Source organism: Bifidobacterium sp. LH_417 (genome assembly GCF_056357035.1).
Genome location: NZ_JBKEVI010000012.1, coordinates 1 through 87788 on the forward strand (window position 1 = coordinate 1; position 87788 = coordinate 87788).

Genomic DNA, 87788 nt, shown 5'->3' on the forward strand with positions numbered 1-87788 from the left:
GCGAACAAGCCGCTCGCCCTCGCGCACGGCGCGTACCAGAAGATCATCTCCTGCTACGCGCACGAGGACCGGCGCAGGGGGCGGGGCATGATGGCCGAGCTCATCGAATCCCTCGCCTCCCGGGGCTCGGCGCCCGGATGCCCCGAACTCGCCACGCTCGGACGCACCCTCAAACGCCGCATGGGCGACATTCTCGCGTTCTTCGACCACCCCAACGGCGCGAACGGGCCCACCGAGGCCATCAACGGCAGGCTCGAGACCCTCAGGGGCATCGCCCTCGGCTTCCGCAACCTCGACAACTACATCACCAGAAGCCTGCTCCACACCGGAGGCTTCAGACAAGCCATCCAAACCCACCTCTAACCACACGCCATACACACCAAAATGCGAAGAGCCGGAAAACTGCAATCAAACTGTTATGTTAGCGCACACATCGTGTCGCGCGAACGTCCTCAGAAACCGAGACGCGTGCGACCGAACTGGTCGAGCCAACGCAGGATCGCGCCCTCGCGCAACGCCCACGGACAGATTTCGATCTCCTGGATGTCGAGCGCCTTCATGATCTCGTCGGCCACCATACCGCCGCCCACGATCTGCAGCGTGCGTTCCGGCGTGATGCCCGGCAGCGCCACACGCTGATCCGGTTCGATGGCGGCGAGACGCGGAATCCAATCCTCCAACTGCTCGCGCGTCATGATCATCGTGTCCTCGCGGCCCGGCTGGCGCAGCACGGCGCCGGCGAGACGGGCGAGCGAACGGAACGTCTTCGACGTGCCGACCGCATGATTCGGATGCTTCGACTTGGGGAACGCCTCGATCATCGGCTCGAGAATCCTGCGCACCTGCTTGCGCGCCTCCTCCAGCTCGTCCGGCGTGGCGACGCCCTCGGGCAGGAACTCCTTGGTGACACGCCCCGCGCCCGCCGGCGCGGACAACGCGACCGTCGGCTCCTCGTCGGAACCCATCGCGACCTCCAGCGAACCGCCGCCGATGTCGAGCATGAGCAGACGCCCCGCATCCCAGCCGTACCAACGCCGGGCGGCGAGGAACGTGAGCCGCGCCTCGTCGGTGCCGGACAGGACCGTCACCGCCTGGCCGATGCGCTCCTCGATCTTGCGCAGCACCTTGTTGCCGTTCGGCGCCTCGCGGATGGCGCTCGTGGCCATGGCGAGCAGCTGCGTGATCTGGTATTCCTCGGCGAGCTTCATGCCTTCGTCGATTGCTTCGAGAATCGCCTCGATGCCGGCCTTCCGGATCGAGCCGTCGTCCTTGAGGTACTGCATGAGGCGCACGGTGGTCTTCGTGCTGGCCTCCGGATCGGGACGCGCGCCGGGCGCGGCGTCGACGATGAGCATGTGGATGGTGTTCGAGCCGATGTCGAGCACGCCGAGTCGGGTGGTGTGCGAGCGCAGGTTGACCATGTGCGGTGTCGTTCCTTTGATGTTGTGTATGTCGTTTCGTGTATGTCGTTTCGTGCCGTATCGTTCGCGTGCCGCAGGTACCAGGTGCGGCAGCGCGAGTCGGGCACGTACCGTCACGCGTGCAGCGTGGGCAGCCAGCGGCCGAGCCGGTCGAGCCCCTCGGCGAGCGCCTCGCGCGATGCCGCGTAGCTCAAGCGCACATGCGTGTCGGCGGTGGCGGCGCCGAAGTCGCGTCCCGGCGTGAGCGCGACGTGCGCCTCGTCGAGGGCACGCTCGCAGAACGTCCACGCGTCCAGTCCGGTGGATGTGATGTTGAAGTACGCGTAGAACGCGCCGTTCGGTTCGACTTCGACGGGCAGGCCGATGCGCTTGAGGCCGTCGATGACGATGCGGCGGCGTGCGAGCAGCTCCTGGCGGCGGCGTTCGCATTCGTCGAGGCTCGCTTCGGTGAAGCAGGCGAGCGCCGCATGCTGGGTGGGCGTGTGCGCGCATAGGTAGTAGTTGGTGGCGAGGTCGTCGACGGCCTTGAGCACGGCGTCGTCGTCGGGGATGACGGCCCAGCCGAGTCGCCAGCCGGTCATGCCGAAGAACTTGGAGAAGCTGTTGCATACGATCGCGCCGTCGTCACAGGCGAGCACGGAGCGGATCTCGGTGCCGTCGGGTTCGCGGTCCGCGAGGTCGATGTAGGTCTCGTCGACGATGCGCCACGCGCCGTGGTCGCGCGCGTAGTCGCACACGTCGTTCAGCACGTCGAAGTCGATGGTGGTGCCGGTCGGGTTGGACGGCGAGGTGATCATCACGGCCTTCGTGCGGTCCGTCCAGTGGGCGGCGACGAGGTCGCGGTTGAGGTGGAAGCGCGTGGCCGCGGAGGTGGGCACGTCGATGACGTTGCCTTCGAAGCTGTTGATGAGTTCGCGGTTGCACGGGTAGGACGGGTCGGCGACGATCACGTCGTCGCCCGGGTCGACGGTGAGCGCGGTGGCGAGCAGCAGGGCCGCCGAGCCGCCGGAGGTGATGATGATGCGCTTGGGGTCGATGTCGAGGTCGTGGCGTTCCCGGTAGAAGCGGGCGATGGCCTCGCGCAGCTCGGGCAGGCCCATGGCGGCCGTGTACGGCAGGGCGCGGCCGTCGTACTGTTCGCGCATCGCGTCGCGCACGGCGGGAGGCGCGCCGAAGTCGGGCTCTCCGAGGGACAGTTTGATCACGCTCACGCCGTTGGCGATCATGCGGTCGGCCTTCTCGCCGAACACCATGGCGCGGAACGGTTGCGCCTCGCGGGCGCGGCGGGACATCTCGGGAATCGCGGGCGTGGACGTCGCCGGCGCGGGCTGCTTTGCTTCACCAGTCATACCGCCCGTTGTATCGGCAAGACGCGACACGCGCGCCCCGCGTCCCGAGTGGTGGGACGCAAGACGCGCGTGGAGACGGTGCGACGGGCGGTTCAGGGTCGCGTGTGACGCGACTCGACGCGATATCCGACCGGTCGCGGCGGCATCGGTCAGCGCCGTCGCGCCAACGCCCAGCCGAGCAGGGCGAGCGGAATCGCGCAGGCGGTGAACAGCGCGGGCAGCAGCATGCCGACGTGCGGGCTGGAGGCGTCAAGCACGACGCCCGCCACCGACGATCCGAACGACGTGCCGACCGTGCCCGCCGTGGACACCCAGCTCAGGCCTTCGGTGAGACTCTCGGCGGGGACCAGTTCCTTGACGATGAGGTTGCCGGTGGTGAACAGCGGCGAGACGCACAGACCGGACACGATCTCGACGATTCCCAGAAGGATGAGGTTGTCCATCGTGAGACGGAATCCCACATAGCCGACGACGAGCAGGCACAGGAAGATGACCATGTGCGCCCAATGCGAGCCCTTGAACCGGCGGGAGCCGAACACGACCGCGCCGATGCACGAGCCGACCGCGAACATGGCGAGCTGGAGTCCAAGGAAGCGTTCGAGCCCCATGGCCTTCATCGTGGCGGTGACCGACACGTCGAACGAGGTGAAGCTCATGTTGAACACGAGGAACACGACGAGCAGCGGCAGCACGCCGCCGTAGAGGAGCGCGCTCTTCGGCTTCGCGCCTTGGCGGCGCAACCGGTCGAGGGAAAGGTTATCGGCGGCGGGGGCATCGCCCACGCCACGCACGGCCGTATCGGACGCCTCGACCTCGATCATCTCGACGATGGCCGGCGGCTGCGTGGACTTCAGCGAGAAGAACACCGTACCGCCCACACCGCAGGCGATGGTGGGCACGAACAGCTGGCTGACCGGATGCACGCTGGTGGCGAGCCACGCGGCGAGGATCGGCCCCAGGATGAACACGACCTCGTCGATGGCGGCCTCCATCGCGTACGCGGTGTTGAGCAGGGCATCGCCGTCGTCGCGGCCGCGCAGCGCGTACGCCCAACGGGTACGCACAAGCGCGCCGAACGAGAACTGGGTGAGCCCCATCACGATGGCGAGCGCGAACAACAGCGGGATCGGCACGCGCACCAGCGCGGCGAACGCGAAGGCGAGCATGGCGACGACCTGCACGGCGAGCGCGACGCGGCCGACGCGGCGCTGTCCGAACCGATCGAACAGACGCGCGTAGAACGGCGTCACGCACGACAGGGCGAACACGTAGACGGCGCTCATCGTACCGGCGACCGTCCAATTGTCATACAGATGGTTCAGGGCGAGCACGATGCCGAGACTCATCATGGAGATCGGCAGACGCGCCACCGCGCCGGAGACGCAAAACGCCTTCGCGCCGGGAATGGAGAACAGGCGGGCGTACGGGGAATGCGTCTTCATGGTCGTGACCTGGCTCATGCGTTCACCTCGCCCTCGTAGATGCCGTGCTCACCCGCTTCATCCACCACGGACTTCGGTTCCACCTCGCCCTCGTAGATGCTGTACTCACCCGCTTCATCCACCACGGGCTTCGGTTCCACCTCGCCCTCGTAAATGAAGAGATCCTCTCCATCCCCCACATGTCCGCCGGGATGGTCCTTGGCGTAGCGTTCGGCGACACGGGCGAGGCCCTTGTGCTCGTAGAAGCCGATGTCACAGCTGGAATCGGTGTGCAGGTAGTAGCGTGGCGCGCCGGCTTCGGCGAACGAGGCGAGCAGATGGCGCCAGAGGGTGCCGCCGACGCCGCGACCGCGGGCGGCTGGCGCGACGACGAACAGTTCGAGTTCGGCGGGGGCCCGGTCGTTGAGGTCGATGTCGTCCTCCATGCGTTCCTCGATCTCATGCCATGCCTCGGTACGTGCGAGCGCGTCCGCGCCGGCCGTCGTGGCACGCAGGGACGCGTCGACGCGGGCGAGCTCGTCGGCCACCCGGTCGAAGAGTGCGGGCGCGCCTGTCACGCGTGACAACGTGACACCCAGGAACGTGCCGTCTGCCGTTTCGGCGATTTCACCGCGCGTGGCGGGGCCGAGATAGTGGAGGACGAAATGCCTCGAAGTGAGGCGCGCGATGTTCGGGTCACCTGGCTCGTCGACGCCCCACGTGGCGTAGAAGGCCTCTACGACGGCCTCGATGTCGTTCCAAGTAACGGGCCGGTAGACGACGGCGTCGGCGGCATGATCGCTGTGGGCGTCGTGCCGTGCGACGCCCACGGGCGCAGTGCCGTGCTGTGCGGGGCTGTTGGTTGCGGTATTGGTGGTTGCGGTATTGGTCGCAGCCATGGGGTTTCACTCCTTGTTCTGTCGGTGTGTCGTGTAGCACGTGTGACCGCCCACACATGCCTGCACGAGGGTAGCGGCCTCCCTCCGACGAGACGTTCACGGCGCGTTTCAGCCGCGGGACCCGCTGCCGCCCATCCCGCGCACGCGTCGTTACGATGCGCGTACGCGTGTACGCACGCATCGTGGTCGCATGACCGGATGCGGGAATGACGGTGGGTCTAATCGTCGTCGGTATGCTCGGGGATTCCGGAGCTCAACTCGGCAATGATTTCCTCTTTGGTTTTCGCTTCGGCGCGCAGCTCTCGGAGCGTCGCGTCGGGCTCACTCACATAGTAGAGAGCGGCGTCGATACTGTCCAACGGCACGTCTTCCATCGCCGAGAGCAGAAGCCGGTACAGATCGAGCTGCACGAGCCTGTCAGCCACGTCCTTCGCCTTGCGGGGGCGATGTCCGGTCTTCCAATCGATGACGGTATACCGTTTCGTCGTATCGTCCGGGTCGATTCCTCCCCGGAATACAGCGTCGAGCTTGCCGTTGGCGATGATGCCGTCAAGCTCGGGCAATGCCACGACGATCTGCCGCTCCGCCCAGACCGGCATACGCCGCGCCCACGGGGATTCGGCGAGACGCCGCTGCCAGACGACGAGTTCCGTTTCGACGCGTCGGGAACGGGGCGAACCGCTCTTGCCCTCTGCATCAGCACCGCCGGCGATGGCCGTCTCCCGACGTTCCAGTTCGTCGAGTATCGCATGACGGTCCAGAACCGTTCCCGATGAGGATTCCGTTTCGATTCCGGAGTCGATGAAACGCTCCGCCCACGCATGGAATCTCGTGCCGGCGGAGGCGGACGGGGACGCGACGGAAGGGATGGGGCGCACGATGCCGCGCCAGTAGCGACGCTCTTCCCGCTCTCCCATGTCGGCGGCACGGACCTGGAGCCGGGTGACGCTCTGACGCGATCCGGCGAGGATGCGCTGCGCCTGCGCCTTGACCCGTTCATCGAGGTCTCCGCCGTCAAGCACCTCCGACATGAGGTCGTCGTCCGCAGCAAGCAGACGCGCCTTGTCCAGCAGCGTGCCGCGTGCGGAACGGTCCGGAGACGGCTCGCCCGCCGTCGTGGAATCAGCCGAATCATCCGTCGTGGAGCGTTCGCGCATGGCGGCGCGGACGGCGTGCGCCGCCTCTACGAGCGACGATGAGGTCACGCCTCCCAGCGCGGACGGCCACGGCAAAGCGTCTTCCGTCCGTTCCTCAAGCGGCGCGTCCCATGCTTCATTGATGACGGCGTACGCGTATCCGCCGGCATCGACGCCGGTGAAGAACCCATCGGGGCGGGGCACGCCCATGCTCGCCGGCGTGCGCGGGCGTTCACCGGCATCGACTGCGGCATCAGTCGGAGCATCGGACTCGCCGGCCGGACCGGAGGATTCCGAGGCCCGGGACGTGTTGGCCGACTCGGCCATGATCGTCCCGTCATGCGAGTGAAGCGCGTCATGGACCTCCAGCCAGAAGTTGGAGGGTTTCGCCATACGGGGTTTGGATCCCAGCACCGACGGGTCACGCCCCGTCTCGCCGTTGCGGCTGTAGGTGAGCAACACGTCGCGTCGGGCTCTCGTCAACGCCACGTACATGAGGCGACGTTCATCGGCGTGCAGACGACGCCCGTATTCCTCTTCCTGGGTGAGATACCAGCCGTCCGGGTCGACGTCGTTGACGCCGTCGCCGACCGCACGCAACGACCCGTAGACCTCGTCATCGATGAGTTCCACGTCGTCCAACGGCCGCAATGCCTCCAGAGGATCAGCGCCAGCGGGGGCGTCATGCGGGAATCGCGGCAGGATTCCGGCGTCGGCGCGCACCGGAACCGGCACGGCGGTGGGATCGTCCAACCATGTGGAGGCGCGCTCATGGTATTCGGGAGCAGTCCACTCTCCGTTCTCGATGCCGCCCGCATGATCGGGATCGGCTTCGATCGAAAGATGGTCGCCCTGATTGCTGGGGAACGTTCCTTCGGCGAGACCGACCACGGCGACCGCATCCCATTCGAGTCCCTTGGACTGGTGGACGGTCATCAGCTCCACATCGACGTGCCTCCCTGAGTTCAATCGTGCCGTCTCGTCCTCGACGCTGCGCAACGCGTCCACCCATGCCATGAATCCGCGCAGCGTGGGTGTGGAGTCGGCGGCGATCTCGCTGATGTACGTGTCGACCAGGTCGACGATCGTCTCCATGGGGATGCGGGCGACCGTCGGGTCGGGAGTGCCGGCGCGGTTGCGCATGGATTGGGCGACCACGGTGTCGATGTCGAGGTCGAGGGCCTGCACGGCTGCGCGCACCACGTCGGGCAGAGGCCTGCCGACCATGCCACGCACCGCCCGCAGCATGCGGGCGGCGTGCAATATCCCACGTGATGTGGCGTGATCGAACCGTCCGTCCCGTTGCAGGATGCCGGCGAGATCGGCATCCTGCAACAGATCGGGAAGGAACACGGCGTTGGCGACGGCGTCCCGGTGTTCGCGGACGATGCCGGCGCGATCACGGCGCGGCGCATCGGCCGGAGCGATGCCGGCCGCGACAAGCGCCTGATAGCGCACTTCCGTGTTGGACGCTTCTGCGAGCGCCGCCAACGCCGTGAGCGTCGCCGCGTCGAGCCCGAACCGCGGCGTGGCGAGCAGTCGCATGAGCGAGCCCGAATCGGTGTGGTCGGAGGCGACGTGCAGCAGGGCGAGCACGTCACGGATCTCCGGACGTTCGAGTATGGCGGAATAGCCGACGACGCGCGTGCTCAACCCCGCTTGCTCCATCGCCTGCTGGTATTCGGCCATGTGCTTCTTCGACCGGAACAGCACTGCCGTGGTGGGAGGTTGCTTCGGGTCGTCGTGGTCGTTGACGGCGAGGGCGTGACGGCAGAACCGCACGACGCCGTCGATCTCCTGGCCGAGCGTGTCGTAGCCGATCACGCCGAGCGTGCCCGTCGCCGCGTCCGGCAGGGTGGATAGTGGGGCGACGTCGACTTCGCGCATCATCGAGCTGCCGGCACGTCTGGGCGTGACGCGCAAGGGCAATGTCAGGTCGTTGGCGGCTTCCAGCACGATCCGGGAGTTGCGTCTTGTGACGCTCAACTCGTAGGGTCGGGCGTTGCCGCCCATACCGAAGTCGCGCTGGAACAGGCGGAACGCGCCCGGGCTGGCCCCGCGCCATGCGTAGATCGACTGGAACGGGTCCCCTACCGCGTTGACGGCGGTGTCGCCGTCATGGAAGAGGGTGGCGAGCAACGCGGCCTGCGTGGTGGACGTGTCTTGGTATTCGTCGAGCAGCACATGGCCGAACCGCTGACGATACCGTTCCCCGATGGAAGGGAACCGGGTGACCAGCTGGTAGGCGGCGATGGTGAAATCACCGAATTCCGCCAGATTGAGCCGCCGCTTCTCCTGCGCATACGCCTCGACCAGGTCGAGGAGCACGTCCCGCTGTTCGGCGACGCCGATGAGTCCGGCGCAGTGGGATACGCAGGCGGCGTGCAACCGCTCGTGATACTCGTCGAGTTTCGCCGTCCACGCGGCGTCGCTGTCTTTCTTCAGGCGTCGTGGCTTGGTGAGCTTGGGTGTCTCCTCGGGAACCGGTTCGGTGCCGATGGCATCGCGCACCTGTTCGATGAAGGCGCCGTCCCATGCGCGCACCCGTGCGATGGCGGTTTCCATGTCCGTCGCGTCATGGCCGATCATCGCGCTTCCTATCGCTCCGGAGAGGGCGAGCACCTTGCCGGCAAGCGTGTTGAACGCACCGAGGTCATGCCCACGCAGACGATCCATGTTCCGGTCGATGACATTCGTCGCCAACTGCAATGCCCCCGCTTCGCTCAACGGCTGCGTGTTCTGGTCGAATCCGACGAGCAGACCGTATTGGCGGACGATGGATTGGAAGAACGCGTCGTATGTATAGACGACGGGTTTGAGGAACATGCGATCGCCCGCGGCGCGAATCGTCTCGGCGTCGGTATCGGCGTTTGCGCCTTCCGCCGCCGTGGAGACGCCTTCCGCCACGGCCGCGGATACACGCGCCAGCAGCTCGCCGGCGGCTTTGCGCGTGAACGTGAGGCCGAGAATCCGTTCGGGGGCCACACCCCGGCGGATGAGCTCGATGATGCGGCGCGTCATCGTATAGGTCTTGCCCGAACCGGCACCGGCGACGACGAGCACATCATCCGCCACGGGGGCGTTGATGACGGCGGCCTGTTCGGGACTGTCCGTGAATGTGGGTGCGCTGTTCATGCCTGCCTCGTTTCGAATACGGTGTCGACCTGGCCGGCGCATGCCGGACAAACGGTTCGCATACGGCAGTATGCGAGATGCTGTGCGGTGGGGTGGGCGGTCAGATGCGTCGATCTGCTCGCGGATGCCGCGTAGAACACGCGGGCGATCATGGCGAGCGCCCACATCGCCTGCGTGCCCTGCAGAGCGACGAACCGTTCCCACACGTGGGGGTCGATGCCCTGCGGCGGTTCCATGGGAACAACGGGAACGTCCATGAGCTTGGCGGGGTCACGGTAGTGGAACCGTGGAGCGAACGGTTCGCTGTTCAATGCGCCGCCGGTGAACAATGCCGGCTGGAACAGCCCTTCGGGGGCGAAGCTCTGCGCCGGGGCCTCATGGGCTTCGACGTGGAACAGCGCGCTTTGCGCGATGACCGGCGTCTCGCGGTGACCCGGACCGCCATGCAACATGGTTTCCTCCGTATGCTCGGGGAACGCGAGTCCCAGCTGATAGCAGACGAGCTGCAGATCGTTGAACCGTTGCAGAGTGGAGGGCACATGCCCGGTCTTGTAGTCGATGAGCCGTATGGCATGGCTGCCGTCCGCCATGATGCGGATCTCCTTGCGGTCGATGCGTCCGGAGAGGCGTATGGTCAGGTCCTCGCGCATGCCTTCCGGCCATCCGCCGACGAGCGCGCCCATCATCGTCATGAGGTCGCCGCGCCCGGCCGGCCCGGCTCCGGGCACGGCATTATAGGCGGCGAGGATCTCGTCGAGTCCGAACCGGGCGGAGAACTCCTCCTCGCAGGAGGAGCGTTCGAGTCTGCCCACGTCGAACTTGCCCGTATTGGAGCCGAGATAGTCCGGCTCATTGGAGGTCACGAAATACGAGGCGAGGTTGGCGAGCGTGATGCCGGCCTTCTCGTCCTTGCGGATCGCCGCGTAGCGCGCCGCGGGATCGTCGATATCGGATGCGTCGATCTTCATCTCGTCGTAGATGCCGATGAGACGACGGGTCACGGCATCCAGACGATCCTGCACCCCCGCATCGGCCATGTAGTCGGGAAGGTCCAGCCCTTCTTCGCAGGCCCGCTGGGCGACCGCGTGAATCAGCGTGCCGAAACCGGTGGCCGCGCTGCCCGGACGGGGCCCTGCGAACCGGTTCTCCAGCAGCCAGCACACCGGGCATTCCCAGAGCCGGTCCACCGCCGAAGGGGACAACGACACGACTGGAGCATCGGTCTCCGGCGCACCGGTTTCGACTTCGGCGTCGTCGCGTTCCGCCGTATGCAGGTACGCCCATACATCGGGGTCGGCCGATGTCACTCCGCTTCCGGCGAGCAGAGCGAGCGCCGCGGCCGCATCCCGGGCTCGCGGATCCTCGGACGGACAGCGGGACAGGATGATGCGGGCCACGGCCACCAGTCCGCGCGGATCGCAATCCAATCCGGCAAGAGGCATCGGCTCCGTCCCGGTCGATTCATCGCTCTCCGCCGGTTCCTTCGCATCCGACCCTCCCACTTCGGCGAACGATGCCTTGTCGCCTCGGCCGAAGCACTCCGGCATATAGCCGTAGAGGAAATCGGACGGGGTCAGATCGTCGTTGTCCACGGCACTGACCGTCACCGTGCCGGAATCATGGGAGTTCGCCGCCGCACGGGTGATGGCGTAGAGCAGGCTTTTCTTCTCCCCGGAAAGCACTTCGCCCAGCCGGGTCCCCGGCGCGGGCGCCATGGCCCAGACGGCGTGGGCTTCCGGCCCACGAAGGACGATGTCGGCCATATCCTCGCCGCCGAACATGGTGTTGCGTTCGGCGAGGTTGGGCCACACATCCTGCTGCATGGCGGGTATCCACACGTGGTTCCAGTGGCGTCCGGCCGCTCCTGCTGGTGTGGTGAGGGTAACGGCCTGATCCATCGGCTTCACGCGGGCGAGCGAGTCGGCTTCGATCTGCATGGACCGCACCTGCGCGATGAATGCGGTGATGTCCCTGCCGGCGGAACCGTCCTCCGCATACTGGAACAGTCTCATGGCCACGTCCAGACGGTCGTTGGCTGCCCGTCCGTCAGGCGTGTTGGCGAGCGCCTGACGCTGCCACGCCGTCGCGACTCCCGTGGCGTCCCATGCGGCGGCGAGCACGAACTGCGGTTCGTCCGAATCCAGACGGGATACCGCCGAGGCGACCTTGCCGACGAGCGTCCACAGTCGGATGAAGGCACGCGCCTGCGGGTCACCGCCCAGCACCTGGTTGATCACGGCGAGCACGTGCGAGGCGGGAGCGCGCGAATCATCCAGTGCGAGCATCACGTATTGGGCGCCGACCCCGAACACGGGTGCACGTCGCGTCTCTTCAGCAACAGTCGTCTGCGACTGCGATGCCGCAGCGTCCCGCTCCTCCAACAGGGAATCATCGACATGGACGTCGTCGTTTCCGGGCCACGATTCGACCAATGCGCTCCATGCGGCCATCAAGCCGCCCAACGCGCCGGATGCCGACTCAACGGCGGAACCGTCCTGCTCGGTGGAAGAGACGACCGGCATCTCCGTGGCCGCTTCCCCGCCGACTGTGGTTCCGTCGACCGCGGTTGCGTCGACGATCGAAGCGAGGGACTCCAGCGAGCGCATCGCCGCCTCGATCGGCTCCATGCGTCCGGGAGCGCCTTCTCCCGGCGTGGAGCCTACAGTGACCAGCCGGCTCGTCATCAATGTGGCGACGCGGACGCGCACGTAGTCGGCGAGCGCACGCGGATCCGATCCCGCGCCTTCGATGCCGTCGTTTCTCAGGCGCGCCAGCTCGATGAGCGCGAACAGGCCACGCACGAACGGTTCCTCCTTGAGGGGGCGGGTGACGGATGAGTACCGCACGGGCACGCCGTCGCGCCGCAACCGTTCCCCGAACAGGCGCACGGTGCCGTTGTCATGCGCGATGACGGCCATGTCGTTCCATGGGGCCCCACCGTCGAGATGCTCGTGCTTGATGCGCCACACCACATCGTCGAGTTCCTCACGGGGACTGCGGTACAGCGCGCACCTCAGGGAGCCGTCCGCGGGCAACGGCGAGGAACCGTCGAGACGGACGATCGGCCAGGCACCCTCATGCCGCGGCAGTTTCCATGGCCGTTCGGGCAATGGTATGGGGTCCTCCAGCGGCGAGGGAATCGACAGGGAGATTCTCGAGGCGACGACGTCACGGTATGTGGGGCCGCCCACGGACGCCGTCCCGCCCGTGCCGCCGGATTGCAGGGCGACGCTTCGGGCGGCGATGGGGCCCTCCACGGCACGCGCGAACAGGTATTCGGGGTATGAGCCTCGGAAGGTCTGCACCGCCTCGTCCGGATCACCCACGAGCACGAGGCGCGTCCCCCGACCGGATGCGGCCTCCAGGAACCGCATGGCCGCGAGCGTGGAATCCTGGAAATCGTCGACGACCAGCAGTTCAGGGGGGTCCCCTCCGCCGCGCCGCAGCACGGTGGAGGCCTGCGTCAGCAGCTCCGAGGAATCGAGCCGGTATTCATTCGGGTAGGCCTCCTCGACGGCCATGCCGTATTCACGGCGCAGCGCGAACGCCAGCCTCCATTGCACGCGCAACCGTTCCGCACGGATGTTCCGCTCCGCGCCCGAGGACGCCTCCAAGGCAAGCAGCAGTTCACTCTCCCGATCCGGCGAGACGCCCAGCTCGTTCATACGCGCGAGCATGTCGCGCAGCTGGCCGACGAACTCGGTCGACACCCCTCGTTCGAGAAACGCCGCGGTGGTCCGACCTCCCGACGACGCGTCCGCTCCCCTGTCGGGGAACGATCCGACGGACGACCGCCAGTCCTCGGATGCGAAATAATCGCGCAACAGCATGCAGACGCCGCATACATCACCGGATTCGGCATGACGGATGTGTGCGGCGAGCACGCCACGCAGCAGCGCGTCCTGTTCGGCGCCGTTGAGCAGTCTCGGCGCGGGGCCACCGGAGGCGAATCGGTCATCGGCGATGACGCGGAACGCCAAGGCGGCGAGCGTGGTGACCGGGCGCACCTGCGCAGACGCACCGACGTGCCGGATGACCGCGTCGCCGAGCGTGTCGGCGATGACGCGGTTCGCCACAGTCATCATTGCACGGGCATCGCCGAACGCGTCCAAGCCGCGCAGGAGCGCGTCATGGGCGAAACCGGTCTTGCCGCTCTGCGGCGCGCCGGAGACCAGCAGCGCGCTCCCGCCGCCTTCGCCGCGAATCAGCTTGTCCAACGCCTCATGGGCTTCCATGTATCCAGTCATGCATCCAGCCTAAACCGCGTCGAAAAAACCGGTAGACATCTACCGGAAATTGTGTTCTTCCCGCGTGTCCCAACGGTTTTCAGGGATAACGGCCCCGACACGTCGTACGCTACCGCAACGTCTCCCACACCATCGACGACAGATCGCGAATCGACGCCTGCGCGGCGGCCGAGGAGACATCCGAGGTCATGACGACGAGCACGTAGTCGCCCTGCGTGGCGGTGCCGTCGATGGCGGCGGAGGTGTCGGCGCCGGCGAACACGATGGCGGCGTCGTTCTCGACCCCGTCGATCTCGCCGGTCTTGTTGGCGACGGTCACGCCGGATGGCACGCCTCCCGGTATCTTGGCGCGTCGCGTCTGCCCGAGCAGCAGGTCGAGCATGCGGCGGCTGGCATCCCCGCTCACCAACTCGCCACGGTAGACGGCGGCCATGAATCTGCCGGCGTCGTCGACCGTGGTGGTCTTGCGGTTCGGATCGCCGTCGATCACGCCCAACGCCTGATCGATGTGCGAGTCCTTGAATCCGTATCGCGCGGCGATGTCGTTGACCTGCGTGAATCCGGCGTCCATGTCGCCGCCGCCCAGCTGCGTGATCAGCGAATTCGTAGCCTCGTTGGAGCTGACGGTAATCATCTGCGTGAGCAGCTGGTCGACGGACGCGTCCTCCGTAAGCGCGCCGTCGGCGATGCGCTGGAACACGGCGAGCATCACATACAGCTTGATGACGGACGCCGCGTATCCGGTATGCGAATCGATGGACGTGCTCGCCCCGCTCGCGAGGTCCTCCACATACACCTGCCACGTGCCCTGATAGCCGGATATCCTGCCGCGGATCGCCTCGCCGAGCGCGTCCATGTCGCGTTGGCGCGCGACGGACGCGTTCGGCTGAGGGGCCGCCTCCCGCGCCAACGCGTCATGCGACGCCCCCGAGGAAACCGTCTTCCCCGCCGACGCCGACACGGCCGGTTCCGTGGCGGCCCGTACCGTCGGAGCGCCCCATGGCAGCAGTCCGGCGCGCGCCAGAACGGCTGCACCCGCGCCAGCCACGATCACGGCCACCGCCACGACGACCGCGACGACGCGCCACACCGTCGCCTTCCCCCGATGTCTCGCCTGCACACGGTTCCCGTGACGGCCATACCGTTTCCCTGTCATGGTTCCAGTATGCCGCCGCCCCGGAACGATTCACGTCGGCGACGGATTCCGCAGGACGCCCGCCACCGCCCGGGCACCACCGGACTCCGAACGCCGGACGCCGACGCGTCGAACGTCGGACTCGCGATTACGGTAGAAGACATCATGCTTCCGGGAAGAGGGAACGGAAGAGGGAACGCCCGCGAGGAAAGGGACATCATGCCGGCATCGATCATGACACCGCCGAAACTGCCCGGGTACACGTTCGTGCAGACGCTCGGATCCGGTTCCACGGCCAGCGTGTACCTGTACCAGCAGCGCACCCCGAACCGCGTCGTCGCGGTGAAGGTGTCGAAGGAGTCGCTCGACCCGCGCGCCGCCGCGCAGTTCACGCAGGAGGCCAACACGATGGCCCAGCTGTCGAGCCACCCGTACATCATGCAGATCTACGGGGCCGGCGTGACCTCGTCCGGCCAAGGCTACATCGTGTTCGAATACGCGCCGAACGGCACGTACAAGGAGATCACGCAGCGCCAGCCGCTCACCTGCGACCAGATGCTCGATCTGGGGATCAAACTGTCGAGCGCGTTGTTCACCGCGCACCGGGCGGGCATCATCCACCACGACATCAAGACCAGCAACGTGCTCGTCAACGCGCAGGGCCTGCCGATTCTCGCCGATTTCGGCATCTCGACGAACATCTACGACAAGACGTTCACCGGCTATTCGCTGCCGTGGGCGCCTCCCGAGGTGCTCAACGGGCATCCGGGAGCCGAGGCCGCCGACATCTACGCATTGGCGGCGACGCTGTACGCGACGCTGACGGGACGCTCCCCGTTCGAGTACGGCTATCGCCCGCGCACGCCCGGCCAGCTGAAGGAGCTCATCCTCACCAAGCCGGTGCCTGCGATCAACCGTCCGGATGTTCCGCAGGACGTGGAGCGCGTGCTGCGCAAGGCGATGGCGAAGGATCCGGACGACCGTTATTACTCCGCGTTGCAGTTCGCACGTGAGCTGCAACGTGTCCAGCAGGAGCATTTCGGCCATATGACGGCGGTGGTCACCGAGGGCCAGCCACCGTATCCGACGCAGCGGCGCATGTCCGCGCAGGCTGGCGCGCCGGGGCTGCCGGGAGCGCCGGGCGCGAGAAGCCGCGGTTGGGTGAAACCGGTCGCGATCGGGGTCGGCATCGTCGCGGCCGTCGTGGCGGTGGCGCTCGTGTTCGCGTTCGTCGTCGCCCCGCGGCTCGACTCCGGTTCCACCGGCGATCGCACGTCGATCGGGAACGGGACGACCGGGCGCGCCGGCTCGGGAACGGGCGCCACGCCGGGAGACGACGATGCGGGTGACGTGCCGTCTCCCACGAACCTGTACGGCGAATACGGCGACGACGGCACGGTGACGTTCACCTGGGACAATCCCGATCCGAAGAAGGGCGACACGTACGCCTGGCAGCCCGCCGAGGGCTCGGATTCGGGAACCGGAGCGAGCGCGTCCATCGTGGAGGACCGGAAGGTGACGATCGACGCCACGCAGGGCGCCACGCAGACCTGCATCGAGGTGTCGATCGTGCGCGCGAACCGGCAGATGTCGGCCCAGCCTACGACCGCGTGCGCGGTGAAACGCTGATTTTCCGGGCGACACGCCGAAGCCCGACAGCCGGTACTCCTCTACCGGAGGCCATAGGCCGGGGTTACATTGGGTGTACGTAAGGGCCCCGACCGGGGGCGAGGAAACGACGGGAGCGACAGCATGGCGAGGCAATCTTCCCAGGCATACGAACGGTCACGCAGGACCGGGGCGCTGCTGCGCCGCCTGGTGCCGTCCGGGAACCGCAGGTGGATCACCCCGGTCGTGACCCTGCTGCTGATTCTCGGCGTGGTGGCCGGCGCGATCATCATCAGTTCCGTCACGCAGCGGCACGTCCAGCTCGACGACGGCTCCGTGTGGGTCACGTCGCTCAAGGACCGCAAGGCCGCGCGACTCAACGTGAAGCTCAAGCAGGCCGACGCGGGTGTCTCGTCATCCGCGCAGCGGTTCGACGTCGCCCAGCATGATGCGGCCACGGTGCTCGCCGAGGCCGGCAAGGCGTCGTCGATCAAGGCGTCGACGGTCGGCATGGACTCCGCCACGGAGACGAAGGGCGACACCACGTCGATGATCGGCGGAGGCACCATCGCCTTCCTCAACACGAAGACCGGAGACGTGTGGGCCGGGTCGTCGGACGATGTCGAATCGGTGTCACCGGCGACCGCCGACCCCCAGATGCGGCTCGGAGCCGGCGGCAAGGCCGTGGTCGACGCCGACGGCGTGGTATGGGGCTACCGCCCATCCGACGGCATGGTGTTCAGGCTGGATTCCCCGCAAAGCCATTCGGCCTCCCAGACCGAATCGGTCACCGGCGGCGCGCAGACGAACGCCTCCTCGTTCACCGTGGTCGACGGCGTGCCGGTCATCACCACCGGCCGGCAGGTGATCTTCCAAGGCGGCAAGTCCACGGTGGACGTGGGGAACCGCACCACCGCGCAGCTGCCATCGGTCGACGGCAGGCAATCCGGCTGGGTGGCCGTGGCCGGGCAGAACGGCCTGGCCCTCGTCGACATCACCGCTTCGGCCCCGAAGCCCGTGACGTTGCGTTCCGGAGGCAGGGGCGAGCCGGCCCGGCCCGTCTCCTCCGGAGGCTGCGTGTTCGCCGCGTGGAGCCAGAAGGCCAACAACTACGTCGCCGCCTGCTCAGCGAAGGACCAGAATGCGGCGTTCAGCTCGCTCAAGGCGGTGAACGCCACGTCGGAGCTGGTGTTCCGCACGAACCACCGTCAGGTGGTGCTCAACGACGTGGTCAACGGCAACGTGTGGAATCCCCGCGAGTCCACGGACGTGATCAAGATCCAGTGGAACACGATCCAGACCGAACAGTCCGAGAAGCAGCAGCAGAGCGACGAGACCGCCAATAACCAGCGCAAGTTCGACAAGACCTGTTCGCAGCAGTCCGGCGAGATCAAGGCCGAGGACGACGCGTTCGGCGCGCGCGCCGGCGGCGAGCAGATCCTCGACGTGCTGCGCAACGACCAGCAGACCGACTGCTCGGTGCTGGAGATCACCCATGTGAACGCCCCCGCTGGCGCCACGGTCACGGTCTCCCCCGTGTATGACGGACGCTACCTTCAGCTCGACGCCACGAAGGCGAAGGCCGGTTCGGTGAGCTTCTCATACGAGATCTCCGACGGTCACGGCCAGACGTCCTCGGCCACGGTCGATCTCACGCTGACCGGTTCGGGAGACGCCGCTCCGGCCCAGACGGACGTGCCGCCGGAGCTGGCGGTCGAACAGGGCGCCACCTACACGTTCAACGCGTTGGGCAGCTTCACCGATCCCGACGGCGATCCGATGACCCTCGTCTCCGCCACGCCGCAGAACTCCGATCAGGTGACGGTCTCCACCCGCGCGGACGGCCAGTTGACGTTCAACACCGGCTCGATGACCTCGGGACGCGTGGGCGTCCAGCTCACGGTGTCGGACGGCGAGCAGACCGGCACCGGCATGGTGTATTTCTCGGTGAAACCGGCGAACTCCCTGTCGGCCGACATCGATCCGGTGGTCAAATCGACGCTGCCCGCCACGGACACGTCCATCGATCTCAAGCCGTACGTCCACGCCACCAGCGCCCAGCCGGCGCAGCTTTCCGCGGCGGACACGCCGAACGGCGCCACGGTGACGGTGAACGCCGCCGATCTGACGCTCCAGTTCAAGGCGAACGAACCCGGCACCTACTACGTGCCGTACACGATCACGCAGGGATCGGTGCCGGCCACCGGCCTGGCGCGCGTCGAGGTGCAGCCCGCGGCCGGCGAGTCCGCGAAGCCCATCGCCGCGAACGACGTGGCGCTGCTCGGCGCGGAGAACACGGCCATCGTCGAGCCGTTGTCCAACGACATCGACCCCATGGGCGGCGTGCTGTCCGTCACCTCCGTCACCGCCGACCCCTCGTCCGGCATCAAGACCGGTCTCGTCAGCCATAAGCGCGTGTACCTGACGGCGAGGCAGGTGCCGACCAAACCCGTCGAGGTCACCTACACGGTGGCGAACGCGGCCGGTTCCTCCACCGGCACGATCGTGCTCCAACCGCCGGCGCTGTCGACCGGCAATTCGGTGCCGAAGGCGTCGAACGTGAACACGCAGGTGCGCACGGGCGGCATCGTCTCCATCGACGTGCTCGACCATGTGAGCTATCCGGACGGCACGACGGTCACGCTGCAGAACGACCTGCAGACCGACAAGGCCACATTCAAGGGGCTCGCGTTCGTCTCCGGCAACACCGTGCGCTACCAGGCGTCCGACGAAACCGGCGTATTCCCCGTCACCTACACCGTCAAGGACAATCTCGGCAACTCCGCGTCGGGCACGATCACCATCACCGTGCACCAGCGCAACGAGGAGAACAAGCCGGCCCCGACCCCGCATGACACGGAGGCCCAGGTCGCCGCCGGGCAGAAGGTGCGCATCCCGATCACACTCACCGTCATCGACGTGGACGGCGACGACGACCAGCTGCTCGGCCTGGGCAACAAGGCCCCGCAGCTGGGCCGCATCACCGAGGTGGGCGCGAACTATCTCGTCTACGAGGCGTACGCCGACTCGTCCGGAACCGACACCTTCTCCTACGCCGTGGAGGATTGGACCGGTCAGCGCGCCCAGGCGCAGATCCGCGTGGGCGTGTTCCAGGGAGCCTCCGACTCCGGCGTGTACGCGCGCGACGACGAGATCACGCTCCGGCCGAACACGGCCGCCACGGTGCCGGTGGCGCAGAACGACATCTCGGGCGACAACACCGATCTGACGGTCGAGAAGAAACTCGATTCGACTGGTGTGCCGGGCGCGAAGGTGAGCGACAACATGATCGACTTCACCACGCCGTCGCAGGCGGGAACCGGCTACATCGTCTACACGGTGAAGGACAAGGCCGGACTGACCGACACGGGCACGCTGACCGTGAACGTCGATCCGAACGCGCCGATCGAACCGCCGGACGCCTACGACTACCGTGTGCCTTCGGCCGCGACCATCGACAAGAAGAGCGTGGACGTCGATGTGAGCCAGTGGATCGCGAACCCCTCCGGCACCGCATCCGACCTCAAGGTGGGCGTACACAAGTCCGCGCAGGACCATGCCCGCGTCAAGGGCGGCGACAAGTCGACCGTCATCACCGTGGATCTGACGAAGGAGGCCCGCGCGGTCCCGTACACGGTGACCAACACGAAGTACGACGTGACCTCCACGGCGTTCATCCAGGTGCCCGCATACGGCGTGTTCCCGCCGACGCTGCGCCCGAAGGCGCCGGAGCTCAAGGTGAACGCGCGCGAGACCATCCAGATCAACATCGCCGACTATGTGCGCGTGGGAGCCGGCAAGGAGGCCTATGTGGACGGCGCCGACTCGGTGAGCGCCACGAAGGCCGCCGACGGGAACCTCTACGTGAACGACAAGACGCTCAAGTTCACGGCACCGAAGGACTATTCCGGCCCGGCCTCGATCACGTTCACCGCCGTGGACGGCAAGAAGGGCTCCGACAAGACGAAGATCATCAACTCGGCGGTGCTCACCCTGCCGATCACGGTGATCGGCCGTGAGGTGCCCCCGCCCACGTTCTCCTCGTCCACGATCGACGTGGTGGCCGGCGAGGACGCGAAGACCATCGATCTGAAGGCGCTCACGCGCGCGCCGAGCGGAGCCTACGACGACGAGAAGCAGTACACCTATGCCGGAGGTTCGACCACCGGCAAGGTGAGCGCCACCGTCTCGAACGCGGGCCAGCTGCAGGTGAAGGCCGACAAGGACGCCTCTCCGGGCACGACGGTCAGCGTCCCCGTGCAGGTCAAGTACGACAAGGGCACGGTGGATGCCGGCGTGACGGTCCGCGTGGTCTCTTCCACGAGACCTCTGGCGCGTGTGGCCGACAAGACGCTCAAGCTCAAGGCCGGCGAATCCGATACCGTGAACGTGCTTGACGACGCGTACAACCCGTTCCCCTCCGACCCGCTCACCGTGGTGCAATGCGTGACGGACGACGCCTCCACGCTCACCGTCCAGTGCGGATCGTCGGGTTCCATCGGCATCACCGCCGCATCGGATATCGGCGGCAGCACGAACCGCGTGCTCGTCACCGTCCAGGACGGCACGAAGACGCCCGAACGCAAGGTCACCGGCACGATCACCGTGTCCGTGATCGACAAGCCGGACGCCCCGCTGCTCTCCCCCGTCGATGCGAAGCCCCAGGACGGCGCCGTCGATCTCGCGTGGACCCCCGGTTCCGCGAACGGCAGCCCGATCACCGACTACGAGGTGCGCTGGGGCGACAACGGAGACGAGGCGTCGTCGAAATCCTGCGGCGCGGTGACCACCTGCAAGATCACCGGTCTGACGAACGGCAAGTCGTACACGTTCCGCGTCCGCGCGAAGAACGAGGTCGGCTGGTCGAAGGACTCCAACACGGCCACCGGCACACCGGACAAGGTGCCTCCGGCACCATCCTCCGTCTCGGCCGACGGCGGCAGGAACAGCGTGACCGTCACCTGGTCGATGCCGGACTATGACGGCTCCCCCGTCGACTACTACACCGTGTCGCTGAGCAACGGCATGAAGGAGACCGCCAAGGGGACCTCGTCGAAGTCGTTCACCATCCAGGACGCCGACATCTCGGACGGGCTCACCCTGACCGCGACCGTCGTGCCGCACAACAAGGTGGGCGACGGCGCGGGCACCACGTCGAAGGACGCGGCCAAACCGTACGGCACCCCGGACAAGCCGTCCGTCTCCGCCTCCCAGGAGCAGAACAGCAACAAGGTGACGGTGACCGGCAAGCGCGGCAACATGCGCAACAACGAGTGCGACGCCGTCGTGTTCACGCTCGGCAACTATAGCTCTAAGGCGACACCATGCGAAGAGACATCGCACACGTTCACCATCGACGACTCCGATTTCGGCAACCAGCTCACGCCCCGGTACGGCTTCACCACGAAGCAGGGCGACAAGGTATACGGCGAAGGCCCCGCAATCACGCCGACCTACAAGCCGGCCGCGCCGACGAACCTGTCCATCGAGGCCAAAGACGGACGGTGCGTGGTCTCGTGGCACGACGGCGACGGCAAGAGCGGCGACTTCGGATACACGGACGGACTCGGCGGCACCGGCTCCACCTCCGGCACCATGTTCGACTACAAACCCGGCGATTGGCAGGCCTGCGGAACGGTGAGCGTCCACAAGAACTTCCGCGGAGCCTCCAGCGACAACGCCACTGCATCCAGCGGCGACATGCCGAACAAGCCCCGGGCGACGCTGGACAACTACGCCCTGCAATGGGACGACCATGACACGCTCCACATCATCAGCGGAAGAGCGAACACCTACGGACAGAACGCCACGGCCGTGCTCACACTGACCGACGAGAACGGCGGCGTCCTCCAAGCGACGTCCTGGGCGGTAGGCCAGCAGCCCTCGACGATCAGCCTCAAGGACGCCGCGGTCGATCTTGAAGGCGATGTCTCCTGGAGCATCACCCTCAAGGACGGCCCGCGCGAGCTCATCGACGGTGCCGAGGCGCATGGCGACGTGCACAACTCCCGGCCGATCGCCGACGACGGCTCGAAGTCCCTGTCCGGACAGCTGTCCGAAAGCAGCATCAAAACCCAGCCATGGATAAGGGGGTTGGCGTATTACGCACGATAGCCCCATTACACCGCCATCCATTCCAACGACCAGCAACCCCGACACCACAGGACGGCGCAGCCGCCCGACTTCCCGCAAGGAGAACGACATCATGAGCGAGAACACCCACGAGCCGATCGACGACTCGACCCAACTGTCCGACGGCACGCACGTCCATCCGCCGATCACGCCGAGCCTGCCGAGCCGCCCCAAGCCATCCATCCCCGCCAAGGAACCGGCGTCCCCGAAGGAGAGCGCGCAGGCGGCGGGCGACACCGATATGGACGCCACCCGTCTCGGCTCCCGATACGACATGGATGCGACCCGCCTCGGCTCCGCCCATACGCTTCAGCAGTCCCCCGTCACCTCCGCCCACGCCACGTGGCAGCCGCAGCAGCCGACGCCCCGGACGCAGTCGATTCCCGCGCAGTCCATGCCGGCACAGGGCGCGAACCAGCCGGCCAGCCAGCACACGAACCAGCCGGATGCCCTCGCCGCGCAACCCGCCTACCAGACCTCCCTCCAGCCCCAGTCCTCCGTCCAATCCCAGGCTCCGGACCACACCGCGCCGCAGGTCATCGACACCGGCATGATGCCCGCCGCCGGCCCCGACGTCGAGCATTTCCGCGACATGTTCAACCTGCTCACCGAGAACATCTCCCGAGCCGTGGTCGGCAAGGCCCGCCAGATCAGGCAGGTGCTCACCGCGCTTATGGTCGGAGGCCACGTGCTCCTCGAAGACAATCCGGGCACCGGCAAGACGCAGCTGGCGCGAGCGCTCGCCAACTCGGTGGACACCAGCTTCAAACGCATCCAGTTCACCCCGGACCTGCTGCCCTCGGACGTGGTGGGCGTCACCTTCTACGACCAGAAGACCGGCGATTTCACGTTCCGCGAAGGTCCGATCTTCGCGTCCATCGTGCTCGCCGACGAGATCAACCGAGCCTCGCCGAAGACCCAGTCCGCGCTGCTGGAGGTCATGGAGGAGCAGAAGGTCACCGTGGACGGCGTCACGCATGACGTGCCGCAGCCGTTCATCGTGATCGCCACGCAGAACCCGATCGAACAGCTCGGCACGTACAAGCTGCCCGAGGCCCAGATGGACCGTTTCCTCCTCAAGACGTCCATCGGATACCCGGGGCACGACGTGTCCGTCGACATCCTCCGTCAGCTCGACGTCACCGATCGTGCGAACACGGTCGACCCCGTGCTGACCGGCGACGACGTCATCGCGTTGCGCCGCACGGCGCAATCCATCCACGTCGACGGCGCGATCACCGAATACATCGTCCGCCTCGTCGAGCGTACGCGCCACGACGACAGCATCATGGTCGGCTCGTCGATGCGAGGCGCGCTCGCGCTCGCACGCTGCGCCCGCATCTGGGCGGCAGCGGATGGACGCGGCTACGTCGTTCCCGACGACGTGAAGGATCTCGCCGTGCCGGTGCTCGCCCACCGTCTGAGCCTGACCGCCGAGGCCACGTTCGCCGGCGAGACGCCGGAGACCGTCATCGCGCGCATCCTCGAGGACGTGCCCGCGCCTGTCCTCGGACGCTGACGCGCCGAACCATCGAAGGGACGACATCATGTTCCGTTTCAGACGCAATGCGGGCGCAACCGCGGCACCGCCCACGCCGCCCACGCCGACTACGCCGGTCTCGACGCCTTCGGCGGCCGTACGGGCCGGCGCGGGCTCGCCCGCCGTCCGCGCCTCGGACGAGCTCGCCAGGCGTTCGCGACGCCGTCGGATGGCACGCGCCGTCAAACGGATGCTGCACCGGGTGCGCCGGCTGTTCACGTCCTACATCTCCCCGCTGGGGTGGGCGGTGGCAATCTCCGGAACGGCCGCGCTCATCGCGTTCATCCCGCTCGGATGGCATGAGCTCCTCGCCTACGGCGTGGTCGCCATGACGATGACCCTCGCCGCCATCCTCATGTCGCTCGGCAACACCTCGTTCAAGGCGACGATCGGTCTGCCCCGCAGACGCGTCACCGTGGGCGACACGGTGACGGTGCGCGTCGACATCGCCAATCCGGGCCGCACACCCACGGCGACGGCCCGCGGCGACCTGCCGATCGGCGAGATGCACGAACGCTTCTCCATCCCGATGCTGGCCCCCGGCCAATCGAAGCAGACCGACGTGGAGTTCCGCACGCTGTCACGCGCCGTGCTCCCCATCGGCCCGCTGCGCATCCGCAAGGGCGATCCGTTCGGGCTGGTACGCCATGAGAAACGGCTGGCCGACAAGCTCGACCTGTTCATCCATCCGGCCACGGTTCCGTTGAAGACCCTCAACGCGGGTCTCGCCCGTGACCTCGAAGGCCAGCCGAGCGGCGACATCGTCGACGACGACCTTGATTTCTACGGTCTGCGTGAATACGAGCCGGGCGACGACGTGCGCAACGTGCATTGGCTGAGCACCGCGAAGACCGGCACGCTGATGATCCGCCAATACGAGGCGACGCGACGCACGGACACGGCGCTCACCGTGTCCGTCAATCCGGAGGAGTACGCGGATGCCGGCGAATTCGAACTCGCCATGTCCATCCATGCCTCGATCGGCGTGCGCTGCCTCATGCAGGACCGGCCGTTGTCCACACATGCGGGAAACGCCCATGCGACGCCCCGGCAGGCGATGGATTTCCTCGACGCATGCAGCATGATCGCCCCCGACCATGACGACAATCCGAATCTCGTCCAGGGCACGCTCACCCATGATCCGGATGCCTCGTTCTATTTCCTCACCGTCGGCTCGCTGCGCAGCCTCGACTCCATCAAACGTATGGCGCTCGCCCTGCCGAAATCCGCGTCCACGCTGGTCCTGCAGGCCGCACAAGGGGCTCCACGCGCGATTCGCCGCTTCCCCGACTTCACACTCGCCACGGTGGGTGAACTCGATGACCTGCCGCTGATCATGGGGGTGCTCGCATGACCTTCCCGCAGATGCCCCTCGACCCGTCCCGCTTCTCCCCGGCCGACGCCGCCAGCATGGCCAACGCCAGCATGGCCAACGCCAACACCAACGCCAGCACCAACGCCTCCACGTCCGCCGCGTCGTTCGACGACCGGACCGGCACGGGCACGAACACGAGCACCGGCTCGTGGGCGGATTCCACCCATTCGGTGATCTGGATGACGCGCGGTGGTCGGCGCCCGTCGGCCGCCGCCATGCACGAGGCATGGGCACGCCATCTGGCCGGCGTCGCCGTCATCGCGGCGCTCACGCTGCTCTCCGTGTCGAATCTCATCGACGTGTATGGCGACGCCATGGCCTGGGCAACGGCCGCCGTACCGGCCACGGCGCTCGGCTGTCTCATCGCCTTGGCCGGCGTGAAGCAGCAGTTGCGCCTGTGGTGGCAGATCGTGTTCCTCGCGCTCGCCCAGTTCATCATCGGTCCCGTCGTCGCCCTGAACGGCACGACCATCGGCCATGTGATCCCGTCGATCGCCACCTTGTCCCAAGGATGGCAGGACACGTTCGGGTCGTTCAAATACCTGATTTCCATCGTGCCTCCCGTGGGCACGTCGTCCGGCTCGCTGTTGGCGGTCTGGACGCTCGCCCTGTGGACCGCGTTCCTCGCCGGACTGTTCGCGATCACCGACGACGGCCGTCTGTCGACGATCGGAGCCCTGCCCGTGTTCGCCTCGTTCGCCGCCTCCGCACTCCTCGGCACGTCCGCGGGCTGGTGGCGGTATGCGGCTGGCGTCGTCGCGGCGCTCGTCCTCATCGTCTGGCTTTCGGCCCGGTGGGGGCTTCTGGAGTTGGGACGATGGCTGAGCTCCCTCGTCATCGTGATTCTCGCCGCCGGTCTCGCCGTGGGCGCATGTCTCGTCGTGCCGCAGCATCGTCTGATTCTGCGTGACGAATACGAGCCGCCGTTGAGCCCGTACGACTACACGAGCCCCTTGTCCGGTCTGCGCGCATATATCAAGGACCATAAGGACGATACGGTGCTCACCGCCGTCGACCTGCCCGAGGGCACGCCGGTACGACTCGCGGTGATGGACCGTTTCGACGGCAACGTGTGGAATCTGTCCGATTCCTCAGCCGCGGCGGACTCGTCGAACTACCGTCGTGTGGGCACGTCGATCGCCAACGATGAGAAGGGTGATTCCTTCACGGCCACGTTCACCGTGGGCGAGGGGCTCGCCGACCAATGGCTCCCCCTGTCCGGCGCGGCCACCAAGGTCACGTTCGAGGATTCCGCGAACAGCTCCGGAGATCGTTCCGGCAAGACATCCGGTACGACTTCCTCCACCGATGACGGCGCGGATGCCTTCTACTACAACACGGACACCGATTCGGCGATCTACCCGGCCGGCACGTCGAAAGGCCTGACCTATACGGAGAGCGGCATCATCCGCCGTACGCCCTCCGGCAAGCAGATCGACGCCGCCGAAGCCGCGAAGATCAGCCAGCCGGAGGTGACCGACTCACCGGATTCAGCCGGCAAACTCGCCACCGCCTTGGCCGGCGGCGAGGCCAAGGGCGGCGCCGCGGCACGCAAGATCGCCGAGAAACTCAAGGATTCCGGATGGTTCTCCCACGGACTGTCCGGGGATTACCCGTCGCTGCCCGGCCACGGCAACTACCGTATCGAGAAGCTGCTCGGCGGCAAGGAGATGGTCGGCGATTCGGAGCAGTACGCCTCCGCGATGGCGCTCATGGCCCGCGATCTGGGATTGCCGAGCCGCGTGGTGCTCGGCTTCATCCCGAAGAACAAGGACGGGTCGATCAGCACGGCCCGCACCGAGAAGCGCGGGAAGCGGACCGTCACCGAGTTCAAGGGCAATGACATCGAAGCCTGGGTGGAGATCAAGCTGGACGGCTACGGTTGGGTGGCGTTCTATCCGACTCCCAAGGAGACGAAGGTCCCGGACAAGAACCAGAACCTCACGCCGCCGAACCCGCAGACGCTGGTGCGTCAACCCCCGGTGCCGCTGCAGGATCCGCTGCGCGACGAACAGCAGGCGCGAGGCCAGTCAGGGCTTGCCGGCGAGGACGCGGATGCGTCCGGCGCGAACCTGTTCTGGGCGCGGTTCGGCCGCATCGCCCGTCGCGTCGCGGTCTACGGCAGTCCTTTGTGGATCGCGCTGGCGGTTTGCGGCATCATCCTGCTCATCAAGGCCATCCAGTTGTCGCGCGCGCGACGCCGCGGCAGTCCACGCATACGCGTCGCCGCGGGATGGCGGGCCCTGACCGCGCTCGCACGCCAGAGCGGCATCGACGCGCACGGCACACGCCGCGAGGAGAGCCGCGCGATGGCGGGCCAGCTGGCGCTCGATGCCTCGAACCTGTCCCGGTTGTCTCGTGATGCCGACTATGCGGCTTTCTCCGGTCAGGAGATAGGCGACGAGCAGGCCCGCAGATACTGGTCGGGCGTGGACGTCATGCGCAAGGCCATGCTCGCTTCGATGCCGCGTCTGCGCCGTTGGCGCACGCGTCTTTCCCTTGCCGGAGTGTTCACACGCCGGAGGGAAAACGGACGGGAACGCCCGTCAACAGGTATAGTGGCGAATATGCGTGCCCGGTTCGCCGGCCGCAGCACGACGGACAAGGCGACGGCCGGCAAGGCCCCGGGCGCACGGAGAGATGGGAAGCGTTCATGAACATCGGACACCTCGCGGCGGGACTTGCCACCGATGTGGGTCTCAAACGCAGGAACAACCAGGATCTGGGCTACGCCGGTCATGGCGTGTACGTGGTGTGCGACGGCATGGGCGGCGGCATGGGCGGCGAACGCGCCAGCGCCCGCGCCATCGATCATCTGCGAGCCCTCACCGCATTGCCCGTGCGCAACCGCGCCGACATCGAGACGGTGCTCATGGACGCCCAGAACGACGTGCTCGCCCTCGGGCAGGAGCTCGGCGGCGTGGCCGGCACCACCGTGACCGGCCTCATCCTCGTGCACGGCGACGCCCCCGACAGCGACGACGGCTCCCCCACCATGCTCTCCGGCATCGGCGGCGCGTCCGGCGACAAGACCGCCGCCGCGGATCTCACCGAAACCGCCGACGATTCGACGCTGCTCGTACCGTTCAATACGGAGAACCTCGCCTACGTGGTCAATATCGGTGATTCGCGCACCTATCACATGGATGCGCGTCAGGACGGCACCGGCTGGGACGCGTCGACGCTCACCCGCATCACCCGCGATCATTCGCAACGTCAGGAGGCCATCGATTCGGGCGAGCTGCTGCCCGACGTGGCCGAGTCGCTCATCCCCCGCAACGTCATCACCCAGTGCATCGGCGACCCGGACGGCATCGACCCCGACCTGTTCCTCACCGACGCGACGGGCCGGTTCATCATCTGCTCCGACGGACTGCACGCGGAGGTCTCCGGCGACGATGAGATCGCCAAGATCGCCGCACGATACGACGATCCGCAGCAGGCGGCGGAAGTGCTCCTGCAGGCGGCGCTCGCCGCGGGAGGCCGCGACAACGTGACCGTCATCGTCGCGGACATGCCCGTGATCGCCCCCGCGCGACATCCGTGGTCGGTGACTAAGCTGGGCGATGAGGAGGATATCGGCAACATCGCCGATCAGACTTTGGAAACCTTACGAACCATAACACCAAGGAGGCCATGATGGTCGATTACGATGCCGCAGTCGAGGCGGTTCAGGACCAGAACGCTGATCCGATCTTCCTCGCGAAGATCGCCTACGAGAACCCGGAGTTCGGAGCGAACGTCGCAGTGAACCCGCGTGCCTACCCCGGTCTGCTGCGCTGGCTCGCCGAGTTCGGCGATGAGCGCGCACGCGAGACCGTCGCGCAGATGGGCTTCACGGCGGCCGGCACTCCGGCGGGCGCCAACCAGCCCGCGGCCGAAGCCCAGCCCGCCGCCGACCCGTACGCGGCGCAGGCGGCCGCGGCACAAGCCGATCCGTATGCGGCCCAGCAGCCCGCCGCGCAGGCGGACCCCTATGCGGCCCAGGCCCAGCCCGCCGCACAGGCCGACCTGTACGCAGCCCAGGCGGCCCAGGCCCAGCAGCCCGCGGCCGACCCGTACGCGGCTTCCCCGTACGCCCAGGCGGCACAGAACCCGTACGGGTTCACCGCGGATATCGCCCGTACCACCACCGACCAGATGCAGATGGCCGAAATCGCTCAGAAGGCGCCGGAACTGTACGCCGCTCTGGCACAGAATCCGAACCTGTACCCGGCGCTCGTCGACTGGCTCGCCCAGCTGGGCGACCCGGCCGTCAACGCGGCGCTCGCCAGCCGTCAGTGAGGAGCATGGCAGATGAGCAATGTGATTCCTTTCCCTCCGGCACCGGAACCCGGATGGTACGCCGATGACCCGGTGAACGTCCAGGCGGCCGTCGCCCCCGCCGCCGAACCGGCGGCCGATCCCGCCGTCGACGCCGCAGCCCAACAGGCCCAGCCGGAGCCCCAACAGCTCCAGCCGGAGCCCCAGGCCGCGCAGCCGCTGTCTTCCGCCTCCGCCGGCGGTCTCGCCGCGGCCGGTCTCGCGACGGGCACCCCCGTGGTGACGGGAACGTTCGTCACCAACCAGTCGCAGGCGCAACCGATTCAGCCCGCGAGCCAGCCCACCCAGCAGCCCCAGCAGCCCCAGCAGCCCCAGCAGCCCCAGCAGACCCAGCCCGCCGCACAGGACGATGATGAGGATTGGGACAGCACCGTTCTGTCCAGCTCGTTCACCATCAAGCAGGCGCACAAGACGTACATGCTGCACAATGAGGCGACCGGCCAGACGATTCTCATCGACCGCAGCGTGCTGCTCGGCCGTCGCCCATCCGAAGCGATTCCCGAAGGCGCGAAGGCCGTGAAGATCGAGGACCCGACCCGCACCACGTCCCGTAACCATGCGGCCATCAGCATCGACCAGGATGGTCAGTTGTGGATTGAGGATTACGGTTCGCTCAACGGCACGTTCATCATCCGCGATGGCGAGGAGCATCAGGTCGTCAAGGGCACGCCCGCGCAACTGGAGGCTCCGGCCACCCTGCGCATCGGCGACCAGTTCTTCACGCTTGAGGAACAGCAGTAGCAGGCACCGCACGCCACCGGTGCTTGAAACACAGCAACACGCACGTGGGGGTCTTGGCTTACGCAGCCAAGACCCCCACTCGTATTCATGCGGTTATCTACGCGGCCTCCACGCAGCACCCCACGCAGCCTTCACGCAGCACCCCGGTATCCACGCGTGCATGGCATCACCGGCGTGCATGCCGGACGCATCGCTCAACATCCACCGGCACCCGCTCCACACGGACACGGACACGTTCAGCAATACGCCCAACACACGCCCAGCACACACGCCTAGCATCCAGAACCCAGCACACCCCCTCAGTACTTGAGGTTCATCACATCCAGGCACCAGGCATTCTCGTAGGAGACCTCCTCCCACTGCTTGTAACGCCCGGAGATGCCGCCATGACCGGCCTCCACCTCGATCTTGGCGATCGCGTCGAAGCCGCGCGACTGCATCGCGGCCACCCATTTGAGCGGCTCCACGTACAGCACACGCGTGTCGTTCATCGACGTGGTGACGAACACGCGCGGGAACGCGCGCCCCGCGTCCGAATCGGCGGACGGCAGGTTCTCGTACGGCGTGTACGACTTCATGTACCGGTATACGTCCTCGTCGTGCAGCGGATCGCCCCACTCGTCCCATTCGGTGACGGTCAGCGGCAGCGACGGGTCGAGAATCGAGGTGAGCGCGTCGACGAACGGCACGTCCGCCTCGACGCCCGCATAGCATTCGGGGGCAAGATTCGCGATCGCGCCCATGAGCAGGCCGCCCGCCGAGCCGCCGTTGGCGACGGTGCGGCGCGGGTCGGCCAGGTGCGCATGCTGGAGCGCGGCGGTCGCATCGACGAAGTCCTCGAACGAATGCTTCTTGTTGAGCCGTCGTCCCTGCTCGTACCAGGCGCGTCCGAGCTCGCCGCCGCCGCGGATGTGCGGCACCGCATACAGCACGCCGCGATCGAGCATGCTCAGACGGGCGACGGAGAAGTTCGGGTCGGAGGAGATCTCATACGCGCCGTAGCCGGTGATGAACATCGGCGAATCCTGCGCGGGGAAGTCGCGCCGCCACACGAGCGAGACGGGGATGCGCTCGCCGTCGCGCGCCTTGATCCACACGCGGCGCTCCATGTAATCGCGCGGGTCGAATCCGCCGAGCACGGTGGCACGTTTGAGCAGCTGGTCCTCGCCGGTCACCGGGTCGATTTCGTGCAGTTCGCCGGGCCGCGTGTAGCTGGTGAACGAGTAGCGCATGCGCGGCGCGTCATACGACGGATTGCCGCCGGTGCCGATCGAGTAGAGACGGCGCGTCTCGCCGGGCAGATGGTCGTCGCTCGCACCGTCCGACGACGACGTATGGTCGGTCACACCGGCACGCCCATCACCGGCACGCCCACCATCACCGGCACGCCCACCATCACCGTCACCGGCCTCGGCACGACCGGCACGCCCCGCGTCCCAGTCCTCGGCCCACAGCGTCTCGCCGTGGTCGCCGGTCTCGTCACGGTCGTCGGCCACCATGTCCCAGTCGTCCTCAAGCGCGGGCGGCAGCAGTTCCACGAACCGCCATGGGCGCCCGGCGAGGAAGTCCTCGACGGCGGCGCGCTTCGGCATCATCGCGACGTGCGGCAGTCCGTCGGCGCGGTAGGCGAGCGTGACGAAGTGACGGTGGATGGCGATGCCTTCGACGCCGAGACCGTGCAGTCCCTGCAGGATGTCCGGATTGTGCTTGTTGAAGTACGGCGCGGTGATCGCCTTGTCTCGGTCCTCCGCCGTCGCCGCGTGCTCGCAGCCGTAGGGCGAGCCTTCGGCGACGCACACGCCTTCGCCGAGCGTGTACGGCGGCTCGTGCCGGCGCATGTCGATCACGTCGATCTCGAAGTTCGGGTTCTTCGCATTGTGGTAGACGACGGCGAGCGGGATGTCCTCGCCGTGCTCCCCCGCGTTCTCGAAGCAGGCGAAGCTCACGTCGTATTCGATGTCGGTCTTGCGCGGGATGAACGCCTGGAATTCGCCTTCCGGGTCGGTCACGGGCAGCATGAGCACTTCGGTGGTGGTCTTGGATCCGGTGCCGAGCACGAGGTTGCGTTCGTCGAAGCTCAGGCCGATGCCCACCCAGAAGCGTTCGTCCTCCTCGCGGTACACGCACGCGTCCGTCTCGACCGGGGTGCCGACCTTGTGCCGCCAGACCGCGCATGGGCGCCACGCGTCGTCGAGCTCCACCCAGAACACGTAGCGCGCGTCGGGCGTGAAGCAGGCGGCGCCGACGCCGCGGAACACTTCGGGCAGCTCCTCGCCGGTCCCGAGGTCGCGGATCCGGTAGTCGTAGCGTTCGTCGCCGGCCGTGTCGACGCCGTAGAGCATCCACCGGCCGTCGCGGCTCAGGTCCATGCCGCCGAGCCGGAAGAAGTCGTGGCCTTCCGCCTCCGCGTTGGCGTCGAACACGATCGATTCGCCGGGCAGCGATCCTGGCGCGCCGAACGGGTCGACCTCGGGCGGGTCCCAGTCGTCGGCGCCGCGCACGCGCATGCGGCACTGCACCGCGTACTGGCGGCCTTCCTGCGTGCGCGCGTAGTACCAGTAGTCGTTGATGCGCACGGGCACGGACATGTCGGTCTCCTGCACGTGCGATTTGAGTTCGTCGAACAGGGTGCGGCGCAGTCCGTCGAGGTGCGCGTTGCGCGTCTCGCACAGGCGGTTCTGCGCGGCCACGTAGTCGCGCGTGCGCGGCGAATCCTTGTCGCGCATCCATTCGTACGGGTCGATGAACACGTCGCCGTGGTGTTCGCGTCGTGTCGGCTCGCGGTGCGCGACCGGCACGGCGGGCACCGTCGCGACGGCCTCGCCGCCGTCGCCCGTCGTCGCGCCCTCGGTCATGTCCTGTTCGCCGCCTTCACCGCCGGCCAGTTGGTTCTCTTCAGTCATACGGGTGATTATACGCACGCGCGAACCGGTTCCGCGCGCACGTATCCCACCCGCGGAACCGGCCCCGCGGCACCGCTACCCCAGATGCGCCTTGAGGTACGGCAGCATCGTCTTCATGATGTTCGCGCCGGTCGTGCCGGTGAACACGGGCACGTCGGTGTCGGGCATCGGCTGCGTGGCGGTCATGCCGGCCGGGTTGCGCATGCCGAACGGCATGAGTTCGCGCGGGCTGAGCTGGCGGATCGCGATGGCGAGCACGCGGCCCGGGTAGCGCCGGACGACGGTCGCGTAGGTGGTGGGGTCCTTCTGGCCGTCGTCGCCGACGAGGATGAATCTCATGTCGGGGAAGTCGGCCATGAGCTGTTCGACGAATTCGAGCTTGTGCTGCGGCCCGGAGGGGATGAACGTCTTGGGCCGCGGGTCGAGGTCGCGCAGCAGCAGCGGGCCTTCCGGGAACCCGTGGTTCTCGAGGAAGTGGCGGATCGAGCCCTCCACGTTCCATGGCGAGGTGGACAGGTAGAAGAACGGCGCGTCCGGGAACAGGTCGGCGAGCTTGGTGAACAGCACGCTCATGCCGGGCACGGAGGCCTTCTTGTCCGGGTTGAGGAACAACAGGTTCCACGCGGCCTTCCACAATATGGGCGCCTGCGTGATCAGCACGGTGTCGTCCACGTCGGAGATGATGCCGACCTTCGCGCCCTTCGGGATCGTGAACAGTTTCGCATGCACCGGCTTGCGCCCGTTGACCCGGTAGGAGACGTCGTGCACGCCCGGTTCGAGGCGTTGCTCGGCGACGAGATCCAGATAGCCGGACGTGTCGGAGATCGCGTATTCGCTGTCGAGGTCGGGACGCGCGTCCACCGCGTCGTAGCGTTCGCTTTCGCCGATCTGCACGGTTTCGAGCGGCACGTCGTCGATGCGGATCTTCACCTGCGTGTGCGGCGAGGGGATGGCGAGCATGCCGCGGATGCCGCGCGTGGCGCGCCCGTACTCGCTGCCCTCCCCCGCGTACACGGTGCGGCAGATGAGCCGCGAATAGTCGCCGGTGCCGTACCCGACGTACGGGTCGACGCGCGGGAACCAGTCGAGTCGTTGCGCCGTGCGCGTCGCCGCCTTCACCCACGCGTTGAACGCGCGCGTGACGACGCGGCGCACGAGGCGTTCCGGCAGCGGCTGCGCCTCGTAGCGTTCGCGCCGGGACGCGGCGTCGAACGTGGTGACGGCGCGGCGCGCGGGGATCGGCACGGTCGGCATGTCGTCGCCGGACGCGGCGTCGCGCGCGTCGCGCGCCGCGCCGTCGTCCGCGCGCATGCGGCGCATGTCGCCGAGCGGCCGCGCCGTGCCGCGCCCGTCGCCGTCCACCGGCCGCCACGCGCGCGTCATCGTATGACCTTCAGGTATTGTTCGGCGGTCAGCAGGTCGGGTTCGTCGTCCTCCAGCTCGATCTTCATGATCCAGCCTTCGCCGTACGGATCGTCGTTGATGACGCTCGGATCGTCGGCGACGGCCTGGTTCACGTAGCGGATCGTGCCGGCGACGGGCGCGATCAGCGGTTCGACGGCCTTCGATGATTCGAGTTCGAGGACCTCGTCGCCCGCTTCGACGCGGGTGCCGGGCTCGGGGAGGTCCACGTAGACGAGTTCGCCGAGCTTGCCGGCGGCGTACTCGGTGATGCCGACCACGGCCGGGTCGAGGGTGGTGTCCACCCACACGTGGTCGTCGGAGTATTCGAGGTGCTCGGGCACGTCGAGGTTCAGCGGCTGGTCGTCAAGTTCTTCACTCATGGCCTCCAGCCTACCAACCCGTTGCGAACACGCCCGGATACGGGAGGACCCCGCCTTGCGTGATCCGCAAGGCGGGGTCCTCGGGTAATCGTCGATCGTGCGTCGGGCGACGCTCAGCGCACGGCGCCGGTCGGCTGGGTGCCGACGACCTGGACGAGGGTGCCCTCCGGGCAGTTCTCGTAGATCCACTCGGCGTCCTGCTCGTACATGTTCACGCAGCCGTGGGAGCCGTGGTTGGCCGGATCGCCGGAGGCGATGCCGCCGTAGTTCCACGTGGCGGTGTGGAAGCCTTCGCCGCCGTTGAAGTAGCTGACCCACTTCACGCCGGGCGACAGGTACTTGGAGCCGTCGTCGTTGTAGCCGCGCATGTCCTGCACGCGGTACTTGAGGTAGATGTACCAGTTGCCGCTGTCGGTCTCGTTGCCGCCGGGGCCGCCGGTGCACACGAGGAAGCTCTTGACCTGCTGGCCGTTGTGGTAGACGACGGCGGTCTGCGAGCTCTTGTCGATGACGACGCGCCACTCGCTCTGCTTCTGCTTGACGTCGAACTTCTTGACGTCGGAGGCGACCTGCACGGTGCCGCCGTTGCCCTGCTTCAGGGCGTCGATCACCTGGTCGGCGGCATCGTCGGTGTTCTTGATGGTCACGCCGTCGACGCCCTTGACCTGGGCGGCGACGATCACCGAACCGTTGCCGTCGACGATGTCCTCCTGGGAGACCATGTCCTGGTTGAGCTGTCCGGGCAGCTGCTCCGACATGAACTTCCTGATGGCGGTGGTGTCGTAGGAGAGGGTGATGGAGCCCTGGTCGAGGTGGCTTTCCGTCTTGATCCAGGAGGCCACGGTGTCGGCCGGCAGCTCGAACTGCTTGGCGTCGCCGTTGGTCATCACGATCTTGTTGTTGAGGCGCTGGTTCGCGGCGTCGGCGGCCTTCTGGGCGGCGTCGAGCGCGATCGGCGCGTCGATGGTCTCGTCGGTCACGTTGATGGTCGCGGCTTCGCCGGGCTTGGCGATGGCCTGCTTGACGGCCTTGACGACCTCGCCCAGCTTCGGGGACTTGCCGGCGCGGCCCTCGGCGGCGACGAACGCGTGCGCGTTGCCGTCGTAGGTGATGGAGGACGGCACGGCGCGTTCCGCGTCGGAGACGAGTTTGGCGGACAGGTAGCTTTCCAGCACCGCGTTGTCCGGGGTGGCGGCGAGCGCCACGTCGACGTGGCCGAACGGGTTGACGCGCAGGATGTCCTCGCCGATGTTGGAGGAGGACTTCGCGTTCATGATGTCGTCGACGGTCTGGTCGACGTCGATGTCGACGCCCAGATCCTTCAGGGACGCGGTGGCGGTGGTGTTGCCGGTCGTGTCCTTGACGGTGATGGCGGAGTCCTTGACCGCCTGTTCGACGGTGGCCTTCACCTGGTCGCGGGTCTGGCCGACGATGCTGGTCGAGCCGAAGCGCACGCCGGGCGCGACCTTGTCCTGATAGTAGGCGCGGGCGCCGAAGAACGCGGCGACGAGCGCCACGAGCAGGGCCGCCACGATGATGAGGGTGATGATGAGCGGCTTGCGCGACTTGCGCGTGGCCACGGTGGTGCCGATGTTCAGATCCTCCGGATGCGCCGCCCCGGCGTCCGCGGCGTCCATCGTGCCGGCGAGCGGCGCGGGCGCGGTCTCGGGCAGCGGCGGCATGGCCTGCGTGGTCTCGAAATCCTCACGCATAGCGCCGTATTCCGGGGCCGGCTGCTGATTGCGTTGGTCAGTCATTCGCGATCCTTAGTCTTTTCACTACGCTTTCTCTCGTCCGCATTCCTTCGGCGGACTGCGTCCGACTGTACATCAACGCCACCCCAGCGGAGGGCCCGGAACCGCCCGCGACACCCCGAAATAGCCGTGGGCGCAACGGTTTGTGGCATATATCACTATTCGAGATATGTCGTTTCGTCACTCCCACGGCCGCCGACGCCCCGTGTCCGCGCGTCACAGCTCGCGGCCGAGCCACTCCTCGATCATGTAGCGTGCGATCGTCGCCTTGCCGGGCGCGCTCATGCGGCCCGTGACCAGCGCCGCCGTGTACTCGTCCGGCGTGACCCATTTCGCCTCGACGGTCTCCATGCCGTCCACGTGGACGTCGGTGGTCAACGCGTGCGCCTTGAACGCCATCATCAGGGACGCGGGGAACGGCCACGGCTGCGAGCCGAGGTACTTGACCTCGCCGAGCCGGATGCCGACCTCCTCCATCGCCTCGCGGCGGGCCGCATGCTCCAGGTTCTCGCCGGCCTCCACGAATCCGGCGGACACCGAGTACAGTGTGGGGTTCTTCCATGCGGCGTTGTGCTGCAGGAGCGCGCGCCCTTCGGAATCCACGATGATGGTGATGACGGCGGGTTCGACGCGCGGGAACAGCAGGCGGCGGCCGTCCGCGTCGTTCGTGCAGCGCTGCGCCCAGCCGCCGTTCGCGGCGGCGACGGGCGCGCCGCAGGTCGGGCAGTGGCGCTGCCGGTTGTGCCAGATGCTCAGCGTGATCGCGCTGGTTGCCTGCCCCGCCTCGCGTGCGGAGGCGTGCGGCGCGAAACCGCGCAGATCCACCCAGTCGAACCGGTCGACGGCCTGTTCGAGCAGGCTCGCGTGCGCGCCGCGGCCCGCGCCGAAGCCGAACGCGCCGCCCGCCGCGATCACGCCGCCGTTCGTGCCGTCCTCCGGCTCGTCGAACGCGTCGTCGGCGCCGCGTTCGCTGCCGTCGGCGATGCGCGCCACGCGCGTGACGTCGACGGCGACGACGTGCTCGTCGCGACGGCCGCCGTAGCTGCCGAGGAACATGGCGACGGCCTGCGGGTGCGTGTCGAGTTCGCGAGCCACGTACGCGCCGGGGATGGTGGCGAGGCGCATCTTCACGTTCTCGTAGTCGGCGAGTTCGCCCTGACCGCGCGGCACGGCGATCTTGCCGTCGCGCGTGAGGATCACCTTGGTCGCGGGCTCGGCGAGCGTCTCCGCGATGAGATGCGGTTCGACGCGACGCTCGGTCTGATAGTCGATGTCGCCCTGCGCGAGCGGCAGGAACGGCAGCGCGCGCGTCAACGCGAGAGGACTGAACGACACGCTCATGCGATCACCCGCTTCACCAGATCGACGAGCGCGGCGGCCACCGTGTCGGGGTGTTCGACGGCGCTGAAATGACCGCAGTCGGCGATCGCGGTGAACGTGGCGTTCGCGCCGATGCGCTCGGCGAGCGGGCGCATCACGCTCGGATTCGACGTGGGGTCGAGTTCGCCGGAGACGACGGCGACCGGCACGTCCATCGTCTCGGGCACGCCGGCGAGTTCGGGACGGCCGTAGGTCATGCGCTGGCGCCAGGCGAGTCCGGCGGGGTTCTGGTCGCGGATCCACGCGGTCATCGTCGCGATGAACTCCGGGGTCTTCTTGATGGTGGAGTCGCCGTCGGCGGGCTGGGCGAAATGCATGACCGGTTCGACGGAATCGGTGCGCTCGCACGCGTCGGAGGTTTCGAGGCGCGGTTCGCCGCCGACGCCGTCCGACGAGGCCATCGTGTCGCACAGGGCGACGCCGGCCACGACCTCCGGGTGGAGGCGGTACAGGTCGGTCACGAGGTAGCCGCCCATCGACAGGCCCGCCCACACGGCCTTCTCATAGCCGCCCCGGTATAGCAGGTCCACGTAGGATTCGGCCATGCGGTCGAGCGCGTCCGGATAGGAGCCGTTGGCGGCGCGGCGGCCGGACGCCTTGTCGCTCGGCGCGGGCGATTGGCCGGAGCCGGGCATGTCGGGCGCCCAGATCGGGAAGGCGGGCAGTCCGGCCTCGTCGGCGAGCGCTGCGATGCGGGCGGCGCACGTCTCCCACATGCGCCCGTCGACCGGATACGCGTTGACGAGCACGAGCGGGGTCCCCTCCCCCTCGCGCAGCACACGGTTATGAATTGCAAACGTCATACCATTACATCCTTTCTCTGTGGCAACAGCATGCGCCACAAGCGCATCCGCATCCCGCTCCCGCCGGCGTGAGCCGTCCGCGAAACCCATCTCCCATTCTCGCTCCCGCTGGCGGGAGCTGTCCGGCAAAGCCGGACTGAGGGTGGTCACAACGGTCACCCCACACCGCTCCCGCCGGCGGGAGCTGTCCGGCGAAGCCGGACTGAGGGTGGTCACGCGCCGCAGTATTCGAGCGCCTTGCGCACGATCCGGTCGTGCCCGTTGGCCATCTGGTCGAGGAACGTGGCGAGCATGTCCGAGTGGGGGTCCACCCATTCCACGTCGAGCGTCTCGTCCTGCGGGTGGCAGTCGCCGGCGATCGGCACCACGTAGCACAGCGCGATCGCGTGCTGGCGCGGGTCGTAGTATTCGCTCAATCCGGGCGTCGGGAAGAATTCGGCGACGGTGAACGGCTGCAGGTTGACAGGCAGCATGGGCAGCGCGATGTCGCCCAGATCCTTGGCGACGTTGCGGGCGATGGCCTCGCGCAGCGTCTCGTGGAAGAGCACGCGGCCGGAAATCAGCGCGCGTTCGACCGACCCGTCGTCGGTGACGCGCAGCAGCGAGCCGACCTGCGCGACGCGGCCGAACTCGTCGGTGCGCACGGGCACGATCTCCACGTATGCGATGGGCATCTGGCTGCGGGCGCGGTTGATGTCCGCGGGGTCGAGCCATCCGGGGGGATTGCCGTGGCCGGAACCGCGGATGAAATCCTCCGGGGTGACGTGGTCGAATTCACCGCGCGGACGGTCGGCGTCGAAGTCACCCTCGTCCGGCACCTCATCATTCATCACTGGCATGCACCCCATTATCACGCGTCGAACTGACATGCGCCCCCGCATGCCCATATTCGCCCTCCCGCTCCCGCCGAACCTGAAACCCGCTCCCGCCGGCGGGAGCTGTCCGGCACCGCCGGGCTGAGGGTGGTCCATCCCCTCAGCCCTCAGCCCAATTCCCTTCCCCTTGTTCCCCCGTGACGGTTTACTGGATACCGACGCAGACGCGTAACCAGACGCTTATAAGAAGGAGTCCCCATGGCCACCACGCAGATCACTTCGGCCGAGTTCGAGAAGACCATCACCGGCAACGAGATCGTGTTCGTCGATTTCTGGGCGACGTGGTGCGGCCCGTGCCGCGCGTTCGGTCCGATCTACGAGGAGGCGAGCGACAAGCCGGAGAACAAGGGCATCGTGTTCGCGAAGGTCGACATCGACCAGAACCAGGATCTGGCGGCCGCCGCGGGCATCCAGGCGGTGCCGACGCTGATGATCGTCAAGGACGGCACGGTCGTGTTCCAGCAGGCGGGCGCCCTGCGCGCCGAGGATCTGGACGATCTGATCGACCAGGCGAAGAAGCTGGACGTGGCGGCCGCGAAGGCCGAATCCGCCCAGGCGTGACGCCGCGTCTACGCGCGATTTTCGTGCGCTCCACGCGCGTGTCGCGCACGAAAATCGCGCGTAGACGACCGACGTGGTGACGGGTGGTTCCCCATATACGGGGAGTCACCCGTCACGCTATGATATGGGGCAGCGATACGGGGTGTACGCGGCGCTTGCGAACACGGCGCCTACACAGTCAAGCAAGGGGTTGAGAGGAACATGGCGCGCATGGGCGACAAGAACAAGGTAGGAGACACGGCGAACGACACGAACGGACACGACGGCCGCGACGCGGACGTGCCGAATTTCGGCGATTCGTCCGTAGGATCGCTGCTCGATCCGAAGAATGACGGCGATTGGGACATCCCCGAACTCACGTTCCCGTCGATCGACGAGTCCGCCCGAAACGATCACGACGACGCATCATTGTCGTTCCCGCACGTCCCCGCCGCGGCGCAACCCGACGCGCAGCTCGACGACCTGACGGACGTGCCAGCCGTGCCCGCGCCGCAGGCGACGGCCACGTCCGAGACGACGATCCTGCCGCCGATTGGCACCGGTTCGAGCGCCGAAGTGGCCAAGCAGGCGCTCGAATCCGAGGAGACCACGGTCATCGCCCCCGGCGCCATCCCCGGCACGCTCGGCGCGGTCGCGGACGCCGCTCCGCGCGAAAGCGCCGGCCTGCGCGGCATCATCGAAGGCACCGACGACGGCGAACCGGACGTCGGAACCGACGGCACCGACGGAACCGACGAAACCGACGGCGGCGGTCGCGGCAGCGCGGATGCCGCGACCGCCGCCGCGCAGCCGGAGGTCTCGCCGCGCAAGAAGTTCCTGATCGGGCTCGGCGCGATCGCGGTGATCGCCGCCGTGGCGGGCGTCACCGCGTTCAGCTACATCCAGCGCACCGGCAACGAGGCGCGGTTCAACGCCGCGCTCGACTCGTGCGAGACCGCCGCGCACGACGCGGACAAGGCGGACGACGCACTGGCCGCCGCGCTGAAGAAGGCGAAGTCCGCGCGAAACATCACCGCCGACCAGCTCGCCGACTCGTCGACGCTCGCGAAGCTGTCCGACGCGATCGACGCGACGCAGACGTCGGACACGACGCAGACATCCGATGCGACGCAGGCGTGTTCGACGACGCTCACCGCCGCCGAACTCGACGCGCGCGCCAAGCAGAACGCGAAGGTCGCGAGCACGCTCACCTCCTCCACGAAGACGCTCGAATCGGCCACGAAGGCCGTGACCGACAGCCAGGCGAAGAAGACGCAGACGGATGCGGCCGCGCAGTCCGCGCAGGAGGACCAGTCGGAGACCGACACCCAGAGCGGATCCGACGAATCCGGATACGGCTATGACGGCAACGGCAACGGCGATGGCACCACCGGTAGCTACGGGTACGGCGGCTACGGCTACTACGGTTACGGCAACGGCTACGACAACGGAACCTATGGGTACGGCGGCTACGGGTACGGCGGCTACGGCACCGGCGACGGCACGTCGGACACCGGCGGCCAGACCGGAACGACGGGCGGCCAGCAGACGGGCGGCTCCGGCGACACGACCACGCCCGGTTCGGGCGCGACCGGCGGCACGGGCGCCGGGAGCGGAAACACCTCCGGCGGCACGGACGGCACCGGCAGCACCGGCGGCACCACGGGAGGGAACCAATGACGTTCAACCGGTATGTCGCCTTCCGCATGGCGGTCGAGGTGATCGGCGGCGTCGCATGCGCGATGCAGGCCGTCCGCGACGACGACCTGTCCGCCCTGATCGTCACGACCATCGTGGCGCTGATCTGGGTGGCGGGCGAGATCCGCGTGATCCGCATGCTCCGTCGGGAGCGGCCACGCACGGACGAACTGTCCGACCAGCACCAGCTGCAGGCCGCCCGGTTCGCGCTGCTCTCGTTCGTGGCGGTCGCCTGCGTGGCCGGATTCGTGGGCATGCTGGCCTCGCTGGCCACGGGTCGTTCATTCGCCATGCCGCCGATGGTGCTGCCCGCGCTCGCCATGTTCGCGTTGGCGTGCGCCGATGCGCGCTACCTGTGGTTGGAACGTGGCGAGGCTCCGGGAGACGGCGATGAGGACTAGTCTGCGCCTGCGCCGTCTGGAACGCGGCATGAAGCAGTCGGAACTCGCCGATCTGGTGAACGTGCGCCGTGAGACGATCGGACGGCTCGAGCAGGGCCAGTATTGTCCGTCGCTGCGTCTGGCGATGGACCTCGCGAAGGTGTTCGGCGTCACCGTGGAGGAGCTGTTCAGTTTCGACGACGAGGACTGACGCGCACCGCAAATGGGCCTGCCGCGGCCGTTTCGGCGTGTCGCGCCGCGTGAATTCCGCGTTAACGGCGCTGATGCCGCGTAATCGTTGCGATTCCGTCGATTCTTCACATTGTTCCCCCAAACGCCATGAGCAAACGTTGTCACACGATGTGACCGCGATGTCACATGCCGCGCGAACGGGCGCGCTTCCACCGGTTCGGGCGTTTCCGGACCGGTGTACAGTGGGTGCCGAACGCAAGGAGGGGACGATGACCGGGATGCCGGCAGGCGTCCGAATCCGCTCCGGATTCCCAGGTCACGGCCTTGCGCAAGGTTTTCATTCAGGAGGTAGAACAGATGAAGAAGAAGATCATGGCCATCCTGGCCACCATCGCCGCCGTGTTCGGCTTCGGTTTCGCCGCGAACACCGCCATGGCCGCCGACGCCAGCTACGCGCCGACCATCATCACCAGCGGCGTCTCGTACAACCCGACCACCGGCGTGCTGTCCGTCCCGATCTCGGCCGACGAGGCCGTCGCCCACGGCTACACCTACGTGTACGCCGGCTACGACAACGCCCAGGTCTCGAACGTGCAGTTCGCAGCCAACATCAACACCGTCAAGTACGTGGGCCAGACCGACAAGGGCCAGTTCAAGCTGGGCCTGACTCTCACCAAGGCCATGCGCGAGTCCGGCGGCACCGTCAAGCCGCAGGTGTTCCTCACCAAGGACAAGGTCGACGCCTCCCAGGTGCAGGGTCTCGCCGACAAGTACGTCGTGACCGCCGACGGCTCCGACTACCTGACCTACAAGGTCCCGGTCGTCGGCGAAGGCTCCTCCACCGCCGGCAACGCGGTCGCGAAGACCGGTGCCGCGATGATGCCGTACGCCATCGCCGTGATGCTGCTCGCCGCCGCCGCCATCGCCCTGTTCGCGGTGCGTTCGACCGGCTCCAGCCGCCGCTGACGCCGTCACGTTTCGGCCGTCTTCCGGCTGAGACCTTCAAGGGATTCCGCCCAGCGGAATCCCTTTTCCGTATTCGTCCCATCCCTCCGTTCCGCCGAAAGGAACCCCATGCACATCCTGTTCGTATGCGACGGCAACGTCTGCCGTTCCGCCCTGTCCGAGTATCTGCTGCGCGCGGCGCTGCACGCGCGCGGCGTCACGGCCGCGAACGGCGGCGTGACCGTGTCCAGCTGTGGTCTGCTCCGTCTCGACGGCTACGCGATGGACGACCATTACATCAGCTTCCTCGCCTCCCGCGGCATCGACGGCAAGGCGCACGCCTCCACGCCGTTCTCCCCGGAGCTCGCCACGGGTGCCGATCTGACGATCGTGTTCACCGAGGCGCAGAGCGACGAACTGTTGGGGTATGCACCCGCCGCCGCCCGCAGAACCTATCTGATGGACGATTTCGCGAACCTGTGCGCGGCGTGCATGGCGGACGGCGACGTGCCGTCCGGCCCGTCGGTCTCTCCCGACGAGCGTCTGCAGGCGGTGCTGCTCGCCGCGCCGTTCAAACGCCCGCTCCTGCCCCGCCCGCACGACATCCGCGATCCGCATCGCCGCGATGACGCCGTCTACGCGCAGGTGGCGGACGAGATCGCCGCGCACGTCGACGTGATCGCCGACGCTCTGGCCGGATCGGTCGCATGAGCGGCGCCGACGACCGTCACGTCACGGCGGTTGCGACCGCCGATGCGAGACCGTTGCGCGACCCCACGGATCTGCTGTTCTATGCGGCGTTGGTCACGCTGCCCGTCGACGGCACCGTGTTCGGTGTGCAGATGCCCTATTATTCGCCGATCTCCCCCGTGTTCTTCGCGTTGTACGCGCTGTGCAACGCGCGATGGCTGCCGGTGCTGTTCGCGCCGTCGCGCCGTGCGCGACCGGTGTTCCCCCATGTGCTGCCGTTCGTCGTCGGCCTGCTTGCGGTGAGCGTGTTCGGCTGGCTGACGGTCGGTTTCGACGTGACGTATGCGCCGCGCACGCTGATGGCCGTGGGATTCGCCTGCGCCACGCTCGCCTCGTGCGCCGTCGTCTGGGGGTGCAAGCGTCTGCGGCTGCGCACGGCGGTGACGGTGGTGGTGTGCGCGTATGCGGCGGCGTTCCTGTTCGGCGTGTTCACGTGGGCGATCGAACCGGGTCACGTTCTCGGCACGGGGTCCATGAACGATGTGCGCAATCGCCTGCTGGGATTGTTCCTGCGGCAGTATCTTGTTTCGCGCCCGCAGTTCCTGTTCGCCGAACCGAGTTATATCGGCATGCATCTGTTCGGCGTGCTGCTGCCCTTGTATTGGATGTCGCGTGACCGGCGGCTGCCGGTGCTGATCGGCGTGTTCGCGGCCGGCTCGCTCGCGATGGGCGCCGGCGTGCGCATCCTGTTGGATACGGCGGTGGCGGCGGTCCTGTGGATCGTGGCCGACGTGCCGTGGCGTACGGTCTGGCGCGACGTGCGTCTGCGGTGCGCGGCGATCGCCGTGATGCTGCTGGGCGTCGGGGCGTCGGCCGTCGCGTTCCTCACGCAGCCGCGGTTGCGCGCGTTGGCTTCGCGGGGGCTGTTCTCGGGCGACGCGTCGATGTCGGCGCGGCTCTTCCGCTCGCTCGCACCGGTCGAGGCATGGCTGCACGATCCACTGCATATGGCGTTCGGATTCGGCGCGGGCAATGTGGGCGAGACGATGCGGCGCGGGTTCACGGACACGCTCGTCCGGTACCGTGCGCACGGCGGCATGATGACCGAGGAGATCCGGGAACTGCGCGACCCGTTGGGGCCGACCGGCAATCTGGCGGGCAACGCGTTCACGATGAACGCGTACGTCTCGTTCGTCACCGAGTTCGGCCTGGTGATGTTCGCGGCGGCGATCGCGCTGCTGCTCCGGCACGTGACGCGGCACCGCGCGTGGAGCCGGCGGACCGTGTGCTGGCTGCTGCTGCTCGCCTACTTGTATCTCCAGTTCGAGGCGTACGCGTTCCCGGCGTTCGCGTTGTTCCTATGGGCGAGCGCGAGCGTCCCGTTCGGGAGCCGGACTAACGAAGCAGGAACCATTTCCAAGCGGGTATCTGCCTGATGACGGCATCGCCCTTACGGTATTCACGTTCCTCTCCCTCGCCGGTGATGAGGGTGCCCTCGTTCAGACTCCGCTCTTCCATAAGTTCCCAGAGCGCCCGCGTTTCACGTTCCGCCGTCTTGGCATCATCCATTCGGACTGTGACCTGAATCGGTTCGAATTGTTCCTGTTCGAGGACATCGCCAATCACGAAATCGATTTCATACCCATGCGTTTTTGTCCGGTATGATGATATGCCATCGCGGCGGAAGCCTAATGTCCTGCGACGCAGTTCGAGGTACACGGCGTTCTCCAGCCTCTGGCCATCGTCCTTGACGCCTGCCATGCTCGACGCCGCCGCCAACCCCGGATCGATCGCATAGGCCTTCGGCATGGATGTGGTCCCCTCCTTCAGGGACATGGAGAACTCGCGCACGAGAAACAGCAGATACGCGTCTTCAAAATACTCAGCCAAATCACCCAGTAGCTCCCGACTGGTCTTCAGACCGATCGACCTCATATCGTTTTCGATTCGACGAACCGACAGCGTTTTGCCGTTGCAACCGAGTACGCGTCTCGCGAATGTCGAGGCGACTCTTGGACGACTGATGTCGTGACGTTCTATTACGTCTCGCAACACTACGCGTTGCACATAGGATTGGAGCAACGCCACGCGTTGGGGTACGGGGAGACCCTGAGCCGCGGGGAAACCGCCGATCTTCAGGTACATGGTCATCGCATTTGCCAGAATCAATCGTTCTTTTGTGGAATAGCCGTCGTCCTCGCTCCGATTCAGCACCTCGGCTCCGACTATTTCGTTCGAGAGGAGAAACTCGCGGAAGGAGAACGGCAGCAATTCGAAGTCCAAGGCACGCCCTCGGAACTCGCTGGAAATCTCCTTCGACAACATCTTCGACGACGATCCGGTCACGTAGATCGTGGCTTTTGTGGTATCGACGACGCGTCGAAGCCAGCCTCCCCAGTCCTGCATCTCCTGGAGTTCATCGAAGAACAGATACACCCCTTCAACCATGGCTTCCGGGTGCATGGAGAGGAACGTTTCGACCACCTCGTCACCAGTCGCGGGAGTAATATCACCTAGCCTATCGTCTTCGAAATTGAAGTAGCAGATGCGGTTCCAGCCGATGCCGGACGCATGCAGGGACTCCATCTCCTGAAACAGCCGATAGCTTTTACCGCTTCTGCGCATGCCGACGATTACCTTCACCAGATTGCCTGCCTTAGGAGGCAACGGAACACCAAGATCCAGCTCGCGCGGCGAAATAGGCTGGAAATCCTCGATGCGGAAATCCCTGAGCTTCTCCACGATAGTCTGATTCACGTCACCACCTCCATGATTGGCAAGATAATTTTACCAATATTAAATATATTGGTCAAGTAGACTTTCCAGATACCCGAGCATGTATCGCGTTAGCCGACATGGCCGATTCGGCACGCGCGGCGCCCGCGTTTCCCGCGCCCGTCCTGTTCCTATGGGCGACGGATCCGCACCCGCTCATCCGGCTCACGATTGGTGCGGAATCGGACGCAAGCCCTGGGGAGCGGAGATACGGTGGTCTTATCGTGGTAATATGACGTTCGGCAAAAGACGATTCACATACATACCAATGCATACGCTCATCGCGCTCCTCACCCAAGGAGCGTCAGTTCACTGAACCGCCATATGCATGCATCACAATCCCCCTACCACATAGTTACACGGAGAAGGGTCAAGTGACACGACACCGCAACTCGAATATCGAAGTATTGCGTTTGCTGGCCATGGTGGCCATCGTGTCACATCATGCCATCGTGCATAATGCCGATGACCTCAACGTAATCGGTAGTGCTCCGAGTCGTATCCTTCTTGACTTTGCAAGCATACTGGTCGGCAAGACGGCGGTCTGCCTGTTCTTCATCATCAGCATCTGGTTCCTCGCGGACCGTCAACTCACGTTCAGGGGTTCATGCCGCCGGGTATGGATTCTGGAACGTGAGATTCTGTTCTACAGCGTGCTGTGTTATCTCGTCTACGCCCCGATGCTGGGGACCTTCTCGCCCACGACATTCGCCGCCCGTTTCTTTCCCGTGATCACGGGTGAATGGTGGTTCGTCAGCGACTACGTGCTGCTCATGCTCGCGCTGCCGTTCCTCGTTACCGGGCTGAAGACGCTGCCGGCACGCGAGCATGGCGTGCTCGCTGTCTTTCTGGCTGTGTTCTTCGGGTTCGTGCAGTATCTGCCGTATGTCGGCTGGGCCTTGAAGGATTCCTCCGACATCATGGGATTGCTCGTATTGACCACCCTCACCTGCCACATCCGCTGGTACGGCATAGGGATGCAACGGCCCAGACCCTACGCCCTACTGGTCTCAGGAGCGCTGTCACTGGCATTGCTCATCCTCCTATACGTCTTGCGCATGGACGTCCGCATAGCCGGTCGTCTTTGGACGCCCATGCAGGATTGGCAAGTCTTCCTGTCATCGTCCTGTCCTTCGTCATCTTCCTTGGCATCAACCGGCTTACTCCACATCATTGGCCGATTATCGACCGCATGACCTCAGGAACATTCGCCATCTATCTGATCACGGATACACCGGAAGCCGAGCTTCTCCTCTGGACGAAGCTGTTCCCGCTCCACCGCATCACCGGCATGCCAGTGCCAATCGCCGTTATCCTGCTCGTGAGCATCGGCCTATGCGCGGTTTGCATCGGCATCGATCTGATTCGTCAGACGCTGTTCCGCGTGACCGTCGACCGGAATCCGGGAGCATGGTTCGACAGATTGTTCTTCCGTCCCTGACCGCGCAGACACACTCCATCTCGTTCCGTCCTCCGTTCCCGCATAGAATGAGACACCGATAGCGAGAGAAAGGACCTTCACAATGAAGAAGTGCGCGTTCGTCATTCCCTACTACGGCAGGTTCCCCAACTATTTCCAGCTTTTTCTGGACAGTTGCGGCAATAACCCGGACTATGACTGGCTCATCTTCACCGATGACCGCACGGATTACGACTACCCGGATAACGTGCATGTCCACTATGAGACGTTCGGGGATATGCAGGAACGCGCACAACGATGCTTCGACTTCCCCATCAGTCTGGAAAAGCCCTATAAGCTCTGCGACTACAGGCCGGCATACGGGCTTCTCTTCTCCGATTATCTGGCCGAGTACTCGCACTGGGGACATTGCGACTGCGACCTGATCTTCGGCAGACTCAGCGATTTCATCACCGACGATATGCTGGACCGGTACGAGAAGATCTTCGCGCAGGGGCACTGCTCCATCTACAAGAACGACGATGCCGCCAACAAGGCGTTCATGCTGCCGTTGAACGGCGAACCGATATACCGCACGGTCCTCACGGAGAATCGGGCGTTCACATTCGACGAAAGCTATCTGCCGACGAACGTGAACCGCATCTTCGACCAGAACGGCCTTCCCATCTTCAAATACGACCTGTCCGCGAACACCGACTCCCGCAGCGGCATATTCCAGCTGACCCATTACGATGCGGCGTTGGACACCTATATGACGGAGCGTCCGATGCGTGCGGTCTATACGTGGAAGGATGGTGTGCTCAGCCGTTCATATTATCGTCTTGGCGAGTTCCGGACGCGCGAGCTCATGTACATGCATCTGCAACGTCGCCATATGGACGTCGATCCCGTATTGGCTCGCAAGAGGGGGGGGATACGGTAATCCAGATTCTGCCTGGCCTGTTCACCGTCCTTCCGGTCGATAACGTAACCAAAGACAATTTCAGAACCATCAAGTGGAAGCACCGCACCAATCATCGGAGAACGATTCTCATCGGCGATTTCAAATTCCAGTATCGTCGCATCAGGCGCAAGCTCTTCCACAAATAAGCAATTGATTATGTGAAAGGCTCTTTCATGTCCTCTACCGCACCTGTTCGAATCCTGCAATGGGGAATGCTGTCCGGTCTTGGCGGCATCGAAACATTCATGATGAACCTCTACCGGAACATCGACCGGTCAAAGGTGCAATTCGATTTTCTCGCCAACCACGCTGCACCGCCTCTCGCCTTCGAGGACGAGATCCTCGCCATGGGAGGCCACATTCACCGGGTGATGTACACGGCCTCGGAGAAACCGTTCGGAGCGAACAGGGACTTGCTGGAATTCTACCGTGCCCATCCGGAGATCGCCGGTGTGCATGTCCACGCGAACTTCCCCTATGCCACACCGCTCGCCGTGGCCAAAAAGGCCGGCGTACCGCTGAGGATCCTGCATTCGCATAACGGCGGCAGCCTCGATTTCGTTGCCGGCCAATCGGCGTTGCATCGGTTGAAGGCCGGACTGCATACGATGATCGCCAACCACGAGATCGACACCGCCGTCACCGACTATTTCGCCTGCTCCGACACGGCGGCGGAATTCATGTTCCCAGGCAAGCCCTACACGTGGGTCAGGAACGGCATCGACACCAAGCACTTCGCCTTCGACGCGGCGACGCGCGACTCGATCCGCACCGAATGGGGAATCGGCGGAAACACCACGGTCATCGGGTATTGCGGCCGGTTGAAGGAGGAGAAGAATCCCCTGTTCCTCATCGACGTGTTCGCCGAATATCATGCCCTGAATCCCGATTCCGCACTCGTCGTCGTCGGCGGCGATGGCATACTACGCGACCAAGTCATGCAGCACATCGCCGAACGGCACCTCACCGAACATGTGAAGATGCTCGGAGGGAACCACAAGGACGTCGCACCGTACTATCAGGCCATGGACGCCTTCATGCTGCCCTCCCTGCATGAGGGATTCCCCGTCGTGCTGCAGGAGGCGCAGTGTTCCGGCCTCCCCTGCCTCGCCTCGACCAATATGACCGCCACGGCGAATACCGTGGATCTTGTCACGTTCAGGAATCTGGATGACGGAGCAAAGGCGTGGGCCGCCCAGCTGCGCGACATGCTGGCGTCCGTGCCACGCACCGACCATTCAGCACAGCTGCGGGAGGCGGGATTCGACATGGTCGATGTCGCACGTTCCGTGGAACGCTTCTATCTGGAGAAGACCGCGGTCAGGCGTGGGTGAGGACAGCCGATTCGCCGACTTCACCCACGCCTGCGGCGGAGGAACCCGAGCAGCCGCTTGCGTTCCTCCCTGTTCAGCATGATGAGGCAATTCACCGCCAAGGCGACCGACATGCAGACCGCCGCCGCGATGAAGAAGTCCAGCCAGCTCGTCACCGCGAAGATCTGCTCATACGCCATGCAGATGATCACCACGGGAATCAGGCACAGCGTGCTGCGGGTCAACGTCCAGAACATGCGCGGGAACGAGTAGTCCAGGCATCTCGCCGCGTACCACGGCAGGAACAGGAAATTCTTGAGGGTGTCGAGTATCGCCTGCACGAGGATGATCGCCCAGATGCCCGCATCGGTCCATGCGAGCAACGGAATGACGATGACGATGTTCAGCATGCCGCACACGAGGAACGCCAAGGCAGGCACTTTGAGCTTGCTCGTGACGATGAACACGTTGTTCAGCACCATGCCGCCGCAGGAGAACAGGGTGGGAATCAGCGTCAGCACGGACATCCATTGCAGGAACCCCACGTTCTGGCCGGGAACCCACAGATCGAAGAACGACGTACCGAAGACGATCAAGAAACCGACCGGCAACGGGTACATGGCCGCCGTTGTCTTGAGGGAGAACGCCATGAACCGGTGGAAGTCCTCCTGTCGGTCCTTGGCATAATACTGCATGAGCTGCGGCGCGAATACGCCGACCATGGTGCTGCCCAACGACATAAGCACGCTGGGGACCATCTTCGCCAGCGAATACTCGCCTCCGACCTGCGGGCCGACGAATAGATTCGCCAGGTACAGGCTCAACGTGACGAGCAGCGTATAGCTGAGTGAGTCGATGGAGTTCCACACGCCGGACGACAGCAGCTCCTTGACCGCCTTGCCGCTGAACCGACCTTTGCGCACACCGAGTTCCGGCGTCAACGTCCTCGTGTAATGGATGTTCGCCACGCAATTGTATACGGTGACGATCAGCATCGTGGCGGTGATGTAGTAGATCTTCGGCCGGAGCGCCGCGAACAGACCGATCAGGACCGCCGCGCGCAACAGGTTGGATTCGATGTTCCTCAGGGAGGATTTCTCCAACCGGTTGCGTACATAGTAGACGCAACCGAACACCGATAGCACGAGCGAAATCTCCGCTCCCAGCATGGAGAAGAGGAACGCCCACCGCACATCGTCCAATAGGTTCGCCGGCACGTTCATGATCCACTGCGGGAACGCGGAGAACAGGAATCCCGGCACGGCCAGTACGACGGCGAGCAGCGAGTTGGCGATGAACACCGACTTGAAGTACATGTTCGCCTTGTCCATGTCGCCACGGTTGTATGCCAAGGCGATGTACCGGCTCGCCATGGAGTTCAGCGCGGTGGTGAGGATCGTCGTGTAGCCGATGATGTTGTTGATCAGCGGCACGAACCCGTAGGCGGTCGTCCCCAGCGTGCTGACGATGTACGGCGTCAGGAAGAAGTTGACGCCGAACTGCACCGCGAAGGCGATGGCCGTGGCCGCCATGTTCACGGCCAATTGTTTCTTCTCACCCATATCGGCTACTTGATGGCCTTCTTCAACTGACGCAGCGCGTTCGTGGGGAGCACCTTCTTCAGCGCCTGCTTCGCCTCCCCCTTCAGGGTGCGCGTGTTGTCGATATGCAACACCATCTCATGCGCCGCGTCCTCGTCCGCCGCCGTGGTGAAGCACTCGAACAGAATCGGGCGGTCGCCGTCCTCGGCAAGGAACTCGTCGCTCACGGCGAGGAACTCCTCCTTGCTTCCGGCCGACAGGTAACGGAATCCGAGCGACTCGGCCCACGCCTGCGCCGGCGACGGACCATGTCCCGGCTTGCCGCGGGTGAGACGATTCTCGAAATGATCGATGTTATGCCGTCCTGCGGCGATGAAATCATCGGTCTGTTCACCGAACTGGGAGCCGATGTGGGTGGAGATCCTGAATTCCGCGCCATCATTGTTGTTGACGAGCAGAACTCGGACATTTCGTCCCACGTAACGATTGCCAAGCGAGTTCATATCATAGAAGAACGCGAGGTCTCCCAGTACCACGAAATGCAGTTTATCGGGATGAGCAAGGCTTGCGCCAATGAGTGTGGATAATGCCCCATCGATACCAAAACCGCCGACATTGCAAGCCGTCTCAACGGAAGAATCAAATTCGAAGTTATTCCATGACCGTGCCGAGTTCAGAATACCGAAATGGACGACGCTATTCGATGGTATCTTACCGGACATTTGCTTGCCAATCCACAAATTCGAGAAAGGAAAGTCCGGAATCGTCTTACGCAGTCCCTCATCGTATTGTCTCCACGAAAGCTCATACGAATTATCCGAGAAGCTATCGCCCTGAGAATAATGCTCAAAGAAGGTTTCCTTGGAGCACTGGAACACCGCATCAAGCCGCTTGAATCGTCTCCTGAATTCACCATCATCGGATACGCGCCATACCTTAATCGGTTTGCCATCCAGATAGCCCATGATCTCATACGAACTGCTTTGTTCCCCCAAGTGAATGATAAGATCCGGAAGCAGTTCCTGCGCTTTCGGATTACCTTCCACAAGCTGCTGACAGGCAAGCGCGCCACGGACAGCATGCTTCCCTCGATAACCACTCACATTGTTAGTCAGGACAACGGCGTTATGGTGCTCCACGAAAGCGTCGAGCACCGCCTCCTGCTGTTTGCTATAGGCACGCTCAGCTCCCATCACAATCGCGATTCTGCTATTGGAATCCAATTGCGGCCACTCGTCCTCCATGGTGTACCGCATGATCCTGCGCACCAACGGAAGTGTGGTAGTGGTGAACGTCGCTGCATAATTGCTGATCAACTGGATATGAACGGGACCGCCACCATTACGTGACAATTCGGAAAGGGCACGGTTGACCGGCAGTTCCGCATAGGAAGCATCGGCATCATTATTCACGGGGTCGAGATTCACCGAATACTTGGCGATGTCATGCGGAATCTGAGAACGATCCAGAGTCTGCTCAGTGAGGTTGCCGACGTTCCGGGAAGAATTCATTGAAGTAACCGCCAGAACCGGAAGCTTTCGGTAATAGGCTTCGGTCAATCCCGGCATATAGTTGCGGGAAGCAGTGGCGCCAGTGCATGAGAGCACCACAGGTTCGCCCGATTCATTGGCAAGACCGCAGGCCATATATGCCGCGGAACGCTCATCGTAGGCGGAATACGTCTCGAAATACGGGTCGTTCTGGATGCTGCCGGACATCGGGATATTGGTGGTTCCCGGCGAGAGAATCACCTTCCGGATCCCGTATTCCTTCAGGAGCGCAATCAGAATCTGCGCGTTTCTTTCATCCGTATATCGGACCATTGTCGTTTCCTCCGTCTCTGCCAAACGAAATGTCTTATTGCTTGTGTCGGAAGGCGCTTGCCTCGCGCATCGTCATCAGCGAAGCGCCTGCTCCAGCCATGCACGGGAGATGGTGCGCTGCCGGGCCAGCTCGACGCCGATACGCGCATAGTCGAGTCCCGGCATCGTCACATCCGCTCCGCCCTCGATGGACGCATCGAGATCGAACAGGCGGAACAGCGTCTCCATACGCGAGTTCATCTTGTCGTTCCGCTTGATGCCTTCGCGCGCGAATACGCGGAACGGCTTGTCGAACAGCAACGAGAAGCAGCAGGCGTGATAGGAGTCGGTACACACATACGCGGCCTTGGAGAACAGTTCGACGAAATCCTGCGGTCCGGCGATATACGTCCCGGGATCGGACGGATCCAATATCCTGCGCACCGTGCAACCGTGCGCCTTGGCGAACGCCTCGATGGCGGCACCACGCTCCTTGGAGATGCCTCCCAGGAAGTATGTGAGCACATAGCGCTCACCCTGAGGCACGAAGCCGCGCGTGATCGTCCGCCACTGTTCGGCGGGAACCATCAACGTCGGGTCAAGCACCACGGTGGCTTTCCTACCGGACAATTCCTCCACCAGTTCCTTCGCACGGAATTCACGCACACCAATCATCGACATGCGTTCCAATGCCAGACGGAAGATGCCCTTGTTCTCCTCCCTGACATGATCGACGCCGAAGCTGGCCGCATACGACATCACCCGTTCGGACGGAGCGAACATACCCAGACGAATCTTCAGATCCGCTTGGGACAGGTGCCGGTCGTTCCACACCTGATCGGAACCGAGTACGATCTTGTCGAGATCCCTTCCATTGGGGGAAAGCCCCTTGGCCTGCGAGATTGTCACCGGCGATTTGCCAATGTACTTCGCGGTGAATTTGAGTTCCTCCCACCGTCGCCGGTATTCCAGATTGGCGGGATTCGGCACATGCCCCAGCACCGCCTTCTTCACTTCCGACAGGTTCCTGCGCGCGCTGATCTTCGCAAGAGAACCACCGTCCGCCGCATCCAGATAATGCTGGATCGTCGTCGCCGTGCCGTAGCCGGACAGCAACGTCTCCAACGCGTAGTTCTGAAGACGGTTGCCGTAATTGCTCGCGGTGTCGTTGATGGTCAGGATTCCATACCGTTTCGTGGCGCTTGAAGCCATATGAGTCTTTCCTTACCTCACAAACCAAGGAATGGGCCAAAGCCGTATCCAATATATCGAATGCCCCCTACCGTCCTCCTCTGCATCCCCGATTGTATCCGTCCATGCCACCATTGACGATTGGAGCATAAGAAAACTCGGTTCCGACTCTCGGAGGAGAACACCCCATGCGGCAATCACCATTGGTGTCGGTCATCGTCCCCGTATACAACGTCGAACGGTATCTGGATGCGTGCATTTCCAGCATCGTCGATCAGACATATCGGAATCTCGACATCATCATCATCGACGATGTCTCCCCCGACCGCTGCCCCGAACTGTGCGACCGGTGGGCCACGAAGGACGCACGCATCCGTGTGATTCACCGCGAACGCAACGGCGGCCTCTCCGCGGCCCGCAACAGCGGCGTCGATGCGATGAGGGGCTCATACGTCTCCTTCGTGGACAGCGACGACGTCATCGCGCCGGAGATGATCGAGACGCTGGTGTCCGATGCTCTCGCACATGACGCGGATATCGTGTCCTGTGGCGCCAACAAGGTGACCGAGGATCTCGGGACCGTCATCACCCCGATGGCGCCGCCGACCCACACCTTCACCGGCGAACAGGCCTTGGACGAGTTCCTCCACTGCACCGGGAACATCCTGGATTGCGCGTGGGGCAAACTGTACCGGGCCGCGTTGCTGGAACGGTCCGATGCTCTCCGGTTCCCCATAGGGCTCAACAGCGAGGACTTCTACTTCAACGCCATCGCCTTCCATCTCGCCAATCGGGTGCATGTCGAGGGCAAGGCCCTCTACCAGTACCGCATGCGCCCCGGATCCATCACCAACGGCACGTTCTCGCAACATTCCTTCGACCGCATCACCATCGGCGAAATGATCGTCAAGCAGCTTCGTGCTCTGGAATGCGCCAATACCGCGGGCATGGCCTACTACCTCATGCAGAAGCATTATGACGTGCTGTTCTCGCTGGTGCGGTCACACCGTCCCAAAGCCCAGATCGGCGAGTACGCCGCACGGCTACGAAAGACGGCCGCCCCTGTCTATCGCGACACGAAGGTGACATTCGCGCGCAAGGCGCGCATCTTCTGCTTCAGCCACTGGCCCCGCGCCTACTATGCACTGAACCAGCAATTCAGCTGAACCACATAGTCGGGAGAAGAATGCACCGGAACATGATTCCACCCAGATCGGTCAGCGGTCATTATCGATGGCGCATACGGTCAACCAGCGAAAACACCTTATCGGCATGAATCCGAATCAGCAGCCACCGCAGACCAGTTCCGCTTGGCAAGCGGTTTTGGCCAAGACTTTGTGCATATTTGTACAAGTAATTCTTAACACGGCTTATTTCTTCTCTGGAGGCGTCATTACGTCGTAACAAATCGTAATAGCAGGCAATCAGCATGTTGAACCCATTAACGATGACATCGTTTTTAGTATCGTTTGACAATTCGATACCATTGATGAAGTCAAGACGTTCCATACTGTTCTCAGCCGCCGCCAGCGTCAGACGTTTGCCAGATGAATTGGTCGCCGAAGAACGACGGTATCTGTACGAATACAGTACATCAGGTAGCTTCACGACCTTGGTACTGTTCGCGATGACCTTATACATTGTGGATGCATCCTCAAACACTCGTCCGACGGGGAAGCGCACTTCCGGCGTATTCCACAGTTCACGCTTGATGACATAAATCCAGGGGAATGATTCAATCCGGTTATGGAAAATCTGGTCAAGAGCCTCTTCCCTTGTCAGGACCGATATTGAATCGTAATGATTATGCGGCGAATCGTATTGATAGGGATTGTCATCCTCGTCAATCCAACGGAACCTAGCTGTGACGACGTCGCAATCATAAGCGAGGACGGCTTTCATAGCCGATTCCACATATGTCGCATCCGGCACATCGTCAGGATCAATGCAAAGGATGTATTCTCCGGTTACAAGGTCAAGTCCTAAATTTCGGGCAGAGCCCACTCCTCCATTGGAGACATGACGGACGATGATTCGTTCATCTCCCGCAGCGTATTCGTCGCAGATTTCACCGCATCTGTCCGGAGATCCGTCATCAACCAGTATGATCTCCAGATTGGAATATGTCTGATTACAGACGCTATCAAGGCAGGCTGGGAGGAATCGCTCCACACCATAAATCGGGATGATGATGGAGACCAAGGCATCCATCTGCTTAAGTGAGGATGACGAAAGCCGTTGTTTATTGTACATAGAGAACCTCATTTTTCTTATTTTTTAATGATGTTAGTTGAATAAACGCATAGCCATATCATTACGGTTTATCGATCACGAAATATTTGAAACCATTGTCATCATCAACGGACTCGCATTAGGTGCTTCGCCACCGTTTCAGTGTGGCGATTGACCAGCCGTAGAAGCGACATGGCACGGTTCCGCCACGCAGACTCATCGCCGCCAACTTGTTGCGCAATCCGATGGGTCGGACTTTGCGTACGAAGCTCTGAACCGTAGCATTGCCCACAATGGCACGTATCTGCTCGCGCCGGTATCGACCGTCGCGGGAACGGTTCTCATACAGGAAATTCAGACACAGGCCAATCCCGCTTAGAAACAGGTTGTCGAACACGGCAGAGAATGAGGGATTCCACCGTGCGACAATCGGCGAGACGTACTCCCATACGGTTTTATGGCTGTCAAACAAAGCCGGCTGATAATGTCCGGCGGCACTTCCGGAACGCACCACATAATGGTAGAGCTGATCCGGCACCACGCTCACCCGTTCGACGGCGGCATACAGGGGGAAATCGAAATAGGAATCCTCGTCGGCCACCACGCCCACGGGGAACCGCGCGCCGACCGTGCGTACGAAATCCGTGCGGAACAGTTTGTTCCATGAGGGATACACGTAACGTTCCGCGGCGAGTTCCGCGAATTCCGCCGCGAAAACCGTGTTTCCTGCGAATGTCAAATCGAACGGACGCGTCTCGTCGGTCTTCGTCAGAGAACCGTCCGGCTGCAGCGTATTCGTCTCGTACCCGCAGAACACGATCTGCGCGTCGTCGGTGATGGCTCGTGCGACCAGCGTCTCGACGAGATCCGGTTCCGCGAAATCATCGGCGTCCACGAAATACAGGTATTCGCCGTGTGCCTCGTCGATGCCGTGGTTGCGTGCGGCGGATACGCCGGCGTTAACCTGATGAATCGCCGTGATGCGCCCGTCCTTGGCGGCCCACGCGTCGCACAGGCTCGGGCAGTCGTCCGGCGAGCCGTCGTCCACGAGGATGATCTCCAGATCGCGGTACGTCTGGGCGACGATGCTCGCCACGCACCGGTCGAGGTAGCGTTCCACGCCGTACACCGGCACGATGACGGACACCAGCGGGTTCTTCTTGTCGCTCATATGCGTTCCTTTCCATCGGCGGTCTTTCGGTTCACGTGTGCGGCGAGACGGTCGAACCAGCCGCCGCGGTTCCTGTCCACGGTCGCGCGGAACAGCAGGGCGCGCAGCTGGTCGAGCAGCGCGCAGGCGGCGAACACGACGCACGCGGCGCCGATGAGCGCGGGGATCAGCGCGGCCGGATGCGCGTCGGCGAGCGCCGCGAAGTCGAGCATCGGATTGCGCCACAGCCATTGGCGTACGGTCGGGTATTCGGAGATGAGGTATACGCCGAACGTGGAGGCGGCGATCGTGTTGACCGCCGCGCTGTGGCATTCGCGGCGTTCGAACAGGACGAACAGGGCGAGTCCGATCATGAGCACGGGCAGACGGAATTCGACCTTGCCCACGTACACCTGCAGCGTCTGCAGCCGGCCGGTCGCCTGGTAGAGGAGGCCTTCGCCCACGGCTCCGGCGGCGATGAGCGCGTAGCCGCCTGCGAGCATCCACCATGCGGTGGCGGTGCGCATCGGCGTCATGTGCCAGCGGTAGTAGGTGATGAGCACGTAAATGTAGATGAAGCTCAGGTAGTTGCCGCCGGGCAGTCCCACGGCGGACAGGGGCATCACCATGTCGAGGCCGGTGAACAGCACGAGCATGATGATGGCCAGCGCGCCGTGCGCGGTCTTGTCCAGCGCGCGCAGTCCGGTGACGAGGAACGGGAAGAACAGCAGGAACACGGCGTATGCGGTGGGATACCACCATAGGCCGGTGATGGTGGGGAACAGCGAGCCGGCTGCCAATGTCATGCCGACCTGCGTGCGGTCGAGGGCGACGGTTGCGGCGAGCAGGACGAGCGACCAGAACAGCATCTCCCGTTCGAGGATCCATACGCGGCGCAGTCCGGCCTTCACTCCCCCCGCTTCGGACAGGTACCATGCGGAGATCGCGAAGAACGCGACCACGCCCACTTTGCCGCCGGAGTACAGGAACGTCTCGATGAGCACCTTGTTCACGCCGAACGGCAGCGCGAGCGCATCGAGGTTCGTGAACATCACGCAATGGCTGGTGACGATCATCAGCATGGCGAGGATGCGCAGCGTCTCGACGCTGGAGTTGCGTTGTGCATGTGACGCCATCGGTCACCTGCCTTCCGTGACGAGTCGGGAGAGCAGGCCGTGCCACTGGGCGAGGATCTCGTCCATGCCGAACCGGTCGGCGCCGTCGAGCGCGTGCGCGGAGTATGCCGTGCGGCGTGCGGCGTCGTCGATGAGACGGTTGACGGCGGCGGCCGTGGCGTCGATGTCGCCGACCGCGGTCAGGTCGCCGTTCACGCCGTCGTCGACGATCTCCGCCGGTCCGGTCTGGCAGTCGAAGCTCACGATGGGCAGTGTGTGGGCTTTGGCTTCGAGCAGCACCATGGGGAGCCCCTCGAAGCGGGAGGTCATGACGAACATGGCGGCGGCACGGTAGTAGTCGTCCATGTTCTCGACGCGGCCTTTGAGGATGAGCTGCGAGCCGAGTCCGGCGGCGGCGATCTTCTCCTCCAGCATGGGACGGTCCTCGCCTTCGCCGAGGATGAGCCACGTCCAGTCGGGATGGTCCGGCAGTACGCGGGCGGCCACGTCGACCAGCATGTCGAAGCCCTTCTGGTAGGTGAGTCGCCCGGAGCTGATGATGGTGCGCGAGTCCGCGTCGTATACGGGGTCGGGTTCCGGCCGGCGCATCGGATTGGGGATGGCGATGACCGGGCATTTCGGGTGCAGATGCGTCTCGTACAGGTTCCGGTCCGCTTCGGTGAGCGTCACGATGGCGTCGGCCTTGCGTGCCGCCCACCGGCGCGTGAGTTTGCGGTAGGGCACGCCCGGGTTCTGCAGATAGTTGAAATGCTCCCAGGAGATCACCCGCACGCCGGTGCCGCGCTTCAACGGCAGCGCGTACATGTCGAGGATGCCGTCGATGTCGACGAGCACGTCGATGCGGTGGTCGCGTACCAGCCCGCGCAGGCGCCTGACCGTGTCGCAATAGTGGTGGATGCCGTGCGTGACGGTCGGGTACACCGTATGGCGCGCGATCCGCGGGTCGATGGCGAAGAACGGTTCCGCAGCCTCTTCGAACAGGCTGACGAACGAGATGGCGAAGGCGTTCCCCTCCCCCTGTCCGGCGAGCGCGTTGGCGATCATGACGGACACGTTCTCCGTGCCTCCGGACCGCGTGATGTCCCCCGAGAAGAACGCGATGTGCGTCATCGTGCGCCTCCGTCCGTCACCGCATACTCCTCGTCCGCAACCACGTTCGGCACCTGATTGTGGCAGTATCCTTCCGTCGCGTTCTCGCGTCGGATCACGCGGGCCGGATTGCCGACGACGATGCTGTGGTCGGGCACGTCGAAGTTCACATACGAGTTCGGGGCGACCAGCACGTCGTTGCCGATGCGGATGCCGCCGACGATGACCGCGTTCGAGCCGATCCACACCCGGTTGCCGATCTGAGGCACTCCCCGATGCCGACCACGGTTCTCCTGACCGACCACCACGCCCGGGCTCAGGTTCACGTTGCTGCCGAGCCGCGCCTCGCCGTTGACGATCACCGTGCCACGGTGACCGATGAACAGCCCTGCGCCGATGCTCGCACCATAGCCGATCTGGAATCCGGTGCTCTTCGACAATCGCAGCAGACGCCACCGGTACCAGTAGTGGAGGAGTCCCGAGCGATGGGACTGCGCCTTGCGCAACATGCTCGTATAGCGGAACCCCATCTGTACGAACCGCTGCTTCAGCATCGTTGTCCGGTCCGACTTCGCCGCGTAGCGGAAACAGTCGGATCGGACAAGCTCGTCTACGTTCATCATCACGCACCTCCTCTTAACAGCACGCGTTCCTCCTGCGTGAGGGGAATCTTCTGGAAGTTGTTGAGCACCAGCAGGTGCAATACGGGGAAGGTGGCCGCCTCGTGGCGGGTCCACGAACCGAAGTCCGGCTCGAAGATGAACGACGCCAGCGCGTAGCCGATGTACACGCACAACGCGATGAACAGCGTGGAATCGTTGACGTGATTGATCTGGCGGATCAGATTCACCATGTAGAACGTCACCATGCACTGGAACGCGAAGAACGGCAGATAGCCGGCTCCGCGCATCACCAGCTCGAAGGGAATCATCATGCGGAACGCGTTGATGAGATAGTTGACCATGTAGATCGGCAGGCCGCCGCCGGGAATCCAGTTCTGAATCAGCGTGGAGGAGTCGGCACTGCCGCCGAACGCCGTATCGTAGCCGGCCCTCAGGTTCAGAATCGTGTGGTATTCGGTGGGCATGACCGCATTCGCGACGATCATCATCAGATAGATGGTCGCGAACAGAAGCACGACGATGATCAGCGTGCTGCCGAGGCCGATGGCGCTGCGCTGCTTGAAGAACAGCAGAATCGCGTACACGGCGACGATCAGCGCGGCGATGAGAATGTAGTATTCGCGGAAGAACGTGCTTTCGAAATACAGGATGCCCGCGCTGGCCAGCACCTTGACCAGCGAATTGTCGATCGGCAGGATGAGCACCACGTATACGGCGAAGAAGAACGCGAACTGGATGATATCCTTGCCGATATTGAAGATGTAGATGTTCAGCAGGCCGACGGTCGCGAGCAGGAACAATGATTGCAGCAGGTCGGGGGAATCCGCGCGAATCACCATGAAGATCACCAGCGTGGTGAAGATGATGCCCAGGCAGATCGACCAGTCGATGAGCGTGTCGATGCCGGCGAAATTGATGCTGTCGAACAGGTTCGACGCCGTCCGGTAGTCACCTTCCCATGCCGCGTCACCCGCCGTGCCGAGCATCATCGACAGGATGCGGTTGTTGTCGTAGAAGTATTTCGGCGGCAGCACGTACGCCACCATGATCTTGGCGGCGATCATCACGGGCAGGATGAGCGCGAGGAGCGCATTCTTGTTGCGCAGCTCCATGGCGAGGCGGCGCTGGCGACGCTCCTTGCGGCTCATCTTGGCCAGGCGCGCGGTGGAAAAGGAACCGCTCATCGGCCACCGGCCTTCCCGGCCGCCGCACCGCCTTCGGCCTTCGCCAGCGCGTCCAGATAGAAGCCCTGCAGCCACGCGGCGTTCGCCGTGATGTCGAAACCGGCCTTCGTGACGAGTTCCGGTCCCAGCGCACGATCCACGATCTTCGGCGCGTCCGCCTGCGCGAGCACGCGCTTCGCCCACTCGTCGGGGCTCGCGGCCAACGGCACGACCTGCACGTTGCCGGTGATGTCGCACTGCTTCGGCACACGGTCGGAGATCGTGCACGGCAGGCCGGCCGCCTGCGCTTCGATCATCGTGAACGGCAGTCCCTCGAACAGGCTCGGCAGGATGAACGCGTCCATGCCCTGCATCACACGGTTCACGTCGGAACGCACGCCGAGGAACCGCACCGCGCCGCTCAATCCGAGCGCGTCCACCTTGTCGCGAATCTGGTTCTTCAGCTCGTCGTTCAGTTCGCCGCCGCCGACCAGCCACAGTTCGCTGTCCGGGCGGAGCCGGTGCACCGCGGCGAACACGTCGATGAGGAACGTGTGGTTCTTCTGCGGGAAGAACCGTCCCACGTGGCCGAGCACGAACGTGGAGTCCTTCACGTCGAACTCGCCGCGCACCGCGGCGCGCACGTCGGCGTCGAAACGGTATTGGGCGGTGTCAATGGCGTTGCGCTGCTGGATCACACGGCCGCGGTTCTTCACGCCGAACAGCCAATCGCCCGCCTCCTCGCCGCACGCGAACATGTGCGTCACGTACTTGGGCAGACGCAGACGGAAGTATTCGCGGAACACGGACTTCAGGTCGAAGCCGACCGGACGGTTGTGCGCGTGGGCGATGCGCACCGGCACGCCCAGCTTGTACGCCTCACGCAACCCGAAATAGCTGCGCTCCTCCAGATTCGAGTGGATGATGCGGTATTCCGGATGCTTGACGAGGAAATCGCGGATCTCGCGCTTGTACCGGCCGAAATACTGCGGGTACATCGGGCACATGCGGTAGACGTGGCCGCCGAGGCGTTCGATCTCGTCCTCGTATGCGGCTCGGTAGTCGCGGTTGACGAGGAAATCATAGGCGACCTTGCTGCGGTCCATGTGGCGCATGTAGTTCATCATCATGGTTTCGGCGCCGCCACGATCCATCACGGTGTCGAGGACGAGCACGCGGACGGGCGCGGTGTGCGGTTCCTCGCCGGAACCACCCCCAGTCGAGCCACGCTCGACAGCCCCCGCCAGCGGGGGCCGGGAAGAGGAGCCGGTGCCGGTCGAACGCCGCTCGTCCGATCCAACCATCGGCGGGCGGGAGGAGACGGAACCGTCCTCGGGAGCGGAGGGCCGGGAGATGGGGGTGATGGTGAGGGCGGTGTCCGTGCGGACCACGGAGTTCGCGGGGATGTCGCCGGAGATGACGCATCCGGCGCCGATCACCGTGTTGTCGCCGATGGTCGCGCCCTTGAGGATCGTCACGTTCGAGCCGATCCAGCAGTGGCGTCCGATCGTCACCGGAGCCTCCGAATAGCCCTGATCCTTGATGGCGAGCGTCGGATCGGCGAACCGGTGGTTATGGTCGTACACGTGCACGTTCTCGCCGAAGATCGTCTCGTCGCCGATCGTGATCGACTTGCGCGCGTGCAGACCGCACCCGTTGTTGAAGAACACGTTGTCGCCCAGCACGATCGAACCGCCGTTCTCCACGGTCGCCTGGAACCCCTTGCGCATGTGGAAGCCCTTTCCCCAGCGCATGTGGCGGCCGTACACCACCTTGTACAGGGCTTTGAGCAGCAGACCGGTGAACCGGTACCAGACCTTGATGAGTATCATGCCCGTTCCTCCTCGTCCTTACGTCCCGTGCCGCCCGTGGTGGGCGGCACGCCCTCGTACCGGGCGGTGATCGTCTCCAACATGCGGTCCAACGTGAACCGTTCGAGATAGGTGCCGCGCACCCGGCCGGCCGGCATCGGATGCTCCAGCAGGTCGAGCACGGCCTTCGCGCCGGACTCGGCGTCCCCCACGGGGAACAGCCTGCCGTTCACGCCGTCCGTCACCACTTCGTCATTGCCGGTGGTGTCGGTCGCGGCGATCGGCACGCCGGCGCGCAGCGCCTCCACCAGCGAATACGGCATCCCCTCGTACAGGGAGGACAGCAGGTACACGTCGAACGCGGCGACCACGCGTTCCGCGTCCGGACGGTATCCGAGCAGGTGCACATGGTCTTCGATGCCGGCGTCCGCCACGGTCGCGCGCACGGCGTCCTCGAGATCGCCGTCGCCGATCATCACCAGATGCGCGTCCGGACGCTCCGCAAGCACCCGCCGCATCACGCCGACCGCGGTCAACGGGTCCTTCTGTTCCACGAGACGCGCCGTCACGCCCACGACGGGCGCCCCGGCGGGCACGCCGAGCGTGTCCAATCCGAGCAGCGCTCGGGCCTCGTCGCGCGACGGCACCGGCACGTCCGCCACGCCGTTGTACACGACCTCGAACTTGGCGGGATCGTCGAGCCGTTCCGCGAGCGCCGCATCACGCTCGCCCGCGCTCACGTTGAACGTGAGCGTGGTGGCGTGACGGCTCATCCACCGTTCGAGTCCCACGAACACCGTGCGTTTCCTGCCACCGAACTCGGGCGCCTGGAACGAGTAGGCGTGCGGCGTGTAGAACACGCGGCGCACGCCGGCGCGCCGACCGGCGAGCAGCACGGCCATGCGGCCGATCACGCCCGCCTTCGAACTGTGGCAGTGCACCGTTTCCGGCTTGAACTCGCGAATCACGCGCGTCACTTCGCGCAGGGCTTTCAGCTCGTGCTTCGGGCTGATCGGACGCACCAGGTCGTCGCAGGGGATGATGCGGGCGTGTTCGGCCATGCGCGGCAGCGCGTCGCGATAATAGTCGTCGATGCGCGACGTGCCGTGAATCAGCGTGACGTCGAAACGGTCCGGGTCGAGTCCGGTGACCAGGTCGACCACGTGGCGGCCGCAGCCGCCCATGGCCTCCTGGATGATGAGTGCGCGGCGTTTCGTGGAGGTCATCGTCTCTCCCCGTCTCCGGCCGCTCAGGCCTTCTCCTCGGTCTTCGCAGCCGCCTTCGCAGCCGCCTTCGAGGCCGCCTTCGCGCGACGGGCCTTGCGGCCCTTGCCTTCGCCGGCGTAGTCGCCGTAATAGTAGTAGCTGTTCTTGCCGCGCTTCACATGATCGTTGTTGAACACGGTACCGACCGGCGCGACGCCGATCATCTCGAACTCCTGCATCGTGTCCTTCAGCTGCTTCTTCACGGTCACGCCCTGGCTGGCGACGAGGATGAGACGCGCGCCGTCCTTCGCGAAGACGGCGGCGTCGTTGGCGACGCGCATCGGCGTGGTGTCGATGACCACGTGGTCGTAGGCGGACGCGACCTGCCTGAGCAGATCCTGCATGGCATGCGAGTTGATGAGGATGCTCGGATTGGTGGTCTGATCGCCGGCGGGCAGCACATGGCAGTTCGGCTTCCAATACTGCTGAATGGCCTCCTTCGAGGTCACCTGTCCGGCGAGCAGATGGCTCAGACCCACCTTGCCGTTGATGTTCAACGCGCCCGCGACGGACGGGCGGCGCAGATCCGTGTCGATGAGCAGCACCTTCTCGCCCTTCTCGGCGAGCGCGGCGGCCAGGTTCACGGCCACCGTGGTCTTGCCCTCATGCTGGCCGGCGGAGGAGATGACGATGATGTTGGACAGTTCGGTGCGGTCGGGCGCGATGAACATGAGGTTCAGGGCGAGACGGCGGATGCTTTCCGCCGCGCTGGACGACGGCGCGGAGACCACGACGGGCGCGCTCGCCTGGTAGGCGTCGTCCTTGAGGAGCACGCCGAGCGTGGGCGCGTCGGTGAGACGCTGCAGGTCGGCGATCTGGCGCAGGCGCTTGTCCGCGGCCTCGATGATGAGCGCCACGCACACGGCGGCCACCACGCCGGCGAGCACCATCTTGAACATGAACGACTTCACGTTCGGCGAGCTGGGCGTCTTCGGCACCTCGGCATGACGCACGACGGACAGGTTGAGCAGGCTCAGCACGTATGTCTTCTCGGAGGCGTACGAGTCGGAGGAGATCTGCTTCTTGAGGCTCTGGCCGACCGCGTTGGCGATGTTCGCGGCGCGCTTCGGGTTCGTGTCGGTCACGGCGACGTTCACGAAATACGTGTTCTGCGCGCTGATGGTGATGCGCGCGCCCAGCTCGTCCACGGACGTGTCGAGGCCGAGATCGTCGATCACCGGCTGGAGCACGGCGGGCGTCGTGACCAGTGTCGGCAGGGCGCCGACCTGTCCGGAGATGTAGCTGGTGTCGCCCGAAGCGTCGGTGGTGGGGCTGGACTGCTGCGTATCGCCGTCGGACGACCCGTCCGACGAGGCGTTGGACGACCCGTAGGCGGCCTGATGGTTCACGCTGGCGAACATCTGCGTGGTGGCCGTGTACTTCGGGGTCTGCTGGCTTACGTAGGCGTAGCCTCCGGCCAGCACCACCAGCAACACGACCAGTTCCACGATGAGATGCTTCTTCAGCGTCTCCAGGATGTCGGCTACCGTCATGCTTTGCTCCTTGCCCGCCGCGTTGCGGTTCGCGGCTCGTGTGTGCTTCCTCTGATTGTGTTTCATAAGTGTCGATTGTCGATGCTTGGGGATTCGCGTCTATCCGGCAGTACGTCGCCGCATCCGGTCACTCGTCCCGTATGCGCGGCGTCTCGCGAATCGCCAGCCCGTCTCCCGAACCGGCGGACACCTGGTTCGAGGTGCGTACGCGCACGCTCGCCTCCAGGCGTTGCCCGGGGTCGAGTTCGACGCGTTTGACGCCCACGGTGAGACCGTCGAGCGTGAGATAGTTGTCGAACTGGCTTCCGTCGGAGAACCTCCAGGAGACCAGTCGTCCGTCGGCCGGCGCCGTCACGTACAGGAGGGTCGCGTTGCGTCCCCCCGTCAGTCCGTCGATGCCGTCGCCGAGCACGTATTGCGGGGTCGATGCCGCGTCGGCGGCGTCGAACGTGTTCGTCATGGTGATGTGCACATCATATTCGCGGCTCCCGTCAGCCATCGTGCGCACGTATGTCGCCGTGGCCTTGCGGTCGAGATACCAGTCCATCTTCGACTGCGACGCGTTGTTCACGTACACGCCGACCGTCGGCTCGCCGGCCGCACGGCTCAGCGTGCCGCCGAGCGCCGTGTTCTCCAGCTGACGCTGCAGACCGGAATCCGCGAGCCACAGTTTGACGTGACCGTTCGCCGCGGCCTTGGGGAACAAGGAGAGCACCCGGCTCGCGTCGAGCGCATTCGACGCCGTCGCCAGACGGAACGTCGCGCTCGCCGCTTCAGCGAAGAACGCGTCCTGTGCCGCATGGTCATCGGTGCGGTAGTACTCGTCGTGCATCAGGGTCTGCGCGGCGTTCGAACCGTCCAGCGTAGTGCCGTCGGAAAGCGTCACCGGGCCGGTCACGCCGAGCAGCTGCTGGAGGAACACGGGGTCCACGGCGATCACGCCGTCGACACTCTGCCCCTGCGTCTTCTCCCACATGGCGCGCGCGATCACGCCGGTACGCGTGAAATCGGGGGTGATGTTCACGTCGTGCGCGATGGTGGCGAGCTTGTCGCCGAACAGCGACTGCTCCTCGTCCGTGAGCGGCGTGACCGGTTCGTCCTGCTGCGCGATGGCCGTGTCGGCGATGAAATCGGAGATGGAGATCGCGCCGTCGTCGACCGTCATCACACCCCATGACGCGGGCAACCCGCCGCTGGCGCGCGCCTCGGCGTTGTTCTCGCCGATGATGAGATAGCTGTGCGCGCCGGACCTGTCGAGGTCGAACATGGCGGGAGCCGTCTGCGCGAACCGGGAGACGCCGTCCATGAGCGAGGCGGCGGTGGAGAAGCGTTCCTGCGCGTCGCCGAGCATACGCGTCAACGAGGCGACGTGTGTGCCGTCCAGACGCTGGAATTCGGTGTTCGCCTGCGTCAGGCTCTCGCTCGCGAGTCTCAGATTCTCGGCGGCGTCCGCGAGACCGGGCAGCGCGATCCGACCGTTGGAGACGCCGAAATCCTTCACCTGCATGGTGTCCAACGCGGATTCGAGCTGCGGCAGGGCGTTGTCGGACACGTCGGCCATGATGCGCACCGACTCGCGTACCGCCTTCACGTCGGAACCATAGTAGGGAATGAACTCCAACGGCTTCCACAACGGATTACCGGTCTGCGCGTACGCCTTGTCGACATGGCCGCCCATCTGGCCGAGCGCCGACTTCGTGGCGTTCACATCGCCGGACACCGCGCCCGCGCCCAACGACGAGGCGGAGGCGACCGCCGCCTGGATCTCACGTTTGGCGATCAACGCGGAATACGCGAGATACGCGCCCCACGCCACGAGCGCGACGAGCACGGCCAACACGACGAGCAGAATGCGGCGGTTCCGGCGGCGGCGTTTCAGTTTCGCGATATGCTCGTCGCTCATATGCCGGCGACGGCCATGATGCGAGCTTTGCGGCACATGGCTCAGATCCGGGGCCACGACCGGCGGACGCTGGCCCGAAACCCCGGAGCCGCCTGATATCGGGCCTTCGGATGACGGCTCGCGTGGCGCCAATGATTCATCGGACATCGGTCAGTACGCCCCCTTATGCCCCAGCACGGCGCCGACGGTACGGAACATGAGCACGATGTCGCCGCCGATCGACCAGTTCTGCACATATGCGACGTCGAGGCGCTCGCTCTCCTCCGCGGACAGGTCGGAACGGCCCGACACCTGCCACGGGCCGGTGATACCCGGCTTGACGAGCATGCGCGTCGCATACACCTGGTTGTAGCGGGCGAACTCCTCCGGCAGCGGCGGTCGCGGCCCCACGACGGACATGTCGCCGCGGAACACGTTGAGGAACTGGGGCAGCTCGTCGATGGAGAACCGGCGGATGAAACGCCCCACCTTGGTGATGCGCGGATCATCCTTCATCTTGAAGATGAAACGATCCTCCTGACCGGTCTGTTCGGCGAGCTTCGCCTTGAGCGCGTCCGCGTTCGTCACCATCGAACGGAACTTGATCATACGGAACGGGCGCCCGCGCAGGCCGATACGCTCCTGCGTGTAGAACACGGGGCCGCCGTCCGTGAGCTTGATGGCCAGGGCGACCGGCAGCGTGACGATCAGCGAGCACACGATCGCGAGCGAGGAGATCACCAAGTCGAAGATCCGCTTGACAATGCGCGTCGCCGGCGAATACTGGGGCAGACGCAGCGTGAGAATCGTCGTGTCCTGGATGGAACGCACCTGCGTCTCATGCCCGGCGACGTCCGCGGCGGAGGAGATCAGCGCGATCTCCAATCCCAGCGACTCCATGCGCACGGAGAACGTATTGAAATTGTCGGAAAGACGATGGAACACGTCGGCGACCATCACCGTCTGAATCTGATGACGGACGAACTCCTCCGCCAGATTGTTGTCCGCGTAGCGGATGATGTCCACGCCGCGGCCCGCTTCAGGCACCATCGCGCGCAGACGATCCACGTCATCGTCCGCCACGACGAGTCTCGTCTCCGGATCGAGACGCACCGGACACACCACGACCGCGCGGTAGTTGAGCTGCTCGCGCTTACCGAGGAAACGCATGACCTTGGCGATGCCCTCGGGGGAACCCACCACCACCGTGGCATACGAGTAGGCGCCGTTGCGGCGGGTGCGCGTAATGAACACACGTGCGACCGCACGCTCCAATGCCGTCAGCACCGCGCCGCCGACGACCACGAGGGTCATGCTCGCCAACGTGAAATGCAGATCGAGGAAGAACGTGACCGCGCACAGGCCCACCCAGCAACGGCACATGCCGGCGAACAGCTTGACGTTCAGCTGGTAGCCGTCACCCATCACATGACGATGGTAGATGCCGGACATGCCCAGGCACCACACCCATACGCACGCGGCCACCACGAGGTACACGGTGATGTCGGTGAAGAAATCGAATCGCGTCGAATAGTAGGGGCCGTCTTCATGGCGCAGGTTGAGCACGGTGACTCCGGCGAAGATGAACATGGCGGCGTCGCACAGCATCAACGCCATGTTCACGAAGAACCGCCAGTACAGCACGCGGGACAACTGCTCCTGACGCATCTCGCTCAACTGACGGACCGCGTCGCCGGCCATCCTTTCGGCCAAGGGAGCGATCTGGCTCATAGTCGATTCGCCTTTCTCTCTCACGCGCTCTCACACGCGGCCCCGACTCACCACCCAAGGGGCTACCCCCGATAGTAACGACGGGGCAGTATCAGGGGGTCTACGGACGACACACCCCACCCCGGCCTCCCTGGCACGGCGCCCACTCCCTTCCCTTGTCCCCTCCCGCCTGCGGGTGCAACCCGCGATTTCGGGCCTCACCCCTCCCGCCGGCGGGAGGTGGCGCGCACTCCAGCATGCGCGGGCTGTTGTGCGACGCGGGCCTCACCCCCTCCCGCCGGCGGGAGGTGGCGCGCAGCGCCGGAGGGTGGTCGCTTCCTCGCCGTTCTTCCTTTGTTCGGTTCAGGCGCTAGAATCGTGGACAGTGAGTGCCGCAGGCTGTACGAACGAACGACGGCACCGATAAGCCCGGTATGTAAGGAGTACTATGGCGAATCATCGCAAGAAGAACCCCACCCTGAAATCCCTGAGCAGGCGCCAGTGGATGCGGATCGCGGCGATTGTCGCGACGGTGGGCATGCTTGCGGGTGCCGGCATCGTATCCAGGAACTTCTACCAGCAGTCGAACGAGCATACGGCAGTCACCGAGTTCTCGGCCACGGACAATGCGGCGCTCGGCGTCTCCCGTGGAGGCGCACGCGGCGACCTCAACGGCAACACCTCCTACGTGACCGTCAAGATCAACGGCAAATCCCGCACTGTGCTCGGTGACGACTTCACCACCGTCAAGTCCGTGCTCGAAGCCGGCGACATCGTCCTCGACCCGGACGACACCGTCTCCCCCTCGCTGAACACGAAGGTCGACGAGTCCACGGTCATCACCATCGAACGCGCGGGTGCCACGCTGGAGACCAGTGACACCGAAATCGCGTTCAACACGGTGAAGAAGGAGACCGAGGCGCTGCCGAAGGGCCAAGAGAAGGTCCAGCAGGAAGGCAAGACCGGCACGATGGAGACCACGAGCCTCGTCACCCGCGCCGGCGGCAAGATCGTCTCCTCCAACGTGTTCGCCTCCTACGTGAAGGAGGCTCCGACCGACAAGATCGTGCTCGTCGGCACCGGCTCCACTTCCTCGTCGTCGTCATCGTCGTCCAGCTCCTCCTCGCTCGGCACCACGGTACCGGCCTCGGAGATGCAGACGTGGGCGCACGACTGGCTCATCGACAACGGCTATAGCGAAGCCGACTTCACGGCCGCCGTGTACATCATCAACCACGAGTCCGGCTGGAACCCGCACGCCACGAACGCCTCCTCCGGCGCATACGGCCTGCCGCAGGCCCTGCCCGGATCGAAGATGGCTTCCGCCGGCTCCGACTGGGCCGACAACTACCAGACCCAGTTCAAGTGGTTCGTGAGCTACTGCAACGGCCGCTACGGCGGCATCACCGGCGCCTACAACTACTGGCTGTCCCACCACAGCTACTGATCCTTCATCCGATTCGGCTGAATCCAGCCGAATCAACCAACGCGAGGAGGGGAACCGTCATACGGCGGCTCCCCTCCTCGCGTATTCCTCCTCTCTGCGATTTTGGTGTGCATGAGTCGTATGGCCGCGATGCTCATCTTCCTCCCGCCGACGACGAGGCGCGCGCGTTGTTCGCTTTCCAAGTGGCCCGGGCATTAGCGCAGCGCGAGGCGCGGTTCAGGTTCTCACCGGTCGCGTTGCCACTGGAGCGTATCGTCGCAAGCACAGCCGATTCCACGACACAGCCAATTCCGCGAATACCATAAACGCTGCGAATATCCGATGAAATTACGTCTTATTATCCGCTATGATTGGTGACGATAATTCAAACGCGTTGACACCATGATTATTAAGGAATTCGAATGCGATTTACCGTCGTAATTCATCCGTTTATACCATGCGTCGGCGCGCTGAATTCAATGCAGCATAACAGCATCGATATCAGCAGCATCAAGGAGACAATCATGGCATCCGTATTGCAGGGATTCGAGGAGGTTCGTCTGGTCAAGCCGGTCGGCAAGATCGTGATGACCGTCACCGCGAACGCGATCCGTTTCAACAAGGCCACCGCGCAGGTGCTCGGCTTCCCCGCCTACGTGAAGGTGCTCGTCAACGAGAAGACGAAGCAGGTGGCGATCGTCCCCACCACCGCCAAGGCGGACAATGCGGTGAAGTTCAGCAAGCCCGAAGGCAAGCAGGCTTCGTCCGTGAGCGTGAAGGACTCCGCTCCGCTCGCCGCGATCGGCGCGTTCTTCGAACTGCCCGAGGCTCCTGAAGGCGAGGTCGCCTACCAGCAGGTGACGGGCGCGTACTATGCGGACGACAAGGCCGCCGTCTTCGATGCCGCCAACGCCGTCGCCGGCACGATGAAGCGCCGCGGCCGCAAGAAGACCGCCTGAGCGGCCCAACGTCGGTTGACGGTTGACGGGGTGGGGTTGACGATCAACCGTCACCCCGTCAACCGACGTTGCTCGGCGTCATGCCACGCCGAGCAACGTCAACGCGATAAGCAGCACGTTCAACGCCACGATCAGCGCGGCCACGGCGATGAACACCACATGCTTGATAGTGCCGTCCACATATTCGCCCATGAGTTTCCGGTCGTGCGTGTAGCGTAGCAGCGGAATGATGGCGAACGGGATGCCGATCGAAAGAATCACCTGGCCGATGACCAGCGCCTCGGTCGGGTTCGGAGCGAACCACAGCACAATCAGCCCGGGCACGAGCGTGACCACGCGGCATGCCCACATCGGCGCCTTGATCCTGAGCAATCCGTGCATGATCTCCGCGCCCGCGTACGTGCCCACCGACGTGGAGCTCAGCGACGAGGCGAGCAGACCGATCGAGAAGATCGTGCCGATCACCGGGCCGAGCACGCTCACGATCGCGTGCTGCGCGCCCTCGATCGAATCGGTGCCGGTCATGCCGTGCAGCGAGTTCGCGGCGAGGATCAACAGCGCGAGGTTCACGGTGCCGGCGAGCACGAGCGCCCAGAACACGTCGATCTTCGAGCCGTGCAGCAGTTCACGCGTGGTCGGCCGTTCCTCACCGCCCGCATAATGGTCGTTGACCAGCGTCGAATGCAGGTAGATGGCATGCGGCATGACGGTCGCGCCCAGCATCGACGCGGCCATGAGCACGGAATCACGGTTCGAGAAGCGCGGCACGAGGCCGCCGAGCACGTCGACCGGATTCGGCGGCGCGATGAACAGGCCCGCGATGAACCCGAACGTGATGACCAGCAGCAGCGCGATCACCATCTTCTCGAACAGGCGGTGCGTGCGCCCGCCCTCGAACATGAGCAGCACGGTGGAGACTGCGCCGATCACCACGCCTCCGGCGAACAGCGGCAGGCCGAACAGCAGGTTCAGCGCGATGGCCCCGCCGATGAGCTCGGCCAGATCGGTGGCGATGGCGATCACCTCCGCCTGCATGAAGAACATGAACCGTCCGGCGTCGCTCATGCGGCTTCCCAGCAGTTCCGGCAGCGAACGCCCGGTGACGATGCCGAGTTTCGCGGACTGGTATTGGATGAGCACGCTCATCGCGTTCGCGACGACCAGCACCCACATGAGCATGTACCCGTAGCGTGCGCCGGAGGTCACGTTCGCGGCCACGTTGCCCGGGTCCACGTAGGCGACGGCCGCCACGAACGCGGGGCCGAGGATACTGGCCAGCGAATGCCCGTGCCGCGTCACACCGGCCTCATGCCGGGCCCGCTGGCGTTCCTTCTCGATTTCGGCCTGTTGACGTTCCGGCCCTCCCGCGAGCACGTACTCGCGATGCTTGTCGATGCTGTGCCGACGACCGTATCCCCTGCCGGCGGACGATCCGGCGATGGCCCCCGGCGCGACGCGCACCGCATGCCCGCGGCCGTAGCCGCGCCCCTGACGCCGCGCGTTCGCGACGGTCGGGTCGTTCGTCGCCGTCGCCCCCTCAACGACGCGGTCGTCGTTCAATGCCTGTCGCGCCGCCGATTCCCGCGCGCCGCCGACATCGCCCGTTCCGCTCGTCTTCCAAGAATCCTGCGCATCCTGACTACCGGTATCCTGCACTTGCCGCACTTCCCCTCGTGATATCCGTACACCGGTATAGCGCACGCATGTTACCCGCCGCAACATGCCCGCCCCATGGCTCGTCATCCGACTTCTCAACGAGCCCCCTCATGAAATGTGATGTGAAATGTGACATACGGCCTGAAACTCCCCCATAACAATGCGGAATTAGCGGAAAACTCGCTCATAAGATGTGCTAGATACACGAAAACTCACTCATAAAAGTGTAAAATCGGCCATACAGCAACGATATGCGAAGGTGGAACATGACGTATCTCAAGCGCAACGCGGACATATTCCTCGAATCATGGAAATCCGATCCGCACCGGCTGCCGCTCATCATCAAAGGACCGCGTCAGGTCGGCAAGACCGAGACCATCCGCCGTTTCGCACACGGCCATTATGCGAACATCATCGAGATCAACTTCGTGGAGGAGCCGAAGTACCGCGCGATCACCGCGGACGGCTACGGTGCGGACGCCGTCATCCGCAGCATCTCTCTTATCGACCCGTCGAAACGGTTCGTCCCAGGCGAGACGCTCCTGTTCTTCGATGAGATTCAGGCGCACCCGGACATCGCGACCACGCTCAAGTTCTTCGCGATCGACGGGCGTTTCGACGTGATATGCAGCGGGTCGATGCTCGGCATCGGGTACCGGCGCATCGAGAGCAACAGCGTCGGCTACAAGACCGACTACGAGATGTATTCGATGGATTTCGAGGAATACCTGTGGGCGCGCGGCTACGGTGACGACATCGCGGACGGCATGCTCGATCACCTGTGCGAGACACGGCCGTTCAGCCAGGTGGAGATGGATACCTTCTCCTCGCTGTTCCTCGACTACTGCATTCTCGGCGGCATGCCCGCGGTCGTCGCCTCATCCATCCGCACCGGAACCTTCGAAGGCACGCTGCAGATGCAGCGGCAGCTCATCGGCGACTATCAGGAGGATATCCGCAAGTACGCCGAAGGGCTCGACCAGGCGCGCATCCTCAACGTGTTCAACCACATCCCCGTGCAACTCGCCAAGGAGAACAAGAAGTTCCAGATCAGCAAGGTGGCGCGCGGAGCCCGGTTCAAGGACTACCGCGGATGCGTCGAATGGCTGGAGTCATCGGGCATGGTGAACGTCTGCCGTTGCCTGTCCTACCCGGAGCTGCCGCTCAAAGGCAATTACGACGAGAACAAGTTCAAGATTTACTTCGGAGACACGGGCCTGTTCGTCGCCATGCTGGACGACGAGGCGAGCGACGACCTGCGCGCGAACCGCAACCTCGGCGTCTACAAGGGCGCATTGTACGAGAGCATCGCCGCGGAGGCGCTGCGCAAATCCGGCTATGGCCTCTACTACTACAAGAAGGAAGATTCCACACTGGAACAGGACTTCTTCGTGCGTACCCGCGAATGGCTGGTCCCCGTCGAGGTAAAGGCACGCAAAGGCACGGCGAAGTCGATGCGCACGCTCATCGCATCCGACTCGTACCCGGAAATCCGGTTCGGCGTCAAACTGCATGCCGGCAACGTCGGCAGCAGCGAGCATGTGTTCACCGCACCATATTTCACCACGTTCCTGCTGCGCCGACTGCTGCGCGCATACGATGAGGGGCGCACGCCGCTGCTGGACAATCCGGGACGCTGAATCGGCCGTCTCACTCGTCCGCGGGAACCGCCTGGCCGGGGCATCCGTGCAGGACGGCGAGCATCGCGTCCTTCTCGGCCGAGGTGACGGTCAGGCCGTATTTCGATTTCACGCCGATCTGCCGCGCCACGTAGTCGCATCGGTACGCGCCGTTCGTCGGCAGCCAGTATGCGGCGGACGCGGACCCCTTCTCCTGGTTGGCAGGACCGTCCACCGCGAGCAGATTGTACGGATCGTTGCCGTACCGGTAGCGTTTCGCGGTATCCCAGTTCCGCGCGCCCGACTGCCACGCGTTCTCCAACGCGACCACGTGGTCGATCTGCACGGCGGCGGACGTTTCGGCGCCGCGCGTGAATCGAATCGTCTTGCCGGTGTACGGATCGTCGAGCGTGCCGGACGCGACGGTGCACGCGTACCGGCCGCTCGTCCCCTTGAACGCGACGTCCTTCAGGTCGCGGGCGAGGATGTCCTCGCGGATGTCGCAGCCGTTCCCGTCGTCATCGGTTTCGCGGTAGCCGAACGCGTCACGGCTGTAGCCGGACGCGTCCGGAGCGTCGTCGACGGCGAGCGCCGCGAGCACGTCGGCGGCCTCGCCGCTCGCCGCCCGCTCGCCCGTGATCCTCGCGACGGTCGGACTGATCCGCGGCAGGCCGAGGCCGATGCCGGCACCGGCGAGCGCGGCGAGGATGATGAGGATGAGCACGCGTTCAACGAGACGTTCCGCGTGGAAGCGGCGACGACGGAAGCGCGTGGGACGGCGGCGGCTACGGGACATGGGTCACGCGTAGGTGAAGGTCAGCGGGTCGTGGCCGGCGCGGATGGACCCGTCGAGCGCGTCGATGGCGGCGTGTTCGGCCGGTTCGAGCACGAAGCCGAACAGGTCGAGGTTCTGACGCTGACGCTCCGCGTGCACGGACTTGGGGATGATGATCGTGCCGTTCTCGATGTGCCAGCGCAGGATCACCTGCGCGGGAGTGACGCCGTGGGCGGCGGCGATGCGTTCGATCGTGCCGTCGCCGGCGTTGAGGTCGGCGCCGCGGGCCATCGGCGAATACGCTTCGACGGCGATGCCGTGCGCTTTGCAGAAGGCGACGACCTCGCGCTGCTGCCACGTGGGGTGCAGTTCGATCTGGTCGACGGCCGGCCATTCGCCGGTCTCCTCGTGCAGACGCTCCAGATGCTCAGGCAGGAAGTTGCACACGCCGAGCGTCTTCACGCGGCCTTCCTCGCGCAGGCGGACGAACGCCTTCCACGTCTCGCCGCTGCGCCAGTCGAACGGGGTGGGCCAGTGGATCATGTACATGTCCACGTAGTCGACCTGGAGTTTGGCGATCGAATCGTCGAACGCCTTGAGCGCGGAATCGTAACCCTGCTGGGAGTCGCGCAGCTTGGTGGTGAGCCACAGGCTCTGGCGCTTCTCGCCCGTGTTGTAGCCGGTGGCGGCGAGCGCGCGGCCCACGCCGGCCTCGTTGTTGTAGCCGGCGGCGCCGTCGATGTGGCGGTAGCCGGCTTCGAGCGCGCTTTCGACGACGGGCACGACGCCCTCGTCGTCGATGCGCAGCACGCCAAGGCCGATCTGCGGGATGAGATGCCCGTCGTTCAACGTGACGAGGGGCGTGTGGAATGTCTTGGGGGTGGATGTGCTGGATGCTGGGGTTCCGGGGGTGTTCGTCATGATGGTCGTCTCCTTGTTCGTCTTCCTAATCATAGGTGCCGTTACGTGCCGTTACGTGCCGTTATCACAAGTGCCGTGGCCCGCGGGAGGCGGGACGCACGGCACGTCATGATGTTGCGGTGACCGTCGCGGTGACGTCACCGCGACGGTCACGGCCGGTTACGACTCACAGGCGCTCGAGGAGTTCCTTGACGGCGTCGACGGCCGGCACGACGACCTTGTTCTCGCCGTCGCGGTCGCGGATCTCGATGGTGCCGTCGTTCACGTAGTCGCGGCCGACCACGGCGACGACGGGCACGCCGATGAGCTCGGCGTCCTTGAACTTGACGCCCGGGGAGACCTTCTTGCGGTCGTCGTAGATGACCTCGACGCCGTTCGCCTCAAGCTCGGCGACCAGCTGCTCCGCGCCGTCGAACGCCTCGTCCTTCTTGCCGGTGGCGACCACGTGCACCTGGGCGGGGGCGATGACCTTCGGCCAGGCGAGGCCGCGCTCGTCGTGATGGGTTTCGGCGATGCAGGCGAGCACGCGGGAGACGCCGATGCCGTAGCAGCCCATCCACACGGGGACGGCCTTGCCGTTCTGGTCGAGGACCTTCAGATCCAGGGCCTTCGAGTACTTGAGGCCGAGCTGGAACACCTGGCCGATCTCGACGCCGCGCTCGAAGCTCAACGGTCCGGAGCCGTCCGGGCTCATGTCGCCGTGGCGCACCTCGACGGCCTCGACGACGCCGTCCGCCTCGAAGTCACGGCCATAGACGAGATCGTAGTAGTCGACCTCATGCTCGTCGGCGCCCGTGAACCAGGCGGAGCCCTTGACCACGTGGGCGTCCACGAAGTAGCGGCACGGGTTGGCGACGCCAGCGGCCTCGGCCTGCGGGCCGAGCACCATCGGTCCGATGTAGCCGAGCACCAGCTCCGGATGCCGCTTCAGATCGTCCTCGGTGGCCTCCTCGATCTCGGCGGGCGCGAACTGTGCCTCGAGACGCTTCATGTCGACCGTGCGGTCGCCGGGCACGCCGACGACGACGACCTCGCGCCACGGCTCGTCGTGATCCTCGTCCTCGGCGTGCTTGACGGTGATCGCCACGTTCTTGAGGATGTCGGAGGCGGCCCAGCCGCGGCCGTCGGCGCGCGGATGGTCGGCGTCGGCGCGCTCGATCATCTTGTCGATGGTCTTCGCGTCCGGCGTGGACTCCTTGTGCGCGGCCGGGGTGGCGGAGCAGTCGATCTCGGGCAGTTCGGGCGTGTGCAGCGCCTCGACGTTCCACGCCTTGCCGGACGGGGCGAGCGCGAACGTGTCCTCGCCGATCGGCATCGGGGCGAGGAACTCCTCGGACGCGGAGCCGCCCATCGGGCCGGACATCGCGAACACCGGCACGTACTTCAGGTCGAGACGCTGGAAGATGCGCTCGTAGGCGCCGCGCTCGTCCATGTAGGCCTTGCGCATGCCCTCCTCGTCCACGGTGAACGAGTAGGCGTCCTTCATGATGAACTCGCGGCCGCGGATCAGGCCGGCGCGCGGACGGAACTCGTCGCGGTACTTCGTCTGGATCTGGTACAGGGTGACCGGCAGATCCTTGTACGACGAGTACATGTCCTTCACCAGCAGGGTGAACATCTCCTCATGGGTCGGCGCGAGCAGGTAGTCGGCCTGGTGACGGTCCTTGAGACGGAAGATGTTGTCGCCGTACTCCTCCCAGCGGTGCGTGGCCTCGTAGGGCTCGCGCGGCAGCAGAGCCGGGAAGTGCACCTCCTGGGCGCCGATGCCGTTGATCTCCTCACGGATGATCGCCTCGATCTTGTTCAGCACCTTGAGGCCCAACGGCAGCCAGGTCCAGATGCCGGGCGCGGCCTTGCGGATGTAGCCGGCGCGCTGCAGCAGCTTCGCCGAATCGACGTCGGCGTCGGCGGGGTCCTCGCGCAACGTGCGCAGGAACAGGGTAGACATACGAAGGGTATTGGAAGTCATGCGCTCCACGATATTCAACTCAACCGACAACCGGATTCCACCTGCACGGGTGACGAATCCTCGATGAACGCCACTGATTATGTCGCCGGTTATCGTCGCCCGCGTGAGAGAATGGGAAGGGACATACGAAGGGGGACCAATGACGCAACCGCAACCATCCACGGCATCCGCACCGCCGGCATCACCGACACCGCCCACAGCTCCCGCACAGGCCATGCCACCCATGCGCCCCACACCGTCGGCACCTCCCGTGCGACCGCCGTCCGCGCCGACACAGGCCCGCCGATCGACCGTACAGACCCTGCTGCTCATACTCGGCGCCGCACTCGTCATCATCGCCGTCATCGCATTCGCATGGTTCGCCTACGGACTGCTCGGCGACGTGGGCCGCGCCGTATGCGTCAGCGCGGCCGGCGCGATCACCGTCGGCATCGCCGTCATCCTCACGCCACGACTCCGCGTCACCGCGGAAGGCCTCGCCTGGACCGGACTCATCACGCTCTTCATCGGCGCCATCCTCATCTCCATGATCGGCGAACCACGAACCCCCGGCACCATCACGTCACTCATCGCCGGAACACTGCTGCTCGTCACGGCCGGCACGGGACTCGGACTGCGACGCATCCCACTGCCCCACGGGCAGCCGCCGCTACGCGCATACACGCTGTACGCCGTGTTCGCGCTGCCCATCGCCATGATCATGATGACGTACGCGCTGCCGATACCAGGCGACCCGCAGCGCAACGTCGTCGAATGCCTGTTCGCAGGTGGCACGGCGACCCTGTTCGCCGCGTGGACGCGCACGGACGCGCGACGCCGCTCCCCCGACTTCGAACCGATCGCCGCGCTCATCGTCGCGACGGTGATCCTCGCCGTCGGATCGATCGAGCTCATGGCGACGATCGACGACGGCGAACCGGCATGGACGTCGGCATGCCTCGTGCCGATCGTCGTCGCCGCATGGACGGGCGTGCTCGCCGTCGCATACACACGCGTGAAGGCGCGCACCGGACTGCCGTTGCCGACCGGACTGCGGTTCGTTCCGGTGAGCGCGATCATCTGGGTGCTGACGGTCTCGACCACGCTGATCCTGCAAATCCTCCCACCATCGATGCCGATGGAGGACCGTCGCATGTGCGCGTACCTGCCGGCGATCGCAGTGGCCGCGGCGCTCTCGATCATCGCGTGCACGGGCGCGGGGCAGGTGCCGGCGCAACGTGGGCGCGCAATTGAGACGTCGCCCGCACGCAGTCGCGGTGCGCAGCCCGCCAACGGTATCGGACAGACCGGCGGACGGTCCGACAAACGTTCCGACGGGCGTTCGGCGTTCAGTATGACGGAACGGGTGGCGGCCACGCTGAACGGTTCGGCGGTGCTGCTCATCATGGTATGCGGCGAATTCGGACGCGACAATACCGCCGCGCTCGCCACGGCGCTGTCGGCGTTCGCCGGGCTGCTGGCGGCCGCGTGCTGCGCGTGGGTGCAAGGCGCCGCCCCCACGCGCAAACCCGTGCGGCTGCGCATCGCAACGCCTCGGATTCGTGGGCCGGTGCCGGCGGCGGGCTACGACGCGCCGATGCCGGCCCAGCCGTATGCGACGCCCGGAGCACCAGGCGCGTTCCCCATGGCCCCTCCGACCGCATACCCCCCGCCTGTGGGGATGCAGGCCCTAAGCGCATCGTCGGCGACGTATCCGGCGCGACGGCCTGCGCCCCGCCCGCCGGTCGCGCAACCATCTGCCATGTACATGCCGGCGGCGCACCTACCGATGGCATACCCGACGGTCACGCACGCGCCAATCGTGATGATGACGAAGGCAAGGGGCGTGGACGCGCCCGGGGTGCTCGTCACCGTAGCCACCGGCTTCGCGACCGTGTTCCTGACTTGCAGCACGCTCGCCTCACCGCGACCGACCGTTCCTGCCGATCTCATCTGCGGAACGGTCGGCGTGATGGCGCTGATCATCGGATACGCATGGATGACGAAATGGCCCGGCATGCGCAGTTGGACGGCGCTCTGGCCGGGACTCATCCTGCTCACGGTGCCGGCGATGCTGGAGAGTTGGACGTCCCCGCTGTCGGTTCCCCGCGCGCTCGCGCTGTTCATCATCGCTCTGGCCATGCTGTTGGCCGGAGCGTTCCGCGGGCTGAAGGCACCGCTGATCTACGGCACGGTGGTGCTGATCGTGCATATGCTCACGGTGCTGTGGCCGTGGCTGGCCGTGTTCTCACGACAGTTCTGGTGGGTTTGGCTGCTCATCGGAGGCGTGATTCTCATCGCCGCGGCCGCCCGCTACGAGGCCAGCCTCAAGGCGATGCGATCCTTCGCCACCCGCATCAGCCAATTGAGGTAGGGCGCGGGTCGGAGGTACTGCGGCCCGCTGTGCCGGCCGCAGTGACAACCGCGGTCGCCGTGCCGGTAATGGTGTTGCCCGCAGTCGCAGTGGCGGGCGCAGTGGGCGGCGCCACACGATGTGTATGGTCGGAACAGCAATGTGTATGGTCGAGGGACGAACGTGCATGGTTTGGCCGGCAATGTGTATGGTCCAATCGGTGATGTGTACCTCGAACGCGCCAACGTGCACGGTGTGGTACTGAAGACCACCGCTCCAACACGGGTACCGGCATCGAAGAAAGCCCGGAATTCCGCCGAAGTCGTTGCCAGTCAATCATGTGTTTCGCCGGGTCTTCAGGACCGCACCCCACACGTTCGGGCTGGAATCCTACACATTCGCCCGGAAACCCTACACATTCGGCCATGAATCGTGCACGTTCGCAGCAGAACCATGCACGTTCATGGCGAAACCATGCACGTTCCTCTTGAGAACGCCCCGCAAGGCATTCCCAGACATGCCGATGCCAATCCCGACTGCCGCTCGAAGAATCCAACCCACCCGGGGAAACTAGAATGGGAGGGGGTGATCGATATGACGCAGTCCGAGACACGGCCCGACGCGGGGCAACGATTCGAGAAGCCCGACACGGGCATTCGGCATGAGGAGACCTGGAGATCCGGGAAATCCGGGGAACATCCTCGCATGCCCGGCAAGGAACCACCGGCGTCCAAGGAAGAGACCCGTTCCCACCGGGCATCGACCTCAGACGGCGAGAGAACCGCTCGATACAGCGGGAAGCCGGGGCACATCCGTCCTGCGGCGGTGGCGGGCGCGTTCTACCCGGCCGACCGCGTGGTGTTGAAACGGATGATTGGCCGGCAACTCGACTACGCCCGAAGACTCATCGCGAGGCTCACCGGCACAGGTGCGGCCGCGAGCGCAGATGCCACCCGCACGGACGCAGGCACCGCCCCGGCACACCCATCACTCACAACCCCGCTTCCGGCAGGCGTGCCGAAGGCGGTGATCGTGCCGCACGCCGGCTACGTGTACTCCGGCACGACTGCGGCGCTCGCCTACGCGCTGCTCGAACGTGGGCGCGGTCGTATCACGCGTGCGGTGATCGTCGGTCCAACGCATCGCGTGGCGGTACGGGGCGTCGCGGCTCCGAGCGCCGACGCGTTCGCCACACCGCTCGGCGTGGTCCCCGTCGACACCGCTTCGATACGCCGTGCGATGGGTTTGACGGCATCCAACCAAAACAGCGACACCAGCGAGTCCTACCAGCCATTGCAGTCCGGCATGAGCGCCGCACCGGGCGCCCCGGCACCGGCTCTCATCGTGAACGATCCGACGCATGCGCGCGAGCATGCGGTCGAAGTGCAGATTCCGTTCTTGCAGACCGTGCTCGGCCCGGATATCGAAATCGTGCCGTTGAACGCGGGCGACGCGAGCCCGCGCGAAGTGGGTGACGTGCTGCGCGCCTTGTGGGGCGGGCCGGAGACGGTGATCGTGATCAGCTCCGATCTGTCGCATTACCATCCGCAGGAGTACGCGCGGGTGTTGGACGATGCGACCATCGACGCGATCGCGCATCGCCGTGGCCCGATTCGGCCGGATCGCGCGTGCGGCGCGTATCCGGTCAACGGCCTGCTCGACGTGCTGACGCACGGATTAGCGTGCCCATTGAAGCCAACGGCGTCCGCTCCCATAGCCGATTCGACCGGTGTTTCCTCTCCGGGCGGCGCATCCGCCGATATTGCCGAGGCGACTTCGCCCTTCACGCTGAGGCTGCTTGGACGGTCCACTTCCGGCGATGACGGCGTGGTGACGTTCGGAGAAGAGGCACGTCCGGTGATGCGTAATCCGGATGAGGCTGTGGTCGGATATGCGTCGTTCGCCGTCTGGGAGGAACAGCACAACGATTCGCGGGAAGACGCCTCAGCCGGAGACCACCCCCAGTCGGCCGCACCGACAGTCCCTGCCGGTGAAGGCGATACGGACCACGGCACGGTGCTGCTGCGACTGGCACGTGCGGCGATCCGCGAGCATCTCGGACTGGCCGACGCCGCGGTGGACGCCCCGGTGGCCCCTCTCGCTGGCTCACAGACGGATGCGCTGGCAAACACCCCTGCAAACGCACCGGCAGATGCTCACGTGAATACACCGGCGAGCACCGCCGATGCGATCATCGCCGCGCATCCGTGGTTGAAGGAGCCTGGGGCAAGCTTCGTCACATTGACAGAGGACGGTGAGTTGCGCGGGTGCATCGGCACGTTGGAGGCGCATCAGCCGCTCGGGCGCGATGTGGCCGAACATGCGGTGGACGCGGCGAGCCGTGATCCACGGTTCTTCCCGGTCGCCGCCGAGGAGTATCCGCTGCTCGACGTGGAGGTGTCCGTGCTGTCGAAGCCCGAGCCTATCACCGTCGCGGCACCATCGGAGCATCCGGTGCGGTCGCGCGCCGAGCTGGAGCGCGCGTTGCGGCCCGGTACGGATGGTCTCATCCTCACCGAGCACACCGCTGGAACCAGCGGAACCGCACGCGATGACGACCGCCGCCCGACTCTTCCCCATCGCCCCGCCCGCTACGGCGGATTCCCCCGCCGGGCCACGTTCCTGCCGCAGGTGTGGGAACAGCTGCCCGACCCGCATGATTTCGTCTCGCATCTGCTCGCCAAGGCCGGTCTGCCGGCCGACCTCGACTGGAACGACGGCGAGATCATCTGCGAGCGTTATGAGGTGACCGCCTATGCCGAGCGCTGATGGTATCCGCCTCTATTTCACCCGTACCGCCCCTGGCTCCTCTGTGGCCTCTGTGGCCTCCGACGCCCTCCCCGCCCCGGTGGTCGACCGCACCATCCCCGGCACCGGCCATGCCAGCCGGCATTCCCACGCCGACCCGGCGCTCGGCCGCTGGCAGACGCGATTCACGGACGGCACAAGCCGTGCACGCTGTGAACTCTGCCCGCGCCGATGCGTGTTGAAGCCCGGCCAACGCGGGTTCTGTTTCGTGCGGTCGAATCACGACGGCGCGATCCACTCCGACACGTACGGCCGCAGTTCCGGGTTCGCCGTCGATCCGGTGGAGAAGAAGCCGCTCAACCATTTCCACCCAGGTTCCAGCGTGCTGAGTTTCGGCACGGCGGGTTGCAATTCGGCGTGCCGGTTCTGCCAGAACTGGGACATCTCGCGTGCGCGCGACTTCGACCGACTGGGCGTGGAGGCGTCGCCGGAGAGAATCGCGCAGGTCGCGGCCGACCGCGGCATCGAATCGGTCGCGTTCACGTACAACGATCCGATCGTGTTCGCCGAGTATGCGATAGATACGGCGTGGGCGTGCCGTGAGCGCGGCGTGCGTCCGATCGCGGTGACGGCCGGCTACATGGCCGAGCCGGCGCGCGCCGACTTCTATGCGGCGATGGATGCGGCGAACATCGACCTGAAGGGCTTCACCGAGGAGTTCTACTGGAAGGTGACCGGCACGCATCTCAAGGACGTGCTCGACACGATCGACTATGCGGTGAACGAGGCGCGCACGCCGGATGGGCGCCACGTGTGGGTGGAGTTGACGACGCTGCTCATCCCCGGTCTCAACGACGACGATGCGCAGCTGCACGCGGAATGCGCGTGGATCCGCGACACGCTCGGCCCGGACGTGCCATTGCATTTCTCGGCGTTCCACCCGGCGTGGAGGATGACCGACGTGCCGCCCACGCCGCATGCGACGCTCACGCGCGCGCGGCGTATCGCGATGGCGGAGGGATTGCGGTACGTGTACACCGGCAACGTGCACGACCGTGACGGTGATACGACGTTCTGTCCGAATCCGGATTGCCGCGCCAAGCTCGTGGTGCGCGACTGGTACCGGATTCTCACGAATCGCCTGTCCGCGGGCGCGCCCGACACCGATACCGGCACCGCCTACTGCCCCGAGTGCGGCACACCGATCGCCGGCCGATGGTGACGGACGGTCGTAATTCCTTGAAAAGGTCTATCGGCCCGTGCGCTAGTGCCTTCGTCAAGAGGAGCTCGGATACGTGTGTGACTCCAGAGGGTGGTTTCACGCGTGTGGTGTCGTGGCTTGCGGCGTCGGTGGGTGGTGTCGTGGCCCGTGCGTGTGGCGGGGTTCGTGTGTGGTGGGTTCGTTCCCGTCGCGTGGCGCCCGTTGTTTCCTCCCGCTGGCGGGAGGTGGCGCGCAGCGCCGGAGGGTGGTTTTCGTGGGCGGTCCCCGCGCGCAGCGCCGGAGGGTGGTCCTCGTGGGTTGTCCCCGCGTGTGGCGTCGGTGGGTGGGTGGCGGGGTTCGTTCCCGTCGCGTGTGCCCGTTGTTTCCTCCCGCCGGCGGGAGGTGGCGCGAAGCGTCGGAGGGTGGTCTTCGTGGGTTGTCCCCGTGTGTGGTGTCGGTGAGGACGCGCGTGGCGCAGGGTTCCCGTCGCGTGTGCCCGTTGTCTCCTCCCGCCGGCGGGAGGTGGCGCGCAGCGTCGGAGGGTGGTCGTGGTGTGGTGTCCGGGTGGCTTGTGGGTGTCGTGGGACCGGTTCCCGGTGTGGTTCTCCCCGTGTCAGGTGTGGGTATGGGAAAGCCCCGGGGCGTTCGGGTGCTCTCCGGGGCTTTCGTTTCAAGTGTGGTGCGGCGGCGTGCTACTCTCCCACACCCTGTCGGGTGCAGTACCATCGCCGTGCCAGGTCTTAGCTTCCGGGTTCGGAATGGGTCCGGGCGTCTCCCCTGGGCCATGACCGCCGCAAATCTTCAATTATCAGGAGGGAATCGTGTCCCGTGTCTCCTGATGGCTGGTGGTTTGGGGACCGGATGGTGGACGCGTCGCTGATCGTTTTTGTGGTCACGGACCGTTGTTCCGTGTCGCGTGTGTTTCGCGCAGTCTTCGCCGATGCTCTCCACACTCCTTGGGGGTGTGGGTTGTGTGTCGCGCTTCCCCGTTAGTACCGGTCGGCTCCACCCCTTGCGGGGCTTCCACGTCCGGCCTATCGACCACGTGTTCTGCATGGGGGGTCTCAGGAACCCGAAGGCTCCCTGGGAATACTTATCTTGGAGCGGGCTTCCCGCTTAGATGCTTTCAGCGGTTATCCCTTCCGAACGCAGCCAACCGGCGGTGCCACTGGCGTGACAACCGGCGTACCGGAGGTTCGTCCACCCAGGTCCTCTCGTACTATGGGCAGGTCTCCTC

Annotated in this window: 60 protein-coding genes and 2 rRNA genes; 27 read left to right on the plus strand and 35 right to left on the minus strand. The window is 65.1% G+C overall.

Annotated features, from left to right (window positions below; genetic code table 11):
- Positions 1-363 (plus strand): transposase (locus tag AC1AYR_RS07915; protein ID WP_476555155.1); only part of this gene is annotated, 363 nt, incomplete at its 5' end.
- An 89-nt stretch (positions 364-452) separates the two neighbouring features.
- Here the strand turns inward: AC1AYR_RS07915 and AC1AYR_RS07920 are convergent.
- The 7 genes from AC1AYR_RS07920 to AC1AYR_RS07950 all read right to left on the minus strand — a co-directional run bounded on the left by AC1AYR_RS07920 (position 453) and on the right by AC1AYR_RS07950 (position 14764).
- On the minus strand, positions 453-1421 hold the full coding sequence (locus AC1AYR_RS07920; RefSeq protein WP_476512250.1) for a Ppx/GppA phosphatase family protein: 969 nt from the start codon (positions 1419-1421) through the stop codon (positions 453-455).
- A gap of 113 nt (positions 1422-1534) precedes the next feature.
- Complete coding sequence (locus AC1AYR_RS07925) at positions 1535-2770, minus strand: pyridoxal phosphate-dependent aminotransferase (RefSeq protein ID WP_476512249.1); 1236 nt, start codon at positions 2768-2770, stop codon at positions 1535-1537.
- 149 nt (positions 2771-2919) lie between these two features.
- A complete protein-coding gene (locus AC1AYR_RS07930; RefSeq protein WP_476512248.1) occupies positions 2920-4230 on the minus strand; it encodes an MFS transporter in 1311 nt (436 codons plus the stop codon).
- Positions 4227-5090 (minus strand): GNAT family N-acetyltransferase, encoded by an 864-nt coding sequence (locus tag AC1AYR_RS07935; RefSeq protein WP_476512247.1) that lies wholly within the window; start codon positions 5088-5090, stop codon positions 4227-4229. Before AC1AYR_RS07935 ends, AC1AYR_RS07930 begins: the two co-directional genes overlap by 4 nt.
- Before the next feature lie 218 nt (positions 5091-5308).
- Positions 5309-9361 carry an ATP-dependent DNA helicase gene (locus AC1AYR_RS07940; RefSeq protein WP_476512246.1) on the minus strand — a complete coding sequence of 1351 codons (4053 nt, stop codon included), beginning with the start codon at positions 9359-9361 and terminating at the stop codon, positions 5309-5311.
- Positions 9358-13608, minus strand: a complete 4251-nt coding sequence (locus AC1AYR_RS07945; RefSeq protein WP_476512245.1) for a PD-(D/E)XK nuclease family protein — start codon at positions 13606-13608, stop codon at positions 9358-9360. Before AC1AYR_RS07945 ends, AC1AYR_RS07940 begins: the two co-directional genes overlap by 4 nt.
- 109 nt (positions 13609-13717) lie before the next feature.
- Positions 13718-14764 (minus strand): serine hydrolase, encoded by a 1047-nt coding sequence (locus AC1AYR_RS07950; protein ID WP_476512244.1) that lies wholly within the window; start codon positions 14762-14764, stop codon positions 13718-13720.
- A gap of 198 nt (positions 14765-14962) precedes the next feature.
- On the opposite strand from AC1AYR_RS07950, the gene AC1AYR_RS07955 reads away from it, so the two are divergent.
- The 8 genes from AC1AYR_RS07955 to AC1AYR_RS07990 all read left to right on the plus strand — a co-directional run bounded on the left by AC1AYR_RS07955 (position 14963) and on the right by AC1AYR_RS07990 (position 30462).
- Positions 14963-16372, plus strand: coding sequence for a serine/threonine protein kinase (locus AC1AYR_RS07955; protein WP_476512243.1), 1410 nt, complete (start codon positions 14963-14965; stop codon positions 16370-16372).
- Between the two features lie 123 nt (positions 16373-16495).
- On the plus strand, positions 16496-22465 hold the full coding sequence (locus tag AC1AYR_RS07960) for an Ig-like domain-containing protein (RefSeq protein ID WP_476512242.1): 5970 nt from the start codon (positions 16496-16498) through the stop codon (positions 22463-22465).
- 259 nt (positions 22466-22724) lie between these two features.
- Positions 22725-24002: an AAA family ATPase gene (locus AC1AYR_RS07965; protein ID WP_476512257.1), complete on the plus strand. Its 1278-nt coding sequence runs from the start codon at positions 22725-22727 to the stop codon at positions 24000-24002.
- A 190-nt stretch (positions 24003-24192) separates the two neighbouring features.
- Positions 24193-25377, plus strand: a complete 1185-nt coding sequence (locus AC1AYR_RS07970) for a DUF58 domain-containing protein (protein ID WP_476512256.1) — start codon at positions 24193-24195, stop codon at positions 25375-25377.
- Positions 25378-25433: 56 nt separating this feature from the next.
- Positions 25434-28055, plus strand: a complete 2622-nt coding sequence (locus tag AC1AYR_RS07975; protein WP_476512255.1) for a transglutaminase TgpA family protein — start codon at positions 25434-25436, stop codon at positions 28053-28055.
- Positions 28052-29038 (plus strand): PP2C family protein-serine/threonine phosphatase, encoded by a 987-nt coding sequence (locus tag AC1AYR_RS07980; RefSeq protein ID WP_476512258.1) that lies wholly within the window; start codon positions 28052-28054, stop codon positions 29036-29038. Before AC1AYR_RS07975 ends, AC1AYR_RS07980 begins: the two co-directional genes overlap by 4 nt.
- Positions 29038-29682: a variant leucine-rich repeat-containing protein gene (locus tag AC1AYR_RS07985; RefSeq protein WP_476512241.1), complete on the plus strand. Its 645-nt coding sequence runs from the start codon at positions 29038-29040 to the stop codon at positions 29680-29682. The genes AC1AYR_RS07980 and AC1AYR_RS07985 overlap by 1 nt, the downstream gene beginning before the upstream one ends.
- 12 nt (positions 29683-29694) lie before the next feature.
- Entirely contained in the window at positions 29695-30462 is a 768-nt protein-coding gene (locus AC1AYR_RS07990) for an FHA domain-containing protein (protein ID WP_476512240.1), read from the plus strand.
- A gap of 299 nt (positions 30463-30761) precedes the next feature.
- Here AC1AYR_RS07990 and AC1AYR_RS07995 read toward each other — a convergent pair whose 3' ends face one another.
- From AC1AYR_RS07995 to AC1AYR_RS08025, 7 genes are all read right to left on the minus strand, one after another.
- Complete coding sequence (locus AC1AYR_RS07995) at positions 30762-33317, minus strand: S9 family peptidase (RefSeq protein WP_476512254.1); 2556 nt, start codon at positions 33315-33317, stop codon at positions 30762-30764.
- 123 nt (positions 33318-33440) lie between these two features.
- Positions 33441-34748 (minus strand): App1 family protein, encoded by a 1308-nt coding sequence (locus tag AC1AYR_RS08000; RefSeq protein WP_476512239.1) that lies wholly within the window; start codon positions 34746-34748, stop codon positions 33441-33443.
- Positions 34745-35149 (minus strand): glycine cleavage system protein GcvH, encoded by a 405-nt coding sequence (gene gcvH, locus AC1AYR_RS08005; protein ID WP_034529395.1) that lies wholly within the window; start codon positions 35147-35149, stop codon positions 34745-34747. Before gcvH ends, AC1AYR_RS08000 begins: the two co-directional genes overlap by 4 nt.
- Positions 35150-35262: 113 nt before the next feature.
- Positions 35263-36906: a L,D-transpeptidase gene (locus AC1AYR_RS08010; protein ID WP_476512238.1), complete on the minus strand. Its 1644-nt coding sequence runs from the start codon at positions 36904-36906 to the stop codon at positions 35263-35265.
- 213 nt (positions 36907-37119) lie between these two features.
- Positions 37120-38244 (minus strand): NAD(+) diphosphatase, encoded by a 1125-nt coding sequence (gene nudC, locus AC1AYR_RS08015; RefSeq protein WP_476512237.1) that lies wholly within the window; start codon positions 38242-38244, stop codon positions 37120-37122.
- Positions 38241-39086: an alpha/beta fold hydrolase gene (locus tag AC1AYR_RS08020; RefSeq protein WP_476512236.1), complete on the minus strand. Its 846-nt coding sequence runs from the start codon at positions 39084-39086 to the stop codon at positions 38241-38243. The genes nudC and AC1AYR_RS08020 overlap by 4 nt, the downstream gene beginning before the upstream one ends.
- A 212-nt stretch (positions 39087-39298) precedes the next feature.
- Entirely contained in the window at positions 39299-39925 is a 627-nt protein-coding gene (locus AC1AYR_RS08025; protein ID WP_034529389.1) for an NUDIX hydrolase family protein, read from the minus strand.
- Between the two features lie 234 nt (positions 39926-40159).
- On the opposite strand from AC1AYR_RS08025, the gene trxA reads away from it, so the two are divergent.
- The 7 genes from trxA (at position 40160) to AC1AYR_RS08060 (ending at position 45842) form a co-directional block, all read left to right on the plus strand.
- Complete coding sequence (gene trxA / locus AC1AYR_RS08030) at positions 40160-40522, plus strand: thioredoxin (protein ID WP_034529386.1); 363 nt, start codon at positions 40160-40162, stop codon at positions 40520-40522.
- Positions 40523-40732: 210 nt separating this feature from the next.
- Positions 40733-42181, plus strand: a complete 1449-nt coding sequence (locus AC1AYR_RS08035) for a hypothetical protein (RefSeq protein WP_156963235.1) — start codon at positions 40733-40735, stop codon at positions 42179-42181.
- Positions 42178-42600 (plus strand): hypothetical protein, encoded by a 423-nt coding sequence (locus AC1AYR_RS08040; RefSeq protein WP_476512235.1) that lies wholly within the window; start codon positions 42178-42180, stop codon positions 42598-42600. Before AC1AYR_RS08035 ends, AC1AYR_RS08040 begins: the two co-directional genes overlap by 4 nt.
- Positions 42590-42790, plus strand: coding sequence for a helix-turn-helix transcriptional regulator (locus tag AC1AYR_RS08045; protein ID WP_084686199.1), 201 nt, complete (start codon positions 42590-42592; stop codon positions 42788-42790). Before AC1AYR_RS08040 ends, AC1AYR_RS08045 begins: the two co-directional genes overlap by 11 nt.
- Positions 42791-43128: 338 nt before the next feature.
- A complete protein-coding gene (locus AC1AYR_RS08050) occupies positions 43129-43737 on the plus strand; it encodes a hypothetical protein (protein ID WP_476512234.1) in 609 nt (202 codons plus the stop codon).
- 108 nt (positions 43738-43845) lie between these two features.
- Positions 43846-44427: an arsenate reductase/protein-tyrosine-phosphatase family protein gene (locus AC1AYR_RS08055; RefSeq protein ID WP_034529376.1), complete on the plus strand. Its 582-nt coding sequence runs from the start codon at positions 43846-43848 to the stop codon at positions 44425-44427.
- Entirely contained in the window at positions 44424-45842 is a 1419-nt protein-coding gene (locus AC1AYR_RS08060) for a hypothetical protein (RefSeq protein ID WP_476512233.1), read from the plus strand. Before AC1AYR_RS08055 ends, AC1AYR_RS08060 begins: the two co-directional genes overlap by 4 nt.
- Here AC1AYR_RS08060 and AC1AYR_RS08065 read toward each other — a convergent pair.
- A complete protein-coding gene (locus tag AC1AYR_RS08065) occupies positions 45802-47163 on the minus strand; it encodes an ATP-binding protein (RefSeq protein ID WP_476512232.1) in 1362 nt (453 codons plus the stop codon). The two genes, AC1AYR_RS08060 and AC1AYR_RS08065, sit on opposite strands and share 41 nt — an antisense overlap.
- A gap of 392 nt (positions 47164-47555) precedes the next feature.
- Between AC1AYR_RS08065 and AC1AYR_RS08070 the strand changes: the two genes are divergently transcribed.
- The 4 genes from AC1AYR_RS08070 (at position 47556) to AC1AYR_RS08085 (ending at position 50878) form a co-directional block, all read left to right on the plus strand.
- Positions 47556-48377, plus strand: coding sequence for an acyltransferase family protein (locus tag AC1AYR_RS08070; protein WP_476512231.1), 822 nt, complete (start codon positions 47556-47558; stop codon positions 48375-48377).
- Positions 48374-48622, plus strand: a complete 249-nt coding sequence (locus tag AC1AYR_RS08075; protein ID WP_476512230.1) for a hypothetical protein — start codon at positions 48374-48376, stop codon at positions 48620-48622. The genes AC1AYR_RS08070 and AC1AYR_RS08075 overlap by 4 nt, the downstream gene beginning before the upstream one ends.
- Positions 48623-48704: 82 nt before the next feature.
- Positions 48705-49523 carry a DUF6625 family protein gene (locus tag AC1AYR_RS08080; RefSeq protein ID WP_476555156.1) on the plus strand — a complete coding sequence of 273 codons (819 nt, stop codon included), beginning with the start codon at positions 48705-48707 and terminating at the stop codon, positions 49521-49523.
- 194 nt (positions 49524-49717) lie between these two features.
- Positions 49718-50878 (plus strand): glycosyltransferase, encoded by a 1161-nt coding sequence (locus tag AC1AYR_RS08085; protein ID WP_476512228.1) that lies wholly within the window; start codon positions 49718-49720, stop codon positions 50876-50878.
- Positions 50879-50898: 20 nt separating this feature from the next.
- Here AC1AYR_RS08085 and AC1AYR_RS08090 read toward each other — a convergent pair whose 3' ends face one another.
- Genes AC1AYR_RS08090 through AC1AYR_RS08100 form a run of 3 tightly spaced genes read right to left on the minus strand, consistent with a single transcriptional unit; the run spans position 50899 to position 55412 of the window.
- On the minus strand, positions 50899-52419 hold the full coding sequence (locus AC1AYR_RS08090; protein ID WP_476512227.1) for a lipopolysaccharide biosynthesis protein: 1521 nt from the start codon (positions 52417-52419) through the stop codon (positions 50899-50901).
- 5 nt (positions 52420-52424) lie between these two features.
- On the minus strand, positions 52425-54245 hold the full coding sequence (locus AC1AYR_RS08095) for a thiamine pyrophosphate-binding protein (protein ID WP_476555157.1): 1821 nt from the start codon (positions 54243-54245) through the stop codon (positions 52425-52427).
- Positions 54246-54296: 51 nt separating this feature from the next.
- Positions 54297-55412 (minus strand): polysaccharide pyruvyl transferase family protein, encoded by a 1116-nt coding sequence (locus AC1AYR_RS08100; RefSeq protein WP_476512225.1) that lies wholly within the window; start codon positions 55410-55412, stop codon positions 54297-54299.
- A gap of 167 nt (positions 55413-55579) precedes the next feature.
- On the opposite strand from AC1AYR_RS08100, the gene AC1AYR_RS08105 reads away from it, so the two are divergent.
- Positions 55580-56557, plus strand: a complete 978-nt coding sequence (locus AC1AYR_RS08105) for a glycosyltransferase (RefSeq protein WP_476512224.1) — start codon at positions 55580-55582, stop codon at positions 56555-56557.
- Positions 56558-56618: 61 nt separating this feature from the next.
- On the opposite strand, the gene AC1AYR_RS08110 is transcribed toward AC1AYR_RS08105, so the two are convergent.
- From AC1AYR_RS08110 to AC1AYR_RS08160, 11 genes are all read right to left on the minus strand, one after another.
- Positions 56619-57644, minus strand: coding sequence for a glycosyltransferase family 2 protein (locus AC1AYR_RS08110; RefSeq protein WP_476512223.1), 1026 nt, complete (start codon positions 57642-57644; stop codon positions 56619-56621).
- 118 nt (positions 57645-57762) lie between these two features.
- Entirely contained in the window at positions 57763-58794 is a 1032-nt protein-coding gene (locus AC1AYR_RS08115; RefSeq protein ID WP_476512222.1) for a glycosyltransferase family 2 protein, read from the minus strand.
- Entirely contained in the window at positions 58791-59909 is a 1119-nt protein-coding gene (locus AC1AYR_RS08120; protein ID WP_476512221.1) for an acyltransferase family protein, read from the minus strand. Before AC1AYR_RS08120 ends, AC1AYR_RS08115 begins: the two co-directional genes overlap by 4 nt.
- A 3-nt stretch (positions 59910-59912) precedes the next feature.
- A complete protein-coding gene (locus tag AC1AYR_RS08125) occupies positions 59913-61019 on the minus strand; it encodes a glycosyltransferase family 4 protein (protein ID WP_476512220.1) in 1107 nt (368 codons plus the stop codon).
- A complete protein-coding gene (locus tag AC1AYR_RS08130; RefSeq protein WP_476512253.1) occupies positions 61016-61621 on the minus strand; it encodes a serine O-acetyltransferase in 606 nt (201 codons plus the stop codon). Before AC1AYR_RS08130 ends, AC1AYR_RS08125 begins: the two co-directional genes overlap by 4 nt.
- Positions 61621-62805, minus strand: a complete 1185-nt coding sequence (locus AC1AYR_RS08135; protein ID WP_476512219.1) for a hypothetical protein — start codon at positions 62803-62805, stop codon at positions 61621-61623. Before AC1AYR_RS08135 ends, AC1AYR_RS08130 begins: the two co-directional genes overlap by 1 nt.
- Positions 62802-64616, minus strand: coding sequence for a glycosyltransferase (locus tag AC1AYR_RS08140; RefSeq protein WP_476512218.1), 1815 nt, complete (start codon positions 64614-64616; stop codon positions 62802-62804). Before AC1AYR_RS08140 ends, AC1AYR_RS08135 begins: the two co-directional genes overlap by 4 nt.
- A complete protein-coding gene (locus AC1AYR_RS08145) occupies positions 64613-65821 on the minus strand; it encodes a glycosyltransferase family 4 protein (protein ID WP_476512217.1) in 1209 nt (402 codons plus the stop codon). Before AC1AYR_RS08145 ends, AC1AYR_RS08140 begins: the two co-directional genes overlap by 4 nt.
- 23 nt (positions 65822-65844) lie before the next feature.
- Positions 65845-67419: a tyrosine-protein kinase domain-containing protein gene (locus tag AC1AYR_RS08150; protein WP_476512216.1), complete on the minus strand. Its 1575-nt coding sequence runs from the start codon at positions 67417-67419 to the stop codon at positions 65845-65847.
- A gap of 61 nt (positions 67420-67480) precedes the next feature.
- Positions 67481-69256: a DUF4012 domain-containing protein gene (locus tag AC1AYR_RS08155; RefSeq protein ID WP_476512215.1), complete on the minus strand. Its 1776-nt coding sequence runs from the start codon at positions 69254-69256 to the stop codon at positions 67481-67483.
- Between the two features lie 150 nt (positions 69257-69406).
- Entirely contained in the window at positions 69407-70966 is a 1560-nt protein-coding gene (locus AC1AYR_RS08160; RefSeq protein ID WP_476555158.1) for a sugar transferase, read from the minus strand.
- A gap of 427 nt (positions 70967-71393) precedes the next feature.
- On the opposite strand from AC1AYR_RS08160, the gene AC1AYR_RS08165 reads away from it, so the two are divergent.
- Both AC1AYR_RS08165 and AC1AYR_RS08170 read left to right on the plus strand, forming a co-directional pair.
- Entirely contained in the window at positions 71394-72392 is a 999-nt protein-coding gene (locus tag AC1AYR_RS08165; protein ID WP_476512214.1) for an aggregation-promoting factor C-terminal-like domain-containing protein, read from the plus strand.
- 503 nt (positions 72393-72895) lie between these two features.
- Positions 72896-73330 (plus strand): hypothetical protein, encoded by a 435-nt coding sequence (locus tag AC1AYR_RS08170; RefSeq protein ID WP_476512213.1) that lies wholly within the window; start codon positions 72896-72898, stop codon positions 73328-73330.
- A 78-nt stretch (positions 73331-73408) separates the two neighbouring features.
- On the opposite strand, the gene AC1AYR_RS08175 is transcribed toward AC1AYR_RS08170, so the two are convergent.
- A complete protein-coding gene (locus AC1AYR_RS08175) occupies positions 73409-74668 on the minus strand; it encodes an Nramp family divalent metal transporter (RefSeq protein ID WP_476512252.1) in 1260 nt (419 codons plus the stop codon).
- 584 nt (positions 74669-75252) lie between these two features.
- Between AC1AYR_RS08175 and AC1AYR_RS08180 the strand changes: the two genes are divergently transcribed.
- A complete protein-coding gene (locus AC1AYR_RS08180; protein ID WP_476512212.1) occupies positions 75253-76626 on the plus strand; it encodes an ATP-binding protein in 1374 nt (457 codons plus the stop codon).
- A 10-nt stretch (positions 76627-76636) separates the two neighbouring features.
- On the opposite strand, the gene AC1AYR_RS08185 is transcribed toward AC1AYR_RS08180, so the two are convergent.
- The 3 genes from AC1AYR_RS08185 to AC1AYR_RS08195 form a co-directional block, all read right to left on the minus strand.
- Positions 76637-77401 carry an HNH endonuclease family protein gene (locus AC1AYR_RS08185; protein ID WP_476512211.1) on the minus strand — a complete coding sequence of 255 codons (765 nt, stop codon included), beginning with the start codon at positions 77399-77401 and terminating at the stop codon, positions 76637-76639.
- Between the two features lie 3 nt (positions 77402-77404).
- A complete protein-coding gene (locus AC1AYR_RS08190; protein WP_476512210.1) occupies positions 77405-78301 on the minus strand; it encodes an aldo/keto reductase in 897 nt (298 codons plus the stop codon).
- 166 nt (positions 78302-78467) lie between these two features.
- Entirely contained in the window at positions 78468-80270 is a 1803-nt protein-coding gene (locus tag AC1AYR_RS08195; RefSeq protein WP_476512209.1) for a proline--tRNA ligase, read from the minus strand.
- 223 nt (positions 80271-80493) lie between these two features.
- Here AC1AYR_RS08195 and AC1AYR_RS08200 point away from each other — a divergent pair, with 223 nt between their 5' ends.
- The 3 genes from AC1AYR_RS08200 (at position 80494) to amrS (ending at position 86572) form a co-directional block, all read left to right on the plus strand.
- Entirely contained in the window at positions 80494-82623 is a 2130-nt protein-coding gene (locus AC1AYR_RS08200; protein WP_476512208.1) for an SCO7613 C-terminal domain-containing membrane protein, read from the plus strand.
- A gap of 432 nt (positions 82624-83055) precedes the next feature.
- Positions 83056-85371, plus strand: coding sequence for an AmmeMemoRadiSam system protein B (gene amrB / locus AC1AYR_RS08205; RefSeq protein ID WP_476512207.1), 2316 nt, complete (start codon positions 83056-83058; stop codon positions 85369-85371).
- Entirely contained in the window at positions 85358-86572 is a 1215-nt protein-coding gene (gene amrS / locus AC1AYR_RS08210; RefSeq protein ID WP_476512206.1) for an AmmeMemoRadiSam system radical SAM enzyme, read from the plus strand. Before amrB ends, amrS begins: the two co-directional genes overlap by 14 nt.
- 658 nt (positions 86573-87230) lie before the next feature.
- Here the strand turns inward: amrS and rrf are convergent.
- Together rrf and AC1AYR_RS08220 are read right to left on the minus strand one after the other, a co-directional pair.
- A 5S ribosomal RNA gene (rrf, locus tag AC1AYR_RS08215) occupies positions 87231-87347 on the minus strand.
- Between the two features lie 173 nt (positions 87348-87520).
- Positions 87521-87788, minus strand: a 23S ribosomal RNA gene (locus AC1AYR_RS08220); the annotation flags it as partial.

Excerpts from the sequence above, each read along its gene's own strand:
- AC1AYR_RS07960 (WP_476512242.1), top strand. The coding sequence starts at position 16,496 with ATGGCGAGGCAATCTTCCCAGGCATACGAACGGTCACGCAGGACCGGG.
- AC1AYR_RS08080 (WP_476555156.1), top strand. The coding sequence starts at position 48,705 with ATGAAGAAGTGCGCGTTCGTCATTCCCTACTACGGCAGGTTCCCCAAC.
- AC1AYR_RS08035 (WP_156963235.1), top strand. The coding sequence starts at position 40,733 with ATGGGCGACAAGAACAAGGTAGGAGACACGGCGAACGACACGAACGGA.
- AC1AYR_RS08100 (WP_476512225.1), bottom strand. The coding sequence starts at position 55,412 with ATGGCTTCAAGCGCCACGAAACGGTATGGAATCCTGACCATCAACGAC.
- AC1AYR_RS08020 (WP_476512236.1), bottom strand. The coding sequence starts at position 39,086 with ATGACGTTTGCAATTCATAACCGTGTGCTGCGCGAGGGGGAGGGGACC.
- AC1AYR_RS08045 (WP_084686199.1), top strand. The coding sequence starts at position 42,590 with ATGAGGACTAGTCTGCGCCTGCGCCGTCTGGAACGCGGCATGAAGCAG.
- AC1AYR_RS07925 (WP_476512249.1), bottom strand. The coding sequence starts at position 2,770 with ATGACTGGTGAAGCAAAGCAGCCCGCGCCGGCGACGTCCACGCCCGCG.
- AC1AYR_RS08155 (WP_476512215.1), bottom strand. The coding sequence starts at position 69,256 with ATGAGCGACGAGCATATCGCGAAACTGAAACGCCGCCGCCGGAACCGC.
- AC1AYR_RS08150 (WP_476512216.1), bottom strand. The coding sequence starts at position 67,419 with ATGAAACACAATCAGAGGAAGCACACACGAGCCGCGAACCGCAACGCG.
- AC1AYR_RS07980 (WP_476512258.1), top strand. The coding sequence starts at position 28,052 with ATGAACATCGGACACCTCGCGGCGGGACTTGCCACCGATGTGGGTCTC.
- AC1AYR_RS08055 (WP_034529376.1), top strand. The coding sequence starts at position 43,846 with ATGCACATCCTGTTCGTATGCGACGGCAACGTCTGCCGTTCCGCCCTG.
- AC1AYR_RS08165 (WP_476512214.1), top strand. The coding sequence starts at position 71,394 with ATGGCGAATCATCGCAAGAAGAACCCCACCCTGAAATCCCTGAGCAGG.
- AC1AYR_RS08010 (WP_476512238.1), bottom strand. The coding sequence starts at position 36,906 with ATGACTGACCAACGCAATCAGCAGCCGGCCCCGGAATACGGCGCTATG.
- AC1AYR_RS08025 (WP_034529389.1), bottom strand. The coding sequence starts at position 39,925 with ATGCCAGTGATGAATGATGAGGTGCCGGACGAGGGTGACTTCGACGCC.
- AC1AYR_RS08125 (WP_476512220.1), bottom strand. The coding sequence starts at position 61,019 with ATGACGCACATCGCGTTCTTCTCGGGGGACATCACGCGGTCCGGAGGC.
- AC1AYR_RS08075 (WP_476512230.1), top strand. The coding sequence starts at position 48,374 with ATGACCTCAGGAACATTCGCCATCTATCTGATCACGGATACACCGGAA.
- AC1AYR_RS07965 (WP_476512257.1), top strand. The coding sequence starts at position 22,725 with ATGGACGCCACCCGTCTCGGCTCCCGATACGACATGGATGCGACCCGC.
- AC1AYR_RS08050 (WP_476512234.1), top strand. The coding sequence starts at position 43,129 with ATGAAGAAGAAGATCATGGCCATCCTGGCCACCATCGCCGCCGTGTTC.
- AC1AYR_RS07995 (WP_476512254.1), bottom strand. The coding sequence starts at position 33,317 with ATGACCGAGGGCGCGACGACGGGCGACGGCGGCGAGGCCGTCGCGACG.
- amrS (WP_476512206.1), top strand. The coding sequence starts at position 85,358 with ATGCCGAGCGCTGATGGTATCCGCCTCTATTTCACCCGTACCGCCCCT.
- AC1AYR_RS08200 (WP_476512208.1), top strand. The coding sequence starts at position 80,494 with ATGCGCCCCACACCGTCGGCACCTCCCGTGCGACCGCCGTCCGCGCCG.
- AC1AYR_RS07935 (WP_476512247.1), bottom strand. The coding sequence starts at position 5,090 with ATGGCTGCGACCAATACCGCAACCACCAATACCGCAACCAACAGCCCC.
- AC1AYR_RS07950 (WP_476512244.1), bottom strand. The coding sequence starts at position 14,764 with ATGACAGGGAAACGGTATGGCCGTCACGGGAACCGTGTGCAGGCGAGA.
- AC1AYR_RS08170 (WP_476512213.1), top strand. The coding sequence starts at position 72,896 with ATGGCATCCGTATTGCAGGGATTCGAGGAGGTTCGTCTGGTCAAGCCG.
- AC1AYR_RS08160 (WP_476555158.1), bottom strand. The coding sequence starts at position 70,966 with ATGAGCCAGATCGCTCCCTTGGCCGAAAGGATGGCCGGCGACGCGGTC.
- trxA (WP_034529386.1), top strand. The coding sequence starts at position 40,160 with ATGGCCACCACGCAGATCACTTCGGCCGAGTTCGAGAAGACCATCACC.
- AC1AYR_RS08105 (WP_476512224.1), top strand. The coding sequence starts at position 55,580 with ATGCGGCAATCACCATTGGTGTCGGTCATCGTCCCCGTATACAACGTC.
- AC1AYR_RS07945 (WP_476512245.1), bottom strand. The coding sequence starts at position 13,608 with ATGACTGGATACATGGAAGCCCATGAGGCGTTGGACAAGCTGATTCGC.
- AC1AYR_RS07975 (WP_476512255.1), top strand. The coding sequence starts at position 25,434 with ATGGCCAACGCCAGCATGGCCAACGCCAACACCAACGCCAGCACCAAC.
- amrB (WP_476512207.1), top strand. The coding sequence starts at position 83,056 with ATGCACGTTCATGGCGAAACCATGCACGTTCCTCTTGAGAACGCCCCG.
- AC1AYR_RS07985 (WP_476512241.1), top strand. The coding sequence starts at position 29,038 with ATGGTCGATTACGATGCCGCAGTCGAGGCGGTTCAGGACCAGAACGCT.
- AC1AYR_RS08195 (WP_476512209.1), bottom strand. The coding sequence starts at position 80,270 with ATGACTTCCAATACCCTTCGTATGTCTACCCTGTTCCTGCGCACGTTG.
- AC1AYR_RS08000 (WP_476512239.1), bottom strand. The coding sequence starts at position 34,748 with ATGACGCGCGCGTGGCGGCCGGTGGACGGCGACGGGCGCGGCACGGCG.
- AC1AYR_RS08130 (WP_476512253.1), bottom strand. The coding sequence starts at position 61,621 with ATGATGAACGTAGACGAGCTTGTCCGATCCGACTGTTTCCGCTACGCG.
- AC1AYR_RS08190 (WP_476512210.1), bottom strand. The coding sequence starts at position 78,301 with ATGACGAACACCCCCGGAACCCCAGCATCCAGCACATCCACCCCCAAG.
- AC1AYR_RS07920 (WP_476512250.1), bottom strand. The coding sequence starts at position 1,421 with ATGGTCAACCTGCGCTCGCACACCACCCGACTCGGCGTGCTCGACATC.
- AC1AYR_RS08180 (WP_476512212.1), top strand. The coding sequence starts at position 75,253 with ATGACGTATCTCAAGCGCAACGCGGACATATTCCTCGAATCATGGAAA.
- AC1AYR_RS07940 (WP_476512246.1), bottom strand. The coding sequence starts at position 9,361 with ATGAACAGCGCACCCACATTCACGGACAGTCCCGAACAGGCCGCCGTC.
- AC1AYR_RS07930 (WP_476512248.1), bottom strand. The coding sequence starts at position 4,230 with ATGAGCCAGGTCACGACCATGAAGACGCATTCCCCGTACGCCCGCCTG.
- AC1AYR_RS08120 (WP_476512221.1), bottom strand. The coding sequence starts at position 59,909 with ATGGCGTCACATGCACAACGCAACTCCAGCGTCGAGACGCTGCGCATC.
- AC1AYR_RS08185 (WP_476512211.1), bottom strand. The coding sequence starts at position 77,401 with ATGTCCCGTAGCCGCCGCCGTCCCACGCGCTTCCGTCGTCGCCGCTTC.
- AC1AYR_RS08135 (WP_476512219.1), bottom strand. The coding sequence starts at position 62,805 with ATGAGCGGTTCCTTTTCCACCGCGCGCCTGGCCAAGATGAGCCGCAAG.
- AC1AYR_RS07990 (WP_476512240.1), top strand. The coding sequence starts at position 29,695 with ATGAGCAATGTGATTCCTTTCCCTCCGGCACCGGAACCCGGATGGTAC.
- gcvH (WP_034529395.1), bottom strand. The coding sequence starts at position 35,149 with ATGAGTGAAGAACTTGACGACCAGCCGCTGAACCTCGACGTGCCCGAG.
- AC1AYR_RS08085 (WP_476512228.1), top strand. The coding sequence starts at position 49,718 with ATGTCCTCTACCGCACCTGTTCGAATCCTGCAATGGGGAATGCTGTCC.
- AC1AYR_RS07955 (WP_476512243.1), top strand. The coding sequence starts at position 14,963 with ATGCCGGCATCGATCATGACACCGCCGAAACTGCCCGGGTACACGTTC.
- AC1AYR_RS08060 (WP_476512233.1), top strand. The coding sequence starts at position 44,424 with ATGAGCGGCGCCGACGACCGTCACGTCACGGCGGTTGCGACCGCCGAT.
- AC1AYR_RS08115 (WP_476512222.1), bottom strand. The coding sequence starts at position 58,794 with ATGAGCGACAAGAAGAACCCGCTGGTGTCCGTCATCGTGCCGGTGTAC.
- AC1AYR_RS07970 (WP_476512256.1), top strand. The coding sequence starts at position 24,193 with ATGGCACGCGCCGTCAAACGGATGCTGCACCGGGTGCGCCGGCTGTTC.
- AC1AYR_RS08110 (WP_476512223.1), bottom strand. The coding sequence starts at position 57,644 with ATGTACAATAAACAACGGCTTTCGTCATCCTCACTTAAGCAGATGGAT.
- AC1AYR_RS08090 (WP_476512227.1), bottom strand. The coding sequence starts at position 52,419 with ATGGGTGAGAAGAAACAATTGGCCGTGAACATGGCGGCCACGGCCATC.
- AC1AYR_RS08040 (WP_476512235.1), top strand. The coding sequence starts at position 42,178 with ATGACGTTCAACCGGTATGTCGCCTTCCGCATGGCGGTCGAGGTGATC.
- AC1AYR_RS08145 (WP_476512217.1), bottom strand. The coding sequence starts at position 65,821 with ATGACCTCCACGAAACGCCGCGCACTCATCATCCAGGAGGCCATGGGC.
- nudC (WP_476512237.1), bottom strand. The coding sequence starts at position 38,244 with ATGAGCGTGTCGTTCAGTCCTCTCGCGTTGACGCGCGCGCTGCCGTTC.
- AC1AYR_RS08140 (WP_476512218.1), bottom strand. The coding sequence starts at position 64,616 with ATGATACTCATCAAGGTCTGGTACCGGTTCACCGGTCTGCTGCTCAAA.